Here is a 92,948-nt window from a genome sequence, read left to right as displayed (position 1 = left end):
TAAGATTAAAAATAAAGGTAATGCTGTTTATTAAATTTAGCTGCGCATCAGCTTAGTTCTTTGGGTGAAAAAGGTTTCGTCATGTAGTCATCAGCACCGAGTTCTAGCCCAGTGATTCGGTCTGCTACATCTGCCAAGGCTGTTAGCATAATAATTGGTACGTCTGATTGTTTCCGTAATTCTTGACAGACACCGTAGCCATCCAGCTTTGGCATCATTACATCTAGAACTATTAAATCAGGGCTCAACAAGCGAAAAGCTGACAAAGCTTCTTCACCATCACTAGCTGTCACTACGCTGTAGCCAATCATCTCTAGACGCGTCTGTAAAATTCGACGGATGCTGGCTTCGTCATCGACTACTAGGATTGTGCCTTTATCACCTGATAAGTTTCTCAACGCTGTTCCTCCACAGCGAGAACTATTAACCCTTCATTATCTGCTTATTATGAGTCAAAAACGCAATCACATTTTTGACCTACAGTCATGAGGAAAGAAGCGATCGCTTGATACTTGCATCTGTGCAACAGATTATGCTGGTGCATCTACCCGAAAACAGATTTGTACACAATTAATAAATTCTTCAGCAAGAGACTCGTATTTTCCATAGTTTTGGTGTACTTTATTAATTCCGTGCAATTATTAATACTCATCTTCTCCCAAATTTACTCATTCAAATTTTAAGCGATTGCACTGCTTTGGGATCTGATCTGTAGGCAACGCCAACGGGGAGATGAAGGCGAGAAATCGGGTTGCGATGGCTCCAATTGATTACTTCTTTTTCCAAGAAGCGAGAGTTGGGTACAATAATTGAAACGTGGTCAAGGGTACGAATCTCGGTACTTCGGGCACCGATTCGCTCGACAATACCTGTATATTCCCCTACTTCCACAAAATCTCCAACCTGAATGGGACGCTCAAATACTAGTACTAAACCACTGCCAAAATTCTTAGCAATATCCTGTAAACCAAAGCCAATTCCAACGCTTAAAGCACTTGCTAAAATTGTCAAAGAGCTAATGTCAAGCCCCCAGATTTGTAGCAATACCAGTGTGCCAATAAAAATTAGACCATATTTTAAAAGTATTATAATCGCTTCTTGAGCGCCACGATTGATGACAGTAAAAGATAGAATCCGAGAACGTAAAAAATTGGTTACAGTTCCAGCAAAGATAACTAAGCCAAACAACAAACCAACCAAAACGATTAATTCAGTAAGAGAATAAGGATTTTTTCCCAACGTCAGAATCGGTGAGGTGAAACTGGTAATCAGAATATTTGAAATTTGATAGCTCCATTGACGAGTGAAAGGAAAGAGATTAGTGATATAAAGAATCGCACTCATCCAAAGTGCGAACCGCATACTTGCCAACACTAATTTAAAAAATAATTCTAATACTTTAAGGGTTTCCGAATTAGGTATGGCATTGCTAGTTGTTAAGCGAAGTGAAGCTACTCGGATAAATTGATGCTTAATCCATCCTAATAGCCAACTAAATCCCACAGTTATGAGTAAAATTACTGCTGCGATAAAAGTTGTTTGTTGAAGATAAGTTCTAGTTCGCTCTAAATGAGCTTGCTGTAAGGCTTCTTTGATTTGCTGCGCCCAAATGTTAGCCTGCTCATCAAGTGTACTACCTGGTAAAGTATCTTGTTGTGTAACTGTTAACAGATAGCGGTCATTTAATAAAATAGTAGGTAGCTGGTTGCGTTTCTCAATTTTAACTTGAATAGACTCAGAAGTGGAAATCACATTTTTTAGTTGTGAGTTGATTAAATTTGTCCGTTCTTGAGCGCTATACTGACCAGAATCGCTGATCCTAAAAAGCTGTTGTCCATCCAAAATAACTGGAGCTTTAGTTAATGCTTGAGAAACGACAGGAGTGAACCAGAAAACTAAAACAAAAGTTAGTACTGTAATGAGAATATTTAAATATTTTAATGGTAGTCGCAAACGATGAAAATCAAACATAAAGACTCTAACAAAATATTTTTACTTCCGCTAATTAATATTAACTATATTTCCTCGAAATCAAATTATTTTTGTAATGGTTTCTATTAGCATCGCTTTTCATGGACTAGAGACACTCATTTTGTCAGGTAGAATGGAGACAGGATAAGAAGAGTAATCCTCTATAGCAATTCAATGGGTAAACGAAAGAGAAAAAATCACAATCCACCCTTCCCTTGGATGGTAAAAAAAGAAAATCTGTTCATTGCTCCTACTGGTAACGAAATAGTTACAGATGCTGGATGGGAGAAAATTTCATTTGAAGAAGCCAGAAAACTATTTAGTCCCGAAACTTTTCAAGAGTGGTACGAACTGTTCTTAGAAAATATAGATATCTCGGAAATACTTTCAGAATCTAATGTAGATATAGATTTAGATGATGAATCAGCAATAAATAACTTTTTACTTCGGAGCCAATGGACACCAAAACAAGTCAATTTAGTTGTAGCGAAGGCTATCTATAAAAATCATGCCTGGGTAAGAGGATTACTGATTTCTACACCTGATGCTGAAGAACACAACTTTCACAATTATGAAATGGAGGCAATTCGTTTAGGAGTCCAATTGCGAAAATACATCTTTGAGGATATTCCAGTAATTAATGACTGCAAAAATGCTGTCAGATATTTACATGGGAGATACGCCCTCATTGGCTGGCAACCAAGAAATTGTGTGACAGCAGCTCACAACCTAAAAATATCTCAAGCTACTAAGGTTTACAATGAACTTCTCTGGGATGAAGATTGGCTAGATGAAGAAGACGAAATTTATTAGTCAAGAGCAAAAAACTCTACAACACTGGAAAATATACTCCCCATTACTGATGACTGGATAATAATAGAGTTACTGGGAAATAAGACCAGAAATCTTTGAAGAGCTTAACAGCGATGGCGTAACCATCATGAGCCAGTGGCGAAGTGGCGATCGCTCTAGTAATAACGTAGCGTGGGTATGGCGTAGAGGCTCTTTCAAGCGATTTATGGACGGATGCTTGGAGCGGGATAAAGCACTTAACAGAAATTGTTAAACTTTTTTATTCCCCTAGACTAAGGCAACCGCCTGAGCAACTTTTGTAAACTATCTTTACACCAAGTCAAAGTTATAGTTGCATTGTGCCTATAATAAGTTACGGCTAACTATAACTGGAAGTTAGCACTCTGTAAATGGTTATCGCTTGGATTACGCATCAAAGACGATACCAAAGACAAGCAAAATTCATCGGCAGCGTAATAGTTTGTATTCCGTTGCCAACATGCACCCTCCGCGATCGCATGTTGGTGAAAGTGTTGTATATCAAGGAAAGTGGTTTTTATCGTAGTTTATATCGGATAAAAGATAAGGGTATCTTATTTTGTGTTGTAGTCTTGTATTACGATGTAACTTAAAGCATAATATGAGCAAACTACTCATTTAATGGTTTCAATCATGGCAAAACCAACCATTCAAATACCAGATGAACTAGTCAAGCATTTAAAACCAAAGTAAAACTGCTTACCCCAATTGCTTTGGTTATTCATTGGATAGTTCGTATGGCTCGTGATTTATTCCACAACATTGTGAGGTCTGCATTAGAAAAAGAGGGTTGGATAATTACAGATGATCCGCTCAATATTAGGTGTGGCGGGGTTGATGTCCAAATTGATTTAGGTGCAGAGCTACTTCTAGCTGCCGAAAAAGCAGGAGAAAAAATAGCAGTTGAAATCAAAAATTTTGTGAGTGCCTCAAAAATTTCTGAATTTCACATGGCGTTAGGACAATTTATTAATTATCGGACTGCATTACGTGCAGAAGAACCTTCGAGAAATTTATATTTAGCTGTACCATTGGTCACTTATAATGATTTTTTTAATTTGCCTTTTATTCAAACTGTAGTCAATGAAAACAAATTGAAGTTAATTATTTATAACCTTGAGACTGAGGAAATAGATCAATGGATAAGTTAAATGAATACCGTACAAAAGTTAAGCAATTATTAACTAAGTATATCGAGTACAAGCCTAGTTATGGAGATGTAGAAGTCGAACAGATTTTTGACGTAGAGTATGACCATTATCAAATTATTAGCATTGGATGGAACAATCAAAAACGGATCTATGGCCCAATAATGCACCTAGATATCAAAAATAATAAAATTTGGATTCAACAAAATACAACGGAAGTAGATATTGCTTTAGAATTGATAGAAATGGGTGTACCTAAACAAGATATTGTCATCGGTTTTCATACTCCTAAAATGCGTCAACTATCGGGATTTGCTGTGGAATAAACATGATACAAAACGCAGAATGTTTGCCACTATTACGATTGAAGATGTATTAGTTAATAGAGAGCTATGAAGTAGTAAAATGATCACTTTATTTGGGATAAAATCGGGTTAAATTTTGTTGTGATAGCCACAAGTTATCAATCATGCTTTATTACAAACTAGTAGGACATACCCCTGTTGCTGTTAATTCATTGTCAGAGTGGCAAGATTATTTACACTCAGTACAAGATTCAGGACAACATCTAGTTGCCGAAACTATACTTGGGGATGCCAAAGTATCAACTAGTTTTTCGGGATTCGATCTCACTTTTGGAGATCCCCCGTTGCTTTTTGAAACGATGGTTTTAGGCGGGCCTCATCACGGGAGAATGCAGCGTTATTCTACATGGGAGCAGGCACTAATCGGTCACGATCGTACCGTCGTAGAAGTCATGACTACCTCACTACCAGATGAGTAGTCTCAAATCAATACAGAGTTATATTTAATACTTAATACTTAATAATTTACATAAAACTGGATGAACTACAGCGCAGATTCCTTGCCTCCCATCAAACTCATTGCTCTTGACGCTGAAACGGTATCGCTCTCTGGGCGCACGGCTAGTACAAGACCACCAACCGATATTCGGTGGGTAAAGGTGCTGGAATTTTTACGCAGCAACAATCTCGCACCCAACAGCCGCAAACTCTACGAACGCGAACTCAAAAGGTTTTTGGCTTGGAGTGAGCTACATTATCATGAACTGCGTCCACGTCACCTTGCGCTATATAAAGAATATCTCCGTGATGAAATACGTACAGATGCAGGTAAACCGCTTTCAAAAAGCAGCATCAATGCGGGAATTGCGGCACTCAAAAGCTTTTTCAAATGGATGTGTTACACGTATCCTGAAATTATTACTACTAATCCTACACTAGGGATAAAACTGGAAAAAGTACCACTGCCACCAGCTCAGAGTTTAACCCCAGAACAAATGGAACAGGTTTGGTCAGCGTTGGAATTGTTGGGAGAAACAAAGCAACGCGATACAGCACTGGTTCACATTCTTAGTCATGGACTGCGGGCTGGGGAAGTTGTGCAGCTAAATGTTGGCTCATTTGATGGCAAGCTGCTATTTTTACCAGACACCAAAACCAATGAACCACGCTTAGTTCCACTGCGAAAAGAGAGCCGGGAAGTTTTAGCAGATTATTTACAATTACGCTCACAGCAAGGAGAGGTGTTGTCCAGCCTTAGTCCACTGATGATTTCACACCATGCTTCGTACAAAGGTGAAGGCTTAAGTTATCACGGCATTTACTTTGCTGTAGAAAAAATTGGTGAAATAGCTCACATTGAGGATTTACATCCTCACTCCTTTCGCCACACCTATGCCACTGACTTATTGCTATTGGGAGTTGACCCCAGCCATGCCCGTAAGCTGACTGGACATCAAAGCGAGAAAGCCTTTCGGCGCTATACCCTTCGCAGCGAACAAGAAGCTGCGATCGCTGCTTATTATCGGGCAATCGGTGAGGAGGCAGAACAGTAGAGGATGTTCATCGGCTAGAGTGGTACGTTGAATTAAGGAAATACAAACTATGTCTAATTCTGAAAAAATTATTCACTTTGTACCAGAATTAGGGCATGATCTTGCTCATGTATTAAGTTTATGTGGTCAAACAATTAGTTGTTCAGATGCTTGCAATATGTTTACGAACTGTCCTATTTGTCAACAAAAACTACGTAAGACAGTAGAAAAACGTATAGAACAATTTTATCCGCAACCGGATTTTAGTAGATACAACAAAAAGTGACCGAAACAATTCAAAATTAAAAATTCAAAATTCAAAATTGAAGAATAGCTCAGTAATTTTGAATTAATTAATTCAGCTTACTTGCCTCTAAATTCATTTATGGAGATAAAGATTTATAAACTTGTTGTTCTGTGCCCATGCATCTATGCATGGGGTATTAATTTTGAATTTTGAATTTTGAATTTTGAATTTTGAATTCGAGCGAAGCGAGTGACACACTCGCATACCCAAGCCGCGCTATAGGTGTGGAAGTATGTTACGGAGGAATCAAAAGACTAAACGATGCCCAAGCCGTTAGATCCTAAATGTCAGCTATGCGCCAAACTACCCGCAGCTAAGGCTAAGGTGCTGCATGGGCCAGAAGGTGATAGCTGCTGGAATCCGAAGGTCTGTCACAATCGCCGTTCGTTTTACCGCAACAAAAGTAAAGATGATTCGGCACAAATTGATGCAATCGCAGTCGAACCACCAGCAACATATTTTGCAATACTGTATTTGTATAAAGAACCAGGGGATAAACCATTACACGCTATGTCGGCAGAACTCTGGCTAGGGCAAAAGCCTATTTGTCGCCTGGAACCAATTCACTGTTTTGGGCTAACGGCTGGCAAGATCCGCACCTATACAGATCAGGTGTTACAGGCTTTTGCAAAACAATACAGTGTTTCACTATATCAATATAAGGATATGTTTGAAATTACCTCAAGTTACTGCCCAGTTCGTCCTTGCCCGTTACATCCTGAATCCTAGAGATGACCACATACCGCCAATTAACAATTTGGGATGTGCTGGATGAGTTGTCCGAATCTCCACCAACTTCTTCTCTTGATCCTATGTGGGATTGTTTGGATGCCGAGCTAGAAAGTTTACCCTTGGAGGCACAGTTATCAACCGCAGCGCTTGCCTTCAGTCAAATTGCGGATATTCTTAAGTCTCGTGCCGAAGTGCTGTTGCAAGATACCCGCGATCGCAATAGTCTTTTGGGGCCAATTGTTAGCACCGATCTCTTTGCTGGTCTAGTGCGGACAACAATGCACCTAGATTTAGATGATTTGATTGAACCGGAAACACCACAAACCTTTAAACCACACGGCACACACCAATTTTCATATCCTAACCAGGAGGGTGATTCTGTAGTAGCAACTGTTGAGAAAGCGAATGTTTTGGCAATGCTTGATGAGGTAACAACTTTAGAAGATGTCCGCAATTTGGCATCAGATGAGGATGTGGAAAAATGGCAGAGCGCCATCGCTAACCATCTGATAAATGTCAAAGATGAGATTTCTTTGGTTAAACTGCAACGTGTGTTGCAAATGCCGATGGTAGAAGTATGGTTAGGACTATTGCTGGGTGGGTTTACATTAGAACAGCGTGGTGATTTTTATAACAGTCGGAATATTTGGGTAAAAAGTTCTCCAATCACTAACACCTACCCGATTTGATTTCAAATTTTGAACTTTCAAGCTGCTTTGACACTCAATAAATTCATCAAATTCATCACTTCTGCTGCTGACAAACCAGGTTGTACTCTCTCTCAACAGCCACCAGCAGCAAAGCTTGCAAGGACGACAGATACGGTTTGGCAAAATCCCCAATTCTTGCAACTGCAAAATACTTGAAACCCTTGATTTATCGTTACAATAGTATTAGTAGTTAATAACCCCCAGAGGGTTAGTCTGAGTGCTATTGAGCTTACTCGTCGTTAGAAGATTCCTTATCTTCTTCGTCATCCTTGTCAAAATTTGTATTGCTGAGGGGGACTTATGGGTGAATCGAAACGCCGAAAGGCAATATTAGGCAATCACTATGGTTTGCCTAATATTTTCAATGAAGTCCAATCAATGTGGACGCAGATTAATTTCTCGCTCAAGCGAGTCAAAGATTCTGATAATGGATGTTTACTTGTTCAGTGTTCCAACAACGACCGAGGATTCCATCAAGACACTATTGCCCAAATTCAAAAAGAAATAGAAAATTGGAAATGTGATTTGGATATTCCTATCTTGATCCAAGTTCTCCCGAGGGAAGTTAAAAATTCAGAAACTAAACTTTTTGATGGGTTCGTTACCCTTTGGTGCAATTGTCCTGAATTTGAATTGTGGCGAGAAATATTTGAAAGTGAACTCGTTAAGTAAACTTTGTTGCATTAAATTATTGTTTCCTCGCTGCACCATTATTTCTGTTGCTTCCACTCGATTTTGTACTCCCGTTCCACAGCCGCCAGTAATTTTGCCTGCAACGAAGATAAATAAGGTTTTGCTTGTTTCCCAAGCCCCTGCAACAGCCAATCCACAGCCTCGTCACGGGTCGCCACTTGATGCAACTGCCGTAACCTCATACATAGCTGCTGCATGAATCTACAATCTTCATCAAGTAATTCCAGTGATTTCAGGTGTTCGATTTTTACGGTATAGTCACCGTCCCATATCTGGAGTGTACAACTGTATTCTCCAACATGGCTGACTACGCCCCAATAACCCGCTTTACCTCTCAAGTCTGGGTTATCTTTGGGCAGAAGAATGCATATTTCACCAATATTGTAAGGATTGGGTACTTTCGTCCTTTCGCGTATCCTATCCACTACGTCTTTCACTATGCGACCAGATGGAATCTTATTCCCAGCTTGCTCTACTGCCTGCTGCCAGACATCCGCTTGCACAGCCGGTTCCAACTCGGCTTTCGCCAAAAACCGCAGTTGTCGTTCGTTGGTCGGCATTGGAATTTGCCGACCATTGGTCGGCAAAAACTTTTGAAGATTCTCGTAAACAGCAGTAGCCGAAATCTTCAAGTACGCCGCGTCACGACTATAACCAAAGCGATCACGGCAGTATTCTTCAAAAGTCTGGTGCGTGGAACGGTATAGCCGTCTGTCTCTCAACTCCATCAGCGCCTGACCTGCTGACAAAAATGCCCTTTCTACCTGACGTTCCAATTGCAAGCGTAAGCTTTGTTCTTGGTCGGTCAACTCTCTTACTTCAACAGCTGTCACCGTAATTGTTGCTGAGGCTGGGTTGTCTTCGCTAGAAGTATTTTCGGGAGCAGAGTCAGTCGCTGGCTTTGGTTCCCCAGATGCCGCAGGGATAGCTTTCTTGCGTCTGGATGGCGGTTTGTTCATTGTCGTCTAGGTTGAAACCTGTAGTTTTTACTCATCGGGTTTGAGATGAGTTGTAATCCACACTCGATATTAAGTTTTGTTTAGAATTAAAAGGCTTATTTAAATTTTTTGAGCAAAGAAAAGAACCGATAAATAGGGTTTAGTAACATATCCACCGTAAGCATTTAATATCTGTATAATGGCATCAGAGAAATCCTGCTTTTCAGTTTCAGTAAATTTTTGATAAGCAGTTTGAGTTTTCAGAAGACCTAGATATCGCTCTGCATCATAATTAATAGACCAAGGATATTGTTTAATCACTAAGTTTTTGAAACAAAAACTATTCAATATCCAGTTTTCTCTTTTTTTTATTAGTGCTTCAACTGAGGATGTTTTAGCATTAGATATTGTTGTAGGTACATATTTTTGAAATATTTCTTTGAGCGCCTGAAATATTGAAGTATCGGGTAAAATAGAGAAATTCCAAAAAAACGCAATATAACCTTTTTCTTTTAAAGCTTGTGCAACTTTTGGATACCCTTTTTCACGATTTACCCAATGAAAGGCTTGGGCAGATATTGCTAAATCAAAAGCTTTTGGGCGTAAGTTCCAATCCTCTAAAGTAACTGTCTCAAATGTTACTTTTGGATATAAACGCATATTTTGAGATGCTATTGCAATCAGTCTTTCACCTGGCTCTAAACAGTAGATGGCATAGCCCTTTTCAGCAAACGGAACAGTTCCTTTACCAGTCCCTGTTCCAATATCTAAAATTGAAGCTGAATCTGTAAGATTAGCCATCTCAATTACATCTTCAATCAATTGAGATGGATAGCTAGGGCGTGCTGCATCATAGATTTCTGCAACTTCATTAAAGGAGTCACTACGTTTTCTGTTCATCATTTATAAATCCACAAAGGTCTTTTGCTTCCGATCACTTTTGCTCGGATTTCACAAAATATTAACAGTTTTACCGCTAGAGAAAAAGCCTCTGGCTCCAATCCAATTTGACAAGACGCTACCGCTAATATTAATCTGTATAATTGGTAATTATTCGGGTGCAGGGTGCAAGTCTGTACTAAAAATAATTCAGAAACCAATCGATAAACTTTTACCATGATTTATGACAAAAGCTTTATCCTGGCTTATCAAGGGCAGCACTTTGTTTTGTCTATTGCCTTGGGAGCCAATTGCGGCACAAATTGTTCCGGATACAACCCTAAGAGTCAACTCCAGCGTCACACGAGAGGGTAATGATACCAGCGCGATAACGGGAGGAACCCAAGTTGGAAGCAATTTGTTCCATAGCTTTGGACAGTTTTCTGTACCCACAGGAAGCGCAGTCTACTTCAAAAATGCCCCAGACATCCAAAACATTTTGACAAGAGTGACGGGTAACTCAATATCTAATATTGATGGTTTAATTCGAGCTAACGGCATAGCCAACGTATTTCTTATTAATCCCAATGGGATTATTTTTGGGCTGAATGCTTCACTGAACATTAGCGGCTCGTTTTTCGGCACTACTGCCAGTAATATTAAATTTGCTGATGGCATCTCCTTTGATGCTAAACCCCTTAGTGGTGCAGAACCGTTGTTGACAGTGAGCGTGCCTGTGGGATTAGGATTTGGGACAAATGCTGGAAATATTCGCGTCTTTGGAGACGGCCAAGGTATAAGAAAAACTTCAGAACTCATAGATACTAGTTCTGGTCTGCGCGTACGGCCAAATCAAACCTTAGCTTTGGTGGGTGGTGATATAGTACTCTCACACGGAACGCTTAAAACGACAGGGGGACAGATTGAATTAGGCAGCGTGGCTGGAGCGGGTTTGGTCAATCTGATTCCTACAGATAAAGGCTGGACATTAGGATATTCAAGCATCTCAGCCTTTGGAGAGATCCAGTTATCTGGAGCAGCAGCAGTTGATGCCAGTGGAAATGGTGGTGGCAATATTCAAATACAAGCCAGGAAGCTAATGCTAGACGGTGGTTCTCAGATTGAGTCCAGCACATTAGGAGCAGGAACGGGAGGAACATTGAAAATTAATGCTTCAGATTCAGTGAACTTGGTGGGATTAACAGAAGTTGATTCATTTTTCAACACTGGTATATCAAGCCTTGTTTACCCAAGAGCTACCGGAGCTGGTGGCAACATCAATATTGAAACTGCGCGGTTAAATGTCCGGGATGGAGCAGGGATCGCTGCTGGTACGTATGGCTTCGGAAATGCTGGTTCCATAGAGGTCTTAGCTCATGATTCAGTAGAAGTGCTGCGAAAACCAACAGCCAATGCAGGCAGTTCCATAACAAGTTTGGCCCAACGAGGATCTACCGGATCTGGCGGTAACATCAAGATTGAAACTACGCGGTTAAGTTTACGCTCTGGAGGAGTGATATCATCAGGCACATTTGGGCAGGGTTCGGGAGGCAACGTATCTATAACTGCTGACGAAGAAGTGCAAGTAACCGGAAAGTCATTAACTGGTAATTCTCCTAGCAGAATATCAGCTCGAACTGGAGGAACTGGAAAGGCCGGAAATCTGACAATCGAAGCAGAACGATTAACTGTCACTGATGGTGGGAGAGTAAATATTGGTGGTGAAAAAATTCCAAAAAATCTCAACTTTCAGCCAGGACAAGGAGATGCAGGAACCCTCCGAATCAACGCAGACAGTATCAATCTAGACAGAGGTACTATCACAGCTGGCACAGAGAGGGGCACTAATGGCGAAGGAGGCGACATTTTCTTACACTCTGGTGACTTAAAATTACGTGACAGTATCATTACTGCGACTGCTGGGGGTAATGGCGACGGCGGCAACATCACTATCAACACAGATATCCTAGTTGCAATAAAAAATAGCAGCATCACCGCAAATGCCTTTGAGGGTCGTGGTGGAAATATCACAATTAATGCTAAGGGACTTTTCTTTTCCCCTGATAGCTTGATTACAGCTAGTTCCAAGTACGGAATTAAGGGTACGGTTAAATACAACATCGCTGATACTAACATTTACCCTACTCAACTAAAAGCAGAGGTAATTCCAATAACTCCTGAAATCACCCCAGTTTGTCAGGCACGAGCAGGCACAGAAGTAAATAGTTTTCGAGTTAGTAGTACTCGCAATCTCCAATCTAAGCCTAACAACCTGATGTATAACAATGTTGAGCAAAGTAGCTCTGTTCCAGTTCCAGCTTTTAATAATTCACATAATCCAAAATCATTAATAAGTAACCAAGCTACACAAATCATAGAAGCCAACGTTTTGATTCGGGATTCTCAAGGTAATTTAGTTTTGACGACAGACCAAGCAAATCCAACCTGGGAGAAAGCTTCACTGTCTGCAAGTTCTTGTTTTTCAGGATCTCAGCGGTAAAAAGATATAAAAATGATCTCACCTCAATGTTGCTTTAAATATCTTTTCTCAGGCATTCTAGGGCTGTCTATAATTTTAATTCAATCATCTTCCCCTGCCCAGACTGTAAAAAAAGAAAAAGAATTTCTCAAAAATCAAGCGGCATCCCTGGCTTCTTCAGGTCACGAACAATTAGCTCTAGATCAGGCGAATGAAGCTTTAAAAACTTGGCAGGAATCTACGAAAATTTATCGCCAACTAAACGATCAAGAGGGAATTACGGAAAGCCTGATTAATCAAAACCTTGCTTTCCAAGCATTAGGATTACACAAACAAGCTTGCAATATACTTTTAGAAGCTTTAAAGTTGAATACAAATCTAGGTCTTTGTGATACGACTTTGCAACAACCCGCTCTTGCTGAGAAAGAGCAACTGACGACATTAATTAATAAGCAGAAACCAACATCAGTTACCTTGCTTGGATTAAATAATCTAGGAGATGTCTTGCGGATTTTGGGGAAGTTAAATGAATCTGAAACAGTTCTACAAGAAACATTAACGCTAGCAAAACTTGTATCTTCATCAAAGATTAGTGGTATTTATCTGTCTTTAGGTAATATTGAACAGACAATTTATCAGCAATTACAAGATAAATATTCTTGGATAGAGGAACCACTTTTTCGAGAGCAGATTGCTAATATTATTCCACAAAAGGCGCAAAAATCACTCTTGTATTACCAAATACTAGAAAACATGCCAAATATCTCGAAATCAGCTAAACTGCAAGCTCAGTTAAATCATTTGACTTTACTGATAAATTTTGAAAAATGGCTAATTCATCAGCAAAATCAAGCGAACCTTTATCAGAAAGTTAATCAACAGATTCGAGTATTGGTAAATCAAATAGATGAAAATTCTTCTGCCTTTTTGGAGTTATCACCTGAGCCATCCATTCATGCTCGGTTGAATTTTGCTAATAACCTCAGCCAGATCCCAGATGAACAATTGAAATCAGTAGCAATTCGATATGCTAAATTAGCGTTGAAAATGGCTGAAACTATTAATAGTATCCGATGGTTATCCTATAGTTTTGGTACTTTGGGTAAATTATCAACTCAAACAGAACAAAAACAAGCATATTTTCAGAAGGCTTTAGGATTCGCTCAATCAATTCGGGCTTCGGATATCGCCTACCAATGGCAGCAGCAGTTAGGACTAATTTACCAAAAGCAGGGAAAAACTGAGTTAGCGATTCATAACTATAATGCTGCAATCAGAAACATGGCTGAAGTGCGTGATAGTCTTTTGTCAACTAACGGAGATTTGCAGTTCTCTTTTCAGTCAGAAATGGAGCCGACATATCGGAATTATATGCGATTGCTCTTAACATCACCTAATCCTGATTTAAAAAGAATAATAGAGATAAATGAAGAATTACAGATAGCACGGTTAGAAAACTTTCTCAAATGTGGCAAGCTTGACCTTGTTGCTTTAAATCAGCTTCAGAACCTCAATAGCGCCCCAACAGTAATTCACATTATTGATTTAGGGGATACTATAGAAGTAATTGTTCAGTCAACAGATGGCTCACTTTACCACCATTCTATTGAATCTAAACTAGTTCGATTCCAGATAGATCATCTTTTAGAAGCTTTACAAAATGAAAAGTTTTCTGAGGTTGGCGAAAGTAGCATAACTACCTCTTCTCAAGGAATTTTTGAAAAGCTAATTGCACCAATCAAAACACATCTACCCACATCAGGAACACTCGTATTCACTTTAGATAAATCTTTCCAAAGCATACCAATGGCATTGTTATATGATGGTCAACATTATTTAATAGAGCATTACAGTATTGCAGAAACTTTAGGTTCTAGAATTAGACAACCTAGAGCCTTGCATCAAAACCAGATGATAGCTTTAATAGCTGGACTATCAAAATTCAGTCCCAGTTTTACAGAGCCAAATGCACCTAAAAACATGGAGAATTTGCTTTCATCTAAACAAGAAATAGAAAATGTAGAAAAACAAACTAAATCCTCAGTAGCTTTGTTAGACAAGAAGTTTACCCTTAAAAGGTTCAAAGAAGAACTAACTCAAAATAATTTTCCTATTGTACATATTACTACCCACGGTCAATTTAGTTCTGATCCACTCAAAACAGTACTAGTAGCCTATGACAAACTAATTAATATTAAAGACTTTGACAGCTTAATCAGAGGTAAAACTGAAAATAGTCAAGATGCAATTGAGTTGCTTGTTCTCAGCGCCTGCGAAACAGCTAAAGGCAACAAGCAGTCAGCAATGGGTATTGCGGGAATGGCTGCTACCGCAGGAGCGCGTAGTACTGTTGCTACTTTGTGGCGTGTGGAAGCCGATTCTACCACTTTGCTTATGCAAGAATTTTATAAAGGTTTGAACAATGGCTTGCCAAAAGCAGAAGCACTACGTCAGGCGCAATTGAGTTTACTGTCAAATCCTAAATATAAGAAGGCTTATTATTGGGGTGGGTTCCTCTTGGTTGGAAGCTGGTTGTAAAATTCCACTAAATTTAGCCCTGATTGAGCTTTTTGTAACTCTTTTGAATTATTACTGCTTTTCGCTAACTCAGCTGCCATCAGGTATTCGGGTTTCGCCTCCTTTGGCAACTTGGCTTTCAGATAGCGATCGCCAAGTACTCTGTAAAGAGTCGGATTTCGCCTATTAGTTGCTGTTGCCGTTTTTAACATCTCAATTGTTTCATTTAAAAGATTTTCTGCCGTATAAATAGCATCTACGTCAAGAATAGTTTCATCTGGAGGTAGACCTAAGTTTTTGATCCGTTTAATATTTTGTGCAATTTGTTCTTGGTAAGCTACAGACAATACGTCCACAAACGTTTCATCATAGCTAAAAGCTTCACCATCTTTATAAGCAAAAACATATATTGTATATGGAGTCCCAGGTTGAAATTCTTTTTCATCACTTGGGTAGGTAAGCCAAGTTTGAGTTACAACTTTTTCCCACCCAAACTGGTAACTTTTTACTTTGACTTTGTAAGAAGTAGCACCCTTAACAGCAGTCCAAGTTATTTCTGGACGAGAATTCAATGTTGATGTGCTATAAGGAGAAATGATTATTGGCTCATCGCTCCCTTCTGTGCCACCTTTTCGTATGTGACACGCATTAGTATTGGTTGGATTGCAAGCGGATAAGGCTTCGTCAGGCTCTGCACATTTATCAAGAGGAATAGTTCCACTAGATAATTTTAAAATCTTTCCAGAACTAAAGCATAAAAATTCTACATAATCACCATTCACAACTTCTATTGTATCTCCCTTACAAATTAAGCTCCCTGCTGACAAGTGCTTGTTACCCTTACTTATTATCCTTCCCATTTGTGGATCACAATGAACCTGATTTCTTCTTACTCTTATGAGCGGTACATTTGCTAGCAATGGTAGATGAATTAGTATTAGAGAAGTTAAACAGCACATTCCCCAAAAAGACATCAGCTTTTTCATTGTTTTACAAACATAAATGGTTTGAGCATCTTATCATTTATCAAGTATGCGATCTAGCAGTTCTTGTCTCCAGCGAAACACTTCTGGTAGACTAGATTTAGTCAAGATACAAGCATCTATATAAGCTCTGGCGTAATTAAATTGACCTAATGATTCTTCTACTTGAGATAGCAAACAATATGCATCTGTTCTTTCGCTATCTAACTTTGTCGCTTTTTCTAGATATTTTGCGGCTTCAGTTAACTTATTTTCCATTAACCTTGCCCATCCTAAATCTTTATACAACGATGCTTGTAATTCCCGATTGTTAGTTTTCTGCAAACCTTTTAAAGCTAAACTAGCTGCTGCTCTATAATCACCCTTTTTATTTTTCAATCTTGCTAAAGCCGCAACAGCAAACATAGCTTGATCGCTACTTCTAATAGCGATTTCATATTGCTTTTCTGCTAAATCATATTCTCCCTGTCCATCATAAAAATCACCTAATCCGTAATGTGATTCCCATTTGTTAGGCTTTAACTTAAAAATTATTTCGTAAGTTTTGTTAACACAATTATAGTCATATAACTGCTGACACGCAATTGCTAAATTATTATAAGCAGTATCGTCCTTCGGGTTGTACTTTATAGCTAGCTCGTAATTTTTTCTAGCAATCTTAGGGTCATTTTGATACTGTAAACCCTTCTCAAAGTAAAAAGTTGAGACTGAATTAGTTAAATTATGTCCATACTTTATTGCTCTTTGAAAGTCTTTTTCAGCATCGGCAATCCTACTTTCTTTATAAGCTTCTTTACCTTGAATCAAAAAATAATCTGCTACTGTGTATTTTAAGCTAGGATTCAAATATACTGCTTTTTGAAAATCCTTCTCAGCTTGGTCAAATTGATTTTCTTTATAAGCATTTTTACCGGAATCTAAATAATATTTTGCTACTAGAGGTAAAGATGCATATATCAAACCAACAATACTTAATAAACCTAATACAAACACACTAAGTTGAAACGGCTTTGATTTAATTACTCGATTAAGCTTTGATTGATTAGGTAAGCGCTCCAAACGCTGTATTATTATTTGAGTATTTTGTGGGCGCTGCCCAACAAAAGGAGCCATCATATCATCAAGTAAATCAGCCAGAAATTTATCTATGTGAAGTGCTTTATCTCTCCAAATTAGTCTTCCTGTCTGCTCGTCCATTTTGATTTCAATTAAAGAAATACCTGTGACTAAGTAAACAAAAGTTCTACCTAAAGCGTAAAAGTCTGACTGTGGTACGGCTTGTCCATGAATTTGCTCTAAGGGAGAGTAACAAGCTGTCCTAACAGCAGTTATTTCGTAACCATTACCGAATCCTGTAGTAGTTCCTCCACTGGTACTAACTTTGGCAAAGTAGGTTCTACTAAGCTGTCTTGCTCCACCAAAATCAACAAGTGCTAAATTCCCATCGGGTTGATGAACAATGTTTTCTGGTTTGATATCTCTGTGGAAGAAACCAGACCGATGAACTAAATCAAGAATCTCCATCAACTGCAATAACCATTCATAAGCCATTTCTTGGCTAATTCGTCCATAAGATTGTACCCACTGAGTTAAGTTCTCTCCTTCAAACTTATGCATAACTAGACAATGTAGTTCTAGAAGATTATCATTCAGCCTAAATGTGAAATAATCTTCCCTATTAGACTTGGGAATTCCAGGATGGTCTAGGATTTGTAATATGAGTGATTCTCTTTTAAGTAGCTCAACTAACTTAGAATCATCAATCCATCTTAATACTTTCATTACTCTTATTTGAGGCTGAGGATGTTCTTCTGTGCCAATATCCTCAATTTCAAAGACATCTGTGTAAGTATATGGATTTTGCTCCAAAGAACGCAACGGGCGCAGCAAACGAATACGCCCGTTTATTATCAATGGATTTCCACATGCTAAACAATTTTCAGCGCTATCAGGATTATGACGTTGGGTGCAAAGAGGATTTATGCAGTAGCCCACAAGGTAACTTCCCTTGTTTGTATTGTATCTGGTATTTTATGTACTAATCCCAATGGATCAACTAAAATATACTTCTTAATAGATGCTTGTAAACTATAACTAGCTTCTCGTTTGTTTGATTTACCAGCAATTTCAATTAATGAGCGTTGTTCTAAAACTTCTATTGCTGTTATTAGTTCAAAAACTGACAACTTGAAATCTACTCGCTCTTTTAAATTATCAATGAGTTTAGAGAATTGAATGGGAGTCGAGTTTTCTGACATTTCTTCTGCCAAATAAATCATTATTTGCCTTTGAAGATTACTTAAAAGTCCAACTTGTCCAAATTGCTGATGTAGCATTGTTTCAAGCTGAGGATCAATCATAGTAGTTTGATATCTAAAAAATGTTTTTACACTCCCCTCAAAAAAGCGATTAATTCTGTCAGCTAACGCTTCTAAACTTGATGGATTACCAGAATAATTTTCAATTAATCGCTTACATTCCTGCCCAGTTAAACCTTTTTCTTGTAATATTTGCATTCCAGCATTTACATCTAAACCTTCTAATTTGAAAGAGCGAATAGGTAGCCTTGTAGTAACAGAAGCAAATTCTTTTAAAGGCAACTGACTTGTTATAATAATGCAGCTTTCATGCTTCCCTTCTGTAAGTTTTAAAAGAAATTTTTCGTATTGTAATCTTTTTCCAAAATCATCTGCTAGCAATAGCTTTTCAAATCCATCAATTACTAGTAGACAACGATGTAAGTGAAGCTGTTTTGATAGTAAAGATATGCTATCTATAAAAGAAGTTTCACTTGCTTCTATGTCTACTTCAAAAATTTTATTTAAGTCAATGACTAACTCATCAATTGACAACGAATGATTAATTTTTTTCCATATTACACATTCATATATACTACTTAAAGAATCAAAAATTATTTCTTCAACCAATCTAGAGGCTAATAAAGTTTTTCCTATTCCTCCAACTCCAGTAAAAACTATACAGCGCTCTTTAAATAGAGTAATTTGTTTCTTAAAATAGTTAATTTCATCTTTTCGTCCATAAAAAGATTTTATTTTAGGCAGTTCCCCATAAATTCTAATATTGCCAACGAAACCATCGTTATCCAATCTGGATGCCTCTTCCTTCAGATAATCGCTCTTTGCTAGCTTAAGCAAAATAGATTTTAAAGATATTTTTGTTACTTTCACTCCATCACCAATAATTACTGAAAGCATACTCCATAGTGGTGGAGCTACTTTCTGCTGCAAATAGTATGCGTTATACCCCGAATCACTTGCCATCTCTTTATAATCTTTACTATCCCAAACTCCCTTAATAAGGACTTTTTCTACTTCTGTTAAATACCTTCCCGTAGATTGAAACACTTGTTCTTCTAATACTGCTAATACTCTTTTTACGTCTAAAACTTGGCTTGAATTCATGCCGACTTTTCCTTACGTAAGTAGGTATACATGAGGTTATATTTTACTCTCTAGTACTTAAAATATCTACAAAATTCACAATTATTAACTGAAGCTAGGTTCTCAAATTACCTTTCTAGGCTATATTGATTTAAATGCTACATCTTAATAGGGAGATTTAACGCATCTCTAGTACATTATCCGGTCTAGTTTGAGCATAAAAGTGTGAAAGAAGTTGACCAACGTCAACGAAGGAACACCGCCTGCGGGTATTTTTGATCACTGATTAACTCAATGGGTTTGTTTTGAAAAGCTTGTGTCTAGGTATCTTAACCTAAACCAAATATCTTCTGCTAATACATTTTAATTAAAGCTCTTACCTCGACTGAGTAAGATAACCAGAACTTCTGTAAAATCAAGCTAATTGAAAGGAGGCATGGAGGTGAAGATACAACAGTACAACTGTTTAATGCAGAAAGCGCCACTAGGGAGTCGCGCTTTCTACGTATTGCAAATTTCATATTGATCTAGAGCGGGTTTGATCTCGAAGGAACAAAAGAAGTTGTCGCTAAAGTTTGGCCACTGGTGCGACTACTAAATTGTCCGAGAGTTTTTACCGCGCTACCAGATCCATTATAGGGTCTGCCGCCTGGAAAGTCCATTCCCTGCGGTGTGTTTTTGCTGTCGAAATTCATAAATTTTAGGTAAAGTTAAGTTTGGTTAAGAAATATCCCGAATTTTGTAGTTAAAAGCAGTAGTAGCGCGAATAACAGTTATCAGTTACCAGTTATCAGTAGGGAGTAGACCTTTATTTGATAACTGTTAACTGTTGACTGATAACTGATACAACCCCCTCTGAACTTGTAAACCGAGTTATCAGGGGAAAATATCATGACAAACAGAGAACGCCCCAATAGCGCAGTGTTAGAGCGCATGGGGTCGATTGCAGCTTTCGCATGGCAATTTTATGCTGTGACGAAGGGAAATTTTCGGAATATCCAGGCTAGAGCAAGGGTTTCGCAGCTTGAAAGAGTTCTCTCTAAGGAATTCCGAGGGGAGAACCGATGAATTCAGCGACAACTGAATATCCAAACAATCTCACGGCTGCGGAATACCATGAGTTGTTAGCTGGTAGCGCCATTCATCCGGCGTTAATTAAGCGCAACTTCTTTCACGTTGAGGGAGAATCAGTTTATGATTACCTGTTCATATCTGATAAAATCCCACGCAAGAATGCGGGTCGGGTAACAGATGGATACATAAGGCAATATCAGCACCTATTACTAGGTGGGACGTGGATTCAGTCACTTGACCCGTTTAAAAACTGGCAACCAATGGAGTGGGGGCGGATTAAGCCGAACTTCCCTCGCATTGATTGGGAAAAAGGCAAGCCAGTTAAGTACGAATCACCCCCCAAAACCCCCAACCGCGTTACCTACTTTGATGTCGCTAACCCCATCTGGGACAAAGTTGCAAAGCGTTATTTAATTAAGCGCTATCATTCACTTTTAGCATTGCGCTTACTGGATCAACTCAATCCACTAATATTTTGGGAGTGGGTAAAGCAACATCCAGAGATTCCAGTTATCTTATGCGAGGGTGAGAAGAAAGCCGCTTGCTTGCTCTCTTTGGGGTTTGTAGCGATCGCACTTCCGGGAATTTGGAACGGGCGGGTCGGAAGACGGGATTTTGATGAACGGTTGCATCCTGACTTAGTACCAATGGCTCAGGCGGGGCGCAAGTTCATAATTCTTTTTGACTACGAAACTTCTTCTAAAACCAGGTGGTCGGTGTTTCAAGCCACTGTTCGGACTGCAAAAGCAATCGAATCGGCTGGTTCTGAATGTGAAGTTGCATTACTGCCGGGTCCAGAGAAAGGTGTTGATGATTTCGTGGTTGGTCGCGGTGAAGATGCTAACGCTCTACTGACCGCAATCATCGATGATGCTAAATCACTTGCTGATTACCAGCGCTCGTATCGGGCTAAAAAATGGGGGTTAAGCAAGTACAAACCAGATGTCACTATTAATGTCAAGTATCTCTCTGAGGCTTTGTGCATTCCTGAACTTGAAGAAAAATGCAATTTGCCTAAGCTTTATGATCTTGAAAAGGAACAACTTTTCACGCCATCTATAAAAGGACATCAAAGAAACAAGGAGTCTACGGATTCTGGCGGAGTTGATTCAGACAAATCGAAGAAATCCCCTACCTTCAATTTCCCGAAATCAGGACTAGTCGTACTCTGGAGCGATATGGGCACTGGTAAAACCCAACTCATGCGCTGGTGGCGTGACCAAAACCCCGACGCGCGGTTCCTCAACAATGGGCATCGCGTAAATTTGCTGAAAAATCTTGCCGAACGCTTGCAGACAGCGATGTACTCCGACTTGGGTTACACAGGTTTAGCCCAGGCTCAAGCCCTTAGTATTACTATCGACAGCCTGCATAAGCTGAATACTCAGTCTCTCACCTACGGTTGCATATTTATAGATGAAGCCTGCCAATACCTCACCCACCTACTACACAGTAATACTTGCAAACAGCACCGTGCAGCAATCTTGGAGGTACTGGAATATATAGTATACAACGCGCCACTAGTCGTCATCGCTGATGCACACATGGATGATTTGACTGTGGATTTCTTCCGCTCCATGCGACCAAAAGAGGAAATTCCTTACATCGTCAAGAACGAGTGGCGAAACGGTTCACGCACAATTTATTGGTACGGGGGGGATAATTCTAGCGCCCTAGTCGCCCAAATCTCGGCAGCGCTGATGCTTGGAGAAAAAGTTATGGTTGCCAGTGACAGTAAGCGTTTTATCAAAAAACTCGACAAATCCTTTACTATCAACTACGAAGAATCTAGTAGTTCGCCAAGTGAACTTGGCGGGGAAAAGGTTAAAGGGGAAGGGGTAAAGGAAGAATTAACAGATTCCTCCACCCTTTCCCCCTTACCCCTTACCCCTTGCCCAGTCCGTAGGACTTCATGGCGCATTTGGTCGGTTCATTCCGATAATTCTGGCAGTGATGAAAATGTTGCTTTCATCAAAGATATCACCAACGCCGTCAAAAACTTTGATGCTTTGTTCACCTCTCCCAGTCTCGGCACTGGTGTCGATATTTCCCAGTATCATTTTGACTTAGTATTTGGTGTGTTTCACGGCGTTTCCCAAACCGCTACTGAGTGTGCCCAACAACTGTACCGCTATCGCCCGAAAGTTCCATTTCATATTTGGGTGGCCCCGCGTCCCCCTTTTGGTTACAAGGATACAAACGCATCCAAGATTAAAGAACGCTTGCTCCAAACCAATGGAATGACTGCTTTTCTGTTGCGGATTGACCGTCAAACAGGCAAGCGGGGCGCAGAGAAAGATTGGGCGCTTGAGGCTTACTGCCAAATTATGGCTAACCGCCACTATTCTCTCAATAATCTGCGTGATGATTTGCGATCGCTTCTCACCGAAATGGGCAATACATTTATATATGTGGGCAGTGATTCAGATCCTCAATCTCTTGAAAGTCTAAAAGCGGCAGCACAAGCTTTGGATCGTGCCCACAATTCGGCTGTTGCAAAGGCTAAGAATATTACTTTGAGCGAGTACCGTGCCCGTCAGAGCAAAGATTACCTTGACCCTAATGAAATTTTTGAATGCGAAAAATTCCGCATTTCTGATTCTTACGGCATCGAAGTTACCGAATCACTTGTAGAAATGGATAAAGGTGGTCGATTAATTAGAGCGATCGCCGGACTTGAGGCCATTTTAGCCCCACCCGAAGAATCGTTTACTGACCCCAAAACTGGGCAAACTTATCCTACACCACCAACAATTGTCACCCAAAAAGACCGCACCGAGCGCGACAATCTACCTTTGTCCATCGACTGGGGCAATTATTCCGCACGCTGGCTGGCTAGATTTAACCTGGGGCTGCATCAAATTCTCTTAAGTTTAATGAAGGGTGATGAAGTTACCGGAGACGATTCCACCTTACTCAAGATGACGGCGATCGCTATACATTGTGCTGCTCACGTTAAAGCAATTCTTGGGTTTACTATTCCCAGTGACTGTAAACCTATTTGGTTGCTGGCGACTTTACTAGAGCAGCTGGGGCTAAAGCTGACTTTCCGCAAGCAAGGTAAACGGGGGCAACAGGTGAAACTTTTTTCTTTATCTAAAGAGGAATTAGAATTTGCAATGCATGTAATTGCTCATCGCGTGGAAAAGCGTAATCAAAAAGAAAATCGAACCTATTACGCTGCTCAAACTCCTGCTGTGTATAGTGCAAACCCTAATCACCAGCCCGTATCCATCCCCCCCTTTAATGCTATAGGGAACTCCCATTGCCAAGGGGAGGATACTACCGAATTTGAGTCGCCTCCGACCGATCGCATTACTCTACTCCACTGCGTAGAAATACTTCGTTCTGGTATTTCTCGTGGAGTGGACGCAATTAAAGGCATTCTCAAGCGATGGCAGAGTGATTTGCGCTGGGAGACGGTGCTGGAACTTGAAGCGATCGCGGCAAATGAGCTACGACTTTTGGAATCTCAAGTTCCTGAATTTTACAGCTTGCTAAGTGAACAGGTGTTGCCGATGTCGGGGGGCTAAACTTTCGTCATAACTAACCGCATCATTGAAGTAATTTCTACTTTTGCTTTCAGCAATTGCGCTGATGCTGCTTTGCTAAATCGATTTTTTGGTAAAATGGGGTCAATGCCTTTTCCTTACTGAATTATCGGTCACTTCGACTAACAGGGGTTTCCCGAAGTCGTCTTCATCAACCGGAGCAAGTAGCGCTAAAGATGATACCGCTCCCAATATTTGATCTTCTCTCACCTCCAGGTACTTGTATAGCTCGTCCAACGTGCGATGCCCAGAGATTTCCTGAATCACTCTTAAGGGAATTCCGGCATTACTCATTGAGGTGAGTGCTGTGCGCCGAAAGCTGTGAGAGCTTACGCCTTCAACTCCTACTTTTTTGCAAGCGACTCTCAATATCCACAGTGCCGAATCTCGGTGCAGGTGGTTATTGGCTCTTGAGTGGTCAGCATTTCCAGGGAACAACCAAGGAGAATCATCACGCGGTTTATATGCTTGCAACCTGACTCGCAATTCTTGAATTACCGGGATGGCACGGGTAGCCAGTTTCCCTTTCGTGTTACCTTTGCGAAAGATGATTTTGGCTCTGACTTTTCCTTTGGTGTCATAGACATCGCGCTTAAGCAATGTCACTGCTTCATTCACCCGGCACGCTGTGTAAAGCATGACTGCAAACAGCGCTTTGTCTCGTAGCGAGTCTACCCCCTGCGAGAACAGAAGTTGAATTTCTTCTGGCGAGAGAATCTTTGCTCTCCCATGTCTATCAATCTTCAACTTTGCTCTCCCGAAACCACCCCCGGTCTTTTCCCATTATCTCAGGCATCGGTGACAGCTTTCCTGCGGAACGTTTACCGTTCGCGTAGATATCGTAGAGAAGGTAAGGTATCGCACAAAGGCACGCTCCTTTGAAAAATAATCGCCGCAGATGCTTTGTATTAATACTGTACTAGCCCACTGCCGCCATTGTTTTCAAGTGTAGGTATCTAGTTAAGTAGCGCAGCGGGCGATCGCTTCATGTTCAGGCGAGTCAATTTTCCCGATTTGGGTGGTAAGGCACTTACCCGCTCATAAAGATACGAAAGTACGATCCAGCTCCACGCCGCACAACAAGCAATTAAGAACACAGCTGGTATCTTTTTTTTGTGGTTCCCCCTAAAAATACACCTATATTGAAAAACCTAAAAATAGGTAAAAAAAATAAACTAAAAATGACTTTATAGTTAATAAGTGATATATAAGGACAAAGAGCATACTTCTAACAGTTGACTACACAAAGATTACAGATGTATGTTTTGGTTAAATAAAACGGGCAAAGGTGCTTATTTTAAAGAATTTGGACAAAATTCTCCCCTGCTTTTGTTGCTTCGGTGCTAAATGAAGCCTTATTTGGATAGCCCACTCTTTAATCGCTATCACGCCATAAAACTATAGAGTCATTTTGAGTTTATTTTTTTGAGAGTAGTTTGATTGCTTTGTGTTTGAGACACTTTTTTCTAGAACCGCAAACGGGAGCTTGAGGATTTCGACGGAATCGTAGTTGTTGAAGAAGAGGCAAGGGGGATAGAACAGAAAGGGGATTCGGCCCCGCCTGTTGCGCTCAATCCCGTAGGGTATGAGAGCCACTCTTGTTGAAGTGGGGACTCAGACCCATGTTTCTCCTTCATTCCACGGCATGGGGAACTGACCTGTTTCCCCATGCCTCTTCATTGTGGGCGAAAGCACAGCTAGCTACTTCTTTTTTCACTCTTGATTGAGAGCAACAACCGCAAGCCGGGTGAAATTGTTAAATTGAACATTTCTAAATTGCAATCGTCGGGTGCAAAAAAGCGCTTTCCAACCGCTGCTGTAATCGCGTATATCGCAGTTGGCCGTCAGTAGAACGCAAAGCCTTGGATATCGCTTTCTTGGAACCAACGACAATCGCTAACTGCTTGGCACAAGTTAATGCTGTGTAAAACTGTTTACGAGACAACATCATATAAGGCTGCGTATAAATTGGCAGAATTACTACCGGAAATTCTGAAACCTGGCTTTGATGAATGGTGAAGCTCCAGGCGAGGGCAATTTGATTTAAGTCTGCTCTGGTTCTAACGACAGTATGCTTACCATACTGTACAGTAACTTCCATCTCTTCAAGATCAATGGACTTGATAATTCCGAAGTCGCCATTAAAAATTTCGTGATTATAATCATTAGTCAGTTGAATGATCCGATCGCCTTCTCGTAATAAATTCCCGCCCCTGGTAATCTCTACTTTGTCGGGACTGGGCGGATTAATCAACTGCTGCAATACGGTATTGAGGTTACGAGTCCCAAGCAAACCCCGCGACATGGGGCAAAGCACTTGGACATCAGTAGCTCGATTGTAACCCAGGCGTGGAATCAAGTCTGTAATGATTTCGGATATTGCTTTAAGACCATGTTTGGGGTGATGACCGCCGCCGTGCCACAGACACTCAGACACGGGATTATCGGAAATCGGTTCAATTGTGGGAAAGTGGCTTCGGTTAATTTGATGAGCAGCGGTGATAATTGCGCTCTGTTGGGCTTGCCTAAATACTTTGGTCAACCGCACCACCGGAATGTGACCAGAATTAATCAAGTCAGCAAGGATTTGACCGGGACCAACAGAGGGTAACTGGTCAACGTCACCCACTAGCAGTAGTTGGGAACCGTATTGTATCGCCTTTACCAAAGAAGATGCCAGAAACAAATCAAGCATACTAGCTTCTAGCGCGACAATTGCGGTATGGGGTAAAGGGTTTTGATTATCGCGTAAGAAGCCCATTGTCTTTGGGTCAAATTCCAACAAGCAGTGTATCGTCTTGGCTTCGAGTTGTGTGATTTCACTCAGGCGTTGAGCAGCGCGTCCAGTTGGCGCAGCTAAGGCGATAGATTTGCCCATTGCTTTCCACAGAGAGACTATGGTCTGGGTGGTGAAAGTTTTACCGCAACCGGGGCCACCAGTAAGAATCATTACCCTTGAATATGCAGCCATTTCTACCGCTAGCCGTTGCTGTGGTGAAAGTTTGATTTTATGACTCTTGGTGAAGCGCTCAATCCAGGCGCGAACACGAGGCATATCTTGTGCAACTGATTGGCAAAATCTAGATTGTATTAATTGAGCAAGGTTCTGTTCGGTATGAAAGTAGGTTGGTAGATAACATAGCAGCGTTTGGTCTTCGCTTTTCTCGCGGATTAAGTCATCCTTGAGTGCCATGTCTTTGATAATATCAGCGAGGGCATCTTCTTCGGGTGTGTGATCTGCTGTAGTCAGCAGTTTTATAACATTCTCAATGAGTTTTGGCTGGGGTAAATAGCAATGCCCATCGGCAGCAGCTTCGTTCAAAACATGAATTAAACCAGCACAGTAACGGAACTGACTATCAGGCGCAACTCCTAAATTAAAGGCAATTTTATCAGTTCTCAGAAAACCAATACCGTAGATGTCAGCAGCTAACTGGTAGGGATTGCTGGTGAGAGTAGCGAGTGCTTCATCCAAGTAATGCCTGTAAATTTTGACTGCATAAGTAGTAGAAACGCCATGACTGTGGAGAAATAGCATTAAATAGATGTAAGAAATGTAAGAAAATAAAATAAAAATAAGTTGATAGCTAAATAAAGATATTTTGAATTGAAGCAGAGACTTGATATTTGGGTTATGCCATCGGCGACGGCGACCCGGACGCGAACAATCCCACAAACTATCGAGTTTGCCCCAGTACCAGCGATGAATTGTGTCGCGTACAGTCTGTGGATGCCATTTTAAGTATTGTGCGATCTTTAGCACTGTCCATCCAGCGGCTGATAAGCGTAGTACAGTGGCACGACTTTGAGTTCTTGGTGGTATACCTTTTGCTTGAGTGAGTGCTAGTAGGGCTTGATCTTCTATTGGTGACAGGTCAACTTTTAAAGGCGCTGGCATCTTGGTCAGGGGTAAAAATATTTACGACTAAAAGAGATTATCCCAACTTGATCGACTAAAAGAGATTATCCCAACTTGATGTGCCATTTTACTTTATCGAATTCTATTTACGAACGCCAAGATGCTCCCTAATGGGCGAAGGAACTTTAGGTGATTGCGAGTTAGTTTATGTATGATGTCGTAAATTACACAGTTAAAAATACAACTTTCACATCGAACAAAACCCCCGTGCTATATCATGATACTTGTCTAGGTAAACAAATTAGGTTGATGGTAGGTTCATTTAGCCTATTTACCTAGATGAGTATAATGCAGAAAGTTTTACTAAATAGCGATGCATACAGTAGTGATAATTGCGTAAAGCAAAGTGTTTTATATTACAAAAAAAGTAATACAGAGGGCATAAGGGAAGGCACAGACATCCTTTGGCATGGTGGTCTGCCAATTCCCGCTCTTTTTAACACCCTTGATCTTGGCTCATATAAAGGATTAGTTTTTGAGAATCATAATTAAGTTTTTGCCGACCATTGGTCGGCAAATTGCGATGCCGAGCAACCAACGATATTTTAATTTTTTAAAATGTAATTATTTCACAACCTTCAAGCAATTCGTCATAAACAGTTAGTTGTTGTGTTTTTAAGTGATTTGGTAGTGAATCATCATCAAAGGTCAAAGTAACAATATAAGTATTTTTGAGACTAAGAGATGATTTGCTGATATCGGTTATTGCCGCACTCATGCCGCTTCGAGTGCCGATCAGATACTTCACTGATTGGCCGATCTTTAACTGTGTTGCTGGAATAGCCATAAATGTTAGTTAAAAGTGTACTTCAAGAGTAGTCTGGTTGGATGGGACCGTTGCAGGGCAAACGCATCTAAAGTATGAGAATCCTTTAATAGCAAGGGTTTCGGCGTTTTTTAATCTAGCCTATTTTTTCGTCAAGATCCTTATCCAGAAGGGGTTTCAGAAATTCCGTGCGTTCGCCCTGGCGACCGTTGTTCTCATTTTGGGCATGGGTTTTATTATTGGAGCAGAACTGCGTCAATTGCTGAATCAATCAACTCAATTGCGGTAGTTTCATAGTGATAAGTATTAAAGCGAAACTTCCCGACAAGTTCGGGCTGTTTTGACGGACGATAACCATACTTGGATTCATACATTTGTAGTGCAAGACTACCAATAGTAGTCATCTGTCCAGGTGTTGCAGTCAGTTGGCGTTGTTGTAGCCTAGAAGCGACAGTAACAGTAGGGGAAGATGTTGTCGTACAAGTGGTTTTTCTGGTGTTGCTCAAACTCTGCCAGATTTCACTAAGTTGCTCAACAGGTGAAATGAGGAGATTAGTTAGTCCAGTAAAACGCTGGGCGGGTTTATCAGTAGCGACAGCAGTTTTCAATGCTTCATGCTGTCCAACTGCGATGAATGTACCCATTGCGCGAGTCATAGTCGTGTAGAGCAGCTGACGGGTTAACATCCGGTAATTAGCCCTGACCAATGGGAAAATCACATAAGGAAATTGGCTACCTTGACTCTTGTGGCAAGTTATACAAAACGAGTGCATAATTTGCTCGAAGTCTCCAGGATAATAATTAACAACAGCACCGCCCTCCCAAGAGATTGTAACCAGAAATTTTTCCGGCTCCACAGCAATAACCTGACCGATCTCGCCATTCATCACAGGCGGGACAGTTTCATAACGGTTTTTCAGTTGGATTACGCGTAGACGCTCTTAGCGGCTTTAAGGTAATTTATAGGATGCCCAAAGCTGCCAGCGCAAAACATCAACTCCAATAGTTGAACTACCGAACTGTACTTGAGAGTCTTTGTCTGGGTTTTGTATAACATTCTTGATTATGGTATTTATCGCTTCTGTCTTGAGATTATTCGGTATGCCCATTAGTAGCTTTGTAAGCCACTGTTTGATTTGTGGTGACTGTAGCCAGTCTTTGATTTGGTCATCAGTGGGAGTTAGGCGATTGGCTAATAGGGTGGGATTTTCGTTATCTTCATTAACTTGACTTTTGGGTTGAAAGAGTTGATGAAAATTAGTATCTGTGTTGGACATAAAGTTGATTGGTTAAAAGAAAGCATCTCTATTATAGATAAATTGGATAAATCCGATAATAGCTAATATCTTTTATCAAGATATTAAGATAAATAAATATAAGAAGATTATTTATCCTCTGACACAAAATTATAAATATTTGACTAATTAATTATGTTATAAATATTAAATAAGTTCCTTATGCAAGTATCAAATAAATACTATGCACCCAATAGAGTTTAAGAAGAAGTGGAAATTAACTTATCAAGAGATGGCATTCGTATTAGGATACGAAAGTTACGATACCGTCCGAAGCTGGTTCAGGTGTGGAAAAAAGCATCGAAATCCAATGAAGGTTGTTCATATAACTTGCTGGCTTTTGAATGAGAAGTGGGAACGCGAAGGTAAAAAAATAGTTGCTTTTTACCTATAAATATTTCCTAACTGGGTAAAATGTCCCCTTCCCCGCCACAAAAAAGGCGGGTATTTTTATATGTAGTTAGAAGTTCCAAGAAGTTCTCAGAGTCATGGGGATAGGGAGGTTTACCTGGCAAAATGAAGAACTAACAAGACCAGAAGTTGCGGCGATGTTAAAGCCAAAGGTTTCTGCAAGACAACTACAAGCATACTTGAATATCGCTCGGAAGTACTTGCCAGAGTTCCAGAAGTTCACCAACAAAAAAACAGGTGGTCTAGATGGCTATGCAAAGCTATACGAGTGTCACATTACAGTACTTCAGGAAATTCGCTCACTAGCTAGGGAACATACTTTAGCTGACATAGAAATTGAATTTCAACAACGAGCATTAAACAAGTCAGAAGTGGGAAGTTGGAAGTAGATTTTTTGTTACTTCCAACTTCGGTAATAAGGTCAAGAAAAAGGGGGTAGGGTGTGGGGTGTAGTGAGGACGGCATTGGACGTAGCTCTGAAACCACGACCAATGCAATTGCCTTAAAATGCAGGACTTAAACCAATTCGCAATTCGCAATTCGCAATTACGTTTTGTGACGTGGATTTAGCTGAGGCATCAAAACGCGCTGCCGTCATTAGGCAGGGGGACTTAAACCCCCAAAGTTTGTTAAACACAAAAGGTTGTTGGGGCTATTTCTTCCCACACCCCACACCTTACCCCAACGGGGCTTGGTGATTTTTAGATTTTTCCTAGAACAATGAAAAAAGGAGTAATTGCCTTGGCATCTAATAATTCTGTGCGAAGAACACAATCTCAAGTTCTTGCTAAGGCGCTCGCGGCGATTGGGCGCAAGTATCAGCATCACATTTACGCGGCGGGTACAGCGACAATCATTGTCATGCAGTCAATGCCCTCTTATGGGTGGGGCTTATTCGATTCGGCTCAGACAGCAATGACTTGTATGTTCGGCGGCGCTGGTGGTATTGGTGGCGGTGGTGCGGCAGCGGCAACTACGGCCATTAAAGCACTTCCCGCAGTTATCAATGCAACCATCACAGTGCTTTTGTTTGTATACTTTGTAGCTTCTGGGCTTAAGGTTGCTAACGGCATTGGTGAAGGGCAGGAAGTAACGCAGATGGTTCAACAGCCCGTAGGCGTGTTTTTCATAATCCTGGTGCTTTGGATTGCTCAAAGTATCTTATTTAACGGCGTTACAGCCGCTTGCTAGTGATGAGCGAGTACAATAAATCGCCCATGAAACGGGTGAATCAGTCACTTGGTCAAAATGCAACAATAGGCATTTTTACTGGCTTTCAGTTTGCAGTCGCCTTGTTTATGTTTGGCGTGGGCTTCATCATAGCGATTATGTTTGGGGCAGGAATAGTTTGGGGACTGCTGGCTGGTGTTTGGTTGAGTGCTACGGTGATAGTTTTATCTGGCAAACGTCCTTACTTGTTCTGGTCAAGAGTGTTCCCAAGCGTTCCAACTTTCACACGCGGCTATGTCAGATATTCTTCGCCCCAAAACAAAAAAAGGGCGGGTTCAAAGGGGATGCCTAAACTATGGTAAAAAGCAGCATTCGTAATCAAAAAATAGTACCCTTTGAAGACTTTCTAGACCTAGCAACCTTAGTGAAATTGAAAAAGGGTAACTATAAAATTGGGGCTTACTTGTTGAGCAAAAAACAAGTAAGCGACACTAACAACACCCTGCAATTAGTATTCGGATATGAATGCACTGGCTTTCACCCACTGTTTAATTCATCAGAGAGACTAGAGGCGATGGCCAAGGCTTTTGAGAACGGCTGTAAAGAGTTCTCCGAGGGTGAGAAATTCACCTTTCGTTGGTCTTCGTTTTGCGATGAAGACAAAGTGATTGAAAGCTATCGCCAGAGGCTAGCTAGCCCTGTATCTCCTGAGAGTGAGTTTCTTGATTGGGGGCAAGTTGCCCGAATGCAGGAACTGACACGTAATCATCAGCGCAAGGATATCAAGCTCAGTATTTACACGACTTTTACTGTCCGCCCAGGAGGTACTGAAGGTGGTGACGCGGTAGATAGAGCGATAGTTAAGCTGGCAAACTTTTTACAGCGCAAATTCACCCCAACAGGAGCGACCGAACTCACTCTTCAAAACTTAATTAAAGTTCTTGAAAAAGCGATAATTGTCTCTTTGCGCCATCAACAAATACTATCGGAAATGGGTTTATTTCCCTCGCCAAAATCAGACAAGCAATTGTGGGGCGACCTAATTTCTAGAATGGGTGCAAAGGCTGTAAAAGTGCCCCATGCTCTAGTTTATGATACTGGCGAATTAAGGGAGGAGATTAACGAAGCCACGCCTAACCCATCGCGGTATAACGACCAATTACACGCGACATCGGTACTTCTGAATAACGGCATACCTCATGCTGATAGACGATGGGTATGTTTGCCCCACCAGAGTACTGACAAAAAGAAGTATATCGGCGTAATGACGCTTGCCCAAAAACCAGAGGTATTTGCTTCAACCTATCAGCAAATACGCTTTTTATGGGACGTATTCTCACGCGAGGTTATTTATGATGTCGAAATAATTACAGAGATTAGCCCAGCCGATCAAAAAATGATTAGGCTTACCCAACAATTAATTACAAGGCGGTCAATAAATGCCTCCGCTAGCGCCAGCAAAAAGACTATTGACGTAGGAGCGCAAATTAATACGGAGCGGTCAGTCGATGCTCAGAAACAGCTTTACACGGGTGATGTCCCGGAAAATGTAGCTGTCATAATCCTTGTTTATCGCAATTCTCCTTCCGAAATCGACGACGCTTGTAGGCTGATTTCAGGGTATATCAATCAGCCTGCCGAGTTGATTAGAGAAATGCAATATACATGGTCAATCTGGCTTGACACTTTGCTGTTGAGACAGCGACCACAACTAACTTTTCCTTTCAACAGACGCGCCACTTTCTTTGCCAGTGAAGTAATTGGTTTAACGCCAGTCGTTCAAACAGCGCATGGCGATAAACAAGGCTTTGAATTAGTAGCTGATGAGGGGCAATCGTCAGTCTATATCGATTTGTCAAAGCCGAAAAACATGATGGTAATCGGCACTACCGGGAGTGGGAAATCGGTAATCATCGCCTCTATTATTTATCAATGCTTGGCGTTGGGAATGTCAGTATTAATGATTGACTTGCCCAATGATGATGGTTCAGGAACCTTTGGAGACTTTACACCCTACTTTAATGGGTTTTACTTTGATATCTCAAAGGAATCAAACAATCTTGTACAACCGCTAGACCTATCAAAGATTCCTGAGTCGCAGTGGGAGGAAAGGACAAAAGCCCATCGAAATGATATTAATTTAATCGTACTTCAATTAGTTTTAGGAACGCAAAAGTTTGATGGGTTGTTATCACAAACTATAGAATCTGTAATCCCTTTGGGTACAAAAGCCTTTTACGAAGATACTGACATCAAGGAGCGATTTGAAGTAGCGCGAAAAGCAGGGATAAACACCCCAGAGTGGGCGAATACGCCGACATTGGCAGATATGGAGAAATTCTTCTCGCTTGCGTACATTTATTTAGGCTATGAGGACGACAATGTAGAAAAAGCGTTAAATTACATCCGCTTGCGGTTACAGTACTGGCAAGCTAGTAGCATTGGTAGCGCTATCTGCAAGCCTTCAACCTTCCAAGCAGATAGCCAGTTGATTACCTTTGCACTGACTAATCTGCAATCAGGAAAAGATGCAGAAGTGTTCGGGATGAGTGCATATATCGCCGCGTCCCGTCAATCCCTCTCCTCGCCCAATAGTGTATTTTTCATGGATGAGGCTAGCGTATTGCTAGGATTTTCTGCATTATCACGGCTTGCAGGTCGTAAATGCGCTACGGCTAGAAAGCAAGGCTGTCGGGTGTTTCTGGCGGCACAGGATGTCATTTCTATTGCTAAATCGGAGGCGGGAGAACAAATATTACAAAATATGCCATTGCGGTTGATTGGGCGTATTGTCCCAGGCGCGGCTAATAGTTTCTCTGAGTTGCTGGGCATCCCTAGAGAAATTATCGATAAAAACGAAAGCTTTGCCCCTAATATTCAGCAGCTATATACGTTGTGGTTGCTCGACTATAACAACAAGTATGTGCGCTGCCGCTATTATCCCTCCTATCCCCTGCTGGCGTTGGTTGCCAATAGCAGAGAAGAACAAGCCACGCGAGATAAATTCAAGAAAATTCACAGCGACAAGTTCACATGGGTGGCAGAATTTTCTAAATATTATGTCGAGTGTATCAAACAGGGAAAACCATTATGAAGGTTCTATCATCAGTCATTCAAAATAAGCTATTGGTGGCAATACTAGCAGGTGTCGTGTCAATAGGAGGCTTCCAGGTTTGGCAATACAATCAAGCTCAATACGCAAAATTTATTATTCATGCGAAGAACGACTGCGGCGTGTATTTGGAATTGGGCGAAAACGCAGTTAAAAACAGTCCTAGTTTGAGGGCATTGAAGTATCAAAATAAACGACTACGTGAGCTAAGGCAACCGGGGATTGGCTCTGAATCCGCCAGCCCAGGACATTACGTTATGCTTTTTCGATCCCCTGCTTCTACCCTTCCGCCTAATGCTAACCCTATCGATGATCCGTTCTTTATCAGTTTATTAAATAAGGAAGAATCACCTAAAACGTTAATGGCTGATGTTGTTTCTTTTGATTTACCCAAAAAACAGGCAACTGTAAAATCTCTCTGCACTAGAAAACCCTTTGTAGTAGACCTGGAGGACTTGTATCTTGAATACCAACCGATTGATCGCAATCTCAGGCGCAGCAATTTTGATATCCTTTTCTAGCCTCAGGGCCAATGCTCAAGCTAGTCAAAACCAATCTTTCTTAACTCAATTCCAACAAATCTATAGCAGCTTGCAGACTTACATTAGTAATTATCAGAAAGAATTTACTAAAAGTTTGGGCAAGTTAGAAGCTGAATTAAATCAGGCAATTGAATCTAGTATTGGTGATTTGGGTATTCCCGATCCCCTAAAAGCTGGCAAGAATATCGAGAAAGTGATTCAGAAACAAGAAGGCGCGTTGCTGATATTAGACCCTCGCATTCAAGCCGACAATGCTATTAAGGATTGGAACCAGCAATATACACGCGGTCAGTCAGAATCAGTACTAGGAGTTGAGGGTCAACGAGTGCAATCGCAAGAGGCAGCAATAACTAATGATGCTACTGCCCAATCAAGCGAAAATGCTGCTGCCGCGCAGGATGATGTCATTACCCAAGACATTCTCAAAAAGGTCGCTATTCAAAACTTACAAAGTGTTGTAATTGCCAAATCTATCCATGCAGAAGCGCAAAAACAATCTCGTTCCTTGGCTGTTACAAATATTAATCTTGCTGATATTTCTAGTCGCATGGATGAGCAAGCGGCGACGAAGGATCAGGAATCTAATGCCGCTACTCGGCAAATCATTCAATCTGCCGCCGCTAACGATTCCTTCTGGAAGAATCAATAATCAAGTCAACATAACGTTACGGTAACTGAGATGATAGCGCTCTTAACTATTCTTTTTGCTCAAACTACAGGACAGCAAGCCGGGGAAAATACGGGTACTACAAACTCAGGTGAAATAGTCGAAGGCGCTATCGAAGGCGCAGACCTAATCTATAAATCGTTTGAGAATGATTGGTTGGAATTAGCATCTGGAACAAGCCCAATTTATACGGCTGTTGTCGCTGTTTCTACTCTCACGGCTGTTGTGATGATTGGCTTTGCCTCATTCGGCTGGTACAGGAAGTTTGCAGAAGAAGGGTTTGGTTTTGATTTTATCTCTGAGATGGTTTTACCGTTGCTAGTAATTGTAATGCTTAGTAATAATGGGTTCCTTCTCGCCAATACAACAGTCGCATTAAAAAACGTATCGACCGGACTAAACAGGAGCATTTTAAATATTACCAGAAATGGGGTCAATTTGAGAGATGCCATACGGAATGTAAACGCTGACCAAAGCTTTGTTTTAGCCGCGCAGATAGCCTTAGCTAGTTGCGAAAAACTAAGTGAAGAGAAGAAAGAAGGTGAAGAATTAAGCCAGAAGCAAGCTTGCATTAAAAAAGCTGTGGAGAATACGCGAAAAGACGCGCAGAAAGCTAGAGAAAAGACTGGCGCGGGTTCTGGAGGAGGAAGTTGGAACCCCTTAGACCTTAGTGGCGAACTAATCAATAGTGCAGTTCAAGGCTTTGTTTACGTAATTCTCAGTGGGGTATCGGCAGCTTTTCAATACATCGTCCAACTGTCATTCTTAATGATTGCATTCGCCGCCCCAATCTTCCTAGTTCTATCTTTGCTGCCCTTCCAAAGCAAGCCTATCTATGCTTGGCTGGCTGGCTGGTTAGGGCTGACATTGGTTCTGATTTCGTACTCGATAACTGTAGGTATTATTGCCAGCGCAATAGTCTCCAAGCCTTCTAGCAATCCTTTATTATTGCAACTTTTGCAAGCCATTTTCTCGCCATTGCTTGCAGTAGCCATAGGTACTGGTGGCGGAATGGCTGTATTCTCAGCTTTCACTAGTGGGGTTAAATTCTCGGTGGGGTTAAGGAGATGAAATTATTAGAGAGAAAAGAGCTAAATTTTACCCCAATTTTCTTAATAGTCAATGCTGTTTTATTAACGCTTTTATTATTCATAGAAATTGTTAACTTTGCTCGGATAGCAACGTTTTCTAAAACGAAAGCTTCCACCCTTGTGGAGTTACATGACGGCGAATCTATCAGAGTTCTTCCTATAGGCAGTGAGGAGCGCTCCCCCCAAGCTATTACACGTTTTGTCGGGCAGACAATGACCGGACTTTTAAGTTGGAATGCTCTACCAAAGTCAAGCGATGATTACAATCCAGACCCCACCAAACAATTAAAGTTAGACGCTGGTGTATCGACATCAAAAGCCAAGATTACTACTAGTGCATGGGCTTGGGGCTTTGCGTTGTCAGAAGATTTTCGCGCACCATTCCTTGAGGAGATAAGTAATCTGACGCCGCCCGATGTCTTTAATGGGTCTACGCAATCAATCCTAAAAGTCAGCCTAATCAGTCAGCCGACTCGCATTAAGGATGGGCAATGGAAAGTAGATATGGTTGCAGAGATTGTTGTTTTCCAAGGCAGCAATTTAGTTGGTAAGCCCATCGCTTTTAACAAAACTGTATTTGTCAGGGCGATTGATACGGCTGCCCTGCCTAGATTTGCGTCCGATGTTCAAGAAACGGCCTCTCGTGTTCGCAAAGCGGGGTTGGAAATTTACAAAATCCAAGATTTAGATTTATGAAAAAGAACACCCAGTCAGCTTTGTCAGAGGCAACTATTGAGATAGAAGAGCAAGATTTTGCCGCCATGAACGGCGCTAAAACTTCTCACGCTAATGATTCAATTCAACCCTCCGAGAACCCCGCCCCAGAAGAAATTGTTACTGCTCGAACAGTCTCGCAATCTCCACTCTTAAAAATGGGCGTTGTTGCCCTGATTTGCCTTCTCTTCGTGACGATTGTTGGGGCAATGCTAGGCAATTCAATGAATGTGCTGAAATTTTCCAAGGGCATTGTGCAACCGCCTACAGAAGAGCAAACGCCCCTAGCAGAGCCGGAAAATGAGACGGGCAAGGATAAAACAGCGCTTGCTCTGACTAGCCAAAATTACGAGTTAAAGAAGATTCGCGATCGCTTGCCTAGCCCAACGCCTACCCCTAGCGCAACCTTAGCCCCAGCCTCAATCGCACCCGTTACCCCTCCGATGCAACCAGTGCAGCGCCGACAACGTTCTTACCCAGTCGCCAGTCAGCCGACAGCGCCCTTCACTTTCCCCCAGGCTAGAGTATCTATTCCCCAGCCCCAGCCCAAAATTGCCCAGCCGAGCAGACAATCTCCTTTGGCGTTCCCAACGGCTGCAAGCAACGCCCCCACCCAAGACCCCACTCAGCAATGGCTTCTCGCTGCAAACGCTGGCAGTTTCAGGAGTTCAGTCGATGAATCAGAAAGCGAAAAACCCATCAAGATTAATGGAATTGAAGGAGGTACGGGAGGAGCTACACAAGTCGCCCAGAACACTACCATTAATTACAACGCTCTTCGCGTACTCGTTGGCAGCACCGCAGAGGGTAGGCTAGAAACGCCGATCGCTTGGGGCACTGGTGACGCTGGCAACCAGAATTACTTGGTGAAACTAACAAAACCTTTAAAAGCCTCAGATGGTAGGGATGTACTACCCGTGGGTGCTTATCTGGTTGTTCAACTAGCAGAGTCCAATGGTTCGGGTTTCGCCAAACTGCGCGGCGTTTCAGTATTGGTCAATATAAACGGCGATACACAAGAAAAGCAACTGCCAGAAAATGCCGTTCTGATAATGGCCAAGGATGGTGGTTTCTTAAAAGCAGAGTCTCGCAGAGGCAGTAATCTGGGCAACAATTTCATCTCTGCTATTGTTGCGGGAGTCGCCAAAGCTGCCGAAGTACAGAATCGCCCCATAACTCAAGTCAGCAGCAACTCTAATGGCTTCTCTACTAGCTCCACTACCAACGATCAAAAAGACCTATCCGCCGCTTTTGGAGAGGGTGCATTTAATAGCATTCTTGATAATATCAAAAGCTCAAATGTTACACGTTCGCAACAGTTAAGCGGCAAAGAAGAAGTATTCGTGATTGACGTTGGTAAGCCAGTACAAATATTCGTTAATCAAACAATATCGCTTTAGTCAATTCGCAATTCGCAATTCGCAATTCGCAATTCGCAATTCGCAATTAACACCCCACGGATGAATATGCTTCCTCTGAATATTGATACTACGTGTTTTATCTTTCCTGTTAAGAGTTCCCTGTAAAAATGTTAAATAAACTCGCTATTGTTACAACCTTCTTAATAGCTACTGCCTCAAGCGTTGCGGCAATGCCCATCCGAACGGTTTATGAGAATGATGCAAACTCCAAGGCGATCGAATTAAAGGTGTGGAAGGGCTACGGATTAACTATTAATTTGATGTCTACGGGAGAGACTATCAAGCAAGTTTGGATTGGCGATCCAAGTCGCTTCGCTTTTACCTCAAACGGTGGTTTATGCCAGTCATCAGGCGGTGATTCTAATTGCACAGGAGGTAAAGCGACTGTAATCTTTCTTCGCCAGATTGACCCGATCAACTTTCCCGTTACTTCTAGCAGTAATGGAAGCACTCAAATTACAGTGCTTACCAATGAAAAGCAGTATCAATTTAAGATAGTTCCCGCTACTGGCAACCCAACCTATACAAGCTTGGTGATTAAATCGGATTCGGAGCGCCCATTGCCAATTCCCCGTCCGCGAACGCCGCAACCGCTAACAGTTCAAAAGCCGCAATCAGCGCCGTCAGACTTCCCGCAGCCCTCGCCGCCACCACAAACAATAAAAGTCTCCCCGCCTCAGCCTGTTGCCTTAATGCGCCCCAATCCTGGGACTACGCTAAATGGTGCGATTCAGAGAAATGATGCTAATGCTCTCGCTTTTGGGCTAGCAGAAGCTGGGCGCAAAGGTCAGGTTCGACCCGGATCTACCACCTGGAACAAGGTACAAGATGCAATTAAATTGTTACGGCGTGGCAAGACTAGAGATGAGGCAATTTTACTTTCTCGGGTCGATAAAACCACTTTTCATCAATTACTTGAATGGGGGGCGATTGTGAGCGATTTCTTAAGATATATTCGTGAAGAGCTAAACACTTTTTGTATTTGCGTAGGTTTTAAAGTGAAAGAAAAATGTCCCAATTACTCCAATAAAAATGATGAAATCTAAACTCTTTCTACTGACTGCAATAGCTTCTTTCGTTCCGCTTTCCGCCTCAGTCGCACAAACACCGACAATCGATTATTCACAAGGCTTGTACAAGACGGCTGCCCCCGACTGGTCGAAAATCACATGGGATACTTTGCCAGCCGTTCAACAGCCAGGATTTTTAAAGATACCTAAAAACCTGATTTCAGTTTTTGGCTACGACCCCTCGCGCTCGTGGACAGCAGGGCAAAAAGTAGACTCTGTTGTGATGTTGGGCGATGCGGATGATGCTTTTAAGATGTCTGCCTTGAGCTTAAAGGCCATTGACACGGTGGCTTTGCCCACTACGGGCACAACCACCAAACCCACCCTCAAAGACTTTGGATTAATACAATGGCAAACGCCAAAAACATTAGTTAAAGCAATGCCTGAATTAAGCAATCTGAGCCTATCAGAAGTTCCCCCATTAGCCGAACTATTCTCCAAGAACGGCGGTGGCGGCGGCACTATTTCTCAGTCCATAGCCTCAAATTCTCAAGTCGCAAACCTGACACTAGACAAGATTGACCTAAGTAAGTATTCTCTTAATTCAATTCCTGGATTGACCAAAACTCAGCTAGGAAAGTTTGAAGCATGGCAGCAAGCTTATGTCAATCAAATTCCTAAATTAAGTCAAGTGCCTTTTGATAAAATGCCTCAGCCTATTAGCTCTGGGATAGACGTTGTGGGTATCGCGTCGGTTGTACTTGGGACGGCTGAAAAAGGCGATGCAAAGGCTGGGAATGATTACTTTGTGTCTGGCAGCGTTGTCAGAGGCGATGCCTACGGCAATCCCTCCGGGGAACGCACTTTAACAGTCGCCTGTCCTCCTGACAAGGAATGCTCATACTTAGAAATGGGTGATTTTGCCGATTCTGAAGGTAGTTTGTATGGTAAGCGTTGGGCATCAGGTTCATCCCAACAAGTCAAGGGTGGTTATGGAATTCTAGCCGCCGTGAATGGGGGCAAGGAACCCACGGGGCGGCTAGTGTATGGTAGTGGGTTCAAAGTGGCGCTAACTGGAGTGAATGAATCCCTTGGGACTGCCGACTTTGGCTTATTCTTTAGGATCTGTGCGCGACCGCCATTCCAGCAGAAAACTTGCACTCCTTACTTCATTGGGCCAGTTCCCTGGTTGCCCGTGAGCGAGAATGATTTGGTGATTGTGGGGACTGGGCGATGACAGGAACCGCAAACACTATTGTTAAGCCAAATCAATTTATTCCCGCAGGACTTGAATCAGCGCTGTTTTCTCCCGCAGGTTTAGGGGTACTCGTTTGTGGCGCGGTGATTGTAATCGCCAAAATCATCGATAGTAGGGGAGGTATTGCCAAGCTAGCGACAGCGCGGTGGGGCGGGACAAGAGAGAAAACAGCGGCTCGTCAGTTGGCGTGTAAACAAATCCAGCAACGCTTGCATAACCGAGTATCGCTGTATGTGGGAACTCCCAAGAATATAACGAGCGAGGTTATTAATGGTGTCCGTAGAACTTGCATCCCTGAAGATTCAACAACCCTTTATTTTCCAGAGGCACAGCGAGGCATCCTAGTTTGTGGTGGCCCAGGGAGTGGAAAGTCATTTTCAATGATTAATCCCCTGATTCGCTCTGTAATTGATCAGGGCTTACCTCTGGCTTTATATGATTTCAAATACGCCTCCCAGGAATCAGCTGATTCTCCATCTAAAGGGCAAGCTCCAATACTTGCAGGGTATGCGATAGAACGCGGTTATCAGGTTACTGTGCTTGCCCCAGGCTTTGCAGAATCAGCAGTTGCCAACCCTATAGACTTTCTTCGCAGTAATGAAGACTCAGAAATGGCACGGCAGCTTGCGATTACACTCAATCGCAATTTCCAACTCGGTGATCAAGATTCTGGAAATAGCTTCTTTACCAACGCTGGCGATCAGTTAGTCCAAGCCGTCTTTATGCTGGCAAAGGGCACAGAGTATCCAGATATCATGATGTGCCAAGCGATACTAGGATTGCCAAAGTTAGTTAAGCGCATAGAGCAAGCAGAAAATCTAAACTTCATGGTTAGAGAGGCTTTCGCACAGTTTGTATCTGTTGCAGGGTCGCCAGAAACAGCAGCTAGTATTGTGGGTACAGCTAGCGGATTATTCAGCCGTTTTATGGTTAAGTCGGCATTAGCAGCGTTCTGTGGAAAAACCAATATTCCATTGGATTTGAAGGGGCGGCAAATGGTGATTTTCGGGATGAACAAAGAGAAGCGTGATGTGATTGCGCCTTTGCTAGTCTCAATTCTACATCTATTAGTGAGCCGGAATGTAGCTAACAAACGTACTTGTCCTTTGGTATTAGGGATTGATGAATTACCTACTCTTTATTTACCAGCACTGGTTGATTGGCTGAATCAGAACCGCGAGGATGGACTAATTTCTATCTTAGGTTTACAAAATCTCTCAATGCTGATTGAATCTTATGGTGAAAACACAACTAATGCAATATTTGGTGGTTGTGCGACCAAAGCATTCTTTAATCCCCAAGATGATGTCGCCGCCGAACGATTTAGTAAGTTTTTAGGTGAAGAAGAAATTAAATACAAGCAACGTTCTCGCTCATCAGGAGGCAAGGGTGGTGCAAGTATTTCTAATTCAGACCAAAACAGTACTCGCAAGTTATTTGATGTCAATCAATTTAACACCTTACCATCGGGAAAAGCAGTAATTATTAGTCCCGGATTTCGTTCTCGTGGTCAAATAAGTTTGCCAATATTGCAATCAATTAAGATTCCTCAGCATGAAATCCAATCGGAAGCTGACAGTGTGAAAGCTTGGTACGAGTTTCAAAAGTTCTTATCTAAAAAGTCTACTCTCTTAACTCCAGCAGATGAAGAAATGAAAATTCGCCGAGCCTCCGCGATAAAATTGTTACCTTTAATAGAAAACCAAGAGCAATTATCAGAATATGCAAGTCTGATTTAAATAAATATTATCTGGAATCAAATTAAAGCTGAAAATCTGAAGGAGAAAATTCATGTCGCCAAGTAAGTTTTATCCGTTCTCTGATTATGACAGAAAACAAATTGCTAAACTCCCTCCTGATATAGCAGCCCTAGCAGATAAATATCCAAGCGAGATTTTAAACACTGCTGATAGTTGGGATAACTTGCCTTTTGATGCTAACTATTTTCCTGAGTGCCTTGAAGTCTATAGCGGCGATGCAGATGATGCCAATATTTTTGTGTTAAATGGTGTTCTGAAAGATTATGTCCCATCTTATGCTGAAAAAAATACATCATCGATAACAGTAATGATTGATGGAGAATTTGCTTACATTGAAATTGAAGGTAGACAGGTTCTTAATAAACTCGGTGGAATAGTTTTACCAGAAGTAGCGATTAATCCTGAACTGTTAATTCAGTCAATTCTCAAAGGTGAAAATAATGATTGATGATGGCGAAGCTAAAGAGATTGAGCGAGATTATCTAGACATTTTAGAATCTCTCCTGAAACTCATCCATGCGAAAGCTAAAGAAAAAGGATTAGATCCCAGCAATGATGTTCATATTTACTCTAGCTCTAGCAAAGTTTATCAAGGAACATTGGGAGAATCACCCTCTAAAAACTTCTTAACACCAACGATAGTAGAGAACTTAAAAAAAGCTCTGTCTGACCCAAAAAATTCTCAAGGTGCAATTTCTATTAAAATTGGTCATGAAAAAGTATTCCATATTAAAAATGGAGAAGTACTGACTGACAAATTAGGTTTAGCTCCGGCATCACAGAAAAATAAAGTTGTAAGTAATGAGCGAATCTACAGTGTAGAAGCTTTAGGAAAACAAGTGCAAGTATTGCAGAAAAAACTAAGTGAACAACAAAAAATTGTAGATAGTATCAAATCAGAACAGCTTTCACCCGAATCTTTATCACAATTAGCTGCTCAAGTTGCCGAAATGGGCAAGTCTTTAGAAAAGCAACAACAGTTGATTGAAAACACCCAAAAAGCATTGTCCCAGGTAAATGAACGGTTTTTACCACAAGTTCAAAATACGGTTCTTCAAAACTGGGTTGGGTCAGTTGAACGTCAGGTAAAGAAAACGGCTAAAAATGTATTTGAGCGAGTTTTGGATGCTCTGACACCGGAAGTCACGAAGCTTAGAAAAGAAATTGCACAGATGAAAGCTTACATAGAGCAACAAGTTACTAACCGACTAGATGAAGTCAGAGAAAACACAAATAACGTCAGGGATGAACTCAATCAACAAGTTGGTAACTTAACTCAAGAATTACGTACACAAGTAGATGACGTTAAAAACACTGTCGAGCAAAGCCTTATGGGTGTCAAGTCAGCCATTGACAATACTCGAACTGAACTACGGGCTGCTGTCGATGATGTTAAAGGTCAAGCTATCGAGCAAAGTGTCAAAGCGCTACTGAATATTTTGGGCAAAGATAACTCTGATGGTTCTAAAAGTTTTAAAAGTAGAAGTTTTGATTTTGAACGCCTTGGCGATAATGTAATCGTTCGTGCCAAAAACGGCGAGCCTGTTCTCACTGATGGAGTTTTATCACCTAACGTAAGTGACCAACAGTTACAGGCACTTGATAAGGTTCAATCTGTTGTTGATATGCATCATCAAATTCAGCAGGATTCTCAACAAGAATCACAATTTAGAAATATGCACAGGTAAGCCATGATCAAAGGGGAGTGTAAAAATGATACTAATCCTAATCATTGGTTTGTTGTTTGCACTGGGTGGAATAATTTTTCTAGCTTGGCTGTTTGTATTATTTCCACCTTCAATGCCAAAGTCAAAGTATCGCTCCCAAGGTTTGAAGCAATCGCTATTACCACCTAAGAGTACAAAATCGTCTGACATTTCATCTCAAAATTTTGTACGACAAAGCCCAGCACCAACGCAAAAGACTCTCTTCGCTAAAAATTTTAAGAAGCAATTACTACCAAGTCCAGCGCAAACACCAAGGGTTAGATTACCTAAAAAGCTTAAGAAACACTTGAATAATATTGAGTACGCTAGTCAAGTATTACTTGAGCTTCGTAGCAGAACTCAATTAGCCAAATTGCCAGTAGTAATCGCTACGCTACGCAGGATATCGCCTTATGTTTTTGAAGAATTGGTACTCACTTGTTGCTTTGAACAGGGCTGGCAAATCCAACGCAACTTTCGGTACACCGGTGACGGCGGGATAGATGGTCGCGTGTTGATTTTGGGAAAGCTTTATGTAATCCAGGTTAAGCGTTACGCTGATTACATTAGCCCAGAACACATCCTAAATACTTTAATTGCCGTTTCTCTAACTCTAATAGAAAGGATGTATTGTTGCTATATCCAGCATCTACAATTACTATCCCCGGTTGATAACCTCTTTGAAGCGTTAGGTCTATTAACTTAATTGCTAATTCGGGTTTCTTCTCAAATTCTGGGTCTTGTTTCCCTTCAGTTAAAGAATTAGCGTGCTGATATAGCTCTACATCTAACGGTAAGCTTTTTCTTCCATCATCTAGATGTGTTGTTACCACTACTATTCCATTATCCGTTTTGCCAATTTCTCCGATATACTGCCTTCCCACTCCAGCAGTAAAATTACCACTCTTCCTATGACCAGAATCATCGATTATTAAGCTAAACCCTCTACTGATTCTTGTTTGACTACACTTGTTCATGATCTCTAATCGACGCTCGTTGACCTTGGAACTAGACCAAGGTGCTTCGGTTAAAAAGTGGTGCAATCGATGGTAAATCACCTCTACAGCATTCTCAGCCATCTGAAAGAGGTTTTTTCTCTCGCTTTCTCACAATAATCCCCCTAAATAGTGTCTAAACTCTCTTTTTTGAGCTTTATGAGTAAACACATCATCAAACCGTTGACACCATCTTTCAAAGCATGGCGGCATGGCCGCAGGGGTGGTTTCTTTCATAAGCTTCTTTCAACGTGAAAGCTTTTCTAGTTAAGCATTATACTTTTTTTAGTTCTTAAATTTTGTTTAAGTCCCGATAACTGATAACTGATAACTGATAAGTTAGCGCCGAAACCGGATTTGCTCCCCGTTATCATCTGATTGTTGAGGGTTTATTTTCAATCTCTTCAGAATCGATGGTTTGTCATCTCTAATCAGTTGCCTAACGATGTTCATTTTCTCCTCAAAAGTCAATACTTTTGCATCAGTTGTAACACTCGTAAATAACTCGCTGACCTTTGCTCCTGTTACCTTTTCACCTTTGACATATTTTCCTACTTCCATAACTACTTCTGCCAATCTTTCAATATCTAAACCCTGAATCATCTGTTTGAGATGCAACTTTAATTCTGCTAGTAATGTTTTAGCTAAGGTTGACTCAGTAGCTGATTGCTCAACAGAGTTAGAGGTGGATAAAAGAGCTCTCTTCTCTACATGAGATTGCAACTCAGCCGTAACCGCTTCATCAAAGTCATTAAATACAGTTTGAGCTTCAACTAACTGCTGATGAGATCGAGAAAGTTGCTCTGTCAATCCTAATACTGCTTGGTTTAAAGCAGACTCGATAGCTGATTGCTCAATATAATCAGAGATTGTATTTAAGAGTTGTCTGATGGCTTGTTGTGAAGAATGGACATAACTTGCTTCTCTATTAAAAATTGTTGAATCTTGTCCGTTAATTTGTCTTGAGAGTTTCTCTGTTCGTTGACCTCGAAGCCCATCATCTGTAGAGCTTTGGTTAATTCCTGCAATATCGTCTCCATGCTCGAAGACTTTTTCGAGTTCAGCATCTCGGTTAATTGCTGCAAGAAGTTCGACTGATTCGCGCTCATTTCGATTAGGTTCTCGGCTTGGCTCGTTTCTAAGAACTCGATTTTCTGGGTCAATTGCTGGCTGTTGGTTTGTAACTGCTCGATTTTCTGGGTCAATTGCTCTATCTTCTCGGTTAGGAATTGTATCTGTGTTGGGTTGTTGTCGTTGGTTAAAGTCATGGGTTTGTACCTGTGGTTTATTTTGTAAAAGATAGGGAACAGGCAATGGGGAACAGGCAACAGTTTTTTCTATTTCCTCTTCCCTGTGTGTTGGTAAGAGATCCAATTTGTCATTCCCTGTTGCCCGTTCCCTGTTGCCTGTTCCCTCAAGTTGTATAGAACGTTGTTCTGGTGTCAGATGAGGCGGTGGTACAAAAGCCGCAGCCTTTGAATGCTGATTCTGCTGTTGCCAGTCTCTTAAACGCTTTGCTTCATGGCTCAATTTCTCGTAAGCTAGTGGCCCACTTGCGACTATGAAATCATCAACACCTTTAGAAGGCCCTGGCAAGCTGACAACTTTTACTCTTGCTCCAGCTTCTTGTAACAATCTTCCAGTCACGGAAATATCTCGTTCGATATGGAGCTTCGTTTCGGGCTTGGTTTCGTAGTCAAAGCAGAACTTGAAAACTCTCCCTTGTGTGGCGAAAACCGCTAATTCTTCATGTAGGTAAGACTTACCGATTTTTTTGCCAAACTCATCTTTGGGAGTTCGGTATCCCGCTGAAATCCCAGGTAGCCCAATGGCAGCATGACCCTGACTCAACAGACTGGCTGCTTTTTTAGCTCCTTCTGCGATCGCACAGGGGATATTATGTTTCCATACACAGTACCAAAATCCTGACTGGCGATCGCTATCACTGGGGTTCACCTTGTGTTTGGAGTAAATGCGTTCGGCAATATCGTCGGGAACATCTAGCAAGAATATACTTAATTCAACTTTTGGGGGATGCTCATATTTAATGAATTTCCCTTCAATTATTTGATTATTCTCATCTTTTTTGGGTCTTGGTTGATTTGGCTTGTAGCATCCCCATCGTTTAATCGGCGGTTTCTCACCTGGCTTTAAGTTAGCAAATGTTCGCGCATCAACTCCAGCATCACACCACCATCCACCAGCATCAAGATGCGAATATGCCCTTATAAAACCATCTGTTAGCCGTCCTGTATTTGTTCGATTCAGTTTTTCGCTGACCATGAGCCGTTCCCAGGCTTCATGCTCACCACCTGCATAGTTAAACTGAAGACTCTCAAAGTTCAACGCTGTAATATCGGGATGAATAGCACTATTTTCAAACTCCTGCCAATCCTTTGGTTCAATAAAATTGGGAATGTCTTCAGTATGATATGGTGTCCAAAACGCTTCTGTGGGGACAGGAGATTTCAGTACTGGCTTAGAGAAAACCGATTCAACAGTATTATAATTTGGTGTCTCTTTCAAGACGGGCAAGACTTTCGGTACTTTTATTGATGAATCATGGCTTGTTGTTCGGCTAGATGCAACTGATTTCACAATTGGCTCGACAAAAGGAGTAGATACTGTCGTCTCTTGTTTTAGTACTGGCTTCTCAAAAGGGGCACTTATATTTATAGTTATTGCTTGGTGCTGCTCAATCGTCGATTTCTGAATTTGTTTTCGTAGCAATTCCAAAGCATTCTCTTTGGCTTTCGACTCTTGCGCCAACTCTACCAATCGCGTTGGATCTTCGGTGTAAATTTTTAATTCATGCCTTGCACGGCTGGCAGCAACATAAAAACTTTCCTGTCCAATAGTGAAATCTGCCGAAATTAACACCCGATCCGCAGTTTTCCCCTGGCTACTATATGTTGTACTTACAAGGGCATAGTCTAAGTTTTGCGCCTTTGCCAAACTAATGCATTCAGTACGCTCATCAGCATATTTAATTTGGACTATGTTCAGGTCGATCCCTGTCACAGTAAATTCCTGTCCGTTACGTCGTCCCAATTGCCGATCGTTTTTCTTCCATTGCAGGCGATCGCCCACAGCAATTTCAATCTGGTGACTCTGGTAAACCGCTTTCTCAAAAGCCGTGTCTACATCCATTACCTGACCATTATCACCAATTAGGGTCAACTTGTCAGTAGTTCGACCAACCACTTCATACAGTTTGCCTTTCTCCAGCCCCCGACGTTTATAGTCCCGTGTCGGCATGACCACATCACCAATTTCAAAGTTATGGGCAAACCGCATCTGTACAATTGAAAGATTTTTGGTTTGCAATTGGGTGATGGTTGCAGTTTCTCCCAAAGTTCCCTCATCTTTTAGCTTGTCTCGAATGGCTTGAGTAAGGGCAAGTCTTTCTGTATTCGTCCCAGCTAAGACAAGAGTTTTGAGTCGCTGCTCTGGTGTCCCTACTATATAATCATTGGCGATCTGCTTTATTTTGGATTCACTCTCTACTTGAAGTATGGAACCGTTGGCTTCTAGTCGTTCAAAACCAGCTTCAATCCTGCCATCAGCAATTAAATCTACTGCTAATTTTAGTTGAGGGTCTTTTTGGCGCAACGATTCATTGAGGTGTGCGGTTTTAATTCCTGCTTGCTGCAAGGATTTGAAGGGATTACCTGCTGATACTGCTGACAACTGCCGAGTGTCACCTACTAAAATCACCCTAGCTTGAAGTAAGGTTGCTCTTTGTAGGAGTGCATGGGCATCCTTAGCGCTGAGTAAAGAAGCTTCATCCACAATCCAGATTTGATTTGGTTCAATTTCTTTTGGTTCAGTGACAAGTAATCTAGCAATAGTTTCAGATTGAATCTCTAACTCTTCGCTCAAAACCTTAGCAGCAGAGGAACTGGGGGCAAAGCCTTTGATGGTATATCCCCTATCTGTGGCGATCGCTTTCAACTCTTTGAGGGCAAAAGTCTTGCCAGCACCAGCTACCCCCTGCCATGCAATGAACTGGTCTTGTGTTTGGGCAGCTAATTCTACTGCTTGGCGTTGTCCAGTATTTAGTAAGGTGTTCTCTAAGTGGCTTTCGACTACTTCCGGCTGGGAAATGGAGTCAAATTTGCATTCACCTTGCTGCATCAAGTTAATCGTCGCCAACTCCCGCCGCACTGCTGTCATCGTCGTAAATTGGTCAGTTAATCCTGGTAGAGCGATTAACTCCTGATGCTCTCTAATCAGGGCTGCTGTTGCTGTTACATCCGTAGCTAAACGTTCTTCTAAGATGAATTTTTCTAAATCTTCTTGTCTAAAAGCGACATTTCTCTCACTGCAATGTGCGATCGCTAAATCCAAAACCTCTGCCAAACTTTTCTCATTGGCTGGTATATCCTGCCTTGGTTCACCTGCCTTAACAAACCTAATCCCTAACGCCGCAGCTTCTTCTTTCCAGAATGCAAGTAACTCTGATTCTGGTAGTTTTTGCTTGCGCTGGCGAGTATTATCCCAGATTTTCTCACGTTCTGCCCAAGTCGAATTAGCACTAGATGAGGCGAGTATTTGCTGTCGGCGTTGAGAAAATGCCTCTAAATCCTCGAATTTAAAGCCCTTTATATCAAATTGCCCATGTTTGCTCTTTTCTATCTCGTAGCCAAGCTTCTGCACCTCACGCGCCAGAGAGCTTTGGTATGCCATCCCCAAGAATTTTTTATTGGCGAATATTTCATTATTACCCAAACTCAACCACCTACCATCTGGAGTTTGGGTCATGTTCATCAGCAAACAATGGGTGTGCAGATGTGGGTCTAAATCCCGACTTTCGATGTGATCGAACTGCGCGACGACCAAGTTACCAGTCTTAACTCTATGTCTGCCGCTATTATCTGTCACTCTGGTATAGGCATAACGCTGCTCTATTAGCTCCAAGGTTTCTTTTAGCGCCTGATGATGGGCATCGATTAACCGTGTATCCCCACCCACCAATGCCATCAAGCTCACACTTTTGGGCGCAGAAAATGTACAGTCTAATGCGGCTCTGCGTTCTCCTTTCCCCTTTTCTTTGACTACTCTGGCATTCAATACCTCACGACCATCAGGCGTAAGCCCCTCAATGATATTTTTAAAAGCGTCTTCGTCATCGACTGCCCCTGACAACCCCAACTTTTTAGCACCTTGACCATTCCAAAGCGACTTTCCTTGGTGATAGTAATTCTTGATGAAGTAGTTCACCGCCATCTCACTTGAGACGTTAGCCGCTGTTAGCATGGCTCACCTCTGCTATGGGGTTTACATAACTTAATGTTTGTGAGATTTCGCAATTGCCAATAACTATTGAATTCCTTGTTAATCACCGGCATCAAACTTACTTCTGTTTGATGTCGAGTTAAAAAAACTTGGTGAGACTTAGACTTCAACAATTTTTTATTCCTGATTGCTCATGCCATTTAATATAGCAAAAAATTGAGCATTCTTTCCGCCAAATATGGCGTACTGTGCGTCAGAAAAAGATGGATTACAGGGGTTGTGGTTCTTGAAGCTAATTACTAGATAATTGGGAGAATCCTTGAGGAAAGCGGGAAGTATCAGGAAGTACTAGGAAGTCTTGGGAAGTCTTAGGAATTGTTGGAAAATATTAAGCTAATGAGAATTTTGTGACTAGATGATGTTGAATAGTTGAAAAGGTAAGAAATGAATTGGAGATTTGGGAGATATTGTTTAGATATTGGGAGATGTTGAATGTAATTGGTGATTATTGGGAATTGAGAGATTTTGTGGAGATTTTCTATCAGATGCACGAATTCATGGAAAGTCAAAGAGTATTGCCAAAACTGTAATCTTTCTTCGTAAATGTGGAAAAAATCACGGTTTGGGCGGTTCAAGTTGAGAGTAATTATCAATTAGATAGACAAAAAAAGGGTCAAAAACAGGGAGAATTTTTCTTGTGGATTTAATGTTGAGTCTTGATCCGGGAACTTCAATGACGAAGATGGTTTATCGTGTTCTCTCGGAGATTTCGTACAAGTCAGAATTGCTGTGTATGGAACCAGAGTTAATTAAGATTTCCAAAGACTCCCTGGATTTATATGAGTCTGGGCAAATGAATCGGCCCAATCCAGAGAATGAAGCGTGGATAGAGTACAACGAAGAATATTATGCGGTTGGGTTTTTGGCACAAAAGTATTTTGAAGCGCGAATCAATTTTTTAGAACTCAAGTATGAGAACGCGATTCCAAAAACTTTGGCAGCAGTGGGGGCAATAGCGATTAGAGAAGGATTGAAGTCCAACCTTGATTTATCGTTGGGACTGCTGTTGCCTTATGGGGAGTGGGAAGACAGGGAAAGATTGGAGATGGGTTTAACCAAGGCACTGTCTAGCTTTAGCTTTCGAGGTCAACAATTTTGTGTAAATCTGATCAGCTTTCAGTGTTTGCCGGAGGGTGGGGGACTGGTATTGACGCGAAGTAAAAAACTCGGCACAGACTTTAATAAAGTGAACATTGCTGTGGTGATGCTGGGTTTTCGGGATATATCAGCCGTAATCTTTGAGCGTGGTATTTCAACTGGAAAAACGGAAGGATTGGGCTTGGCGTGGATGCTGGAGAGAATCAAAAGCCGAACATCAGGGCAAAACTTACACGATCTGTTAAAGGCTGTCCATCTATCAGGCCCGACATTGAAACCGAGATACTGCAAACCTTTGGCTCGGAGCAAAAAGTCTGATTTTCAGGTTGAGGAGATAGCACAAATTATTGAAGTGGCTGACTTATCTCGTAAAGAATACTGGGAAAAGGTATCCACTTGGCTCAAAATTAATATTCCTGCCCATATTGAGCAAGTCATTATTGGTGGTGGAACGTCGGAATATTTAGGTTCGGAGTTGAAAAATTTGTTTCCTCATACCGACATTTCATGGGCAGCAGAATTATCTGAGGATGTGCGTTTAGCTTTTAACCTGCCGATTAAAAAAGATGCCTTGTGCTTGCGTTTCACTGATGTATATGGATTGTTTCGTTACCAACACGCTACATTTCGTAATTCGTAATGACGCTCCTGCGTCGCTACCGCTACGCTAACGTAATTCGTAATAGTAATTTGCTCGTGAAGAGAGGAATATTAGAATGTTTTCAGATGTTGAGTTTCGCTTACGAAGTAGAGTTAAGGCTGATAGTTCCGAAGCCGTGGTAATTAAGTATCTAAACTCCAGAAATACTCTTTATCCTGCTAAAGATATGGCGATGATTGCTATCAGCAGCTATTGGCTTCCTTTAGCTTATCAAGCTGTGAATCAATCAGTGGATTTAGAGCCACACATTCGTGCTTGTCTTTACCGCCTTCAACTCCACTCTTCATATTTGATGGGACTGCTGGGAGAAATCCCGCCTCAAGGAACGCCGATGATTGCAGTAGCCTCTAATCAATCACAGCCACTACAACTAATACAATCATCACCATTACCAATATCCAGGACTTCAGTCAAAGAACCATTACAAATAGCCAGAACTCCTGTACCAGAAGAATCGGAGTCGGGAACTGACTGGTTAAATCCTTTTTAGGACTGACCATTTTTTGAATTGATTTGACGCATTGCTCCTTTCTGAGCATCTTTTTCAGTGAGCGCAAATATGTCGTTTCAAGCTTTTTAAATAGTAATTCATGATTATGTATCAACCACAAGAACTTTTTAACAACCTCTCACCATCCGAAATTAGCCGGACTTTACGCTTGAGTGGGATACCTGAAAAAGAGTTATATACCGAGAATGATGCAGACAGGTTTCGTGAATGTCGCACTTTAATTGAGCAGGGTGGAACTGAGGAGGAAGTAATGGCTCTATTATCTCCAGTTGTTGACAATGCACTGTCAGAAACTCAGGGCAATTCCTCGTCGTCAACGAAAAATGGGGGGAAAAAACAAGGGAAGAAAGCCCAATTACCATTAGATATCACTGAATTACTAGTTATTGCTCGTGAAAGAGGCTATAAAATCGCACTTTCTCAGGCTTTAATAATTCTCCAAATCTGCGGACTATCTGAGCAAGATGAGTATAGCCCAGATGAGTGCGAACGCTTTCTTGAAACCTACAAATCAATAAAAGAGCAAAACAAATCCTTTGAAGAAGTTGCAGCCAGCTTAACAACTCTAGGTAAAAGCGAAAATTCTCAACAATTAAAATTAGATGCAGTCATTGAGAATGTTAGTGAAAAAGCTGTAGCGGCAAGAGAAGATTTATCTAGCTTGATTGATAAAATTACTGCTGCTCAGGCTGAAGAAGCCCCAGAGTTAGTTCAATCACTTTACCTTAAAAATGTTGCACTGAAATTACAACAGAGCGATTCTGAAAATAACCTCTTCGCTCAATTAGAAGAAAGAATCATGGCGAGAATCGCCGAAAAAAAGCAGCAGAGGCTACAGTTATCTGGAGTGACTTGGGAGACGACACCCTTACCATCTTCTTCGCCCACGCCGATGCTGTCGCCCAACGCATTAGAGAATGGAACGAATACCGATTAAAACAAGAAATTGCAGCCAAAGAACGCACTATTGATATTCAAGTCGAAAAAGCCTCCGATGCTAAAGCCAATAAATTAGCTGCCCACAAGCTGGAAAAAATACAGGCATGGAACGAAGCACAACTAGAACGTCAAAAACTTCGTCAAAAACGCTTTGAACAGTTCAAAGGACTTGTTTTTTGGCTCGGTGGTTGGCTCGGTTCAGGTCGCTCTGGGATTTTCTTTTTTGGCTCTGCCATGTTAGCTTCTGCGACTTTTGCAGGAGTAACAATCATTAATCTGCCAACAAATCTTTCCTGTCCTGATCGCAAAAGTCCCTGTTATCTGGTATACCAAATGCGATTTAACAATAAAAGTGTGATTTTTCCACAACAGACCAAGGATATTATTGCTGAGTATGAACGTAATAAGAATAAACCTAAACGGCGCAGATAATTAAGTTTTGGGGAAAGAGAAACTGTCTGTTTTAGTTTTCCCTATCTTTGGAACAGCATCGAATGGCATGAAGACTCATGTGAAATATCGTCAGGGCAGGGTGTTGGGTGTAGTGTTAATAAAAATTGAATTTTAGTCCGCTAGACAAAACCAAGTTGTTCCTAATTCCCTACACCCCAAAACCAGTAATACCAAGGGTTAACGAACGCTTAACAAGCGTGCCATTCGGAACAGCATCAATAGTTTGATAGAGGGATGAAGTTATGAACGAACTAAAAGAAATTAAACTTTGGGATGATTGGGACGATATTAATTTGTCTACTCCCGAACGTCGCATTGAACGCTTAGAAATTCTGCTGTGCCAAAAAGTACATAAAGGCGAAGATATCTCTCAATGTCTGCAAGTTTTGGAGTACTTGAAAAATTGTACGACTCACCAGAAGTTGGAGTCTGTTTTCTTTAAGCGAGTTCAGCCTCAACTGACTTTCAACTGCTGGCAAATAATTGGTCAGGCTACTTTAATCTCAATAGTCGCTATTTCTTGCTGTTTTGCCATATATAAAATAGCTACTTCACCAATATCTAATAATTCTTCGTCGGAATTATCTCTTGGCAAAGAATTATCAAAAAACACCCCACCACACAGTAAAAAACATCATAGATAAACACAATGACAGGGCGGTATATTTATTTACTGCACTGCGATTACTGACTATGGTACTCCATCAACAATCTCTAAAATCTTTCAAGTTAACGGAGTAAAAAGGCAGTTTATGAATATTTACTTTCATGCCCAAGGTGAGGCGATCGCTTTTTTTCACATATTCAGTTCAAATCACTGCATTTGATGGATAAAAACTTTCTTTACAGCGTAAGTCACCTACTTTAATAAGAGGTGTCCTTGTCAAAAGGCAAACTGTCAGCATCCTCAAAGTTACGCAGGTCTTGCTCCATCTGCTGCCGACGTTGAGCGTAGGTTCTGCTGTCTTCAATCCTTCCTCTCATCAACCATGCACCAAAGTTGATGCCTTGTTCTACGTGATCGGCAGACACTTTATTGTAATTATCAACCTCCATTTTCTTGCGCCACTCAAGTTGTTCGAGGGCACTTTCACTGATACCAATTTTCTGAGCGTATTCTACATATTCAGGTCTGAGAGAACCATCTGGGTTAAATTCTTTTTTTTCTTGTTCAGTGAAGAAATCGTAGGCTGTGTAGATTGGCCACGGCTCTGGATCAGTCTCGTCCAGGTGCTTCCACTCGTCATACTCTTCTTTTGCTCTACGAGCATAACTATCAATTGCTCCTGGATCTTCACCTTTGGATAACATTTCTTGCCGAGCTTCACTTTTTAAGCTTCCATCTGGGTTGAATTCTTTTTTATTCATATTTATCCAACGCTTAATCCTTGACATAAAAACCTCTCAAAAATTTAATTAATATTCATCAAATTTCAAATCTTATGACTTTGGAATTAAAGCATTTTGACCCTCGTTTAAATCAGTGGATCTATATAGACGATAGCAGAACCGACTCTCAATCAATTTTAACTGAAAAGCTCAGTAATACTTTACTGGAATTTTACTTTCCTGACAAAGAATTCTCATTTGGACATTCAGATGAATACAGCACTGCTGAAGAAATAAAGAATCATCCAGATGGACAAATTTTATTACTATCTTCTAAGACTCGCTTACTTTATGGAGATAAAGAATGTTTAGAAACAATTCAAAAAATTTGTCCAGATAGTAAAGACCGGGGTGCTTATGGTTCCATTTTTCTTGGGGCTTGTAAAAATGCGATTCACGAAAAGCTAAACATTTTAGTAGTAGATGATTCTACTGAGAACCGGGGTGAAAATGGAGGGATATTATCGAATGATTTGGCATATAAATTAGTTGGTGATTGTTATGGGCAGATTTCAACACAACTTTATGACAAGCTAACCTTAAGGGAATCCCAAACAGATAAAAGCTATCGTGTAATTCAACATCGATTTGGTTGGGTAGATGGAGTTGGAGAAGATACGACTGAATATCGCTTTGGCAAAGGAACACTGCGACCATACAGACTAGATAGAATAAAATATGCAAATTCTAAAAATGAACCAAAAATCGATATAATTCTTCCCGTAAGCAGTTTTAAGGGAACAGACAAGGATAGACCCAAAGGCCCTACTAAACCTCAAATTCAACCAGGATTATATCAGCAAAATATTTGGTTAGCTGAAAAAGCACAATCTCAACAAGGTCAGATGTCTATCTCCCAACTGCTGGCATCTTTCCCTCAAGGAATTAAAGATTTTGCCGAAGAATTAGAGGTACAAGCTCAAAGATTAGCCTCTATTGAAGATGACCCAAGAATTGTTGCTGCTTACTATTGTGAAAGATACGAAAAACGTAAAGAATCATTGAGCCAAAGTAAATTAAAAACATCAGACATTATCAATCAAGAAACAAATGTTAAAAACTTAGGGACAAATGATGACTTAGATGCAGATCAGGAGTTGGATGACGAGAGTGCTAAAGATGACTTGTTTATGTACAAACTCATTAAAGCTGATTTACTTGGTCATCAACAGCTATTAGAAACAGAGAAGGTAAAGCAGGAGCTAAGTCGTTTTGTACAAAGTGAGTGGCGAGATATTGCTATTGGGAAAACGCTTACTTTTGACCGAGCAATGATTATTCCTTCCAAGGAACTCAAAAATGGTGAAATCTGTGCCCCTTGGCTGGAGCAAGGAGAAAAAGTTCTTAACTTTCGCTCTCCTTTTCTTAACTCTAATGGCTTGTGTGTTTCTACTAATAAACACATTAAAGACCGTGTTGCTCCAGATGGTGAACCCTTAGAAGGCATAATTGTAGTCAATGACGAAGACCATAAGCGCATACAGCAAAGAATTGCAGATTTAGAAGCGCGAGGGGTTGATGTTGATTTTATCGACCCAGCAGAAACCGAATCAGAACGCCAAGCACGAGACTACGATGGTGATTGCATTGGTGTGGCAAGAGCTAGCTTATACCCCAATTTAACAGCAGAGGCAGAGCAAAGAAATCTTCCCCAAAACGCCTATTCACCCACGGTTAAGCTCAAAAAACAATCATTTTATGATCCCACCGATGGAACCCAACCCCCATTTGAAAAAATCGCCATCCACATGAGCGATAGCATCAGCGTGGGCATAATCAACAATCAAGTGACAGCACTGGAAGCATTAGAATCGGAAATTGAGGTACTTAAAACTTATGGGACTATCGAACAACAATCAACTTATTTAGACCAAGTTTCTAGCCATTACCAAAGTTTATTTGAACAGGAATATGGCGAGAAGCCCAAACCAATTAGAGCAGAGTACAAACCCTTTATGCAATCTGTTGTAGCTCTAGCTGAGAATCCTAACAGAAGAAGAGAGATTATTCAACAGGCGATGGATGTTAACCGCCTGATGTACCGAGAAATGATTGGTGAGGGATGTTATCAAAACCAAATAGCGGTTGATTTATTCAAAAGCGCTAAAAAACCTGAAATGGATAAAATCCGGGAAAACAGCCGCTACTTATATCGTGATGTTAATTATATTAAAGATAAGAAATCTTCGTCAGCTTATTTAAACACAGGGATAACACCAAAAGGCTACTCACCAGTAGAATTATTGATTAGCCAAACCAATAAATATTTCCAAGAATCACAGTTAGAATCGCGTCCCATCGTCCAGTTTAAAGACTTGTTCAAAGGGGTAGAATTTACACCACAACAAAAATTTGCAGCGATCACCGCGAAGTACGAGTTCGATCTGAAATTCAACGCTGCGGTTCGTGCCTCAAGGCGGCGAGAAACAGAGTCTGGCCCTAGCGCAATTATTCAAACGGATTCAGGAACGCAACTCGAAATTACCAACCTCACCCGCTACGGGCATTCCCTAATCTGGAAAGCCCAGACACTTAATATTCGCCTAGATGAGATTAAATTCACAAACAGTGAACGCCCCCATAAATTATTAGCAGTTGCACAGATAGATGGCGAGGTTGGGGAAAATGGAAAACCCGCTTACCGCAACCTGGGGACAGTTAGCCAACAATTGCAAGCAGATTACAATCTCAAGGCGGGGATGACCATGCAAGGAGCTAAACTCCTAGAACTAAAACCAGAACTTACTAGAAGCCAAACTAAACTACTCTTTGCCTTGGCGCAGGAGACGGCTGAAGCATTTTACGCCTCGATCCCAGAGTCAGAAAAACTTGCATCCGCCGCCGCCGCTTGGAATATCTGTGCATCCCGTCAGGATGAACTCGAAGTTGCAAGGAAAGAAAACGCAAACCCCCAGGCGATCGCTAAAAAAGTCTCTAATTTTGCCTTCGCTGCTTTCCCCAATGAGATTATCTCCCGCTTGGAGAAACTGCAATTTAGCGAACCGAAGTTAGTCACACTTAATAATGAAGCAAATCAATTTTTGGGCAGAAAGTGGAACCCAGACGAAAAACACCCCATAGAAATCAGAGCTAGCCACCACCCAGTCGGACATGAACGCCACGTTTCCAGACTAATGTTTGTCCAGGATGCTGACGGCGAATATAAGGAATTCGCCATGCTCGAAACCAGGGCTGGAATGTTACCAATTGGCACAAAGGCGCAAGCTAATTTCATTGGGGTAGAACCTGCTACTGCCAAAGCAACTATTGGACTGCCAGGAAACGAGCCGGTTGAAATTACTATCCGTGAACTCAAGAACTTCTCTTATGCAGGACTTGTTTTTAACACCGAACCGGTCAACTTAGAATTTGGCACTGTGCCGGTGACTGACAAAACAGTAAAAATCAAACTTGATGGGAAAACTCTGGGTGAGTTAGACAGTGATTCTGTCCAACAGTTGAAACAAATTGATTACCTGAAAAATGGTAATCCCCTAAAACTAAGGCTTACGTCAATCTCCGAAACTGGAGATCAAGCTTTTGTCCTGGGTGAATCTCCCAATGGGAATCTCCTCAAAATTAATAAAATTAACTTTTATGATTTTTCTGGTCAGACATTCAATGATCAAGATTACCGAAAACTGACTATCGAAACCTCAGCTTCTAAAACTAGAGATGCAGTATTTCTCAATGGTGAACCCCTGGGAGTATTACATTTCAAGAAAGACAAAGACGCGCTCAGACAGCTTGGATTGCTCAAAACCGGACAACTAACACCCGCACCCACTATTATTGAAAGTAATTTTTCTGTTATTTGCGCTCAAATTGACCCTAAGACCGTTGAATATCCTACTATTTGGACGAAGGAATTTCAGGTTTTTGGGACTCAATCAGTTAACCCTCAACAACTGTATATGATTGATAGTAGTGAGCCAATTCTACATCATATTAAAGAGCGTCCTACTTTCTTATTTTCTACAGAATCAAACAAAAAACTTGGAGTCATGGGTTTGGCTGTTGACAATCAGAAAGCTGAGACTGTGACTAAATGGTTAACTGCTCAAAAAGTTGAATGGCAGCAAGTACCAATAGAAGATGTTATCAGGGAAACTAAGAAAGGTCTAGCGGTATTTAACTTGGTTGATAATTCCATCCCTGCCAAAACTTTGTCGAGCATGACCAAGAAATTTGGGGCAATTATTGAATCGGATAGTGACTATCAACAAAGAGTTAATTCCCTCGCCACACGACCCCAGTTTTTGAAACCACCAGAACAAACCGCACAATCCCCACCTAACCAATCTATAACTCCATTACTCCCCACTACTCCTTCTACACCAGACATTAGTAATCATGTGAAAACCGAACCTCTAGGTGTAGAGAAGCTTCCGACAGTTACTATTGATGACTTGAGAAATTGGTACAATACCGCAGATAAGTTAGGGAAGTCGGAGAATTACAAAAAACGCATTGTGGAAGTTGCCAATCAATTTAAAGCTGGTGAGCAATTATCAGCCGAAGCGTTGACAGTAATGAATAAAGATACATCTGAGCTTGAAGTCATCAGTCGGTTGACTCAAATTGCTCAAAGGATTGGCATGGTTTTGGGACAATCTCGGCAAGATGGTTTCACTGAAGTTAAAGGCAAGGTTTATGACCTCAGCTTTAACACTGAGCGCAAAGATTTGACTATCCAACAGAAAAATGGAGATGTAGTTTTAGGTGTTCAATCAGGCAAAGTGCATACCTCACGAGTCACGCCTGAAATTATAAAAACTTTTGAAGGAGCTAACTCTCTTTTTGACAAGACTTACTCTTCTTATCAAGCCCAGTCAAGAGAAATTCATAGATAATATAGGAGCAACGCGATTTTGTGAGAATTATGCGTTCTAGGCAGTTCTTACAGTAGGAGTAAAAATAAATCCAGTAACTTTTATGAGTCAAACACAATCGGAACTAAAGCTACTGACTTTCGATGAATTTATTGAATGGTATCCAGAAAACTCAGAAGTACGTTATGAATTACATGATGGGGTGATTGTGGAGATGCCAAAGCCTAAAGGGGAGCATTCTGATTTAGGTGGTTTTTTGATTGAAGAATTACTGATCACAATTAGAGAGATGGGTAAACGCGGTATCTGGACTATACCGAAAGAATCCATTATTAAACCATTCCGAGAGAAATCAGGGTACGAACCGGATATTATTGTTTTAAATCAAGAAACTATTGATACCGAAACACGCTGGAAGAAGGAATCAGTTATCCATAATGCTAGTTCGGTCAAACTAATAGTTGAAGTAGTGTCAACCAACTGGCAGGATGATTATTACGATAAGCTTCGTGACTATGAAGCTATGGGTATACCTGAATATTGGATTGTGGATTATGCAGCGTTGGGTGGACGTGTATTTATTGGTAGTCCCAAAGTTCCGACTATTTTTGTCTGTGAACTTATTGATGGCGAATATCAAATGACACCCTTTAGAGAAACAAACCTTATAGTGTCTCCTACTTTTTTGCAGTTGAATCTAACCGCACAACAAGTTTTTGACTCGGTGATTTAAACTTTTTAGAGTTCAACAAATTGTCAATGCAAGATTTTTAAACCTTACAGCGCTTTCGGCTATTATGCAATATAGTTTTCTCCTTGCCCCTCTCCCAATACTTGTCGGTTAAGGGGGAAAGGGGAAGGTGGGGCCCCCTCTGGGGATAAGGGGCGGGGGAAAAAGGAAATAAAAAACCTTTAACCCAAACCCAGTAACCTTTTCCCCAAACCAAATTCTGAGTTGAAAATGTAAAACCCGATAGGAATTTACGCAAAACAAGTGTAAATTCCACTTACCACCCTTAAAGCTAATTCCCCATCTTTAGCGTGTTGCCAACTTCCTGTGACGGCTATAAATCAAAATCAAGGCTGAATGTTTCCGGTTCAGAATCTTCTTCTTTCTCCTGTGCAAATGGAGTTGGAGTCCAAGACGTGAGTTGGTTTGACTCAGTATTAATCGGAGTGTTTGCCATTTGTTGTACAGGTAATCCAGCCTTAATGAAAACAAAATAGCAATCAACTATAAAGTAAATCGTGTCCAGGTAACTTTTATCTAGTTTTTGCGATTCTGCAAATATGCGCTCTCGGTAATTATCTTTGAGGCGAACTTTTTCCGGTGCTAAGTCTTTTTTATCTACCATTGTTATAACTTTACTTAAAAGATGTAGTAGTTGGGTTCTTACTGCTAATGGTTTTTGCCATCTCTAAAAGCCCAGAGACATTGGCTTCTACAGGATTGTCCAGGATTTTGAAGCCGTTTTTCTCCAACAGCTTCTTAAATCCTGGTAAGAGGCAACCTCCACCAATCGCCCAGATTTCATCCCCTTGATGCTTGGCATCTAGTGTCAGATTCACCACTTTCTTCAAGTATTTTTCATACCAATCTTTCAAACAAGCGCTGTATATATCTTTGATATCGATGTCACGGCTGTATCTTGTATGCCCCATTTCCAGACAAAATCGGATCTTGGAAGCATCCCCAATTTTTCCCCCATTTAAATGTTTCATTTTTTGGGAGATATCATCGATGAGAACTTCTACACCAATGGGGTAAGCGGTGTGAACTTCTCGTTGACCCCGGTTGTAACGAGAATACAGGGTTGTTCCATTGCCAAAGTCTAAAATGGTTAGTTTTTTTGGTAGTGGATGCCCAAACAATGCACCCATACCCTCTAGTACAACTTTCAGTACTTCTACTTTCACGTCTGATTGTTTGCCAGCAAGTATTGGCTGATATTCTCCATTGAGTACTTTTTGCAATTCGTCAGCTAGACCAACATCATGTAAGCTGACGACTAATTTTAAATGCCAAGCCTTACGGTGTGGTAGATGTGCCAATGCACCTAATAAAGTCAATAATGCGTTGTTGACTTTATTTTCATTATTGTCTGTGTTGCGGTCAAAATAATTTCCTGTCCGGTAAGCAGACTCTCCAACGGTGTAAGCAGTGCCGTTAAAAACTACGCGCCCAGGTACATCTTCCATCTCGGCATTGGTTATATAGCTGGGGACACGAACTACTTCAAATCCTTCGACTAAAAGTTTGAGACTTCCGTAACCGTTATCAAAACCCGCAGGAAAAATTTTTTGCAACGTGTGAATGTTTGACATAAAGACAAAGGTAATACACTTTGATTTGTGAAAATTATCTGTTCAAGTGATCTGCAAGAGCAAGAGAAAGAAGAATAAAATAATTTCCCCTTATTTTCCCAACTCAAGAGCTTATCATAACCCCTTGGGGGCTAAATGGGGTACAAATTGTTAGCCAGTCAAATATACCCCATTTAGCACCTATATGCACCCTATATAGGGGTCAAAATCTCATCAAAGTCCTGAACTATTGTTGGGGTATATATAGCCCCCATGTAGCCCCCAATAAGAATTTTTGAAATCTTTTCTATCAACGCAGCAAAAATTAAATTAGATCATTGTTGACTTTTTGATTTATACTTTACTGTCAATTTTTTGTTGAAAAGCAATTCAGTTTTGATCTTTAACTTCTTGCTGACTAAGTAACGAGTGCGTTATTACTTGCTTACAGGTTCAGCTTTCTCAACTGAATTATCATTCACACCCAAAGTTAATTCCAAAGGAATTTTTTGGGGATAAGCTTTTACTACTTGCCGATAAACATCATAATTAGTAGGTAGGGTCTGCTGAGAATTACCCACCCCATAGGTCAGTTTGTACTTTACATCTTTAATCAATTCAGGTTTACCTACCTCTTCTTGAGGTCTTTTGCGTTGTTCAACTTCATCAACACTTGGTCGCGGCGGTAAAGTAGGCCACCATAACCCTCGGTCATCTGGGCCAACAACTGCTCCTGCCGGTTTCAATCCATTCCGATTCAACATTGAAGTATTCGCAAAAGTTTCAATATATTCGCGGGAGTCCCTACCTTCAGGGAACGGAGAAGCAGTGAAGCGCCCTTTGCAGTGAGCAAGGTGGGGAGGGATAGCGACGGGTGACGGAGGCACGGAGTCGCCCACTCTCTTCTATCTCGACACGCAGAGTCTAGTACTGCGCTGCAATAGTTCGACTTTTGAGGCTTTGAATTGTCCATATCGTCTCCAATTAATGTCATAAACGCTGACAATTTTTGTAGCTTCGCTGTACCCACCAATCCAGCCCAGAACAGTCTTTCCCGACTTCTTTGCTCTAACCAAATCACCAGACCTGAACCCAAAGGGTGTAATGGTGCCACCCTTGCGCTTACGGTTTCCGGTCACGCCACTGACCGGATTCTCAAAGTGCAATTGACGACGGTAAAGATTGGGACGGCTGATCACCCGAAACACCGATTTTGTGACGGTGACTTGACCTTGCCAGTGATGACCGCGCCCATTGCTAGATTGAAACGACTGGTATGACATAAAGTGACTAGCCGCCAGTGCGATGCCGTCATTGGCATGAGTTTCAGGAATCTGCTTTGACTTGTCACCCTTGTCTTTAGCCAGCCCTAATTGCTGCCTGAGCGTCGAAGTTTGCCACCCTTCCTGAGAAACAGTCGGGCAGAGTTCTTCTAGCCACTGAAACATGAATTTCTGTCCGACCATCACCGGAGAAAAGCCGCGTCCTTTACCCTTTTCAGTTCTGGCTTTGACGACCTCATAGCGGATGTCAGAGACGGGGAAGAGTTTGATTAGCTCTTTCGTAACCCGCAATTCCATCTGCCTGTTGGCTCGAATCGAAGGCGGCAATTTACCCTGCCTTCGATTCGAGAAGCGCTTCTGGCGATGCGCTCTGAGATGGAATGCCACTTTGCGGTTGATACGTCTGGCACGTCTGGCACGACGCAGAATTCGGCGACCATTCATCTTCTTTGTAATTGCCTGGAAGGGCAGGATGAGATGTGCGGTGAACAGCGTAAACCTAGATGACTGAATTCCAATACCCGTGAACATCTTGCCGGGGTCGATGCCGAGTGCGATGTCTTGAACCTCGTAGCCTGATGGCTCGCAGATTAGCTGAACGCAAAACAGATTCAGGTCGTTGTGAACGACTTTTGCCTTGCCCGCTTTGAGCCAGCGACGAGCGCGGCTGGGTTTGGTGGGCATAGCAGGAGAACCGTCTGGATTGAGAACTGAAACGCGCATTTTGGAGATAATCCTTATCGCTAAGTGAGAAAGTCCCTTCGCCCACCATCAAGATAGATGTCCTTTCTAAAAGCACCGATAACCAGTCGGTTTAGAGGCAATCCGAGTTAGGGAAACGCTCGGAAGTCTGTGCTATCTCGTTGGCTCGTTGGGCTAGTGCAACGCTTTGTTAGAACCTGGCTGTTCCAAGCCCTATCCTCAAAACCCGTGGCGCGGAGCGCTAGGGTTTAGGGTAGGGTAGTTGACTGCGTGGCTGTGGTTGACTAGTTAGGTTATTCGCATACTTGACTTGCCAGGAGTAACTGGTGAGTGCTGTAGCTTCATACTGTTCAGCAGTAGTAGTGCTGCAACTAGTTAGTGTCAGTGCCGTTAGTGCAGTTATTATTGAGGGTAAAATTTTCAACTTTTGCATTATCAATCGTAAATATCTCTTACTAATCACTCTTGAAGAGGGAGGTAGCATCATTGCTGCCAAGGTGAAGGAATCGCCGTAATCGAAAGCACTTGACCTGTTGTTAATCTAATCGCCGTCTGCTCACAATTAGGACATTGGACTTTCACCTGAATTAGTGAAGGATGACCTTTGTATTCTCCCATCACAGGCTCTCCAGTATATTCGCTAATTATTCCCTGTTGACATTGATAGCACTCGAATATGACACGCCCCACTGAGGAGTTACAATCCAAAAACTGGATATGTTGACAGCGTTCTGGCGGTAACTCTTCTTCATCATCGTTCTTTGTCAATTGACCCTGTTGCTTAGGCTGTTGCGGTGATTTGGATCTTCTCTTGTCAGAAGAGGTACGTTCTGCTTTACTTTTCTCTAAATGTTGCGGTTTCTCAGCAGCGTTCGGCTTTGACCTTAAAGGAGATATCACCTCTGCTTGGGCTGGCTGCTCAACTGACGGCGGCTCATCAATGGGAGTAATGCCAAGCTGAGAGGTTGGCTGCTGTTTCTCTACTGCTTTATAAGCAACAAGGTCAAGCTTTGGGCTTTGGTCGTTGGGTTTTGGCTGTTGTTTAGGTAGCTTGGGCGATCGCTCTTTTGATTTCATCAGAACTTTTTATGTGGACTTGGGGAAATAAGTTTATTTTAAGCGCTAATTTATTTCCCTAAATCGCTCCTCATCGCCAGAATGAAAGTATAGTTAGCTTTTTAGGTAACAAGCAATTTTGAGCATTAGTTTTTTATTACTTTGGTGTAAAACTTGTGAAAATCTTTGCGGTCTACTTAAATTGTCATAGAATCAGTTCATTCTGTAACTAATATATATATGTTTTTTCATCAAAAATCGCATAGTACTAAGAAAATATGATTATCGCAGTTACTAATCAAAAGGGAGGAGTAGCCAAGACAACCTCTACTATTGCACTAAGTGGATTGCTGGCAGAAAGTTCCTCCTGCCTTGTAGTTGACTTTGATCCCCAAGGCAATTTAACCACAGGTCTAGGAATCAAGATTCAGCCAGGGCAGATGACTGCTTATGAAGTACTTACAGATCGTAAACAGAGCGCATCTGAAACTATTATTGACACCGAGTACGGAATCAAGCTGATTCCGGCTGACATATCTCTAGCATCTGGAGAAAAGCAAATTTTGACCTCGGCAGATAATAGCCGAATCCTGAGAAAGAAGTTGAATCCTTTACGGCAAGAATTTGCTCATATCCTCATTGATTGTCCACCTAGCTTAGGTATGCTGACTCTAAATGCACTAATGGCAGCAGATGCAGTGTTGATCCCCGTTCAATGTCAGTTTTTTGCTTTAGAAGGCTTACGACAATTATTGGAAACTATCGAAAGTCTTCGTGATGAAGACACTCACCCCAATTTGCAAATTTTAGGAGTCTTGCCTACAATGGCAGACCGTACACTCACGACCCAAGATGCTCTCAAAACTCTTAAAACTAAACTTCCTGGGGTCAAAATTTTTGAACCAGTTCCTAAGTCTGTTCAGTTTCCAGAGTCCAACTTGGCGCGTCAACCAATTCATCGATATACCACAGAAAGAAAATTGATTGAACCTTATCAAGAAATCGCCAGGGAAATGGCAGAACAGGAGTAATATGGCGAAGCGGCGCTTGTCAATGGCAGATGAAATGGAATTTCCGAATAAAACCAGACAATTCCTTGACTTAGTAGGAGTTACCAATAATCCTCAACTCTCGGAAAACGAATCTATTGAACAATCTTTATTAATAACTCAAATTCACCTAGCTGCTCATCAGCCTCGGCGTTATTTTTCAATTCAAGGAATGGAAAGCCTAGTTGCTTCTATTCGTGAACATGGCATCTTGCAGCCACTGCTTGTCCGACCGTTAGAATCCGGTAATTATGAATTGATTGCTGGTGAACGTCGCTACCGTGCGGCTCAAACTCTTGGAATGGAGCAAGTTCCGGTTATTATCCGCCATCTCAATGACCAAGATGCTTTCCAAGTCGCCCTCCTCGAAAATTTGCAACGGGAAGATTTAAATCCGGTTGAGGAAACTGAAGCTATTTTGCAACTGCTATCTATTCGCTTGGAATGCTCTCAAGGAGAAGTTATTTCCCTACTCAATCATATTGCTAACCTCCAAAAGCAAAAAACAGAAACTACGAACAACGTTGTTCGTAACCAATGGGAAATGGTAGAAAAGATATTTTCAGTAATAGGTAGGTTGACTCCAGACAGTTTTCGTAGTCATCGCCTACCTTTACTAAATTTACCTAAAGATGTTCTAGAAACTTTGCGCCAAGGACAACTAGAATATACCAAAGCTCGTATCATCGCTCAATTGAAAGACAAAGATCAGCGACATCAACTTCTAGTGAAAACTATTGAAGAAAATCTTTCAGTTAGAGATATCAAAAGTTACATTCAATCAGTTCAACCTCCTAAGTCTTCTCAGCCGAATATCCTTCCTAATCGGATGAAGGAAGCCTATCAGCGAGTTAAGCAAGCTAAAATCTGGGAAGATCCTAATAAAGCAAAAGTTTTAGATAAGTTGTTAGGGCAAATTGAAGCTTTATTAGAGTAAAATCTATGGTTTTTTACAACATATTTCACTTTCCTCACCAACCTTTGAGGCGTAGCTTGCATAGCTTGCGCTCGTAGTCATCGTATGGGGAAGCGAAGCAGCATTTTCGACTTTATCATCTACTATTACTGTAATCTCAAAAGAGTATAGTATTTATGTACTATGATTGAACTGAATTCCAGTATTGTAATAATGTGCGGCATCTGAGCATAAACAATGTCCACTCCCTCTAATCTTTCCCCTCAACAAGTAAGTGCCTTTCCTCAACACGAAACAATCACCGGAGTCGTAGAACGTTTAACTTTTTACTCTGCTGAATCGGGTTACACAGTGGCAAGACTGACCCGCCCCCGCAGCACCGAACTGACAACAATTGTCGGCAGCTTTGCTAATATTCAGCCAGGTCAAACTCTACAGCTAACCGGTTTCTGGCGTGACCATCCTCAGTTTGGCCCCCAGTTCCAAGTAGTCAACTACAAAGAAACCAAACCAGCTACTCTCACTGGAATTGAAAAATATTTGGGTAGTGGTTTAATTAAAGGCGTGGGCCCAGTCACAGCCAAGCGTATCGTCGCTCACTTCGGTTTAGAAACCCTGGACATTATCGAAAACCAGATTGAACGACTGATTGAAGTCCAGGGTATTGCCAAAAAGCGGATCACTCTCATCAAAAACGCCTGGTCAACTCAGAAAGCTATCAAAGAAGTGATGGTGTTTCTCCAGGGGCATGGTGTTTCTACCACTTATGCTGTGAAGATTTACAAGCAATATAAGGATGAAGCGATCGCTACTGTTACCAAAAACCCATACCAGCTAGCAGCCGACATCTACGGTATTGGCTTTCTGACTGCTGACAAGATTGCGAGAAATATAGGAATTGCCCCGGATTCAGAATTTCGTTACCGTGCAGGAAATTATCCACTGTTTAAGTGAAGCTGCCGAAGATGGCCACTGTTACCTGCCACAAAGCGAACTGATTGAGTCGGTAATCAAACTACTGACTACCGAATCTCATCAGCCCACAGAAGAAGCGGTCGCGATCATTATTAAAGATATGGCTTTAACAGACGACCTGATTAGAGAGTGGGATGAAGAAAAAACACTACTTTGCTACAAGCCGACTTACTTTCATACAGAACAAAATTTAGCTCAACTGATACGCCAACGCTTGGAAAAACCTGTTGGCACTGACATTGAGCGTGTGCGTGATTGGATTGACCGCTTTACAGCCAACCGTAAAATTCAGCTTTCAGAACAGCAACGCCAAGCTGTAGAAACAGCAGCGTACTCCAAAATCATGATCCTCACTGGTGGCCCTGGCGTTGGAAAGACCTTCACAACTCACACCATTGTCAGTCTGTGGAAAGCAATGGGTAAATCTATTGCTCTAGCTGCACCCACTGGACGGGCTGCTCAACGCTTAGGTGAAATGACTGGGCTGGAGGCAAAGACAATTCATCGCTTGTTGGAATTTGACCCGCGCTCAAGGGGTTTCAAGCGCGATAGCGAAAATCCTTTACCCCACACGGCAATTATCGCTGACGAAGCTTCGATGCTTGATTTATTTCTGGCTTACTCCTTGGTTAAAGCAGTATTGGCTGGCGCTCTATTGTTGTTGGTGGGTGATATTGACCAGTTACCGTCTGTAGGGCCAGGTCAAATACTGGCTGACTTGATCAATTCTGGGCGAGTTCCCGTAGTGCGGTTAACCCAGGTATTCCGCCAAGCTCAAACAAGTGCAATTATCACTGCTGCTCACCAAATCAACCGGGGACAGTACCCAACAATCGAGCCAATTTCTGATAATCCCGTGTCTGATTGTATTTGGCACGGCGGAGGTCATCAGCCTGAACATGGAGTGCAAGCAATTTGCGAATTGATTACAGACTTGCTCCCCGGCTTAGGTTTTAATCCTGCTACTGATGTCCAAGTGCTTTGCCCGATGACACGGGGAGTAATCGGGACTCGTAACCTGAACACAGTATTGCAACAGTTGATCAACCCACCCAGCCCCAGCAAGGTGGAGATTAACAGAGGTGGGAATTTGTTACGCGAGGGCGATCGCATCATCCAGCTAACCAACGACTACAACCGCGAAGTTTTCAACGGCGACTTGGGAATAATCCTCACCATTGATACTGTCGAGCAGGAAGTTACAGTACTGTATGGTGAGCGGACTGTGGTTTACGATTACGCTGACCTGAATGAAATTGCCCTTGCCTGGAGCATTTCGATTCATAAAAGCCAAGGCTCAGAATATCCGGTGATAGTTCTGCCAATTTATATGCAGCACTATATGATGTTGACCCGGAACCTGTTTTACACTGGTATAACTCGTGCCAAGAAGTTAGCGATCGTAGTTGGCGCAAAAAAAGCGATATCTCTAGCGGTGCGCTCTACTGATGACCAACGGCGGTACACACGGTTACAGCAGAGGTTACTTCACCCAGGACTGCATTGGTGATGAATTTTGATTATTAAAAATAGAAAACTTTATTGAGCTATTTGATTTATACTTTTAAATTCCTTGGTTTAAAAAAGTGTTGAGTTTGTATGTCCAGCCTGAGTTCCGATATGGTTCGCATCTATTTGCAGGAAATTGGTCAGTATCCTTTATTAAAGCCAGAGGAAGAAATTGCTTATGGTAGACAGGTACAAGAAATGATTGCCATTGAGCAATCTAAAAATGAACTCACCCAACAGCTAGACCGTGAACCAACTTTGACTCAATTAGCTAATGCTGTCGAAAAAACCGAAGCACAAGTCCGAGCAGCACTACACCTTGGCCAAAAAGCCAAACAAAAAATGGTAACAGCTAACCTGCGATTGGTAGTATCTGTTGCCAAGAAATACCAGAACCGCAATTTGGAATTTCTAGATTTGATCCAAGAAGGAGCGATCGGTTTACAACGGGGTATAGAAAAGTTTGATCCCAACCGGGGCTATAAGCTATCAACCTATGCCTACTGGTGGATTAGTCAAGCTATAACCAGAGCAATAGCAGAACAATCGCGCACTATTAGATTGCCTGTTCACCTCACTGAAATACTTAATAAAATTAAAAAAGTGCAGCGAGAAAGCTTTCAAAAACTTGGTCGTCATGCTAGTGCTGAAGAAGTGGCTGCATCATTAAACATCAGCCCAGATAAGCTTCGAGAATATCTCAGTGCTTCTCGCACAGCCATCTCTTTGAATAAACAAGTCGGAGACGAGAAAGAGACAGAATTGGGCGAAATTTTAGCAGACGTTAGCGCTTCACCAGAAAAACTGCTCACCCAAGAACTTCTATCGCAAGACGTAGCTAAATTCTTAGAACCATTGACACCTATACAGCGTCAAGTGTTGACTTTAAGCTTTGGGCTAGAGAACGATCAGCATTTCAATCTCGCTCAGATTGGCCAACAGCTAAATCTTAGCCGAGAAAGGATTCGTCAAATCCAGGTCAAAGCTATAAGCATTCTCCGCCATCGACAAAACGACATACAAGAGTATTTATTTGATTAAACCATCATGTAAAAATAGTTGTACAAATTTCAGTAGACCAAAAAGTTTGGCGTGAGCTTTGCTCACCGTATTAGCATCAGCTAGTAAGTTTGTGGTACCGATTTTTCTTACTTGACCTTTTGTTAAGTTCTCTCACCGGTCTTAGACCCAGGTTTTACCCTGCATACCAAAAAGATTTCCAAATGGGTCCCACATTTGACAAATTGCTTGCTGTCCCTCAATTACCAAAGGGCCTCGATAAAGCCTTGCACCATGCTTTTGGGCATAATCTAATGCTTGCTCAAAGTTGTCTACACGCCAATACGCTACTTGACCTGCGTTCCCCGGACGCATTTTTTCATCTGCCAGATGGAAAAACATTTCAACGCTGCCAACATCAATCAATGCTCCCTGTATTTCATTTTCTACATAAAAGTAATTCATTGGTATATTTAAAAGCTCGCCATACCATTGAGCAGCTGCAACAACATCATCTACGAAAAAAAATATAGCTTGAACGCCCTTAAACATATACTGCTCAGTTTCTCCTTATCTGGTGAAGCACCCCAAAATCTATCCTACTTGCCAAAGCATACGCTCGTCACTGCTATTGTGACTCTTCATTTTTCTACATTCTAGGTATTCCACGTCAGAGCTATTACGTATAATTACCTTCATTTTGTACAATAAAAACACACTATTGTTTGAGCGAAAAATAAGCTGATGTATTTATTAGATACATCAGCTTTTGAATTATCCCAAGATTTCAATCACAGCCGCTAGAATAGCTGGGGCTTTGTCTGAAACCGGAATGAATACCCGCTTTTTCCAGTTGATGATCTCGGTGAAACATCCAGCAGCTAAAAGCCGCTCTGCCAGTGAAATAGCATTAACCAGTTCTATGCGAGGTTCTGCGGCAATGTAAGAACGCCGTAAAGTAACGCCACCCGGTAACTGCTGGGAATAGCCTTCGTTTAACACCAGTGAAACAAGTTCTGCTGGGCTTAACAACTGGTTCTTCAGACCGAGTTGTTCAGCCACAGACTTAATATCATTAGCATTCACCACCCGACCGAGAATCTTTTGCCCATCGCTGGTTTGTAGTCGGAAGACTCGACTATTCTGCTGTGGCAGGATTTTCCAGATGGGTAGGAGAATACCAGTTACCAAATGCAGGTAATCGGTTGTGAACTTGGGTAATTCGTTTACTTCAGTAGACCAAGCAGCAGTAAACGCATCAATAGAAACTTGCCCCCATGTGGAAGATTCCAAGTCTTGGACTGGTACGCGAGTTTCTTTCTGTGGTCGAACCAACAGAACTCTTGGTACAACACCACCATCAGCGTCGTAGATACTATGTGTCGGAATTGACACAGCAACATGACCAGATTTGGAGTTGATCATGAGCCTTCCTTGATATTGAGTGGCGAACTCAACCATTTCTTGAGCCATTCTGATGTGGTTCCTTTGGGTGCGCTCCACTTTCAAGTAATTGGTGACGCTACCTGTGGCAGGGTGGGTGTACACAGCTTCCTGGCTCTCAACAGTAAAGTGTTCAGCCCGTAAAGTTTCCACCCCCATCTCATAGACCCCATTAGCGATCGCTGCCTCAATCTGCTGACTTAGCAACAACTCAAAACGCTCGAAAATGATGTTCTGCATATCGATGCGTAAAGCCAACAGGCGATTGAGGAATTGCCGCAATGGGGGCAAGTCGATTTTCATCCCGCCTTCGTGAGAGGTTAAGCACAGTCCAGTCATTTGCTCGAACTTTCCTAAAGGCACTTCATAAAATCGACCTTGGTATATTTGTCTGAATAACTCATACAGGGCGTGTTCTGCATAGTTCGACTCCAGATTATCCTTAGCTTGAAATATCCCATTGCCACCGGTCTGCCGTTGACCACGAGTAAGAGCGCCCAAGCTATCCAGCCTTCGGGCAATGGTTGAGATAAAGCGGCGTTCACCTATGACGTTAGTGGTAACAGGTCTGAACACCGGTGCTGATGCTTGGTTTGTGCGATGCGATCGCCCAAGTCCTTGGATTGCGTTGTCTGCTCTCCATCCGGCTTCAAGCAGGTAGTGCGATCGCCTTTTACGATTCGCAGCGTTTAAATCGGCATGATAACTTCTGCCTGTCCCGCCAGCGTCACTGAAGATGAGGATTTGTTTGTCTCCCTGCATAAACGCAGCAGTTTCGGCAATATTCGCTCCACTGCCTCTATAATCTACAAACAAACGTCCAGATTCATCTTTTAACACCCGTTTGCTACGACCAGTAACTTCAGCCACTTGCTTGTTACCGAAGTGCCACAGCAATTGTTCTAATGCACCAGGGATTGGATCAAGACTTGCTAACTTATCGACTAAGGCATCTCTCAAAGTTACGGCTTCTTGGGAAATAACTGGAGAACCATCGGCATCAAAGACTGGCTCGGATCTTTCTTCTCCATCAACGCCAGAATGGATGGAATGCAGATGAATGGGGAAAGCACTCATCAAGTAGTCCATCACATATTCTCGTGGGGTCAAGTCAAGATTGAGATCCTTCCATTCGGAAGCCGGAACTTCATCAAGTCGTCGTTTCAAAAGTTCTTCATTAGTCGAAACTATTTGAATGACAATTGCAAGACCTTGGGCTAGATCCTGCTCAATCGCTTTGATCAGGGTAGGGCATTTCATGCCAGTCAACAGATGATTGAAGAATCTTTGCTTATGCGACTCGAACTGAGACACTGCGCTCATCTTCGCAGCACGGTTGTAAGTCTTGTCACCAGAGATATTACAAGCTTCCAGGGCTTTATCTAAATTATGGTGAATAACTTGAAAAGCATCAGAATAGCTGTTATAACTCCGTTCCTGCGTCGGTGTTAACTCAATTTCGAGAGTCTGGTACTCAACTCCCTCGAATGAAAGACTCCGCGCCAAATACAGACCGAGTGCTTTCAAATCTCTAGCCACAATCTCCATCGCGGCGATACCACCGACCTCAATGGATTCCACAAAATCCTCACGGGAGGTAAACGGGAAATCTCCAGTCTGCCAAAGCCCTAGACGATTTGTGTAAGATAGGTTGGAAACCTTCGTCGCTCCAGTCGCGGAGACATAGACAACCCGTGCCTGCGGTAAAGCATTTTGCAACCGCAGCCCAACAATGCCTTGCTGGGATGCTGCAACCATGCCCAGTTTACCCTCTTGCGCCATTGCGTTACCCATACTGTGGCACTCGTCATAGGCGATCGCTCCCTCAAAGTCCTTGCCTGCCCACTCAACGATTTGCTTGAGCCGACTTTTACCATTCTTTTGAGAACGTAGAGTAGAGTACGTGCAGAACAAAATCCCTTGGGTGAAAGGGATGGGGTCGCCAAGTTTGATATTACTGAGGTCAATGATATCTTTTTCACTACCTCCGAGCGCACACCAGTCTCTACGGGCATCTTCAACTAAGGCAGAACTCTTTGATACCCAAATGGCTTTTCTTCGTTTCTGACACCAGTTGTCGAGAATGATTCCTGCACATTGTCTACCCTTACCAGCACCAGTACCATCGCCCAAGAACCAGCCACGACGAAATCTAACAGCGTTTTCTGAGCTAGTTGCTGCTACAGTCACATTATCCCATGAATCATCGACAATATAAGACCCAGAAAGAAATTCACCGTGCGCCTGACCTGCGTAAATAACGCTTTCAAGTTGTGCTTCAGATAACAATCCTTGTGAGACAATGTTTCGCGGGAGATGCGGTTTGTAAGTGGGTGGTGGTGGCGAGACAAGCGCTAGGGCTGCACTTTCACAAAGAAGCGAGGGATGAGGTAAAGCGTCCTTGATTCGGATTCGCTGTGGGCGATAGGTTTCATATAAAGTATCTTTAAGTCCTTCTGTAGCAGACCATTCAACGACTTCGTATTCCAGAATAACCGCATCTGGAATTTCTGCGGAGGGTTCTGGTAAAGCGATCGCTGTACGCTTCGTTGGCAGTTTAACAACCTTCGCTGCAACGACAGCAGCTTTAATAGTTGCAGCATTCCATTGCGATGCCTGCGGCAACGTCAAAGACGAACGCCCAGGCAATTGCTGAATCAGTGCCAGTATTTCAGGCAGATTTAAAGTTTCGGTAATGCAAGGAATTTCGCTGGAGTCAGCCGGAACCTTGTCAATTACTGTGATTCTGGTGTCAATTTGCGTACCATGTTTTGAGTAAACCTTGCCGTTAACCCCGACCGACATTAAAACTCGTGCTTCCGAGTGCCACCTAACAAAAGTCTCTCGCCAGCTTGGGTTAGCCGGAGAAAACCAGTTAGCAGTAATTGTTACCAGCCGTCCACCGTCAGCCAGTCTTTGCAATGCCGAGTTGATGTGGCTCTTAGTTGCGTCGGGGTTGCGACTGTTGATTTTGGGAGATGCAGAGAAAGGTGGATTCATCAGCACAACTGAGGGCTGAGTCTTGCCAACCAGATAGTCGTTAATTTGTTCCGCGTTTACAGAGAATAATGGTGTGCCAGGGAATAATCGCCGCAGAATCTTACTTCTATCGGGTGCAAGCTCGTTTAGCATCAGACTTGCACTGTGCAGTTTAGCCATTTGTGCTAATAAACCAGTTCCGGCACTTGGCTCCAGAATCAAATCAGTAGCTTGTATAAATCCTGCTTTGGCTACCAGATAAGCAAGCGGCAGAGGCGTGGAGAATTGCTGAAGGTTTACTGACTCTTCACTACGGCGAGTATGCGTCGGGCAGAGGGCTACTAACTTCTCCAATTCCAATAATACTGTTAGCGGCGGCTCTAATAAAAGCTTGTAACCTTTTTGACGCAGATATAATATTTGCGCCACTTCCACTGCCTCATAAGCATCTTTCCACTGCCACGCACCGGACGCAGCAGTGCCTAGAAAGTAGCGATTCATCTGGGAAGAAACAGTTTTTGTAGAGAGAGGGCGATTATCTGTTAAAACTTTTGCAAGCTCTTGGGCAACATTAATAACTGACTGCCCATAATCGATTACTGCTTGCAAATCGAATAAAGAACCTTGGGTGAAAAGTTGCTGTACCATTGCATCACTCACAATATTATTTTTTCACCCTTGCTATGGCGAAGCCTTTCTCTTATTAATAAATGAGGCTATTACTAGCCTCATTTAAACTTTTAAACCTTCAGATATTTATTCTTCGGTGATCGAACGAGAATTAAAAAGCGAATTAAGCAGTTTTACACGGTCTATCTGGCTTGCGCTTGCCTGAAGACTTTACATCAGCCTTTTTAGTTTTCGGTGACTTGTTGGCAGCATTGTTAGCTTTGCTTGAACGAGTAGTACGTTTTGGTTGTGGTGAAATTTCTTTAACTGGAGGCAGTAATCTCAATGTAGGGAATGAGAGAATAACTGCTTCGTTACTGGTATGATGAACAGCTTCATCCTCTAGTGTCCAAGGATCTGGCAACTTTTCAAAAGTCCGAGCTTGTGGTGTGATTATTTCTGATACTGATGGAATTGTAGAAGCGGCTATATTTAGATTGCTAACTGGAACCACATTACTAGCGTAAGCAGCCGATACAAATAGTCCATTAATGAACTGGAATATAACGAGAGTAACAAATGCCCAAAAGATGGCTACTATTGCCAGGGTAAGTAGAGATTGCATATCCATGATTATTCTTCAACTAAGTATTTGTAATTTTCAACTGGTCTACGCAAAGCGTTCTTAACCTTTGTTCAAATGTGAAGCGTATTTGAACACATCCTCTCTTAAAGAGAGGACTTCACTCTAAATTTAGCGTAGCTTCTCTCTAATTTGACTCAGCTATATTTCTTCGTTATTTTAAAGCTTATTGATAAAATAGAGCAGCTTTTAGTATTTACCTATTTGAAGATTTCAAGTATTATAGTTATAAACTTATTTCCCAAAAATAAACATTGGGTGAAGTCTATGATTAAGATTTGATTGGTTAGCTAATTCTGGAAATAAAAGATTCTATTCAAACGAAAAATAAAAGTAGTCGTCACAATTAATTGAAAGTATGCCTAGCCCAACTACCGACTTAGAGCGCACAAACGCGAGATCCACACCCGCGTCTTCAACTTTGTATGTAAGCAGTGCGAACAACCCACACAACGAGAAACCTTTGGAGTTCGACGACTCTACTGTGAGCAATGCCGTCCGCCACAAGCACCCAAGAAATCGAAAGTAGTCCCTCTCAAGGAGAGAAAACCCAGAGCAATGAACTACAAGAGTGGGAAGGATATAGCTGGGTGATTTTTTGCCTCAAGGTTAAGAGCGATACCTTCTCTTCTCCTTCAGAGACGCACTCGTGAACGACGAACGCCAACGGAAAAAGCAGTTACGCCATCGCACGAAAGTGAGTGAAGCAGTGCGCTCATTGCCCTAACCTAACTCAAACTGGTAAAAAGTAACTCTACTGTTTAGGAGTCATTCAGGAGTTGCAAACTGTGCAAAGACCTCAGCCCCTGTCAGGTTCTTAGTTTCATTGGCAAAACATTGGGTTATAGCCGTGATGCAGGGTACTTGAAGATTTCGGCGACTGTGGTTTACGGGAATTATAATTAAGTTTTTGCCGACCAACGAACTACAAATGCACGTGCGTAGGCGAAAGCTCCCGTTGGAAACTGCTCGTCTTCAGGTGTGTGGGCTAATAATTGCCTTCTTTACCTAAAACTTGTATCTTTTGCTAGACAAGGCTTTTCCGACTTGAATCAATTTCATTCACTAGGATTGGATTTAAGTGGGATACAGGCCCAAGGAGAAATAAAGGCAGTTTAAGCGTAAGCTAAAAATAAAAGACTTGGGTGCTATGTCGATTCCAGAAATTTCTGAAGCAATAATACGTCATAACTCCAACGCTTCATCCTACAGTCGTGGTGAAGAATATTACCGCAGGGGTGCGATCGCCGATCTCAAAAAACGCGGTAATCTGATTCAAGCAGAGGTAGAAGGCGGCGAAATTACACCATATCAAGTCAGTATTCGTTTTGATGCAGGTGGAATTACCTCAGCAAGTTGTACCTGTTCTTATGATTATGATGGTTGGTGCAAACATATTGTTGCCACCTTATTAAGCTGTTCGCGTCAATCAGATAGGATTGAAGAACGTCCAACGCTAGAACAGTTATTAAATCGCCTCGATCTTCTTCAAACTCAGCGATTACTGCAAGAACTGGTGGAAAATAGACCAGAAATAATTGATGATATTGATGAGTTTGTCAGTTTGATAGATTTGCCAAAACCGCAAACAAAACAGCCTTCTACCCGTCAAAGCAAAATTGAGACGTCACCTTTTCGCTCTCATGTCAAGCGGATTTTGCGGGATGGATTGAAAGAATTAGAGTATGGTTCAGAAGAAGACCCATTTACAGATGATTTACTGGCTGTAATTGAGAAAGCGCGAGAGTTAGCAGAAAATGGAGATGGCAATAATGCGATCGCAATTCTCGAAACTATTACCGAAACTTATGCCCAAGAATGGGACGAGTTACTAGATTACGGTGGAGACAGTTATTCCATCGCCGAACCTCTTGATAGCGCGTGGACAGAAGCAATTTTGTGTGCAGAAATGTCTACAGGAGAAATAGTAGATTTGCAGTTGATGTTGGAATCATGGCAAGACGAAATCAGTGCAGACTTTAGTATGAGTTTAGAAGCATTGCGTCAAGGTTGGGATTATGAACCACTGCAACAAATTATGCAAGGAGATGATACCGCAGAACTTTGGGAAAATGAACGACCAAGCTTTGCTGATGATTTAGCATTGATTCGCTTGCAAATTCTTGAACGTCAAAATCGTTATACAGAGTATTTAAATCTAGCTTTAGTAGAAGAAATGACTCTGCAATACCTAACGCAATTAGCAGCTTTAGGAAGAGTAGAAGAGGCCATGTCTGCGGCTAAAATCCTGATGGAAAGAGCAGAAGAGGGTTTTGCCCTGGCAAAAATATTGCGAGAAGATGGGTATTTAGTTGAAGCGTTAGAAATATGCCAAGCAGGTATAAATTTAACAGGTAACTGTTTATATGAATTTGCTACTTGGACAAGTGATTTAGCCCAAGGATTAGAAGATAATGCCACTGCCTTAACTGCCAGCATCATTGCTTTTAAAATCAGACCATCGTTTCGAGACTATGGTAAGATTCAAGACTATGCAGGAGAAACTTGGTTGACGGTCAAACAAGATTTACTGCAAACACTACGAGATCAGCCAGATTGGGGAATAAAAGAAGCTCAAGTCGATATTTTCCTCCATGAAGGATTAATTGATGATGCAATTAGAACAGTAGAAAGAGATATTTATTATGCTTCAGAATTGGTTCATCGAGTCATGGATGCAGCAGTTTCCCATCGTCCAGATTGGGTAATTGATAACGCTCGCAGACGGGCAGAACCAATAATGGAACAAGGAAAAGCTGACCGTTATGACGCTGCGGTTAATTGGCTCAAAAAAGCAAAAGCTGCGTATCTCCAACTTGGGCAAAAAACTGAATGGTCTGCTTATCGCTCCAGATTAGAAGCGGCTCATGGGCGTAAACGGAAATTAATGGAATTATTTAAAGAACTGAATAAATAGTAGTCTGTCAAGCTAACTTTGACGGGTGAGACACCTCTTAAACATCTCTTTTTTCTCTGACTCTGTGCCCTCTGCGCCTCTGTGGTTCGTTCCTTTACCCTTCAAACTTCACTTAACAGACCAATAGTATGATTAATTTAGCAACTGATACCACAAAATTACAAATACAACTTGCGGATAAATACTTCAAATTACATCCTTCCATACAAAAAATTATCCAGTTATTTTCGGTAATTTATGCACCGATAGACAAAAATTCATTCGTAAGTTGTCTTAGTAAAATTGACGCTTTAGATGAAAACAATAAACCTTGGGTTACTAAAACCCTCAGTTTCCAAATTGATAAATTATTAAAAGCAGGCTTGTTAATACAGGAAAGCAGGCAAGGTGCTGAATGTCATCCTTTACTCACAGAAATAGCTACTCGCCATGCTGTACAAACCGGACAGTTTGAAATCCTCGTCACCGCAGTAGAGGAGAAGCTACCAATACGTACTCACTGGAACAGAGATTCTCGGATATTCTACAACTTACGCCAGTGTATCAGAGAAATCCGCATTGGTATTTATCGTCAAGACCTTAGTTTTATTAATCAGCAAATTGAAGCTTATCAAAAGTACAGTGATAGCGAAGAAAAAATAATAATAGAAAATATATTTGAGCAGATATACAATAATCCATTTGATGCAGATTGGTTTAACACCCTACCACAAGGATTATATGAAAGTGGTATATCCAGTATCCTCTTTAACTCAGCCTTAAAATTATCCGCTTCGGAAGATGCGTTGATGCTGCTAGAAGAAGAATGCTCTACACCTGGAAAACATTGCTCAGATTATCTACATCTGATTTTGACAGAACAACTGTTGTTACAGGGTTGTACCCAAGAAGCACAAGAAAGTCTAGAGCGAATATCAAATGAATATCAAAATAACGCTGCGATTTTTTGGGGTTGGTTAAGTTTTCTGCGAGGTGATAATGAACAAGCCATCAAATATTATAAAGATGCCCTGAAAGCCATCAAAAAGGCTACAGGCAAACGCCAAATATATTTCAATACAATTGGGGGCTTATTTTTTATCCTCGCACTTTTAAAAGATGGTTCAGCGCAAAGCCTCCGGGAAGCAAAAGAGTATAGCAGTTTGATGTCCCGTCAATCAGATCATTGGCTCAGGTTCACTTATGGCAGACTGAAAATGGTACTGCAAGTCCACCAAGGTGATATTACTCAAAAACAATTTGTAGTCAGCGGTCATATTTCTTCCGTAGAAGAAGAAAATAGCTTACAAACATTGTTTTGTTCGCTATGCCTTTACTGGATGGATGCTGAGAGTGCTAAAAAACGCTTACCTAATTTATTAGAACCATTGTATCGGCGATCGCTCGCCTCCGGTTATCACTGGTTAGCAATGGAAACCGCAGAACTCCTATCCAGGCTCAAACCTAGCAGTAACTATAATAAACTTGCAGAGGCACTGCGAGAAGATAGCAATATTCAAACCATCGTAGACTTAATTCGACCCCAAGAAGCTTGGGAAATGTGCCTCAATGCCTTAGCAAATCTTCAAAAAGAACCACAAACACCAGGAAAACCAGAATCTGAACTGCGTTTAGCATGGTTCATAACCTTCTATCCCAGCAGATGTGTCTTACAACCAAAGGAACAAAAAGTTAATGCCAAAGGAGAATGGAGTAAAGGTCGCCCCATAGCCCTCAAGCGTCTGAATAGTGCATTATCTGAGTTTGATTACATCACATCCCAAGATATGCGGGTATGTAGTTGTATTGAGGTATATAGTGAAGGCTATTACGGCAAAGTTGATTATACCTTCGGTGAAAAAGCCATCTCTGCTTTAATTGGACACCCGTTGGTTTTTTGGGAAGATACACCGACTATTCGTGTAGAAATTGTCAAGGGAGAACCGGAACTACTGGTTAAAAAAGAAAAACTTGGCCGTCTCACCTTGGAATTTTCTCCCAAATTACCAGAATCACAAAATATTCTGCATATCAAAGAAACTCCAACCCGCATCAAAGTCATTGAAATTACTGCCGAACATAGACGCATTGCAGAGATTATTGGTATAGATAATAAATTAAATGTGCCTGCCTTCGCCGAGAAACAAGTTTTAGCAGCCATAAATGCTGTCTCTGGGATTGTTACCGTACATTCTGACATTGGTGGCGGACTCGAAGGAGCAGAAGAAGTACCCGCCCAGACTCTACCCCATATTCACCTTTTACCTGCCAATACCGGCTTGAAAATCAGCCTTTTGTCGCGCCCCTTTGCCCAAGGAGGCCCCTACTATCGTCCTGGTACAGGTGGTGAAACAGTAATTGCCGAGATTGACGGGAAACGTCTGCAAACCAGACGAAATCTACCCCAAGAGAAACAGCTTGCCAAAGCTGCCATAAAAGCCTGTCCCACCTTGACGCGAACTGAAGAACAAGATGGTGAATGGGTTATAGTTGACCCAGAAGACTGTTTAGAATTGCTGCTAGAACTGCAAGCACTGGGAAGTAATGTAGTTATAGAATGGCCACAAGGAGAAAAACTGCGTGTTAGCCACAATGCCGACTTGAAAGACTTTAATTTATCAATTCAACGTCAGCAAGACTGGTTTGCAGCAACTGGGGAGTTGAAATTGGATAACGGCCTAGTGCTGGATATGCAGCAACTACTAGAATTATTAGAGAAAACGCCCAGCCGTTTTATCCCCCTTGGTGATGGTCAATTTTTGGCTTTAACTCAAGCTTTTCGCAAACGCCTCGACGAATTGCGGATGTTTTCGGAAAAGCATAGTTCATGTATTCGTTTTCATCCCTTGGTGACGTTAGGGTTAGAAGATTTTGTCGATGAGGTAGGTAAGGTAAAAGCAGATAAACATTGGAAGGCACATAGAGAGCGACTTAAGGAGGTGCAGAACCTCCAACCAGAACTGCCATCTACACTTCTTGCAGAACTACGTGACTACCAAATGGAGGGTTTTTGTTGGCTAGCGCGACTAGCACATTGGGGTGTGGGTGGTTGTTTAGCAGACCAAATGGGACTCGGTAAGACCTTGCAAGCATTGGCGGTCATTCTGAGAAATGCCCATGAGGGGCCAACCCTAATTATTGCCCCCACTTCTGTGTGTATGAATTGGGTGAGTGAAGCACAGAAGTTTGCCCCAACTCTGAATATTATTCAATTTTCTGGTGCTAACCGCCAAAAATTATTGGATGGGTTACAACCTTTAGATATGTTGGTATGCAGTTATGGTTTATTACAGCAAGAAGAAGTAGCGCAAATGCTTTCTCAAGTACAGTGGCAAACAATTGTCCTGGATGAAGCCCAGGCGATTAAAAATATGACCACTAAACGTTCTCAGGCAGCCATGAACCTAAAATCTAATTTTAAGTTGCTGACTACTGGGACTCCGATTGAAAATCACCTGGGTGAGTTATGGAATTTGTTCCGTTTTATTAATCCTGGGTTATTGGGTTCATTTGAAAGCTTCAATCAACGCTTTGCTACTCCTATTGAAAAATATCAGGATAAACTTGCACGTAATAAACTCAAAAAACTGATTCAACCATTTCTGTTGCGGCGGACGAAAAATCAAGTATTAGAAGAGTTGCCATCTCGTACCGAAATTCTGTTGCATGTGGAATTGAGTCGAGAGGAAAAGGCGTTCTATGAAGCGTTGCGCCGCCAGGCGATCTCTAAACTTACTGAAAGTGATGCAGAAGCAGGAAAGAAACATTTGCAGGTTTTGGCTGAGATTATGAAACTGCGTCGCGCTTGCTGTAATCCCAGCCTCGTTATGCCTGATACTGAATTACCCAGTTCTAAGTTGCAACTTTTTGGCGAGGTGCTGGGTGAACTGCTGGAAAATCGTCATAAGGCGTTGGTGTTTAGTCAGTTTGTTGACCATTTGCACATTATTAGAGATTATCTCGAACACCAAGGTATTAATTATCAATATCTAGATGGCAGCACTTCAGTGGCAGAGCGCAAAAAACGGGTGGATGCTTTCCAAGCTGGTTCAGGAGATGTATTTCTGATTAGTCTCAAGGCAGGGGGTACAGGACTGAATCTGACTGCGGCTGATTACGTGATTCATACAGATCCTTGGTGGAATCCCGCAGTGGAAGACCAAGCCTCAGACCGCGCCCATCGCATTGGGCAACAACGCCCTGTTACCATTTATCGTCTAGTAGCAAAGGATACTATTGAAGAAAAGATTGTGCAATTGCACCACCACAAGCGAGATTTGGCGGATAGCCTTTTGGAAGGTGCTGATATTAGTGGCAAGATATCAACGGAAGCCTTGTTACAGTTGATTAGCGAAGGTTAAGCTGTCAACCCCTTCTCTGCGAGACGCTGCACGAACGGGGAATTCAAAATTATGAATTTTGAATTCATAATTTTGAACCCCATAAATAAATTTAGGGGCTTGAGAAAAGGACACCTTTTCCTCTCTACGAGACAAGGATGTGATAGCATACCTTCAACAAATTTAAGTAGCATACCCAATCCATGAATCAAGTTCGACTCCCCAAAGTTAGCGTCGCCATGATTGGTTTGGTAGTTGCAAGCGTATTTCATGCTACTCCCGTCCTGGGAGCGATTCTAACTAGACAAGAATTTTCAGGTAATTTTACCTTAGTCGATGCTACTAGCCCATTCCTTACGAACTCTTTGCCAGAAGAGAGCGAATATTCGGGATTCGTGGTTTACTCAGAGTCCGGGACTTTGAGCGATTGGGAGCTATCCGTCAACAATCTAGACCTGAATTTGAATTCAGAATCTACTAATGGCGGTAACTTAACCCCAGATGTTGATTTTGAGCTTGATTCTAGGTCGAATTGGAATTTAGTGGTTGATTTTGGCATTGCTTTTGATGCTCCTAGATATACCTTAGAAAAAACTTCAAGCTCTGAAATTACCTTAACGGGTGAAGTGGGACGGGCAGGAACATACATCTATCAAGATTCTGCTGCCAATATTACCCTGAGTTCTTCATCTACATCAATACCAGAACCTACTTCCCTATTAGGTCTATTGTTTGGAGTTGGTGCAATTGCTGCCTCTAAAAAAGCTGGGGAGACTAAATCTAAAGCATGAATTAACTCGGCTCTTTACCAAAGCTTTATCGATCTACACCCCCACCAGGCAATCGCACACCACAGACGTACAGCTGCTATCCATTGTTACTGGAGTTTGGACTAATTTGAATTCAACCAGCAATTAAGAGAACAGCAAGACAAAGTTACCCAAGTTCCTGAAGAAACTGAGTCAAGTTGAAGCATGAGAAAATCAGCCGAAACTAAGCAGCAGTTGAGTCAGCTTTGTTAAGTGATTCTTCGGCTTTAGGTTTTTTAGATGCGTGTTTTTTGACAGTAGGATAACGCTTACGCAAAGGTGGCTGATGCCCTTGGGCACGCCCAGGTGATTTACCGCGAGTTTTAGGGGGTTGAGCAGGAGTGCCAATAGTGGCTAAAATTAGAGGAAAGGCTTGTGCTACACGTCCTGGAGACAGTTTATCCTGAGTCGATTGCCAGGGCAAGGGGGAATCAATACAGGCAAGTCTAGCTAGCCATAATTGCCAAGTTAACAATGGCATCAGGTCACTCCATCGCTCTGCTGCCTGCGTAGAACCAAGTTGAGGACGTGTCCAATATAACCTCTGTTTGGCAAATTGATACCAATGCTCTAGAGCAAAGCGACGGAGGTATTTTTGCCAGAGATCCTCTAATGGAGGCATTGTCGTTTCTTTCTAGGTGGACGACTATCATGCAGCGCTGCATAAATACTCGACCATTGGCGTCGAAATACCGGGCTTTGAGACAAGCTGACAAATGATGGGGTACTTGGACTTGTCAATACTGCATCCATCAATTCAAATACTGCGTCTTTGGCCTTGCCCAGGCAATCATACAGAGCTTGGCGGAATTTTTCTAATTGTGTCAGCATCATAGCTGTCAATGATTTATTAACAATATCCATTGACTTTACGGCAGTCAGTGTCATTACTGACTGCTTTTCTCTAGCTCTTTAGTCCAAACTCCAGTTGTTAACCCAAAGGAGCCACTGCCGCAGGTATGCGTTCCATATTGGTTCACTATCAGCTATCCCAATAGCCGAGCCGATTGTGGAGACTAGCTGTTGGTAATCTCTCAAAATTAAATAAACTTGTTTCAATTGACGTAGAAACGGCGATCGCTGGGGCTGAGATTGGGTGTACGCTGTGGGTTACAGGGTTTACACGAGGACTTAGCCTTCAAAGGGAGCATCATCGCTTCGTTAGCATAATAAAAAAGATAGATGAACAGTAAAAATAAATCCAGTAACTTTTATGAGTCAAACACAATCGGAACTAAAGCTACTGACTTTCGATGAATTTATTGAATGGTATCCAGAAAACTCAGAAGTACGTTATGAATTACATGATGGGGTGATTGTGGAGATGCCAAAGCCTAAAGGGGAGCATTCTGATTTAGGTGGTTTTTTGATTGAAGAATTACTGATCACAATTAGAGAGATGGGTAAACGCGGTATCTGGACTATACCGAAAGAATCCATTATTAAACCATTCCGAGAGAAATCAGGGTACGAACCGGATATTATTGTTTTAAATCAAGAAACTATTGATACCGAAACACGCTGGAAGAAGGAATCAGTTATCCATAATGCTAGTTCGGTCAAACTAATAGTTGAAGTAGTGTCAACCAACTGGCAGGATGATTATTACGATAAGCTTCGTGACTATGAAGCTATGGGTATACCTGAATATTGGATTGTGGATTATGCAGCGTTGGGTGGACGTGTATTTATTGGTAGTCCCAAAGTTCCGACTATTTTTGTCTGTGAACTTATTGATGGTGAATATCAAATGACACCCTTTAGAGGAACAAACCTTATAGTGTCTCCTACTTTTTGTCAGTTCAATCTAACCGCACAACAAATTTTTGACTCGGTGATGTGAACTTTTTGAACTCCAAAAGATTGTCAATGCCAGATTTTTAACAGTTTGGTATTAGTGAAAAACAGTTCAAATCTGATAACGAAGCATCAAGATGGTTAGACAAATTAACAAGAATCGAAAAACCTGATTTTTCCTTAGGTAAAAATTTGGTTTATGATTTCATTGACTTGCCCAGAAACATAGTCCAGTTTCAAGTCAATCTTAGCCTGTAACTTCTGTGCGATGGCTTCTATTCGAGAGACTTTGCCAACGGCAACCCTTATTTGTCTGAGATACACCAAGGTTAAAATTATTTGTTCTGTAACAGATAGTTTTGGTTTTCGACCTCCACCGCCAGCAATAATTCTAATTTTTTTTGATTCTTGTAAAGCTTGTTTTTCATAATTTAATTGTTCGGCATTTTTGATTAATTGTTGTAACTGTTCATACTCCAGGCCAATTAACCTCCGTGTTTCTTTAGGATTTTCTTCAATGTGCTTCAGTATATCACTCATGTTTATGTGTCAAAAAACTTCTCTAATGTTCTTTTATCACAGAATGATACTATTTTGGAGATGTCTAATATAGATGATCAACGCCCAATTACTAAGAGCGCTTTTCAAGAATATGACATGCTAAATGTAGACGGAAAGCGGCCAATTGACCCTAGTGATTTAGAGGTTGAGGACATCCTTGACATAGATGGTGAACGTCCAATTGCTAAGAGTAATTTCCAAGTTCAGGATACTTTAGAGATAGATGGTAGTCGCCCAATAGGTTCAGATAAGACTGTTGAAGCAGAAATACCAACAGATTATGTAGACTAGAAACACGACTTTCCTTGACCACCGGACTACATACACCAATTATTTAGGTTCAGGGGATTAGGGATGGCATAATTTCTGCCACTCCCCTGAATAATTACGACTTTTTATGATTATTAATAGCAATGAAGGTCTTGATTAATTAGCAAACTGCTGCTGTTTTAAAGGGATGATAATCACAAATGTTGTACCCTGATATGGAGATGAAATGCATTCAAGGGTTCCATAATGATTTTTAGTCACAATTTGATAACTAATTGACATACCCATTCCTGTACCTTTACCAATTGGTTTTGTAGTAAAGAAGGGGTCAAAAATACGTTGTTTTATTTTTTCCGGTATACCCAGACCATTGTCGGAAATTTTAATCGCAATCTGATTGTGATTAATTATTTCTGTGCGAATCTGAATCACGCTAGGAAATTGTCGGATTTGCTGTTGAGTGTGTTGCTCATCTCGTTCTTCTAAGGCATCAATAGCATTAGTTAAAATATTCATGAACACTTGATTGAGTTGACCTGCATAACACTCAATTAGAGGTAAATTTCCATATTCCTTAACAATTTCAATTCCTAGACAATTAGGTTTTCTTTTGAGGCGATTTTCTAAAATTAATAATGTACTATCGATTCCTTCATGAATATCAACTGCTTTATATTCAGCTTCATCTAGACGAGAAAAATTTCGTAGAGAAAGGACGATTTGCCGAATACGCTCTGCTCCTATTTTCATGGAAGATAGAAGCTTCAGTAAATCTGCAATCAAAAAATCTAGGTCGATAGCTGCAATCTGTGATTGAATAACAGGAACAGGATAAGGATAGTATTCTTGATATAAGTTAATCAAATTCAGTAAGTCTTGAATGTAATCATGAGCAGGTGCAATATTGCCATAGATGAAGTTAACTGGATTATTGATTTCGTGAGCAACACCTGCTACTAGTTGTCCCAAAGAAGACATTTTTTCACTTTGGAGCATTTGGGTTTGAGTGCGTTGTAATTCAAAGAGCGCTAACTCTAGTTGTTGAGTTTGTTGTTTAAGCTGCATTTCTGATTGTCGCAGTGCTTCTTCGGCAATTTTGCGATTGTCTGATTCAATTACCAGTCGCACGAAGTCAGTAATTGAACCAATAAAACTTTCTTCTTCTAGTGTCCACTGACGCTGAGTTGCCAGATGTTCACAACAAACTACACCAATTACCTGCCCTTTAGACCAAATCCTGGCATCAAGCATTGAGGTAATTCCCAGTGGGGTCCACCATCCGTTTCTAAGACGCCATCTATGTAAGTCTTACAAAGGCAACATAATTGCAAATTCAGTTCCTTGATTGAGTATGGAATTAACCTCCATTGCTCCACCATGCTTTTCTACTACAATTTGATAAGCGATCGCCAACCCCAGTCCAGTACCTTTACCAACTGTTTTGGTTGTGAATAGATAATTAAAAATTTGTTGTCTCACCTCCTCTGTCATGCCAATGCCATTATCGGCAATCCGAATCGTTATATATCCAGGGGTGGACATCTCTGTAAAGATGTTGATTGCTAGGGAATCATTCACTCGCTTGCCCTGCTGCCAAACATCTTCTAAAGCATCTACAGCATTAGCTATTAGATTCATGAACACTTGATTGAGTTGTCCTGGATAGCACTCGACCTTTGGTAAGGAAGCGTATTTTCTGACGACTTTAATTTCAGGTCGCTGTCCCAACCCTTTAAAACGATGTCGTAGAATTAATAATGTATCGTCAAGTCCCTCATGAACATCAAACTTAACCTTTACAGATGTGTCAATCCGGGCAAAGTTTCGCAGCGACACGGATATTTCTTTAATTCGTTCTGTGCTAACCTGCATGGAATTGAGGAGCTTGGGCAAATCTTCTAAAAGAAAGTCTAAATCTGTTTGAGCGATCGCATTCTGAATGACAGGCGGTAGTTGGGAATAATTTTCATGACATAATTGCAGGACATGAGTGAGATCAGCAATATACTCTTGAGCAGGATGAATATTGCTAACAATGCAGCTGATGGGATTATTCATTTCATGTGCTACACCTGCTACCAATTGACCAAGCATTGAAAGCTTTTCTTGTTGCACCAGTTGTATTTGTGCCTTTTGTAACGCTGTCGTTCGCTCTGTAACCATTTGTTCAAGATTATCGGTCAATTGCTTCAGTTGCAAATGTATTCGCACTCTGGCAATCACTTCCGCTTGTTCAAAGGGTTTGGGAATGTAATCAACTGCTCCTAACGAGAACCCTTTCACCATATTTCCAGTATCAGCCAAGGCTGTCATAAAAATAATTGGGATGTTTTGCGTTAATGGATCAGCTTTAAGTTTTTGGCAAGTCTCAAACCCATCTATTCCCGGCATTTGCACATCTAACAAAATTAGAGCAGGTGGTTTATGCTGCACCATTTCGATCGCACTTTCTCCATCTTCGGCAACTCTAACCGCAAAACCTGCACTTTTTAGCGCTTGTGATAATACTGACAAATTAGTTGGATTATCATCAACAATTAACACAAAATCAGGGTTTTTCATGGTTATCAAATGTTTTTTATAAAATGAATTAACAAGACCAAAAATCTTATTAAGGATTATTTACAGTTATTTGGACTGGACTATCAATTGATTTAATGCCTCTCGCAATTTCCTGATTTGGAAATTTTCGGCAAGTTGGATTACTTGTTGAGCAAAATCAAAATAAACAGGATGATTACTCTTTAAGTTATTGGCTTCATGCAATATTCCATCAATATTGCCATCTTTTGCTAACTCATACAAGTTAGTCAAAATCTCAATTGAAGGTAAAGAGAGATTCTGAGAATCTGACTGAATATGAGTTTGATTGCACTTTGAATAAACTTCCGATTCTGGTGCATAAATCCATACCAAATTTAATTTTAATCGTAGTAATTCCAGCAAAGTTTCAGCGACAACAGGTTTAGATAAGAAAGCATCCGCCCCAACATCTAAACTACGATTTTGATCGCTGTCAAACACACTTGCAGAAGAAGCAATTATTGCTACGTTTTTTAACTGAGCAGATTGCTTGATGTACCGAATCAGCTCAAAGCCATCCATTACAGGCATAACTAAATCAGTAACGATCAAGATGTAACAGCCCGATCAATCCCCTCTTGTCCATTACTAGCTTCTATTAACTCAAATCCAATTGGTTCTAATAAATTAAGGATTACCGAACGGTTTTCCCACTTGTCATCTACTACTAAAATGCTGCGTTTTTTGCCTTGATAGCCTGTAATAGCTCCTTGTTGCATTACTCGGGGTATGAGTATCATCGGCTCAGAAAACCGGGTTAAGCTTAAAAGCCTTATTAGGTAAGGATTATGACGATACAGCACTTTGCGCGACTAACTGGTACAGTAGCAGCAGTGAGAAAAATAGTTTTGGAGTTGCTGGCTGGAGCATAAGAGGACTCCTAGTGACAACAGTTGTACGACTGCCAAAATATTTTTCGGTGAAAACTTCCTGATAAATGCTTTGAGTTGCCACCAGAGATGTTCTATGGGGTTAAATTCAGGTGAATACGGTGATAAATAAACTACCCTTGCGCCCACGGACTCGATCATTTCAATAATCCCCTTCATTTTATGTGCTTTGAGATTATCCATTACCACTACTGCCCCTTTCCACAATTTCGGTAATAGCTCTTGTACCACAAATTTCTTGAAGTCTTCTCCATTCATTGATTGCCCTAATGTCTTAAGTGCCAAACGGCGATTACCTAAAAATCTTGTTAGTACTTACACCAAGTGATTGTCTAGCCATCTGTTTATATTCATCCAAGTCTGACTTCAGCGCAAATTCCGCGATGGCTATTGGATAAGAAGCAGCCAGTTCAATCACTTGTTCTGCCATCTTCGACCAAATACGTCCACCTGATGAGGCGTATGCTGATATCAGCTTATTCAGAGCGTCTTCACCAAAAGTGCGGTAATGGGCGACAAAATCACGGGCTGGGTCAGTGACGGCTGCCTCAGTCCAGTCAATGAAGCCAGTTACTTGTACTTGGGCATCAATCAAAATATGCCCAGCGTGTAAATCACCATGAGTTAACACTGTTTCTTTTGCCCAAACCTCATCCTTTTGGAGCCAAGATTGCCAACGGTTCCACAACTCTTCACCAACACCAAACTCATTCTTCACTGCATCCATCTTCTGTTTCATCGCCGCACGTGCTTCTTCAGCGGTTTCAATGGGAAGACCAATTGCGCGTGCTTCCTCAATGCTAACTTGATGAAGAGAGGCAATCCCCTTAGCTAGCGATTTATGAAACTGATCAGGTGGATTTGCTGGATCAATTTCCCACACATAAACTTTTGCTTCTGAGTCAATTGTGCCTGTTGGCACACCGTTTAATGCCCGGTAAGCAATGAGTTCATCTGTGCAAATAGTCCATTGTGGCACTTCCACATTGAGAAGAGGGGCAATCAATTCCAGCGTGCGTTTTTCCTTATCCACCGATGGTAGAACATCCTCCCGCCGAGGAAGACGCAAAATCCAGCGTTCTCCATCAGTGTTCCTTGCTAACACAACTTGAAAATCAAGACCCGATTCATTAAATTGCAGTGAGTCTTCTTGGATAGTCAAATTATGCTTGTGGGCTAGTTCAAGCACTTCCTGCTTTGATTTTGTCTTTTTAACCCTCTTTTGTCACTCTAGGCAGAGGAAAAATAGAAATAAGGGATATTGAA

75 protein-coding genes and 5 pseudogenes are annotated in these 92,948 nt (G+C 41.6%); 47 read left to right on the top strand and 33 right to left on the bottom strand.

Going from position 1 to position 92,948, the window contains the following annotated elements; translation table 11 throughout:
• Positions 1-53: 53 nt before the first annotated feature.
• A pseudogene (locus ACM0OX_RS10080) lies at positions 54-398 on the bottom strand (response regulator); the annotation flags it as partial.
• A gap of 274 nt (positions 399-672) precedes the next feature.
• Positions 673-1,971, bottom strand: coding sequence for a mechanosensitive ion channel family protein (locus ACM0OX_RS10075; RefSeq protein ID WP_414514753.1), 1,299 nt, complete (start codon positions 1,969-1,971; stop codon positions 673-675).
• A 174-nt stretch (positions 1,972-2,145) separates the two neighbouring features.
• Between ACM0OX_RS10075 and ACM0OX_RS10070 the strand changes: the two genes are divergently transcribed.
• From ACM0OX_RS10070 to ACM0OX_RS10020, 11 genes are all read left to right on the top strand, one after another.
• The gene (locus ACM0OX_RS10070; RefSeq protein WP_414514752.1) at positions 2,146-2,784 is read left to right on the top strand and encodes a hypothetical protein; all 639 of its coding nucleotides are present in this window, start codon (positions 2,146-2,148) and stop codon (positions 2,782-2,784) included.
• Positions 2,785-3,173: 389 nt separating this feature from the next.
• A complete protein-coding gene (locus ACM0OX_RS10065; RefSeq protein ID WP_414514751.1) occupies positions 3,174-3,395 on the top strand; it encodes a hypothetical protein in 222 nt (73 codons plus the stop codon).
• Between the two features lie 144 nt (positions 3,396-3,539).
• The gene (locus ACM0OX_RS10060; RefSeq protein WP_414514750.1) at positions 3,540-3,953 is read left to right on the top strand and encodes an element excision factor XisH family protein; all 414 of its coding nucleotides are present in this window, start codon (positions 3,540-3,542) and stop codon (positions 3,951-3,953) included.
• Positions 3,941-4,276 (top strand): XisI protein, encoded by a 336-nt coding sequence (locus tag ACM0OX_RS10055; protein WP_292814256.1) that lies wholly within the window; start codon positions 3,941-3,943, stop codon positions 4,274-4,276. Before ACM0OX_RS10060 ends, ACM0OX_RS10055 begins: the two co-directional genes overlap by 13 nt.
• Before the next feature lie 143 nt (positions 4,277-4,419).
• Entirely contained in the window at positions 4,420-4,734 is a 315-nt protein-coding gene (locus tag ACM0OX_RS10050) for a hypothetical protein (protein ID WP_414514749.1), read from the top strand.
• A gap of 60 nt (positions 4,735-4,794) precedes the next feature.
• Complete coding sequence (locus tag ACM0OX_RS10045; RefSeq protein ID WP_414514748.1) at positions 4,795-5,808, top strand: tyrosine-type recombinase/integrase; 1,014 nt, start codon at positions 4,795-4,797, stop codon at positions 5,806-5,808.
• 49 nt (positions 5,809-5,857) lie between these two features.
• On the top strand, positions 5,858-6,073 hold the full coding sequence (locus ACM0OX_RS10040; protein WP_414514747.1) for a hypothetical protein: 216 nt from the start codon (positions 5,858-5,860) through the stop codon (positions 6,071-6,073).
• A 282-nt stretch (positions 6,074-6,355) separates the two neighbouring features.
• A complete protein-coding gene (locus ACM0OX_RS10035; RefSeq protein ID WP_414514746.1) occupies positions 6,356-6,823 on the top strand; it encodes a hypothetical protein in 468 nt (155 codons plus the stop codon).
• A 2-nt stretch (positions 6,824-6,825) separates the two neighbouring features.
• Entirely contained in the window at positions 6,826-7,515 is a 690-nt protein-coding gene (locus tag ACM0OX_RS10030) for a hypothetical protein (protein WP_414514745.1), read from the top strand.
• A 9-nt stretch (positions 7,516-7,524) separates the two neighbouring features.
• The gene (locus ACM0OX_RS10025; protein WP_414514744.1) at positions 7,525-7,692 is read left to right on the top strand and encodes a hypothetical protein; all 168 of its coding nucleotides are present in this window, start codon (positions 7,525-7,527) and stop codon (positions 7,690-7,692) included.
• Between the two features lie 144 nt (positions 7,693-7,836).
• Positions 7,837-8,208 (top strand): hypothetical protein, encoded by a 372-nt coding sequence (locus ACM0OX_RS10020; protein WP_414514743.1) that lies wholly within the window; start codon positions 7,837-7,839, stop codon positions 8,206-8,208.
• A gap of 38 nt (positions 8,209-8,246) precedes the next feature.
• On the opposite strand, the gene ACM0OX_RS10015 is transcribed toward ACM0OX_RS10020, so the two are convergent.
• The gene (locus tag ACM0OX_RS10015) at positions 8,247-9,188 is read right to left on the bottom strand and encodes a hypothetical protein (protein WP_414514742.1); all 942 of its coding nucleotides are present in this window, start codon (positions 9,186-9,188) and stop codon (positions 8,247-8,249) included.
• Between the two features lie 99 nt (positions 9,189-9,287).
• Positions 9,288-10,070 (bottom strand): class I SAM-dependent methyltransferase, encoded by a 783-nt coding sequence (locus ACM0OX_RS10010; RefSeq protein WP_414514741.1) that lies wholly within the window; start codon positions 10,068-10,070, stop codon positions 9,288-9,290.
• Between the two features lie 220 nt (positions 10,071-10,290).
• On the opposite strand from ACM0OX_RS10010, the gene ACM0OX_RS10005 reads away from it, so the two are divergent.
• Together ACM0OX_RS10005 and ACM0OX_RS10000 are read left to right on the top strand one after the other, a co-directional pair.
• Positions 10,291-12,546 (top strand): filamentous hemagglutinin N-terminal domain-containing protein, encoded by a 2,256-nt coding sequence (locus tag ACM0OX_RS10005; protein ID WP_414514740.1) that lies wholly within the window; start codon positions 10,291-10,293, stop codon positions 12,544-12,546.
• Positions 12,547-12,558: 12 nt separating this feature from the next.
• The gene (locus ACM0OX_RS10000; RefSeq protein WP_414514739.1) at positions 12,559-15,063 is read left to right on the top strand and encodes a CHAT domain-containing protein; all 2,505 of its coding nucleotides are present in this window, start codon (positions 12,559-12,561) and stop codon (positions 15,061-15,063) included.
• On the opposite strand, the gene ACM0OX_RS09995 is transcribed toward ACM0OX_RS10000, so the two are convergent.
• Genes ACM0OX_RS09995 through ACM0OX_RS09985 form a run of 3 tightly spaced genes read right to left on the bottom strand, consistent with a single transcriptional unit; the run spans position 15,024 to position 19,447 of the window.
• Entirely contained in the window at positions 15,024-16,028 is a 1,005-nt protein-coding gene (locus tag ACM0OX_RS09995; RefSeq protein WP_414514738.1) for a hypothetical protein, read from the bottom strand. The two genes, ACM0OX_RS10000 and ACM0OX_RS09995, sit on opposite strands and share 40 nt — an antisense overlap.
• Positions 16,029-16,061: 33 nt before the next feature.
• A complete protein-coding gene (locus tag ACM0OX_RS09990; RefSeq protein WP_414514737.1) occupies positions 16,062-18,020 on the bottom strand; it encodes a protein kinase domain-containing protein in 1,959 nt (652 codons plus the stop codon).
• A complete protein-coding gene (locus tag ACM0OX_RS09985) occupies positions 18,005-19,447 on the bottom strand; it encodes an NB-ARC domain-containing protein (RefSeq protein ID WP_414514736.1) in 1,443 nt (480 codons plus the stop codon). The genes ACM0OX_RS09990 and ACM0OX_RS09985 overlap by 16 nt, the downstream gene beginning before the upstream one ends.
• Before the next feature lie 870 nt (positions 19,448-20,317).
• Here ACM0OX_RS09985 and ACM0OX_RS09980 point away from each other — a divergent pair.
• Complete coding sequence (locus tag ACM0OX_RS09980; protein ID WP_414514735.1) at positions 20,318-20,494, top strand: hypothetical protein; 177 nt, start codon at positions 20,318-20,320, stop codon at positions 20,492-20,494.
• Positions 20,491-24,033: a DUF3854 domain-containing protein gene (locus ACM0OX_RS09975; RefSeq protein WP_414514734.1), complete on the top strand. Its 3,543-nt coding sequence runs from the start codon at positions 20,491-20,493 to the stop codon at positions 24,031-24,033. Before ACM0OX_RS09980 ends, ACM0OX_RS09975 begins: the two co-directional genes overlap by 4 nt.
• Before the next feature lie 102 nt (positions 24,034-24,135).
• Here ACM0OX_RS09975 and ACM0OX_RS09970 read toward each other — a convergent pair whose 3' ends face one another.
• The 5 genes from ACM0OX_RS09970 to ACM0OX_RS09950 form a co-directional block, all read right to left on the bottom strand.
• Complete coding sequence (locus ACM0OX_RS09970; RefSeq protein ID WP_414514733.1) at positions 24,136-24,798, bottom strand: tyrosine-type recombinase/integrase; 663 nt, start codon at positions 24,796-24,798, stop codon at positions 24,136-24,138.
• 1,024 nt (positions 24,799-25,822) lie between these two features.
• Complete coding sequence (locus tag ACM0OX_RS09965) at positions 25,823-27,949, bottom strand: AAA family ATPase (protein ID WP_414514732.1); 2,127 nt, start codon at positions 27,947-27,949, stop codon at positions 25,823-25,825.
• A gap of 574 nt (positions 27,950-28,523) precedes the next feature.
• Positions 28,524-28,757 (bottom strand): hypothetical protein, encoded by a 234-nt coding sequence (locus ACM0OX_RS09960; RefSeq protein WP_223280370.1) that lies wholly within the window; start codon positions 28,755-28,757, stop codon positions 28,524-28,526.
• A gap of 215 nt (positions 28,758-28,972) precedes the next feature.
• Positions 28,973-29,623, bottom strand: a complete 651-nt coding sequence (locus tag ACM0OX_RS09955) for an ATP-binding domain-containing protein (protein WP_414514757.1) — start codon at positions 29,621-29,623, stop codon at positions 28,973-28,975.
• Between the two features lie 63 nt (positions 29,624-29,686).
• Positions 29,687-30,013 (bottom strand): hypothetical protein, encoded by a 327-nt coding sequence (locus ACM0OX_RS09950; protein ID WP_414514731.1) that lies wholly within the window; start codon positions 30,011-30,013, stop codon positions 29,687-29,689.
• A 506-nt stretch (positions 30,014-30,519) separates the two neighbouring features.
• Here ACM0OX_RS09950 and ACM0OX_RS09945 point away from each other — a divergent pair.
• The 15 genes and pseudogenes from ACM0OX_RS09945 to ACM0OX_RS09875 form a co-directional block, all read left to right on the top strand.
• A complete protein-coding gene (locus ACM0OX_RS09945) occupies positions 30,520-30,831 on the top strand; it encodes a hypothetical protein (protein WP_190900919.1) in 312 nt (103 codons plus the stop codon).
• Between the two features lie 331 nt (positions 30,832-31,162).
• Positions 31,163-31,633, top strand: a complete 471-nt coding sequence (locus ACM0OX_RS09940) for a hypothetical protein (RefSeq protein ID WP_414514730.1) — start codon at positions 31,163-31,165, stop codon at positions 31,631-31,633.
• Between the two features lie 2 nt (positions 31,634-31,635).
• Positions 31,636-31,974: a hypothetical protein gene (locus ACM0OX_RS09935; protein ID WP_414514729.1), complete on the top strand. Its 339-nt coding sequence runs from the start codon at positions 31,636-31,638 to the stop codon at positions 31,972-31,974.
• Complete coding sequence (locus ACM0OX_RS09930) at positions 31,968-34,706, top strand: helicase HerA domain-containing protein (RefSeq protein WP_414514728.1); 2,739 nt, start codon at positions 31,968-31,970, stop codon at positions 34,704-34,706. Before ACM0OX_RS09935 ends, ACM0OX_RS09930 begins: the two co-directional genes overlap by 7 nt.
• A complete protein-coding gene (locus ACM0OX_RS09925) occupies positions 34,703-35,245 on the top strand; it encodes a hypothetical protein (protein ID WP_414514727.1) in 543 nt (180 codons plus the stop codon). Before ACM0OX_RS09930 ends, ACM0OX_RS09925 begins: the two co-directional genes overlap by 4 nt.
• Positions 35,187-35,915, top strand: a complete 729-nt coding sequence (locus tag ACM0OX_RS09920) for a hypothetical protein (RefSeq protein WP_414514726.1) — start codon at positions 35,187-35,189, stop codon at positions 35,913-35,915. Before ACM0OX_RS09925 ends, ACM0OX_RS09920 begins: the two co-directional genes overlap by 59 nt.
• A 30-nt stretch (positions 35,916-35,945) precedes the next feature.
• Positions 35,946-37,004: a hypothetical protein gene (locus ACM0OX_RS09915; RefSeq protein WP_414514725.1), complete on the top strand. Its 1,059-nt coding sequence runs from the start codon at positions 35,946-35,948 to the stop codon at positions 37,002-37,004.
• Positions 37,001-37,720, top strand: coding sequence for a hypothetical protein (locus ACM0OX_RS09910; protein ID WP_414514724.1), 720 nt, complete (start codon positions 37,001-37,003; stop codon positions 37,718-37,720). The genes ACM0OX_RS09915 and ACM0OX_RS09910 overlap by 4 nt, the downstream gene beginning before the upstream one ends.
• Positions 37,717-39,138: a hypothetical protein gene (locus tag ACM0OX_RS09905; protein ID WP_414514723.1), complete on the top strand. Its 1,422-nt coding sequence runs from the start codon at positions 37,717-37,719 to the stop codon at positions 39,136-39,138. The genes ACM0OX_RS09910 and ACM0OX_RS09905 overlap by 4 nt, the downstream gene beginning before the upstream one ends.
• A 128-nt stretch (positions 39,139-39,266) precedes the next feature.
• The gene (locus tag ACM0OX_RS09900; protein WP_414514722.1) at positions 39,267-40,205 is read left to right on the top strand and encodes a hypothetical protein; all 939 of its coding nucleotides are present in this window, start codon (positions 39,267-39,269) and stop codon (positions 40,203-40,205) included.
• The gene (locus tag ACM0OX_RS09895; protein ID WP_414514721.1) at positions 40,192-41,406 is read left to right on the top strand and encodes a hypothetical protein; all 1,215 of its coding nucleotides are present in this window, start codon (positions 40,192-40,194) and stop codon (positions 41,404-41,406) included. The genes ACM0OX_RS09900 and ACM0OX_RS09895 overlap by 14 nt, the downstream gene beginning before the upstream one ends.
• A complete protein-coding gene (locus ACM0OX_RS09890) occupies positions 41,403-43,166 on the top strand; it encodes a type IV secretory system conjugative DNA transfer family protein (protein WP_414514720.1) in 1,764 nt (587 codons plus the stop codon). The genes ACM0OX_RS09895 and ACM0OX_RS09890 overlap by 4 nt, the downstream gene beginning before the upstream one ends.
• 52 nt (positions 43,167-43,218) lie before the next feature.
• Positions 43,219-43,635 (top strand): hypothetical protein, encoded by a 417-nt coding sequence (locus ACM0OX_RS09885; RefSeq protein ID WP_414514719.1) that lies wholly within the window; start codon positions 43,219-43,221, stop codon positions 43,633-43,635.
• A complete protein-coding gene (locus ACM0OX_RS09880) occupies positions 43,628-44,875 on the top strand; it encodes a hypothetical protein (RefSeq protein ID WP_414514718.1) in 1,248 nt (415 codons plus the stop codon). Before ACM0OX_RS09885 ends, ACM0OX_RS09880 begins: the two co-directional genes overlap by 8 nt.
• Positions 44,876-44,900: 25 nt before the next feature.
• Positions 44,901-45,419: pseudogene (locus ACM0OX_RS09875) on the top strand (restriction endonuclease); the annotation flags it as partial.
• A gap of 49 nt (positions 45,420-45,468) precedes the next feature.
• On the opposite strand, the pseudogene ACM0OX_RS09870 reads toward ACM0OX_RS09875, so the two are convergent.
• Together ACM0OX_RS09870 and mobF are read right to left on the bottom strand one after the other, a co-directional pair.
• A pseudogene (locus ACM0OX_RS09870) lies at positions 45,469-46,125 on the bottom strand (IS701 family transposase); the annotation flags it as partial.
• Positions 46,126-46,227: 102 nt separating this feature from the next.
• Positions 46,228-51,147 carry a MobF family relaxase gene (gene mobF, locus ACM0OX_RS09865; RefSeq protein WP_414514717.1) on the bottom strand — a complete coding sequence of 1,640 codons (4,920 nt, stop codon included), beginning with the start codon at positions 51,145-51,147 and terminating at the stop codon, positions 46,228-46,230.
• A 712-nt stretch (positions 51,148-51,859) separates the two neighbouring features.
• Between mobF and ACM0OX_RS09860 the strand changes: the two genes are divergently transcribed.
• From ACM0OX_RS09860 to ACM0OX_RS09840, 5 genes are all read left to right on the top strand, one after another.
• The gene (locus tag ACM0OX_RS09860; protein ID WP_414514716.1) at positions 51,860-52,924 is read left to right on the top strand and encodes a hypothetical protein; all 1,065 of its coding nucleotides are present in this window, start codon (positions 51,860-51,862) and stop codon (positions 52,922-52,924) included.
• 76 nt (positions 52,925-53,000) lie between these two features.
• Positions 53,001-53,435 (top strand): hypothetical protein, encoded by a 435-nt coding sequence (locus ACM0OX_RS09855; protein WP_163936408.1) that lies wholly within the window; start codon positions 53,001-53,003, stop codon positions 53,433-53,435.
• Positions 53,436-53,541: 106 nt separating this feature from the next.
• Positions 53,542-54,393 carry a hypothetical protein gene (locus ACM0OX_RS09850; RefSeq protein WP_414514715.1) on the top strand — a complete coding sequence of 284 codons (852 nt, stop codon included), beginning with the start codon at positions 53,542-53,544 and terminating at the stop codon, positions 54,391-54,393.
• Complete coding sequence (locus tag ACM0OX_RS09845) at positions 54,309-54,827, top strand: hypothetical protein (protein WP_414514714.1); 519 nt, start codon at positions 54,309-54,311, stop codon at positions 54,825-54,827. Before ACM0OX_RS09850 ends, ACM0OX_RS09845 begins: the two co-directional genes overlap by 85 nt.
• Before the next feature lie 263 nt (positions 54,828-55,090).
• Positions 55,091-55,492 carry a hypothetical protein gene (locus ACM0OX_RS09840; protein ID WP_012412939.1) on the top strand — a complete coding sequence of 134 codons (402 nt, stop codon included), beginning with the start codon at positions 55,091-55,093 and terminating at the stop codon, positions 55,490-55,492.
• A 220-nt stretch (positions 55,493-55,712) separates the two neighbouring features.
• On the opposite strand, the gene ACM0OX_RS09835 is transcribed toward ACM0OX_RS09840, so the two are convergent.
• The gene (locus ACM0OX_RS09835) at positions 55,713-56,243 is read right to left on the bottom strand and encodes a hypothetical protein (RefSeq protein WP_414514713.1); all 531 of its coding nucleotides are present in this window, start codon (positions 56,241-56,243) and stop codon (positions 55,713-55,715) included.
• 47 nt (positions 56,244-56,290) lie between these two features.
• Between ACM0OX_RS09835 and ACM0OX_RS09830 the strand changes: the two genes are divergently transcribed.
• Together ACM0OX_RS09830 and ACM0OX_RS09825 are read left to right on the top strand one after the other, a co-directional pair.
• On the top strand, positions 56,291-61,090 hold the full coding sequence (locus tag ACM0OX_RS09830; RefSeq protein WP_414514712.1) for a hypothetical protein: 4,800 nt from the start codon (positions 56,291-56,293) through the stop codon (positions 61,088-61,090).
• Positions 61,091-61,172: 82 nt separating this feature from the next.
• A complete protein-coding gene (locus tag ACM0OX_RS09825; protein ID WP_414514711.1) occupies positions 61,173-61,802 on the top strand; it encodes a Uma2 family endonuclease in 630 nt (209 codons plus the stop codon).
• Between the two features lie 331 nt (positions 61,803-62,133).
• Here ACM0OX_RS09825 and ACM0OX_RS09820 read toward each other — a convergent pair whose 3' ends face one another.
• The 6 genes and pseudogenes from ACM0OX_RS09820 to ACM0OX_RS09795 all read right to left on the bottom strand — a co-directional run bounded on the left by ACM0OX_RS09820 (position 62,134) and on the right by ACM0OX_RS09795 (position 66,435).
• On the bottom strand, positions 62,134-62,424 hold the full coding sequence (locus tag ACM0OX_RS09820) for a hypothetical protein (RefSeq protein WP_414514710.1): 291 nt from the start codon (positions 62,422-62,424) through the stop codon (positions 62,134-62,136).
• 10 nt (positions 62,425-62,434) lie between these two features.
• Complete coding sequence (locus ACM0OX_RS09815; RefSeq protein WP_414514709.1) at positions 62,435-63,394, bottom strand: ParM/StbA family protein; 960 nt, start codon at positions 63,392-63,394, stop codon at positions 62,435-62,437.
• Positions 63,395-63,810: 416 nt separating this feature from the next.
• Positions 63,811-64,158: pseudogene (locus ACM0OX_RS09810) on the bottom strand (hypothetical protein); the annotation flags it as partial.
• Between the two features lie 120 nt (positions 64,159-64,278).
• A complete protein-coding gene (locus tag ACM0OX_RS09805) occupies positions 64,279-65,340 on the bottom strand; it encodes an RRXRR domain-containing protein (RefSeq protein WP_414514756.1) in 1,062 nt (353 codons plus the stop codon).
• Positions 65,341-65,599: 259 nt separating this feature from the next.
• Positions 65,600-65,791, bottom strand: coding sequence for a hypothetical protein (locus tag ACM0OX_RS09800; RefSeq protein ID WP_414514758.1), 192 nt, complete (start codon positions 65,789-65,791; stop codon positions 65,600-65,602).
• Between the two features lie 50 nt (positions 65,792-65,841).
• The gene (locus tag ACM0OX_RS09795) at positions 65,842-66,435 is read right to left on the bottom strand and encodes a hypothetical protein (protein ID WP_414514708.1); all 594 of its coding nucleotides are present in this window, start codon (positions 66,433-66,435) and stop codon (positions 65,842-65,844) included.
• 257 nt (positions 66,436-66,692) lie between these two features.
• Here ACM0OX_RS09795 and ACM0OX_RS09790 point away from each other — a divergent pair, with 257 nt between their 5' ends.
• The 4 genes and pseudogenes from ACM0OX_RS09790 (at position 66,693) to ACM0OX_RS09775 (ending at position 71,904) form a co-directional block, all read left to right on the top strand.
• A complete protein-coding gene (locus ACM0OX_RS09790) occupies positions 66,693-67,445 on the top strand; it encodes a ParA family protein (protein WP_069074509.1) in 753 nt (250 codons plus the stop codon).
• A gap of 1 nt (position 67,446) precedes the next feature.
• The gene (locus ACM0OX_RS09785) at positions 67,447-68,400 is read left to right on the top strand and encodes a ParB/RepB/Spo0J family partition protein (RefSeq protein ID WP_190901214.1); all 954 of its coding nucleotides are present in this window, start codon (positions 67,447-67,449) and stop codon (positions 68,398-68,400) included.
• A 216-nt stretch (positions 68,401-68,616) separates the two neighbouring features.
• Positions 68,617-70,864, top strand: a pseudogene (locus ACM0OX_RS09780) (ATP-dependent RecD-like DNA helicase).
• A gap of 89 nt (positions 70,865-70,953) precedes the next feature.
• Positions 70,954-71,904, top strand: coding sequence for an RpoD/SigA family RNA polymerase sigma factor (locus ACM0OX_RS09775; RefSeq protein ID WP_414514707.1), 951 nt, complete (start codon positions 70,954-70,956; stop codon positions 71,902-71,904).
• Between the two features lie 141 nt (positions 71,905-72,045).
• Here the strand turns inward: ACM0OX_RS09775 and ACM0OX_RS09770 are convergent, their stop codons facing one another.
• From ACM0OX_RS09770 to ACM0OX_RS09760, 3 genes are all read right to left on the bottom strand, one after another.
• On the bottom strand, positions 72,046-72,414 hold the full coding sequence (locus ACM0OX_RS09770; RefSeq protein ID WP_292746052.1) for a VOC family protein: 369 nt from the start codon (positions 72,412-72,414) through the stop codon (positions 72,046-72,048).
• A gap of 222 nt (positions 72,415-72,636) precedes the next feature.
• Positions 72,637-76,932 (bottom strand): strawberry notch-like NTP hydrolase domain-containing protein, encoded by a 4,296-nt coding sequence (locus ACM0OX_RS09765; RefSeq protein ID WP_414514706.1) that lies wholly within the window; start codon positions 76,930-76,932, stop codon positions 72,637-72,639.
• 145 nt (positions 76,933-77,077) lie between these two features.
• On the bottom strand, positions 77,078-77,524 hold the full coding sequence (locus tag ACM0OX_RS09760; protein ID WP_414514705.1) for a hypothetical protein: 447 nt from the start codon (positions 77,522-77,524) through the stop codon (positions 77,078-77,080).
• 411 nt (positions 77,525-77,935) lie between these two features.
• Here ACM0OX_RS09760 and ACM0OX_RS09755 point away from each other — a divergent pair, with 411 nt between their 5' ends.
• The 4 genes from ACM0OX_RS09755 to ACM0OX_RS09740 all read left to right on the top strand — a co-directional run bounded on the left by ACM0OX_RS09755 (position 77,936) and on the right by ACM0OX_RS09740 (position 85,563).
• The gene (locus tag ACM0OX_RS09755) at positions 77,936-78,130 is read left to right on the top strand and encodes a hypothetical protein (RefSeq protein WP_414514755.1); all 195 of its coding nucleotides are present in this window, start codon (positions 77,936-77,938) and stop codon (positions 78,128-78,130) included.
• Between the two features lie 556 nt (positions 78,131-78,686).
• Positions 78,687-80,453, top strand: a complete 1,767-nt coding sequence (locus ACM0OX_RS09750) for an SWIM zinc finger family protein (protein ID WP_414514704.1) — start codon at positions 78,687-78,689, stop codon at positions 80,451-80,453.
• A 128-nt stretch (positions 80,454-80,581) separates the two neighbouring features.
• Positions 80,582-84,793, top strand: a complete 4,212-nt coding sequence (locus ACM0OX_RS09745; RefSeq protein WP_414514703.1) for a DEAD/DEAH box helicase — start codon at positions 80,582-80,584, stop codon at positions 84,791-84,793.
• A gap of 182 nt (positions 84,794-84,975) precedes the next feature.
• On the top strand, positions 84,976-85,563 hold the full coding sequence (locus ACM0OX_RS09740; RefSeq protein WP_414514702.1) for a PEP-CTERM sorting domain-containing protein: 588 nt from the start codon (positions 84,976-84,978) through the stop codon (positions 85,561-85,563).
• Between the two features lie 202 nt (positions 85,564-85,765).
• Here the strand turns inward: ACM0OX_RS09740 and ACM0OX_RS09735 are convergent, their stop codons facing one another.
• Both ACM0OX_RS09735 and ACM0OX_RS09730 read right to left on the bottom strand, forming a co-directional pair.
• The gene (locus tag ACM0OX_RS09735; protein WP_414514701.1) at positions 85,766-86,203 is read right to left on the bottom strand and encodes a hypothetical protein; all 438 of its coding nucleotides are present in this window, start codon (positions 86,201-86,203) and stop codon (positions 85,766-85,768) included.
• The gene (locus ACM0OX_RS09730; RefSeq protein ID WP_414514700.1) at positions 86,191-86,469 is read right to left on the bottom strand and encodes a hypothetical protein; all 279 of its coding nucleotides are present in this window, start codon (positions 86,467-86,469) and stop codon (positions 86,191-86,193) included. Before ACM0OX_RS09730 ends, ACM0OX_RS09735 begins: the two co-directional genes overlap by 13 nt.
• 325 nt (positions 86,470-86,794) lie before the next feature.
• On the opposite strand from ACM0OX_RS09730, the gene ACM0OX_RS09725 reads away from it, so the two are divergent.
• The gene (locus ACM0OX_RS09725; protein ID WP_414514699.1) at positions 86,795-87,424 is read left to right on the top strand and encodes a Uma2 family endonuclease; all 630 of its coding nucleotides are present in this window, start codon (positions 86,795-86,797) and stop codon (positions 87,422-87,424) included.
• A 134-nt stretch (positions 87,425-87,558) separates the two neighbouring features.
• Here ACM0OX_RS09725 and ACM0OX_RS09720 read toward each other — a convergent pair whose 3' ends face one another.
• Entirely contained in the window at positions 87,559-87,918 is a 360-nt protein-coding gene (locus tag ACM0OX_RS09720) for a hypothetical protein (protein WP_414514698.1), read from the bottom strand.
• Between the two features lie 60 nt (positions 87,919-87,978).
• On the opposite strand from ACM0OX_RS09720, the gene ACM0OX_RS09715 reads away from it, so the two are divergent.
• Positions 87,979-88,230, top strand: coding sequence for a hypothetical protein (locus tag ACM0OX_RS09715; RefSeq protein WP_414514697.1), 252 nt, complete (start codon positions 87,979-87,981; stop codon positions 88,228-88,230).
• 135 nt (positions 88,231-88,365) lie between these two features.
• On the opposite strand, the gene ACM0OX_RS09710 is transcribed toward ACM0OX_RS09715, so the two are convergent.
• The 6 genes from ACM0OX_RS09710 to ACM0OX_RS09685 all read right to left on the bottom strand — a co-directional run bounded on the left by ACM0OX_RS09710 (position 88,366) and on the right by ACM0OX_RS09685 (position 92,871).
• Positions 88,366-89,475: a sensor histidine kinase gene (locus ACM0OX_RS09710; protein ID WP_414514754.1), complete on the bottom strand. Its 1,110-nt coding sequence runs from the start codon at positions 89,473-89,475 to the stop codon at positions 88,366-88,368.
• Between the two features lie 42 nt (positions 89,476-89,517).
• Entirely contained in the window at positions 89,518-90,780 is a 1,263-nt protein-coding gene (locus ACM0OX_RS09705; RefSeq protein WP_414514696.1) for a response regulator, read from the bottom strand.
• Between the two features lie 57 nt (positions 90,781-90,837).
• Positions 90,838-91,344 (bottom strand): response regulator, encoded by a 507-nt coding sequence (locus ACM0OX_RS09700; RefSeq protein WP_414514695.1) that lies wholly within the window; start codon positions 91,342-91,344, stop codon positions 90,838-90,840.
• Positions 91,341-91,532 (bottom strand): hypothetical protein, encoded by a 192-nt coding sequence (locus ACM0OX_RS09695; protein WP_414514694.1) that lies wholly within the window; start codon positions 91,530-91,532, stop codon positions 91,341-91,343. The genes ACM0OX_RS09700 and ACM0OX_RS09695 overlap by 4 nt, the downstream gene beginning before the upstream one ends.
• Before the next feature lie 72 nt (positions 91,533-91,604).
• Positions 91,605-91,967: a transposase gene (locus tag ACM0OX_RS09690; RefSeq protein WP_414514693.1), complete on the bottom strand. Its 363-nt coding sequence runs from the start codon at positions 91,965-91,967 to the stop codon at positions 91,605-91,607.
• A 7-nt stretch (positions 91,968-91,974) separates the two neighbouring features.
• Positions 91,975-92,871, bottom strand: a complete 897-nt coding sequence (locus tag ACM0OX_RS09685; protein WP_414514692.1) for a macrolide 2'-phosphotransferase — start codon at positions 92,869-92,871, stop codon at positions 91,975-91,977.
• Positions 92,872-92,948 lie beyond the last annotated feature (77 nt).

It is taken from the genome of Nostoc sp. PCC 9305, from assembly GCF_963920915.1.
Taxonomy (GTDB): Bacteria; Cyanobacteriota; Cyanobacteriia; order Cyanobacteriales; family Nostocaceae; genus Nostoc.
Note: the sequence above shows the minus strand (reverse complement) of the source record. Positions and strands in the feature narration are given on the sequence as shown.

Coding starts and splice junctions, on each gene's coding strand:
- ACM0OX_RS10075 (WP_414514753.1), bottom strand. CDS start 1,971: ATGTTTGATTTTCATCGTTTGCGACTACCATTAAAATATTTAAATATT.
- ACM0OX_RS10070 (WP_414514752.1), top strand. CDS start 2,146: ATGGGTAAACGAAAGAGAAAAAATCACAATCCACCCTTCCCTTGGATG.
- ACM0OX_RS10065 (WP_414514751.1), top strand. CDS start 3,174: ATGGTTATCGCTTGGATTACGCATCAAAGACGATACCAAAGACAAGCA.
- ACM0OX_RS10060 (WP_414514750.1), top strand. CDS start 3,540: ATGGCTCGTGATTTATTCCACAACATTGTGAGGTCTGCATTAGAAAAA.
- ACM0OX_RS10055 (WP_292814256.1), top strand. CDS start 3,941: ATGGATAAGTTAAATGAATACCGTACAAAAGTTAAGCAATTATTAACT.
- ACM0OX_RS10050 (WP_414514749.1), top strand. CDS start 4,420: ATGCTTTATTACAAACTAGTAGGACATACCCCTGTTGCTGTTAATTCA.
- ACM0OX_RS10045 (WP_414514748.1), top strand. CDS start 4,795: ATGAACTACAGCGCAGATTCCTTGCCTCCCATCAAACTCATTGCTCTT.
- ACM0OX_RS10040 (WP_414514747.1), top strand. CDS start 5,858: ATGTCTAATTCTGAAAAAATTATTCACTTTGTACCAGAATTAGGGCAT.
- ACM0OX_RS10035 (WP_414514746.1), top strand. CDS start 6,356: ATGCCCAAGCCGTTAGATCCTAAATGTCAGCTATGCGCCAAACTACCC.
- ACM0OX_RS10030 (WP_414514745.1), top strand. CDS start 6,826: ATGACCACATACCGCCAATTAACAATTTGGGATGTGCTGGATGAGTTG.
- ACM0OX_RS10020 (WP_414514743.1), top strand. CDS start 7,837: ATGGGTGAATCGAAACGCCGAAAGGCAATATTAGGCAATCACTATGGT.
- ACM0OX_RS10015 (WP_414514742.1), bottom strand. CDS start 9,188: ATGAACAAACCGCCATCCAGACGCAAGAAAGCTATCCCTGCGGCATCT.
- ACM0OX_RS10010 (WP_414514741.1), bottom strand. CDS start 10,070: ATGATGAACAGAAAACGTAGTGACTCCTTTAATGAAGTTGCAGAAATC.
- ACM0OX_RS10005 (WP_414514740.1), top strand. CDS start 10,291: ATGACAAAAGCTTTATCCTGGCTTATCAAGGGCAGCACTTTGTTTTGT.
- ACM0OX_RS10000 (WP_414514739.1), top strand. CDS start 12,559: ATGATCTCACCTCAATGTTGCTTTAAATATCTTTTCTCAGGCATTCTA.
- ACM0OX_RS09995 (WP_414514738.1), bottom strand. CDS start 16,028: ATGAAAAAGCTGATGTCTTTTTGGGGAATGTGCTGTTTAACTTCTCTA.
- ACM0OX_RS09985 (WP_414514736.1), bottom strand. CDS start 19,447: ATGAATTCAAGCCAAGTTTTAGACGTAAAAAGAGTATTAGCAGTATTA.
- ACM0OX_RS09980 (WP_414514735.1), top strand. CDS start 20,318: ATGACAAACAGAGAACGCCCCAATAGCGCAGTGTTAGAGCGCATGGGG.
- ACM0OX_RS09975 (WP_414514734.1), top strand. CDS start 20,491: ATGAATTCAGCGACAACTGAATATCCAAACAATCTCACGGCTGCGGAA.
- ACM0OX_RS09965 (WP_414514732.1), bottom strand. CDS start 27,949: ATGCCAGCGCCTTTAAAAGTTGACCTGTCACCAATAGAAGATCAAGCC.
- ACM0OX_RS09960 (WP_223280370.1), bottom strand. CDS start 28,757: ATGGCTATTCCAGCAACACAGTTAAAGATCGGCCAATCAGTGAAGTAT.
- ACM0OX_RS09955 (WP_414514757.1), bottom strand. CDS start 29,623: ATGAATGGCGAGATCGGTCAGGTTATTGCTGTGGAGCCGGAAAAATTT.
- ACM0OX_RS09950 (WP_414514731.1), bottom strand. CDS start 30,013: ATGTCCAACACAGATACTAATTTTCATCAACTCTTTCAACCCAAAAGT.
- ACM0OX_RS09945 (WP_190900919.1), top strand. CDS start 30,520: ATGGGGATAGGGAGGTTTACCTGGCAAAATGAAGAACTAACAAGACCA.
- ACM0OX_RS09940 (WP_414514730.1), top strand. CDS start 31,163: ATGAAAAAAGGAGTAATTGCCTTGGCATCTAATAATTCTGTGCGAAGA.
- ACM0OX_RS09935 (WP_414514729.1), top strand. CDS start 31,636: ATGAGCGAGTACAATAAATCGCCCATGAAACGGGTGAATCAGTCACTT.
- ACM0OX_RS09930 (WP_414514728.1), top strand. CDS start 31,968: ATGGTAAAAAGCAGCATTCGTAATCAAAAAATAGTACCCTTTGAAGAC.
- ACM0OX_RS09925 (WP_414514727.1), top strand. CDS start 34,703: ATGAAGGTTCTATCATCAGTCATTCAAAATAAGCTATTGGTGGCAATA.
- ACM0OX_RS09915 (WP_414514725.1), top strand. CDS start 35,946: ATGATAGCGCTCTTAACTATTCTTTTTGCTCAAACTACAGGACAGCAA.
- ACM0OX_RS09910 (WP_414514724.1), top strand. CDS start 37,001: ATGAAATTATTAGAGAGAAAAGAGCTAAATTTTACCCCAATTTTCTTA.
- ACM0OX_RS09905 (WP_414514723.1), top strand. CDS start 37,717: ATGAAAAAGAACACCCAGTCAGCTTTGTCAGAGGCAACTATTGAGATA.
- ACM0OX_RS09900 (WP_414514722.1), top strand. CDS start 39,267: ATGTTAAATAAACTCGCTATTGTTACAACCTTCTTAATAGCTACTGCC.
- ACM0OX_RS09895 (WP_414514721.1), top strand. CDS start 40,192: ATGATGAAATCTAAACTCTTTCTACTGACTGCAATAGCTTCTTTCGTT.
- ACM0OX_RS09890 (WP_414514720.1), top strand. CDS start 41,403: ATGACAGGAACCGCAAACACTATTGTTAAGCCAAATCAATTTATTCCC.
- ACM0OX_RS09885 (WP_414514719.1), top strand. CDS start 43,219: ATGTCGCCAAGTAAGTTTTATCCGTTCTCTGATTATGACAGAAAACAA.
- ACM0OX_RS09880 (WP_414514718.1), top strand. CDS start 43,628: ATGATTGATGATGGCGAAGCTAAAGAGATTGAGCGAGATTATCTAGAC.
- mobF (WP_414514717.1), bottom strand. CDS start 51,147: ATGCTAACAGCGGCTAACGTCTCAAGTGAGATGGCGGTGAACTACTTC.
- ACM0OX_RS09860 (WP_414514716.1), top strand. CDS start 51,860: ATGACGAAGATGGTTTATCGTGTTCTCTCGGAGATTTCGTACAAGTCA.
- ACM0OX_RS09855 (WP_163936408.1), top strand. CDS start 53,001: ATGTTTTCAGATGTTGAGTTTCGCTTACGAAGTAGAGTTAAGGCTGAT.
- ACM0OX_RS09850 (WP_414514715.1), top strand. CDS start 53,542: ATGTATCAACCACAAGAACTTTTTAACAACCTCTCACCATCCGAAATT.
- ACM0OX_RS09840 (WP_012412939.1), top strand. CDS start 55,091: ATGAACGAACTAAAAGAAATTAAACTTTGGGATGATTGGGACGATATT.
- ACM0OX_RS09835 (WP_414514713.1), bottom strand. CDS start 56,243: ATGTCAAGGATTAAGCGTTGGATAAATATGAATAAAAAAGAATTCAAC.
- ACM0OX_RS09830 (WP_414514712.1), top strand. CDS start 56,291: ATGACTTTGGAATTAAAGCATTTTGACCCTCGTTTAAATCAGTGGATC.
- ACM0OX_RS09825 (WP_414514711.1), top strand. CDS start 61,173: ATGAGTCAAACACAATCGGAACTAAAGCTACTGACTTTCGATGAATTT.
- ACM0OX_RS09820 (WP_414514710.1), bottom strand. CDS start 62,424: ATGGTAGATAAAAAAGACTTAGCACCGGAAAAAGTTCGCCTCAAAGAT.
- ACM0OX_RS09815 (WP_414514709.1), bottom strand. CDS start 63,394: ATGTCAAACATTCACACGTTGCAAAAAATTTTTCCTGCGGGTTTTGAT.
- ACM0OX_RS09805 (WP_414514756.1), bottom strand. CDS start 65,340: ATGCCCACCAAACCCAGCCGCGCTCGTCGCTGGCTCAAAGCGGGCAAG.
- ACM0OX_RS09800 (WP_414514758.1), bottom strand. CDS start 65,791: ATGCAAAAGTTGAAAATTTTACCCTCAATAATAACTGCACTAACGGCA.
- ACM0OX_RS09795 (WP_414514708.1), bottom strand. CDS start 66,435: ATGAAATCAAAAGAGCGATCGCCCAAGCTACCTAAACAACAGCCAAAA.
- ACM0OX_RS09790 (WP_069074509.1), top strand. CDS start 66,693: ATGATTATCGCAGTTACTAATCAAAAGGGAGGAGTAGCCAAGACAACC.
- ACM0OX_RS09785 (WP_190901214.1), top strand. CDS start 67,447: ATGGCGAAGCGGCGCTTGTCAATGGCAGATGAAATGGAATTTCCGAAT.
- ACM0OX_RS09775 (WP_414514707.1), top strand. CDS start 70,954: ATGTCCAGCCTGAGTTCCGATATGGTTCGCATCTATTTGCAGGAAATT.
- ACM0OX_RS09770 (WP_292746052.1), bottom strand. CDS start 72,414: ATGTTTAAGGGCGTTCAAGCTATATTTTTTTTCGTAGATGATGTTGTT.
- ACM0OX_RS09765 (WP_414514706.1), bottom strand. CDS start 76,932: ATGGTACAGCAACTTTTCACCCAAGGTTCTTTATTCGATTTGCAAGCA.
- ACM0OX_RS09760 (WP_414514705.1), bottom strand. CDS start 77,524: ATGGATATGCAATCTCTACTTACCCTGGCAATAGTAGCCATCTTTTGG.
- ACM0OX_RS09750 (WP_414514704.1), top strand. CDS start 78,687: ATGTCGATTCCAGAAATTTCTGAAGCAATAATACGTCATAACTCCAAC.
- ACM0OX_RS09745 (WP_414514703.1), top strand. CDS start 80,582: ATGATTAATTTAGCAACTGATACCACAAAATTACAAATACAACTTGCG.
- ACM0OX_RS09740 (WP_414514702.1), top strand. CDS start 84,976: ATGAATCAAGTTCGACTCCCCAAAGTTAGCGTCGCCATGATTGGTTTG.
- ACM0OX_RS09735 (WP_414514701.1), bottom strand. CDS start 86,203: ATGCCTCCATTAGAGGATCTCTGGCAAAAATACCTCCGTCGCTTTGCT.
- ACM0OX_RS09730 (WP_414514700.1), bottom strand. CDS start 86,469: ATGACACTGACTGCCGTAAAGTCAATGGATATTGTTAATAAATCATTG.
- ACM0OX_RS09725 (WP_414514699.1), top strand. CDS start 86,795: ATGAGTCAAACACAATCGGAACTAAAGCTACTGACTTTCGATGAATTT.
- ACM0OX_RS09720 (WP_414514698.1), bottom strand. CDS start 87,918: ATGAGTGATATACTGAAGCACATTGAAGAAAATCCTAAAGAAACACGG.
- ACM0OX_RS09715 (WP_414514697.1), top strand. CDS start 87,979: ATGTCTAATATAGATGATCAACGCCCAATTACTAAGAGCGCTTTTCAA.
- ACM0OX_RS09695 (WP_414514694.1), bottom strand. CDS start 91,532: ATGATACTCATACCCCGAGTAATGCAACAAGGAGCTATTACAGGCTAT.